This is a genomic window from Paraburkholderia yinzeri (genome assembly GCF_046581065.1).
Lineage (GTDB): Bacteria > Pseudomonadota > Gammaproteobacteria > Burkholderiales > Burkholderiaceae > Paraburkholderia.
Genome location: NZ_JBFOCJ010000003.1, coordinates 1,027,443 through 1,109,166, shown reverse-complemented (window position 1 = coordinate 1,109,166; position 81,724 = coordinate 1,027,443). Strand labels below are relative to the sequence as shown.

67 protein-coding genes and 2 pseudogenes (1 of these 69 running past the window's edge) are annotated in these 81,724 nt (G+C 64.0%); 36 read left to right on the top strand and 33 right to left on the bottom strand.

The window, feature by feature from the left end:
* The 11 genes from bcsB to WJ542_RS31745 form a co-directional block, all read right to left on the bottom strand.
* Positions 1 to 2,281 (bottom strand): cellulose biosynthesis cyclic di-GMP-binding regulatory protein BcsB (gene bcsB / locus WJ542_RS31795; RefSeq protein ID WP_411193495.1); only part of this gene is annotated, 2,281 nt, incomplete at its 3' end.
* A gap of 5 nt (positions 2,282 to 2,286) precedes the next feature.
* A complete protein-coding gene (gene bcsA / locus WJ542_RS31790; RefSeq protein WP_411193494.1) occupies positions 2,287 to 4,503 on the bottom strand; it encodes a UDP-forming cellulose synthase catalytic subunit in 2,217 nt (738 codons plus the stop codon).
* A complete protein-coding gene (gene bcsQ / locus WJ542_RS31785) occupies positions 4,500 to 5,297 on the bottom strand; it encodes a cellulose biosynthesis protein BcsQ (protein ID WP_411193493.1) in 798 nt (265 codons plus the stop codon). Before bcsQ ends, bcsA begins: the two co-directional genes overlap by 4 nt.
* On the bottom strand, positions 5,294 to 6,112 hold the full coding sequence (gene bcsP / locus WJ542_RS31780; protein WP_411193492.1) for a cellulose biosynthesis protein BcsP: 819 nt from the start codon (positions 6,110 to 6,112) through the stop codon (positions 5,294 to 5,296). Before bcsP ends, bcsQ begins: the two co-directional genes overlap by 4 nt.
* Before the next feature lie 63 nt (positions 6,113 to 6,175).
* On the bottom strand, positions 6,176 to 6,631 hold the full coding sequence (gene bcsD / locus WJ542_RS31775; RefSeq protein WP_411193491.1) for a cellulose biosynthesis protein BcsD: 456 nt from the start codon (positions 6,629 to 6,631) through the stop codon (positions 6,176 to 6,178).
* Positions 6,632 to 7,024: 393 nt separating this feature from the next.
* Complete coding sequence (locus WJ542_RS31770; RefSeq protein WP_411193490.1) at positions 7,025 to 8,128, bottom strand: CAP domain-containing protein; 1,104 nt, start codon at positions 8,126 to 8,128, stop codon at positions 7,025 to 7,027.
* Between the two features lie 259 nt (positions 8,129 to 8,387).
* Complete coding sequence (locus WJ542_RS31765; protein WP_411193489.1) at positions 8,388 to 8,741, bottom strand: DOPA 4,5-dioxygenase family protein; 354 nt, start codon at positions 8,739 to 8,741, stop codon at positions 8,388 to 8,390.
* Positions 8,742 to 8,818: 77 nt separating this feature from the next.
* On the bottom strand, positions 8,819 to 10,390 hold the full coding sequence (gene ilvA, locus WJ542_RS31760) for a threonine ammonia-lyase, biosynthetic (RefSeq protein WP_411193488.1): 1,572 nt from the start codon (positions 10,388 to 10,390) through the stop codon (positions 8,819 to 8,821).
* A 525-nt stretch (positions 10,391 to 10,915) separates the two neighbouring features.
* Positions 10,916 to 11,917 carry a ParB/RepB/Spo0J family partition protein gene (locus WJ542_RS31755; protein ID WP_411193487.1) on the bottom strand — a complete coding sequence of 334 codons (1,002 nt, stop codon included), beginning with the start codon at positions 11,915 to 11,917 and terminating at the stop codon, positions 10,916 to 10,918.
* Positions 11,907 to 12,590, bottom strand: a complete 684-nt coding sequence (gene parA, locus WJ542_RS31750; protein ID WP_411193486.1) for a ParA family partition ATPase — start codon at positions 12,588 to 12,590, stop codon at positions 11,907 to 11,909. The genes WJ542_RS31755 and parA overlap by 11 nt, the downstream gene beginning before the upstream one ends.
* Before the next feature lie 801 nt (positions 12,591 to 13,391).
* The gene (locus WJ542_RS31745; RefSeq protein ID WP_411193485.1) at positions 13,392 to 14,771 is read right to left on the bottom strand and encodes a replication initiation protein; all 1,380 of its coding nucleotides are present in this window, start codon (positions 14,769 to 14,771) and stop codon (positions 13,392 to 13,394) included.
* 1,837 nt (positions 14,772 to 16,608) lie between these two features.
* Here WJ542_RS31745 and WJ542_RS31740 point away from each other — a divergent pair.
* From WJ542_RS31740 to WJ542_RS31720, 5 genes are all read left to right on the top strand, one after another.
* Positions 16,609 to 18,069 (top strand): sensor histidine kinase, encoded by a 1,461-nt coding sequence (locus tag WJ542_RS31740; RefSeq protein ID WP_411193484.1) that lies wholly within the window; start codon positions 16,609 to 16,611, stop codon positions 18,067 to 18,069.
* A 20-nt stretch (positions 18,070 to 18,089) separates the two neighbouring features.
* Positions 18,090 to 18,782, top strand: a complete 693-nt coding sequence (locus tag WJ542_RS31735; RefSeq protein WP_411193483.1) for a response regulator transcription factor — start codon at positions 18,090 to 18,092, stop codon at positions 18,780 to 18,782.
* Positions 18,783 to 18,965: 183 nt separating this feature from the next.
* Positions 18,966 to 19,640 (top strand): response regulator transcription factor, encoded by a 675-nt coding sequence (locus tag WJ542_RS31730; protein WP_411193591.1) that lies wholly within the window; start codon positions 18,966 to 18,968, stop codon positions 19,638 to 19,640.
* A gap of 6 nt (positions 19,641 to 19,646) precedes the next feature.
* Positions 19,647 to 21,071: a sensor histidine kinase gene (locus tag WJ542_RS31725; RefSeq protein WP_411193482.1), complete on the top strand. Its 1,425-nt coding sequence runs from the start codon at positions 19,647 to 19,649 to the stop codon at positions 21,069 to 21,071.
* Positions 21,072 to 21,092: 21 nt separating this feature from the next.
* Complete coding sequence (locus WJ542_RS31720; RefSeq protein WP_411193481.1) at positions 21,093 to 21,800, top strand: response regulator transcription factor; 708 nt, start codon at positions 21,093 to 21,095, stop codon at positions 21,798 to 21,800.
* A 159-nt stretch (positions 21,801 to 21,959) separates the two neighbouring features.
* Here WJ542_RS31720 and WJ542_RS31715 read toward each other — a convergent pair whose 3' ends face one another.
* The 8 genes from WJ542_RS31715 to WJ542_RS31680 form a co-directional block, all read right to left on the bottom strand.
* Entirely contained in the window at positions 21,960 to 22,382 is a 423-nt protein-coding gene (locus WJ542_RS31715) for a hypothetical protein (protein ID WP_411193480.1), read from the bottom strand.
* Entirely contained in the window at positions 22,372 to 23,151 is a 780-nt protein-coding gene (locus tag WJ542_RS31710) for a hypothetical protein (RefSeq protein WP_411193478.1), read from the bottom strand. Before WJ542_RS31710 ends, WJ542_RS31715 begins: the two co-directional genes overlap by 11 nt.
* A 640-nt stretch (positions 23,152 to 23,791) precedes the next feature.
* Positions 23,792 to 24,043, bottom strand: coding sequence for a DUF4148 domain-containing protein (locus WJ542_RS31705; RefSeq protein WP_411193476.1), 252 nt, complete (start codon positions 24,041 to 24,043; stop codon positions 23,792 to 23,794).
* A 238-nt stretch (positions 24,044 to 24,281) separates the two neighbouring features.
* Positions 24,282 to 24,956 carry a response regulator transcription factor gene (locus tag WJ542_RS31700; protein ID WP_411193475.1) on the bottom strand — a complete coding sequence of 225 codons (675 nt, stop codon included), beginning with the start codon at positions 24,954 to 24,956 and terminating at the stop codon, positions 24,282 to 24,284.
* A 41-nt stretch (positions 24,957 to 24,997) separates the two neighbouring features.
* Positions 24,998 to 25,927: a LysR family transcriptional regulator gene (locus tag WJ542_RS31695; protein ID WP_411193474.1), complete on the bottom strand. Its 930-nt coding sequence runs from the start codon at positions 25,925 to 25,927 to the stop codon at positions 24,998 to 25,000.
* 106 nt (positions 25,928 to 26,033) lie between these two features.
* Positions 26,034 to 26,411, bottom strand: coding sequence for a hypothetical protein (locus tag WJ542_RS31690; RefSeq protein WP_411193473.1), 378 nt, complete (start codon positions 26,409 to 26,411; stop codon positions 26,034 to 26,036).
* A gap of 317 nt (positions 26,412 to 26,728) precedes the next feature.
* The gene (locus WJ542_RS31685; RefSeq protein ID WP_411193471.1) at positions 26,729 to 27,934 is read right to left on the bottom strand and encodes a porin; all 1,206 of its coding nucleotides are present in this window, start codon (positions 27,932 to 27,934) and stop codon (positions 26,729 to 26,731) included.
* A gap of 238 nt (positions 27,935 to 28,172) precedes the next feature.
* A complete protein-coding gene (locus WJ542_RS31680; RefSeq protein WP_411193470.1) occupies positions 28,173 to 29,459 on the bottom strand; it encodes a porin in 1,287 nt (428 codons plus the stop codon).
* A gap of 627 nt (positions 29,460 to 30,086) precedes the next feature.
* On the opposite strand from WJ542_RS31680, the gene deoC reads away from it, so the two are divergent.
* The 8 genes from deoC (at position 30,087) to WJ542_RS31640 (ending at position 39,781) form a co-directional block, all read left to right on the top strand.
* Positions 30,087 to 31,085, top strand: coding sequence for a deoxyribose-phosphate aldolase (gene deoC / locus WJ542_RS31675; RefSeq protein ID WP_411193469.1), 999 nt, complete (start codon positions 30,087 to 30,089; stop codon positions 31,083 to 31,085).
* Between the two features lie 13 nt (positions 31,086 to 31,098).
* Complete coding sequence (locus tag WJ542_RS31670; RefSeq protein ID WP_411193468.1) at positions 31,099 to 33,489, top strand: aldehyde dehydrogenase family protein; 2,391 nt, start codon at positions 31,099 to 31,101, stop codon at positions 33,487 to 33,489.
* A gap of 49 nt (positions 33,490 to 33,538) precedes the next feature.
* The gene (locus WJ542_RS31665; protein ID WP_027794928.1) at positions 33,539 to 34,018 is read left to right on the top strand and encodes an RbsD/FucU family protein; all 480 of its coding nucleotides are present in this window, start codon (positions 33,539 to 33,541) and stop codon (positions 34,016 to 34,018) included.
* Positions 34,015 to 34,953 (top strand): ribokinase, encoded by a 939-nt coding sequence (gene rbsK / locus WJ542_RS31660; protein ID WP_411193467.1) that lies wholly within the window; start codon positions 34,015 to 34,017, stop codon positions 34,951 to 34,953. Before WJ542_RS31665 ends, rbsK begins: the two co-directional genes overlap by 4 nt.
* Before the next feature lie 33 nt (positions 34,954 to 34,986).
* The gene (locus WJ542_RS31655) at positions 34,987 to 36,024 is read left to right on the top strand and encodes an ABC transporter permease (protein ID WP_411193466.1); all 1,038 of its coding nucleotides are present in this window, start codon (positions 34,987 to 34,989) and stop codon (positions 36,022 to 36,024) included.
* A gap of 95 nt (positions 36,025 to 36,119) precedes the next feature.
* On the top strand, positions 36,120 to 37,124 hold the full coding sequence (locus WJ542_RS31650) for an autoinducer 2 ABC transporter substrate-binding protein (protein WP_411193465.1): 1,005 nt from the start codon (positions 36,120 to 36,122) through the stop codon (positions 37,122 to 37,124).
* A 67-nt stretch (positions 37,125 to 37,191) separates the two neighbouring features.
* Positions 37,192 to 38,712: a sugar ABC transporter ATP-binding protein gene (locus WJ542_RS31645; protein ID WP_411193464.1), complete on the top strand. Its 1,521-nt coding sequence runs from the start codon at positions 37,192 to 37,194 to the stop codon at positions 38,710 to 38,712.
* A 28-nt stretch (positions 38,713 to 38,740) separates the two neighbouring features.
* Entirely contained in the window at positions 38,741 to 39,781 is a 1,041-nt protein-coding gene (locus WJ542_RS31640; RefSeq protein WP_411193463.1) for an ABC transporter permease, read from the top strand.
* An 85-nt stretch (positions 39,782 to 39,866) separates the two neighbouring features.
* On the opposite strand, the gene WJ542_RS31635 is transcribed toward WJ542_RS31640, so the two are convergent.
* Positions 39,867 to 40,595, bottom strand: a complete 729-nt coding sequence (locus WJ542_RS31635) for a DeoR family transcriptional regulator (RefSeq protein WP_411193462.1) — start codon at positions 40,593 to 40,595, stop codon at positions 39,867 to 39,869.
* Positions 40,596 to 40,804: 209 nt separating this feature from the next.
* Positions 40,805 to 41,698: an NmrA family NAD(P)-binding protein gene (locus tag WJ542_RS31630; protein ID WP_411193461.1), complete on the bottom strand. Its 894-nt coding sequence runs from the start codon at positions 41,696 to 41,698 to the stop codon at positions 40,805 to 40,807.
* 207 nt (positions 41,699 to 41,905) lie between these two features.
* Between WJ542_RS31630 and WJ542_RS31625 the strand changes: the two genes are divergently transcribed.
* Positions 41,906 to 42,772 carry a helix-turn-helix transcriptional regulator gene (locus tag WJ542_RS31625; RefSeq protein ID WP_411193460.1) on the top strand — a complete coding sequence of 289 codons (867 nt, stop codon included), beginning with the start codon at positions 41,906 to 41,908 and terminating at the stop codon, positions 42,770 to 42,772.
* Positions 42,773 to 43,005: 233 nt separating this feature from the next.
* A complete protein-coding gene (locus WJ542_RS31620; RefSeq protein ID WP_411193459.1) occupies positions 43,006 to 43,245 on the top strand; it encodes a DUF4148 domain-containing protein in 240 nt (79 codons plus the stop codon).
* A gap of 357 nt (positions 43,246 to 43,602) precedes the next feature.
* Here WJ542_RS31620 and WJ542_RS31615 read toward each other — a convergent pair whose 3' ends face one another.
* Entirely contained in the window at positions 43,603 to 44,001 is a 399-nt protein-coding gene (locus tag WJ542_RS31615; RefSeq protein ID WP_411193458.1) for a VOC family protein, read from the bottom strand.
* Between the two features lie 66 nt (positions 44,002 to 44,067).
* On the bottom strand, positions 44,068 to 45,009 hold the full coding sequence (locus tag WJ542_RS31610; RefSeq protein ID WP_411193457.1) for a M23 family metallopeptidase: 942 nt from the start codon (positions 45,007 to 45,009) through the stop codon (positions 44,068 to 44,070).
* 40 nt (positions 45,010 to 45,049) lie between these two features.
* Here WJ542_RS31610 and WJ542_RS31605 point away from each other — a divergent pair, with 40 nt between their 5' ends.
* From WJ542_RS31605 to WJ542_RS31595, 3 genes are all read left to right on the top strand, one after another.
* Positions 45,050 to 45,376, top strand: a complete 327-nt coding sequence (locus WJ542_RS31605) for a hypothetical protein (protein ID WP_411193456.1) — start codon at positions 45,050 to 45,052, stop codon at positions 45,374 to 45,376.
* Between the two features lie 533 nt (positions 45,377 to 45,909).
* Positions 45,910 to 46,095: a hypothetical protein gene (locus tag WJ542_RS31600; protein WP_411193455.1), complete on the top strand. Its 186-nt coding sequence runs from the start codon at positions 45,910 to 45,912 to the stop codon at positions 46,093 to 46,095.
* 64 nt (positions 46,096 to 46,159) lie between these two features.
* Entirely contained in the window at positions 46,160 to 46,357 is a 198-nt protein-coding gene (locus WJ542_RS31595) for a hypothetical protein (RefSeq protein ID WP_411193454.1), read from the top strand.
* A 19-nt stretch (positions 46,358 to 46,376) separates the two neighbouring features.
* On the opposite strand, the gene WJ542_RS31590 is transcribed toward WJ542_RS31595, so the two are convergent.
* Together WJ542_RS31590 and WJ542_RS31585 are read right to left on the bottom strand one after the other, a co-directional pair.
* A complete protein-coding gene (locus tag WJ542_RS31590) occupies positions 46,377 to 48,227 on the bottom strand; it encodes an acyl-CoA dehydrogenase (protein WP_411193453.1) in 1,851 nt (616 codons plus the stop codon).
* Between the two features lie 81 nt (positions 48,228 to 48,308).
* Complete coding sequence (locus WJ542_RS31585; protein ID WP_411193452.1) at positions 48,309 to 49,481, bottom strand: alpha/beta hydrolase family protein; 1,173 nt, start codon at positions 49,479 to 49,481, stop codon at positions 48,309 to 48,311.
* Positions 49,482 to 49,743: 262 nt separating this feature from the next.
* On the opposite strand from WJ542_RS31585, the gene WJ542_RS31580 reads away from it, so the two are divergent.
* On the top strand, positions 49,744 to 51,795 hold the full coding sequence (locus tag WJ542_RS31580) for a putative bifunctional diguanylate cyclase/phosphodiesterase (RefSeq protein ID WP_411193589.1): 2,052 nt from the start codon (positions 49,744 to 49,746) through the stop codon (positions 51,793 to 51,795).
* Between the two features lie 66 nt (positions 51,796 to 51,861).
* Here the strand turns inward: WJ542_RS31580 and WJ542_RS31575 are convergent.
* Positions 51,862 to 52,352 (bottom strand): annotated as a pseudogene (locus tag WJ542_RS31575) (aldo/keto reductase).
* A gap of 460 nt (positions 52,353 to 52,812) precedes the next feature.
* On the opposite strand from WJ542_RS31575, the gene WJ542_RS31570 reads away from it, so the two are divergent.
* From WJ542_RS31570 to WJ542_RS31535, 8 genes are all read left to right on the top strand, one after another.
* Complete coding sequence (locus WJ542_RS31570) at positions 52,813 to 53,190, top strand: hypothetical protein (RefSeq protein WP_411193451.1); 378 nt, start codon at positions 52,813 to 52,815, stop codon at positions 53,188 to 53,190.
* A gap of 4 nt (positions 53,191 to 53,194) precedes the next feature.
* The gene (locus tag WJ542_RS31565; protein ID WP_411193450.1) at positions 53,195 to 53,548 is read left to right on the top strand and encodes a hypothetical protein; all 354 of its coding nucleotides are present in this window, start codon (positions 53,195 to 53,197) and stop codon (positions 53,546 to 53,548) included.
* A 92-nt stretch (positions 53,549 to 53,640) separates the two neighbouring features.
* Positions 53,641 to 54,081 (top strand): lytic transglycosylase domain-containing protein, encoded by a 441-nt coding sequence (locus WJ542_RS31560; protein ID WP_411193588.1) that lies wholly within the window; start codon positions 53,641 to 53,643, stop codon positions 54,079 to 54,081.
* 538 nt (positions 54,082 to 54,619) lie between these two features.
* Complete coding sequence (locus tag WJ542_RS31555; RefSeq protein ID WP_411193449.1) at positions 54,620 to 55,798, top strand: porin; 1,179 nt, start codon at positions 54,620 to 54,622, stop codon at positions 55,796 to 55,798.
* Positions 55,799 to 56,111: 313 nt separating this feature from the next.
* Entirely contained in the window at positions 56,112 to 56,687 is a 576-nt protein-coding gene (locus WJ542_RS31550; RefSeq protein WP_411193448.1) for a lipid-binding SYLF domain-containing protein, read from the top strand.
* 252 nt (positions 56,688 to 56,939) lie between these two features.
* Complete coding sequence (locus tag WJ542_RS31545; RefSeq protein ID WP_411193447.1) at positions 56,940 to 58,064, top strand: efflux RND transporter periplasmic adaptor subunit; 1,125 nt, start codon at positions 56,940 to 56,942, stop codon at positions 58,062 to 58,064.
* A 3-nt stretch (positions 58,065 to 58,067) separates the two neighbouring features.
* Positions 58,068 to 61,247, top strand: coding sequence for an efflux RND transporter permease subunit (locus tag WJ542_RS31540; RefSeq protein ID WP_411193446.1), 3,180 nt, complete (start codon positions 58,068 to 58,070; stop codon positions 61,245 to 61,247).
* Positions 61,248 to 61,250: 3 nt separating this feature from the next.
* Positions 61,251 to 62,657 carry an efflux transporter outer membrane subunit gene (locus tag WJ542_RS31535; protein ID WP_411193445.1) on the top strand — a complete coding sequence of 469 codons (1,407 nt, stop codon included), beginning with the start codon at positions 61,251 to 61,253 and terminating at the stop codon, positions 62,655 to 62,657.
* A gap of 54 nt (positions 62,658 to 62,711) precedes the next feature.
* Here WJ542_RS31535 and WJ542_RS31530 read toward each other — a convergent pair whose 3' ends face one another.
* Entirely contained in the window at positions 62,712 to 63,647 is a 936-nt protein-coding gene (locus WJ542_RS31530; protein ID WP_411193444.1) for a LysR family transcriptional regulator, read from the bottom strand.
* 197 nt (positions 63,648 to 63,844) lie between these two features.
* Between WJ542_RS31530 and WJ542_RS31525 the strand changes: the two genes are divergently transcribed.
* Positions 63,845 to 64,789: a cupin domain-containing protein gene (locus WJ542_RS31525; RefSeq protein WP_411193443.1), complete on the top strand. Its 945-nt coding sequence runs from the start codon at positions 63,845 to 63,847 to the stop codon at positions 64,787 to 64,789.
* 31 nt (positions 64,790 to 64,820) lie between these two features.
* Here WJ542_RS31525 and WJ542_RS31520 read toward each other — a convergent pair whose 3' ends face one another.
* The 4 genes from WJ542_RS31520 to WJ542_RS31505 all read right to left on the bottom strand — a co-directional run bounded on the left by WJ542_RS31520 (position 64,821) and on the right by WJ542_RS31505 (position 68,841).
* On the bottom strand, positions 64,821 to 65,816 hold the full coding sequence (locus WJ542_RS31520; RefSeq protein ID WP_411193442.1) for a lysylphosphatidylglycerol synthase domain-containing protein: 996 nt from the start codon (positions 65,814 to 65,816) through the stop codon (positions 64,821 to 64,823).
* Between the two features lie 50 nt (positions 65,817 to 65,866).
* The gene (gene hpnI, locus WJ542_RS31515) at positions 65,867 to 67,132 is read right to left on the bottom strand and encodes a bacteriohopanetetrol glucosamine biosynthesis glycosyltransferase HpnI (RefSeq protein ID WP_411193441.1); all 1,266 of its coding nucleotides are present in this window, start codon (positions 67,130 to 67,132) and stop codon (positions 65,867 to 65,869) included.
* Positions 67,133 to 67,332: 200 nt separating this feature from the next.
* Positions 67,333 to 67,683, bottom strand: coding sequence for a hypothetical protein (locus tag WJ542_RS31510; RefSeq protein ID WP_411193440.1), 351 nt, complete (start codon positions 67,681 to 67,683; stop codon positions 67,333 to 67,335).
* Positions 67,684 to 67,911: 228 nt separating this feature from the next.
* Entirely contained in the window at positions 67,912 to 68,841 is a 930-nt protein-coding gene (locus tag WJ542_RS31505; protein WP_411193439.1) for a dipeptidase, read from the bottom strand.
* Positions 68,842 to 69,107: 266 nt separating this feature from the next.
* Here WJ542_RS31505 and WJ542_RS31500 point away from each other — a divergent pair.
* The 5 genes and pseudogenes from WJ542_RS31500 to WJ542_RS31480 form a co-directional block, all read left to right on the top strand.
* Positions 69,108 to 69,587, top strand: a pseudogene (locus tag WJ542_RS31500) (amino acid transporter); the annotation flags it as partial.
* A 221-nt stretch (positions 69,588 to 69,808) separates the two neighbouring features.
* Positions 69,809 to 72,712, top strand: a complete 2,904-nt coding sequence (locus tag WJ542_RS31495; protein ID WP_411193438.1) for a xanthine dehydrogenase family protein molybdopterin-binding subunit — start codon at positions 69,809 to 69,811, stop codon at positions 72,710 to 72,712.
* Positions 72,709 to 73,329 carry a (2Fe-2S)-binding protein gene (locus WJ542_RS31490; RefSeq protein WP_411193437.1) on the top strand — a complete coding sequence of 207 codons (621 nt, stop codon included), beginning with the start codon at positions 72,709 to 72,711 and terminating at the stop codon, positions 73,327 to 73,329. The genes WJ542_RS31495 and WJ542_RS31490 overlap by 4 nt, the downstream gene beginning before the upstream one ends.
* Positions 73,326 to 74,582 (top strand): c-type cytochrome, encoded by a 1,257-nt coding sequence (locus WJ542_RS31485; protein WP_411193436.1) that lies wholly within the window; start codon positions 73,326 to 73,328, stop codon positions 74,580 to 74,582. Before WJ542_RS31490 ends, WJ542_RS31485 begins: the two co-directional genes overlap by 4 nt.
* Before the next feature lie 64 nt (positions 74,583 to 74,646).
* Positions 74,647 to 75,021 (top strand): cupin domain-containing protein, encoded by a 375-nt coding sequence (locus tag WJ542_RS31480; protein WP_411193435.1) that lies wholly within the window; start codon positions 74,647 to 74,649, stop codon positions 75,019 to 75,021.
* Between the two features lie 23 nt (positions 75,022 to 75,044).
* Here the strand turns inward: WJ542_RS31480 and WJ542_RS31475 are convergent, their stop codons facing one another.
* Positions 75,045 to 75,905: a hypothetical protein gene (locus tag WJ542_RS31475; RefSeq protein ID WP_411193434.1), complete on the bottom strand. Its 861-nt coding sequence runs from the start codon at positions 75,903 to 75,905 to the stop codon at positions 75,045 to 75,047.
* A 718-nt stretch (positions 75,906 to 76,623) separates the two neighbouring features.
* Here WJ542_RS31475 and WJ542_RS31470 point away from each other — a divergent pair.
* The 3 genes from WJ542_RS31470 to WJ542_RS31460 all read left to right on the top strand — a co-directional run bounded on the left by WJ542_RS31470 (position 76,624) and on the right by WJ542_RS31460 (position 79,632).
* The gene (locus tag WJ542_RS31470; RefSeq protein WP_411193433.1) at positions 76,624 to 77,196 is read left to right on the top strand and encodes a hypothetical protein; all 573 of its coding nucleotides are present in this window, start codon (positions 76,624 to 76,626) and stop codon (positions 77,194 to 77,196) included.
* Between the two features lie 151 nt (positions 77,197 to 77,347).
* Complete coding sequence (locus WJ542_RS31465) at positions 77,348 to 78,862, top strand: NfeD family protein (RefSeq protein WP_411193432.1); 1,515 nt, start codon at positions 77,348 to 77,350, stop codon at positions 78,860 to 78,862.
* A complete protein-coding gene (locus WJ542_RS31460) occupies positions 78,859 to 79,632 on the top strand; it encodes a slipin family protein (protein WP_411193431.1) in 774 nt (257 codons plus the stop codon). The genes WJ542_RS31465 and WJ542_RS31460 overlap by 4 nt, the downstream gene beginning before the upstream one ends.
* Positions 79,633 to 79,699: 67 nt before the next feature.
* On the opposite strand, the gene WJ542_RS31455 is transcribed toward WJ542_RS31460, so the two are convergent.
* Positions 79,700 to 81,724 carry the 3' portion of an NADP-dependent isocitrate dehydrogenase gene (locus tag WJ542_RS31455; RefSeq protein WP_411193430.1) on the bottom strand. It continues 219 nt past the right edge of the window, so only the last 2,025 of its 2,244 coding nucleotides appear in the window; its start codon lies beyond the right edge, outside the window — the gene reads right to left on this strand; the stop codon is at positions 79,700 to 79,702.

Below are 81,724 nucleotides of genomic sequence, written 5' to 3'. Positions count from 1 at the left end.
CCGGCGCGCTGATCAGCGCGACCGCGCTGCGGCCCGCGCGCAGCGGCGATTCGAAACCGGCGATCAGCGCATTGCCGCCGGTTTCCACGAGCGAGAGATCGGCGCGCGCGGGCGCGCGCTCCACGCCATGCGGACCGTGCCACCAGTCTTCGAGCTTGAACGCGAAATCGGAGAGCGTGAACGTGCTCGTATCGCCGTCGCTCGAAAACGGCATGAACTTCGCCCATGTCCGCAACAGCGGCTGCCGGCCGGGTCCGCCGAGCATCAGCAGATCCTTGTCGGCAAGATGATCGACGTCGCCCGGGCCCGCAATCGTCACGCCCGTCACGGGGTATCCCGTCGATTCGCCCATGCGGCCCATTGCGAGCAGATAAAGACTGTAGTCGCTCGGCGTCGGGGCGCTCGGGAAGATCACAGCCGTCTCGGAGAGGTCGGCCATGCGCGTGAACGGGAAACCGCTGTTGGCGAACGCGGCGAGGTCGGGCAGCGCCATGTAATGCGGGAACGACGAGAAGTTGATCGTCGAGTCCGGGTCGATCGAGCCCGCCACGTTCTGCATGAGGCGCCCCGTGCATTCGCCGGTGTTCCGGATGTCGTAGAAGAAGTGCAGGCGCAGCAGCGAGCGCGGCGTGAGCACGAGCGGCGGTACGTGCACAATGCGATGCGCGACGCCCGTGCTCGACGTGTCCGCGCCAAAGCGCGCGAGCAGGCTGCTCAGGCTGAACCGCGACGGCGTCACGGCGGGAATCTGCAGCGCCGCCACAAAGTTATTGTTCACGCTGACGTTGAGCGACGAGCGGTCCGGGTGCGGGCGCACCGAGTAGCGGTAGCGCAGGTCGAGCGGCGCGCCCTGGGTGTTCCACATGAAGAGGTCGGGCGGCACGTGCAGGTTCAGCGAGATCGCGCCCGCGTCGTAGCCGGTTACCGAGAGCGCGCTCTCGTCGACGAGTTCGCCGAAGCGCACCGGGCGGCTGGACGGCAGCCAGTTCGGCGCGTCGTAGGGTGCGCGCGGCTTGAGCGTCGTGAGCTGGCTCACCGTGACGCTCGTGCCGGAGAACGTGCTCTGGCCGAGCGCGAGCGCGCTCGCGGCCGTGCGCAGCTCGTCGCCGTTGCGGCCCAGCACGAGCAGCAGTTCGCCGCGCGCGGGTTCGCTGCGCTCCACGACCGCGATCGTCGGGCCCGAAACGCCAGGCAGCGTCACGCCGTCCAGATGCGAATCGGACAGCGCGAACACCACGGCGTTGCCCGACAGCGGCACGCTGCCCACCTGCGCCGGAAAGCGTGCGCCGCGATAACCCGCGAGCGAGCCGAACCAGGAAGCCAGCGTGCCCGCGGCCGCGAGCATGCCGGCGTCGGGTTTGTCGGCGAACACGAACGGCAGTTCGAGCCGGCGCACGTCGCGGCGATCGAAGAACGGCTGCGGCAACGCGGCAAGATCGGGCTTCGTCGGCAGCGATGCGTAGGTCAGGTCGAGCGAGCTCGCGTTGCTCACCGTCGCCCACAGCGCGGAATTGGACGGGTCTTCGCAGCCGCGCGTGTAATGGCCGATCAGCTGGATGTTCAGGTGGTTGAACTCGGTGATGAAGCGCGGATCGAGCGAGATGTCGCGCGCCACCGTCGTGCCGGCCTGTTCGTGCGGCACCGGCAGGGTCGCCGCCACTTCGCCGTTTACGAGCACCTTCAGTTGCGAGAGATCGGGCAGCAGCGCAGGCGAGTAGCTGTAGACGAGATGCAGCACCGCGCCCGTCACGACCTCGTCGTTGCGGACCGAGAACGGCACGCCATTCTGGCCTTCGGTGCCGCGCAGTTGCAGCGGATCGAGCGCGCCGAGGTCGGCGAAGGTCAGCGTCTGGCGCCGGCCGCCGGGCACGAGCGTGCCGGGATTGGCGGTGGTCGGCGGGCGCATGCCGAGGAGCTTTTGCTGTTCCGGCGAGAGCGGCGGCGCGGTCAGCGCGAGCGGCGCCTGCGCGATGGCTTGGGCATCGAATTTTTCCGCAGGTCCCGGCGGCGGGACAGCGCCCACTGCCATCGCGCCATCGGCGGCGCGGCCCCCCGCAGACGAGGTGGCCGCGGCCTGAACGCCCGCGGCGTCGGGCGTCTTCTGCGCGATCGCATCGGTCGCGTAGAGAAAAGACGTCGCGACGAGCAGCATTGCAAAACAGGACGCAAAGCAGCGCGCGAGACGCACCGTGCCCGGCCGTCCCAGGCGCCTCGCCACGCCTGCATGCTCTCTCTCACCCGAGTCGCTGCGCGGGCGTAACGCCCCGGTTCTTTTCTCCATATCCTCTAGCTGTCTTTTTGTCCGGCCGCTTTGCCGCCGCGTTTCGTCCACGCGCGAAAGTCGCCATAAAGATGTTCGAAAAGCGCGCCGATGCCGCCCACGCCCACGCGCAACACATGCGAGAGCGCGCGCAGCGGCGCGTCGGGTTGCCGGCCCTCGGCCCAGCCCGTCCAGGCGTCGGCGCGCGAGAACGTCGTCTTCACGAAGTCGAACTCCTGATCCTTCGTCATCTCGACGAACTGCAGCCCCGCGCGGCCCGGTGCGGAAAAGCTCACGGTCGCCGCGAAGGCATATTCCTCGTCGCCGCGAAAGAGCGAGACCGTCACGTTTTCGTGCAGCGGTATCTGAATGGCCTGCGGCAGCTCCACACCCACGCCGCCCTCGGAGTAATCGAGCGTCTCGCACGCCAGCGTGCGGCCGGTGCCGAATCGCAGCATCACGGGCATCTTCATCGCCACGCGCGGCACGGAGCGGATCTGCTTCTGCTCGTTGGCGGCGGCCACGCTCGCGCCGAGTATCAGCATGTTGTAGCTTGTCCACGCGAGATTGAGGAGGGTGGTCTGAACCTCGCTGCGCAGGTGCGCATAGTGATAGATATGCACGAGGCCGCACACGAAGCCGAGCAGGTTCAGCATCAGCAGGATCAGGTACGGGCGCGAGATCGACCAGTCGAAGTAGGTGTCGGAAATCGTGCCGCCCTTGGCCGTGACGTTGAACTTGCCGAGCTTCGGATTGATGAGCGCGAGCAGCGTGGGCGCCGTGATGTACGACGCGAGCACCGACTCGTAGACTTCGGCCCAGAACGAGTGGCGAAACGAACTCTGCATGCGCGAGTTCGTGACGTTCGCATGGAACATGTGCGGCAGCGCGTAGAGCGCGATGGCCGCCGCCGACGCCTGGATCACATGGGCGCCGAAGAACAGGAACGAGAGCGGCGCCGTCAGGAACACGAGACGCGGAACACCGTAGAAGAAGTGCATCATCGCGTTCAGGTAGCACAGGCGCTGGCCGATCGAGAGACCCTTGCCTCCCAGCGGATTGTCGATGCGGAAGATCTGCGTCATGCCGCGCGCCCAGCGGATGCGCTGGCCGATATGCCCCGAGAGGCTTTCGGTGGCAAGCCCCGCCGCCTGCGGGATCGCAAGATAGGCCGTGGTGTAGCCGAGGCGGTGCAGCTTGAGCGCCGTATGCGCGTCTTCGGTCACGGTTTCCACCGCAATGCCGCCGATCTCCGCCACCATCGAGCGGCGCAACAGCGCGCACGAGCCGCAGAAGAACGTGGCATTCCAGAGGTCGTTACCGTCCTGAACGAGACCGTAGAACAGCTCGCCTTCGTTGGGCACCTTGCGGAACGTGCCGAGATTGCGCTCGAACGGGTCCGGCGAAAAGAAGTGGTGCGGCGTCTGCAGCATCGAGAGCTTCGGGTCGCGCAGAAACCAGCCGAGACAGATCTGCAGAAAGGAGCGCGTGGGAATGTGGTCGCAATCGAAGATCGCGAAATACTCGCCGTGCGTGATCTTCAGCGCTTCGTTGATGTTGCCGGCCTTCGCGTGGCGATTGTGCGTGCGGATCGTCCAGTTGACGCCCACCTCTTCGCAGAACGCCTTGAAGTCGGGGCGGCGGCCATCGTCGAGCACGTGGATCGAGAGCTTGTCGGCCGGATAGTCGAGCGCGAGCGCCGCATAGATCGTCGGCTTCACGACGGAAAGCGGCTCGTTGTAGGTGGGAATGAACACATCCACGGTCGGCCAGTCCGCGCGCGAGGCGGGTAGCGGCACCGGCTTGCGCCGCAGCGGCCACGACGTCTGGAAGTAGCCGAGCATCAGCACGAGCGTGGCATAGACCTCCGCCGAAACGAGCAGCAGCCCCCAGGCCGCGTCGAGCGGGCGGGTCCAGTAAGTGGTCTCCGTGAGACGCCAGAACATGTAGCGGCCCGAGGCGACCACCGACAGCATGATCATCACGAGCGTCGCGTAATGCCCCTCCAGGCGGCGAAAGAACAGCGCACAGACGAAGCAGCAGGTGGCGAACACCAGTTGCTCCGTATTCGGCAGCGGTACCGTGAACACGAAGAAGAGCGAGCAGAGCGAAAGCAGCGTGAGCACGACGGCGAACGGCTTGCTGCTCCAGATACGGGCATCGGCAAAGCGTTCAAGACGCGAAGCGCGCGCCGGCGCCGACCCTGACGAAGCGGCGACGGAATCGGTCTGGACGGTGCTCATGCGACGCTCCTTCGCGACAGCGCCGGGGCTGCCGGCGCATCCAGCGCCGCAAGCAGCCACGCGCCACAAGCCCGCAGATCGGTGGCCGCCTGGCAAAGCGGATCGTAGCGAACCACCGAGGTGTTGCAGGCGAGCGATTCGCTCACGCCCTCGTCGGCGTGGATGGAGCCTGGAAACATGTGGTCGCCCAGCATGTCGCGCAGCACGCGCAACACATCCTTGTTGAGCTGGCGCGACTGGTCGACCTGATTCACCACGTAGCCCTCGCCGATAAACTCCGGGCGCGGCGCCGCGTAGGTGTCGATCATGCGCTGCATCTGCGGGATTGCCGCATACGAAGCGGCGTCGGCCAACACGACGTTGACGGCGAAATGCGCCGCCGAAAGCGCGGCGCGCGTATAGGCGGACGAACCCGGCGGCGTATCGACGATCACGATGTCCGAGGCGTTCAGGCGCAGCGCGGCGAGGCCACGCGCAAGCCAGAGCGGGTTTTCGTCCAGGTGGCGTTCGAAGAGATGCTGCTCCTCTTCGATAAGCGCGCCGAACGCAAGGACCGTCACGCCGTCGGCGCCGTCCACCATCGCGCGTTGCCACGGCACCCCCGCGAGCGCGGCGCGTGACAGGCCGTCCACGCTGTCGAGCGGCACACCGAAATAAAGCCGCAGTGAATTCTGCGGATCGAAATCGACCGCCACCACGCGCCGGCCGGCTGCGGCAAGCACGGAGGCAAGATTGGCGGCGAGTGTCGTCTTGCCCACGCCGCCCTTGGCCGAAACCACGCTGACCACTTTCATGGCCTGCTCGCTCCCTTGAGAAACCCGGGATGGCGCGGCGCTGCCGCGGCCTTCGGTTCAACGCCGCTTCCCTGCATGCGCGCACCCTGAGCACCGCCGCCGCGCAGTCTGTCGAACAGCCGGTCCAGGCGGTCGCCGGCATCGATGTCTTGCGCCGACGCTGCGCCTTGCGCCGACGGCGCCGCCGTACCGAAGAGCTTCCTCAGCGGCGACGACGAAGACGGCGTGGCAGAGGCGAAGGCCTGCATCGCCGCGCGCGGTTCCAAAGGAGCATTCATTGCCGGCGGCGCGGGAAGCATACGGCGTGGGGCGATGCGCGATGCGGGACTCGGCAGTCCGGTTGCCGCGCTTGCGGGCCCCGTTTGTGCGGCTTCATCGACAACTTCCTCGGCGGCGGGCTGCGGCGAAAACCGGAACGCGCCGCTCTCGGGCGCCCGCGGCGCCGGCTTTTCGATGACGGGCGGAATGTCGCGGCGGGGAGAACGTGTGAAGAGCGGCGCCGAACGCCGCAGCGCGGCCTGGGAACGGTCACGCGCCATCGGACCGCTATCCGTACCTGCCGCCGCGGGCGCCGGGCTGTTCCGGACTCCTTCGTACAATCCGGGCGCCGTCTGCTCCGTCTCCGGCTCGGCCAGCGCGTCGCCGCGCGCCGTATCCGCCGCGCTCAGTTCGACCTTGCGCGGGTCGATCATTTCGAGCAACGGCCAACGGCCGCGCGCTTCGTGCGCCTCGCTTTCCATGCGGATCTCCCGGTAGCTGTCCGGGTCGCCCCCGAAGCGGTCGAAGAGGGCTTTGATGTCGCGTGAGGGACTCATGGTCGAATGATTCAGGAAAATCGATTGCAAACTGCCGGTCGAACGACGGCGTCGACGCGGTTTTCAGGCCGTAGTGCGCACCAGATGAAACTCGACGGCATAGCCGTCCTCGGGCTGAGCGGCCTGCACGACATGCAGTTGAGCCGCGCCCATTGCATCGAGCCAGGACTGATAGGCGCCCTGCAGGAATGCGGGCGTCCAGGCCAGCGCTTCGCCGCCGAACGCGGGCAGCGGTGCGCCGTAATGAGTGATACGCAGGTAATCGCCTTCGTCGGCAAGCTCGACGCAGCCCCACTGGATCGAGGTCCAGTGCGCATTGAAAGCGGCCGCGAGTTCTTCGGTGGATTCGCAGGCGGGCAGCGGATGATCGGCCGCGAAACGTTCGCCGACGCGAAACATCAGTTGGCGCAACTCGTTGAGATCGAGCTGTGACTCGAACTCCGCCGCAAGCGCATGCAGCAGACCGCGCCACTGGGGAGAAAGATGTTGTTCGAGTAGCGCATCGACGACGGTCGGCATGGGCGGCGAGTCCGTGAAGTGGCGGCAGGTTGGCTTCTCGAAGGCGACCGAGGCGACGACGCGACATGCCCGGCTGCTGGCCAGACGTCGCGCGGTGCAGCTTCGACGTGCGGCCTCGCAAGACACTTCTTGCGACAGGTTTTCCAGAGACGGCGAGAACACAAGGAGCGATTTGCCGTCGCCGACAAGCCAACGCAAACGTTTTCCTGCGACTGTTACGCAGTATAGCGCAGCGAATATTGACGAGGCGGCCGCTAGCCGATGCAAAAAAATCATTTCGCATCGGCCCTCACTTCCTCACGGTTGCGGCGCGTGCAACCCACATTGAACAAAAACTGTCTCGCGCTCGAGACAGTTTTTTCGTCCTTCACGGCCGCCATCGCGGCCGCCGAATCAGAAGAGCGGCAGCGGCCGGTTCGCCGGTGCGCCTGGCAGCGCCTCGTTCGCGACCGTCGCGGTGCCCGTCGTGAACGACCATTGAACGTCGATCGTGTTGTTTTGCGTGCCGTTCGACAGCACGCCCGTCACGCGAACGGTGTAGGTCGCATTGGCCGCAAGCGTCTGGTACGGCACGCATAGCGCGCCGTTCGAAAGCTCAGCCGGATCGGTCTCGGGCGTCTGAGGGAGACAAGGTACGTTGTTGCCGCTCGCGTCCGTGATCGTGAAGTTCACGGCAGTCAACGTGCCCGCGAAGCCGCTCTGAATCGTCACGGGGTAGCCCACCGTGGTGAGTTCGTATTGCGGGGCATTGGCAAACGGATTCGGCGATTCGTTCGCAAACCAGCTAGTGGGCACGCCCTTTTGGCCCGCATAGGGGTACGTGGCGAGCGCCGTCAGCGGCATCGCATTCGCTTCGTTGCCGAAGTCGATGTTGAACGCCTCCCAACTGGCGTTCGTCAGCGAGGCCACGCCCATCGACTGAAAATCGTCGAGCATGACGATCCGGTGGTACGGCGCGTCGAAAAGCGTTTGAACCGGGCTGACGCTGTTGGCAAACGCAGCGGGCTCGCCCGCCACGACCACTTCGCCATACGCCGGGTAGTTGCCCTCGGCGTCGATGCGATCCTGCGGCGTCGCGCCCGTGTAGCCGGGCTGGCCGACCGTCTCATCGTGGCCGTAAGTCTCGTTCTCGACCAGGTAGGTAGCGTGATCGAGCGAGGCGGTCGTCAGGCCGGCGTCGGAGGGCAGCGTGGGAAGCCCCACCGTCTGACGCATGGCATTCAGATAAGCGATGCCGTCGGTGGCGGCATTGCCGCTGGCCGACGGCAATGTCGCGGGCGTCGCCGCCGCGGGCAGCAGCGTAACCGTCCCGCCCAGTTGAGTCGGCGTGGATGTCTGGGCGCTGTTATTGCTGCCCGTCGTGCTGCTGCCGGTCGTGTTGCCGGCCGCCGCATTGCCCGAGCTGCCGGATGAGCCGCCGCCACCACCACCGCATGCTGCGAGCAGCGCGGCTGCAAAAAGGGAAATGACCTCTAGCCTGACGCGGGAGACCTGCATGCCGTGATGCCTTCTGTCCTGGTGCCTCGTGCTGGTGACGCGGACAGCCAGGTCCTGCCGCGTTCGCTTCCGTTTCGCATGCGCTCTGCACACGCGTACTGAGTAACGGCCGCAAACGTTAAAACTTTAATAAATGGCAGGCGTACTAATGTCTGATAAAAGGCCTGATCTTCACCTTATTCCGCGACCATCTCACGCGAAATCGTCAGATGAAAGCCGGGGCGACGGCTCGGTCGCGCACGGCTTCGGACGGCGCCGTTCAAGCGCCGAAGGCGGCCAGATTGAGGTGGTGCGAACGACCGATCCATGTGGCGCAATCGCGGTGATCGCGCAGCGAATCGGCAGTATTCGGATGGACAAAGATGTCGAGCTCGCCGTGATTCAGCGTGAGCCACTCGAAGATTTCGGCGAAGCGCCCGCGCGAGAAGGCGAGCTGATACGACCACATCGGATGCGGACCCACAGGGCGCTCGTGGAAACGTCCCATTTGCAGCGCATCGCCGAAACGCGCCTCGATGACGGTGCGCAAGGTCCACGCAGCGTCGCGTGTGGCCGCGTCGAAGTAGACGTGGGCGTGCCAGCTCTCTATTTCAGCCGGATCGATGGAGCTCATGACAGATAGAACGGATTCGATGAAAGAGGCATTATTGTGCCGTGAAAGAAAGCGGCGGGTCTGCCCCGCCGCGCCTGTCACTGCAGGAACAGCCGGTACGCCGGATTCTGCGTCTCTTCCCAGTGCGGGTAGCCGAGCGTGGCGAGGAAGCGCCGGAACTCCGCATCGTCCGCCGCCGGCACCTGGATGCCCACCAGGATCGAACTGTAGTCCGCCCCCTGGTTGCGGTAGTGGAACAGGCTGATGTTCCACTCCGGCGCCATCGACGACAGAAAGCGCATCAGCGCCCCCGGGCGCTCCGGAAACTCGAAGCGGAAGAGCCGCTCGTCATGCGCCAGCGGCGAGCGCCCGCCCACCATGTAGCGGATGTGCTGCTTCGAGAGCTCGTCGCCCGTCAGGTCCACCGTCGGGAAGCCATGCGAGACGAACGCCTGCGCGATCTGCTGCGACTCGCCCCGGTTGCGGATCTGCACCCCCACGAAGATGTGCGCGCGCTCCGCGTCGTCGATCCGGTAGTTGAACTCCGTCACGCTGCGCGTGCCCACCAGTTCGCAGAAGCGCTTGAAGCTGCCGCGCTCCTCCGGAATCGTCACCGCGAACACCGCCTCGCGCGCCTCGCCCACCTCCGCGCGCTCGGCCACGAAACGCATGCGGTCGAAGTTCATGTTCGCACCCGAGGTCACCGCCACCAGCGTCTGCCCCCGGATGCCCTCGCGCTCCACGTACTGCTTGGCCGCTGCCACGGCCAGCGCCCCCGCCGGCTCCAGCACGCTGCGCGTGTCCTGGAACACGTCCTTGATCGCCGCGCACAGCGCGTCGGTGTCCACCGTGATTACCTCGTCGAGGTACTCGCGGCACAGCCGGAACGTCTCCTCGCCCACGAGCTTGACCGCCGTGCCGTCCGAGAACAGCCCCACCTCGGTCAGCTCCACGCGCTGGCCCGCCGCCATCGACTGCGCCATCGCGCACGAGTCGTCGGTCTGCACGCCGATCACGCGGATCTCCGGGCGCACCGCCTTCACGTACGCCGCCACCCCCGCCGCGAGCCCGCCGCCGCCAATCGGCACGAAGATCGCATGAATCGGGGCCTGATGCTGGCTCAGGATCTCCATCGCCACCGTGCCCTGGCCGGCGATCACGTCCGGGTCGTCGAACGGGTGCACGAAGGTCAGGCCGCGCTCTTCCTGCAGGCGTACGGCATGGGCGTAGGCGTCGCTGTACGATTCGCCCGCCTGCACCACCTCGACGGTCGGGCCGCCGTGGGCGCGCACGGCATCCACCTTCACCTGAGGCGTGGTGACCGGCACGCAGATCACGGCCTTCACACCAAGCTTCGCCGCCGAAAGCGCCACACCCTGGGCGTGGTTGCCGGCTGAGGCAGTAATCACGCCGCGCTCGAGCTGCGCGGGCGTGAGCTGCGCCATCTTGTTGTAGGCGCCGCGCAGCTTGAACGAGAACACGGGCTGGTTGTCCTCGCGCTTGAGCCAGACCGTGTTGGACAGGCGCGCCGAGAGGTTCGGCGCGCGTTCGAGTTCGGTCTCGCGCGCCACGTCGTAGACGCGCGCGGTGAGGATCTTTTTCAGGTAATCGTACTGGCCGGTGACGACCGTTTCGGTTTCGACAACGGCAAAGCCTGCTTCGGCTGACATGGATGCTCCTGGGCTAGTTCTCGTTTTGTCCAGGAGGCGGAAACAAAAAACCCGCCTCTTGGGGCGGGTTATCGTCGCTGCTGTCAGACGTGCACTAACCCACCATTCGATGAATGGTGCTAATAATCAGTGCAATACGGAAGGGACGGCAGTTCATGGACGACAGCATCGCCTGGGGAGCATGAATTTGTCAATCATCATGGCTTCGAGCGCATCGTACTGAATATCTTTATTTACGTATTAAACAATACATTTTCGCGTACAACTTGGTGATATGACGGGAAAACAATCGCTACGGCCCCCAAAAATCTTTCCGACTTGATCCGATGCTTGCCGATTCGTGAAACATTCTAGGAAATAGGCACTATCCATTTGATTTCTATGGAGAAACTTCGCATCTGAAAAGATACTGCCATGTTTCACGGATTCGACCCCGGGGACGATTTCACCGGAGTCGGCGAGCCTTGGCGAAAGGTCTCCGAGCGCGGCAGCCCTGCCCTACCGTCAAGCCCATATCAGGCGCGCTTACGCGGCTTCCGGTGCATCGATCTCGGACGCCCACTGCTCGATTGCGGCTTTTACCCGCTCGGCCAACCGCTGCTGGTCGGCAGGAGCGATACCTTTGAGACTCAGCTCCGCACGCCCGTCGCCGAATAACTTCAGCTCGCCTAGCGCAACCCCGTCCCGGCGATTGAACTGGACACGTGACTGGTAGTGCGTGCGGCGCGGGCCAATACGGCGCGCACCCGCCTCTGCGGAAGCCGCGGCCTCAAGCTTGCGAACGCTGGCCTTGCCTTCGACGACCTGCTGTAGCCAATGCTCCGCGACCGTCGCCCCGGCACGATCGAAAATAAGCTTGATGTTGTACGCGTGACCCAGACCCATGGCATCGCGATGTTGCGCCATGCGCTGAAGCAGGAACGGCGGGAGCGACGTCAGCGAAATCACCTTGCTGATGTGTTTCGGATCCTCACCGACCGCCACCCCCAACTCCACCTGGTCGACGTAAACGCCATCTTCGAGCAGTTTCTTCCACGCGAGTGCGTCGTCGAACACCGTCTGCTCTTCGCGCTCCTTGTTCGCATGGTAGGCGCGCAGATAGAGGTTCTGGTTGTCGAGGCCTTCGCGGATGTCCGCTTCGATCGTCTTGTCGCCTCGCGAACGCGCGGCCCGGATACGCCGCTCGCCGTCGACGATCACGTACTTGCCGGGAAACTCCGCAAGACGCGTGACCAGAATCGGCGTGATCTGGCCTTGCTTCTCGAAGCTGTCGGCCAACTCGTCGATCGTTTCTGCGCTATAGAAGGCGCGCGGATTATAGGGATTCGAAACGACGTCTTCGACCGCTATCTGTCGAAGCGCATGCGATGGTGCCTGCACCTCGTCGACCTCAGGCTGCGTGACCGTACCGGCGTCGCGCTGCGCGATATTGACAACGTCGGCTTCGGCTAGGCGCTCTCCGGCCGAAACACGTTCGGCCGCCATGCCCGCGCGGACCTTGCTGGTGAAATTGAGCTTAGCGGCCATCTGCAACCTCCTCTTCTTGTACGAGCGCGATGATTTCGTTGTAGACGGCGTTGATTTCGTCCTTTGCGATCTTGGTGCCGCGCACACCACGGACGTCGAAGACGGTGCGACCGAGCGCGGCGGTCTGCCGATAAAGCTCCCGCTGCTTGATCGTCGACGACAGAACACGGACATTGCTCTCCGCGAGGATGGCACTCATTTGCGTATGTAGCAGCGTCTTCGAATTCGATTTATTTAGCAAAATTGCGAACTTTCCGGCCGGATTGGCCACGCGAGTGCGCTCGACCAACTCCATCATTCCTTCGCTACTCCAGATGTCGATAGGTGAAGCGTCGGTCGGAATGACCGTTGCGTCGGCAACAGCCAGTACGCGGGCGGTGGTTAGATCGTTGATGTTTGGGGGGCAGTCGACAATGACGACGTCGTAGTCGTCAGCGAGGGCGGCGACTTCCGGCCCGATCATTTTTTCAAGCTTGTGGATGCTTCCCACCCGGAACGGTAATGGGCTTTCCGGCCCAGCCGCAGCGCACCAGCTCATGCAGGATTGCTGGCCGTCGGCGTCTGCAACATAGACTTTGTATCCTTCGGATTGAAACGCTCCGGCCAGATTCATTGTGGTGGTGGTTTTACCCACCCCACCTTTTTGGTTCGCTACGGCAATGACCAGTCCCATTCGGCTCTCCAAGACAGATGTTCCAAGAGCTGTCGTCCCTGTGTGCGCTCTCCACGTGGAGACTTCAGCGAAGCACCTCGAAGTCTAGCGGGAAGTTAAAGTAAATTCTAGGTTTTACCTCGATTTTGTTGTCTGCTCACAACCTTTTGATCAACTGGACAAGATTTTGCTCATTTCCATTACGGCTTTTTGTTAATCAAACAGCAGACACAGAGTGTTCCTCGCTCTCCACGTGGAGACTGTGAGGCCACGTCTTCTAAACCATCAATGGTGGCTAATTCCGCGTTTCTCTAATCGGGAAAAGCCTTCGGCTCGCGAATGTACGTCTGTACTCAGCCAAAGCTGATCAACAGAGATTCAACGCAGTCACGCAGAATGAACAATCGCCTCATACAGAGCTTTCTCCACGTGGAGATATGTACTCGGTGCTATCGAGTCTACGAAATATGCGGCAGCCCAAGCCACACAGGCTGGCAGCCTATGAAGCGATTCTTCGTACACACAACGTTAGAGGGAGCGAGGCTTCACAAGTCTCCACGTGGAGACTTGTGAAAGGCAAACAGCCGAACCAAGGAAGGGGAAGAAATGCCGTAAAGGTCGAAGTTTGAGATGATGTCTGCCGGTGTCGGATAACTGAAACCAGTCAGTAGAGCAGGGGGCGTGTTGCCGCATCCATGGCTCACTACAGCGTCCACCGTCGAATTATATTTTCTTGGAATAATAGATAAATTCGGCTAAATCCCGGCGTAATCCAATCTGGCAGGAATAGTTAACGACCAGCAGGGCTGGGTGCCCAACCTCTCACTCGAAACGCGCTTTCAGCGCAAGATCGACATCCGCTGCCGAAAGCGCATCGGCCGCGACCGCTCCTTGCTGTCCGTTCAGCAAAAACTCGAGAAGATCCGCCGCGGTCGGCTGTCCCCAGGTGTCCAGCACGACCCAGCGGAAGAAGTTCGTCGATGCCATCTTCGAAGGCACCTTCGTCGTCGACACCTTGAGCTTGTCCATCCCGACCGTCTCGTTGTAGCGCTTGATGAGCGCCGTTTGGTCGTCGTACTCGAGCTCGTTGAAATAGGAACGCGCCTCGGTGATCTTCGCGGCGATATAGCGATCCTTCACTTGATCCTGGCTTTCGCGTGCCTTCGCCGTTTCGGCACCCGCACCGACAGCCGCCGCATTCGCGCCCGGCAACTGGTAGCCCTGCATCAGCGCCTTGCGGAAATACGCGGCCACGTTTGCAAGCGGTGCCGCGTTCTTTTGTGCAACACGCGCTGCCGTGTAGGCCACGGCCGTCCGGATCTTCTCTTCGCCGTACTGTTTCAGCAGCCGGCGCGCCTCGGAAACCGGGATACTGAATTTCGACATCTCGCCGATCAGCACGGTCTCGTTTGCACGCAATTCCTGGGAGGAATCGGTCTCCGGCTTGCGCGTGACGCGAAACTGCAGCGAGACGACCGAGCGTCCCACCTTATGTTCGATCAATTCGAAGAGATGATCCGAGATCTCGTTGACCTCCTTGATGCACGGCACCAGCACGCGGCTCTTGAACTGCTTGTAGAGCTTGTACGACTGCGCCGACGTATCCTGGCCGAGAATCAGATCGCGCAAGGTCGCCAGCGGAAAGCGCGCTGTCATGCCGACGGCTTCGTAGCGCACGACGTTCTCCCACAAGGCAAGCGAGTGCGCCTTCCTGAACTGCCGCGTGATCCGCATGTCGATCATCGCGTAGATCTCGGGGTTCAGCAGTTCGCCGCGAATCTGTTCCGAGAACGTATAGCGCAGTACCGAGCGCTCGAGTTCGGCGCCCGCGAGCAGACCGGATGCCTTCCAGATGCTGCGCTTGTCCTGGGTGAGGTAGTCCCAGTTGACGACCGTACTGATGAGCGAGTTGATCGTCTCTTTGACGTACTCGGTGTTGTTGCTGTTCAGATCGACGTCCTGCGAGAGGGCGGAGATGGTGATTTCAAACGACGACCGGCCCGGCTCCAGCGAATCCTGACGGATGGCGTTCTTGATCAGAGAGCTGAACATCTTGCGCTGCTGGAGGCTGATCGACCCGGACTTCGGTGCGATGTGAATCGCCGGGACGGCCTTGCGGAAGAGATCAGGCGGCTGGCCTTGCTGAAATACGAGTGCGCCTTGTTTGTCGGCGTCGCCGGCATCGGCCTTCTTTCTTGCCATATGACCCACGGTGTAAGGGAACCTGATCGGTTGGTAACTGTATACCAAGCGATCAGGTGACTCAAGGGTGCATTCTATTCGGTGCTGTCACACGACAGCCGGACACGTAGCAGTTGACAGCCCCGCCTGCATCGCCCTGAACGCACCTGTCGATGCCCTCCAAGGCGATGCGCAAGTCTCCCATAGCACGGGACCTTTGGATTCCAATCACCCAACAAGACTCCCATAGATGGTGACCTGAAGAATAAGAGTGAGTGCTCACATACCAAGATGAAACACGACAATGATGGAAAGGTACCCGCTTATGGGATAAATCGCCATCAGGCAGTTGTCCACAGACCGGCGAGTCGATGACCGGAACGATATCCCATTCCCGGTGACCTTCGAGACACCCCATAACCAGCTACCTAAACACTGCGCCGCCGGCGTGAATACAGGGACCTGCCGGGCATAAAACCCCCATAATCGGTAACCTTCAATTTCTCCCATAATCAGATACCAATGAATCGGCGTGCGGGGCAAAGGGGCTCCACGAAAGGACACGGCCCTTGTCGAGCCAAGCGACCTTTCCCACGGATCCAGGTACGCTCCCATAATCGGTTACCCAGAAATACCCCCATAACCAGTGACCAAACCAGCCCGTTCATCCTTGGGCCCGGACTCCCAATCGTCCCAAATTCCCCATAAACAGGAACCTGACTAGCGTCCCATAACATGCTACCTGGAGCGAGATGGGCCATTGATCCCATACACCGAGACCTTTCTCCCATATCCACGACCTCAAATTCCCATCGTTGGCTACCGGTTTCCCATATCCACAAACCCGAACTCCCATACGAGGTAACCGGAATCCCACAAGAGGGCACCCAATCGCCCGGAAAGCCTTACCAGGCAAGGCTTTGAGCCTGCTAAAGGTTTACTAAAGTAGTTAAAGCGTTGAAGTAAACACAGAAACCCGTGTTCGAGGAGAAAGAAGTCTCCCAAAACCGGTACCCTATAGACAAGTAAGTGGTCACCAACTTCCCCGGACCCCATAGCTGGCTACCATCCCCATCCGGCGGGGGTTACGTGACCTCCTGCTTTTTGGCTTGATTACGCGAGATGCTGAGGATCTACATTCAGTTAGGTGCGCAACCCTATGATCAACTGAAGAAATGTGCTCTATGGTTGCCAGCTATGGGAGCTCGGGAAGGCAAAAGGTCACGGGTTATGGGAGAACCTGCGGCTCTTCGCGGAGTGCACCGAACTGTTGCTGCCCGCTCTCGGATCCCAAGATTCCTTGCTGAATTGAATCCATCAATCCATCGAAGGCGTGTCGCTCGCAGAGCGACAAAAAGTTTCCCATACACGGTTACCTGGCTCAGGTCACCAAACATGGGAACCAACAGGATGATCTGCTGGAGTTCGGATCCGAGGCCAGCGCCAATTCAACTGGTGCACTGCAGCGGGTGCTCAGGTGACCTTGCGCAGGTCCACCGTCCAACAGGTCCAAAATCACCCTAAGAGCATGACGTCTTCCGTCGGTGGTTACTCACAAGGTATCCCCGGCTGACCGAAAATTCGACAGACTCATGTTAGCTATTCGTAAAAAAATAACCTGGTATTCATCGTACTGATGCCGTTGCCGTCGCAAGTCCCCACTATGATTGGCCGTTAAAGGCAGTGTTACGTCCGTGAACCTGCCGTAGCACGGAACACATATAGATAAGCCTTCGGGGATCGTCATGTCAGTCAGCACCTTCGGGCCGCCGGCGCCTTGCAATGGCCGGGGGCGTCGCGTACGCCTCGCCGCGATGCGCCCGTCGGTCTCCGCAGCCCGGTGCGAGCGAGGTTTGCGATGAGTCCACCCGGCTGGGCCACTGGCAAGTCCGGCAAGTTGGTGCCCGTGCCGTCGCGGCATGTCGCCGCAACTGCGGGTGTCTCCCGCGATCGCTGGCAGACCACCACGTTTCGGTGGTTCACCGCGTACGCGGCGATCTTTTCGCTGTCGTTCATGGCGCTGCTCGGCGTGATCGAATATTCGGTGACCCGCGCGATGGAGCGCGAAACCGATAGCGGCCTGCGCTGGCAACTCCGGTACTTCGATTCGCGCCCCGACGATGCCGTCGCGGGCGCAATCGGCGAGCGTCTTAAACGCGAGGAGCACCAGCATAACTTCTATGGCCTGTTCGACGGCGCCGGCCACTGGCAGGCCGGGGATATCCGCATGCTGCCCGAGGGTCTCAAGCTGGAGCGCTACGGGCACACGTTCGAGCACAAGATCGGGCAGTCCCTGAGCGTAGACATCGGCGACGACCGGCCCGCGCTGCGCGTCATGGGCGAGATTCGTGCGAACGGATCGGTGCTCGTGGTGGCCCGCACGCTTTCGGATGTGCACCATGTGCACGACGAGCTCATGAAAGCGATCTTCGGCGGCGGCCTGCTTTGCCTTGCCGCGAGCCTCGGCGCCGGGCTCGTGCTGAGCATGCGGCAGATCCGCCGTGTGGCGGAAATCCGGCGGGTGACGGGCCGCATTGCGAGCGGCGATCTCGCCCAGCGGTTGCCGGTGGCCGGCCGCGACGAACTCGATATGCTGTCGCACCTCGTGAACCGCATGCTCGACGAAGTGGAGCGCCTGATGGGAGAGGTCAAGAGCGCCTGCGACGGCATCGCGCACGACCTGCGCACGCCGCTCACGCGTCTGCGCCTGCGCCTCTCGACGGCTGCCGACACGTTCGAACGCCGCGGCGAACCTGGCGTCGCGCAGATGCTGGTCGGCGCGCGCGACGAAGCCGATTCGGTGCTCGGCCGCTTCGCAGCGCTCCTGCGCATCTCCGAAATCGGTGCGATGCAGCGGCGCAGCGGCTTCGGGTCCGTCGCGCTGCCGGACCTCGTCGGCGAGCTCTACGAGCTTTATGCGCCGCTTGCCGAAGAGAAGTCCATCGTCCTCACCTCGTCGATCGCGCCGGCCAATCCGATCCATGCGGACCCGGAATTGCTGTTCGAGGCGTTCAGCAATCTGCTCGACAACGCGATCAAGTTTGCGCCCGAGGGCGGCCATGTGGACGTGGTCCTGCGCGCGGGAGAAGCAGGATCGCAACTGGTGGTCAGCGACGACGGGCCGGGTATCGCGCCCGACGAACGCAGCGCGGTGCTCGGCCGCTTCTACCGCAGCGAGCGCACGCGGCACCTGCCGGGCAGCGGGCTCGGTCTTGGCATCGTCCTCGCGATCGTGCGGCTGCACGATTTCGAATTGTCCATTGGCGGTGCAGACAAGGGGACGGTCGTGACGATAGACTGCTGGCCGCACCATACCTAGCCGCTCATAACAACCTGCCGATGAGAGTCCTGCTGTGCTCCTCCTCCGATACGGAGCGAGGCTACCTGCATAAAGCCCTGAGCGAGAGCCTGAACAGCGTCGAGATTGCCGACAATCTTCACGACGCGGCCTACCTTGCCTCGCAAGAGCCCTTCGACGCGATCCTCCTCTGCACGCCGGGCGCCCAGACGCCCGAGGGCCTTGCCGAGGCGCTGGCCGCGTTTGCGCAGTTGCCCGCGGCCCCGGCCATCATCGTCACCCTGATGCGAGCGACGCCGGCCGCCTGCGCGCGGCTGCTGCGCGCAGGCGCCGACGCCTGCTTCGTTCAGCCGTGGTCGATCCTCGAGATCCAGGAGCGCATGCTGGCCCTGCAGCGTGCCACCCAAACGCCGACGGCCCCCTTGCCCGTGCGCCTCGACCCGTTGACGCGCGATCTCGTCGAGGACGCCCAGCGCATCTCCCTCACCACGCGTGAATATCTGCTCATCGAATGCCTGCTGCGCTACGTCGGCGCACCGGTCGCCCGTGACCATCTGATTCGCTATGCGTGGCCCGAGAAGGGCGATGTCGAAGCCTCCAGCGTGAACCTCGTCGTCTCGCGGCTGCGCCGCAAGCTCGGCGCCGAAGGTGCGCGTACCACCATCGAGACCGTCAGTCGCTACGGCTACCAGCTCGACGTCCGGCCGCCAGAGGCGTTCGGGCCACAATCGTAAGGGCAGTGCAGGCCTTCTTCTCCGGATACGGACGCTCGTTCCGTCCGTCTGGGGACTTGCGTCCCTCAAAATTTAAATTTATTTTCATGAAAGAATCGCAGAAATCGGGCGAGGCGACGGTAAACTCGAAATTTCTGAAAGGTCGTGCGGTCGGCACGACGGAGTGCGAAACGGATGAGCCAGGTGCGCGTATTGACGGTGGAAGACGACGCCGTCACAGCCAATGAAATTGTCAGCGAACTGAAGCAGCGCGGCTACGAGGTCGACTGGGTCGACAACGGCCGCGACGGCATGGCTCGCGCGCTGAGCGACGACTACAACATCATCACGCTCGACCGCATGTTGCCGGGCGTGGATGGCCTGTCCATCGTCACGGCCATGCGCACGGTCGGCATCCAGACGCCGGTGCTGATGCTGAGCGCCTTGGGCGACGTGGATGAACGCGTGCGCGGCCTGCGCGCGGGCGGCGACGACTACCTCACCAAGCCTTTCGATCCTGAAGAACTGACGGCGCGTCTCGAAGTGCTGCTGCGGCGGCGCCAGGCGGCTACCGTCGCGCGCGAGACGGCGCTGCGCGTGGGCCCGCTCGAACTCGACCTGATTTCGCGCAAGGTGCACCGTGACGGCGAGGAGGTGACCTTGCTGCCCACCGAGTACCGCGTGCTCGAATTCATGATGCGTCACGCAGGCAAGACCATTACGCGCACGATGCTGTTCGAGGCCGTGTGGGGCTACCACTTCGATCCGGGCACCAATCTGATCGACGTGCACATGGGGCGCCTGCGCAAGAAAATCGACCCGCCGGGCGTGCCGCCACTGATCCAGACGGTGCGCGGCTCCGGCTACATCATCGGATAACGCTGCGTGGAGAGCCGCTCTTCCGCCGCGCCGCCGGTCCGTTCCGGACGGCGCTGGTACACCACGACGTTTCGCTGGCTCATCGGTTACACGGCGCTCTTCGGCATCCTGCTCATTTCGCTCGTGGGTTTCGTCGCGTGGACGGCAAACGCTTCGATCGAAGACGACACCGACTCGATTCTCAAGTGGCAACTGATCTACTTCGATTCGCTGGCCGACGAGGCCCTGCCGGGCGCGATCCGCGAGCGCCTCGAACACGAACACATGCACGCGAACTACTACGGCCTCTTCGCCCCGGATGGCCAGTACGTAGCCGGCGACATGCTGGTGCCGCCGCCCAACCTCACGTTCACGCGTACGGGCCGCACGCTTCACCACACCCTGCGGCTGCAGTCCGGCGGACCGTCGCCTATCGTGCGCGCGATGGGCGAGGTGCGGCCGAACGGTCTGCATCTCGTCGTGGCGCGCGACATGACCTATGTGCTGCGCATTCGCCAGTTCGTGATCCGCACGCTCGTGGTGGGCGGCGCGGTGGCCATGCTCGCGGCGGTGGCGAGCGGCTTCGTGCTGGGCATGCGGCAGATCCGGCGCGTGCGCGAGATTCGCAGTGCCACGCTGTCCATCGCGCGCGGCGATCTGGCTCAGCGCTTGCCCGTGGCGGGCCGCGATGAGATCGACATGCTTGCGCAGCTCGTCAATCACATGCTCGACGAAGTCGAGCGCCTGATGACCGAGGTGAAAGGGGCTTGCGACGGCATCGCGCACGACCTGCGCACGCCGCTCGTGCATCTGCACGCCCTGCTCGCACGCGTTGCCGAACGCGAGAGCATGAAGGGCGACGCGGAAGGTGCGGGGATGCTCGAACGCGCCCGCACCGAAACCGGTCAATTGCTCGAACGTTTCCGCGCGATGCTGCGCATTTCCGAAATCGGCACGCTCAAACGGCGCGGCGGGTTTGCGGCGGTGGACCTCAAACCGCTGATCGCGGACCTCGCGGACCTGTACGAACCGCTCGCGGAAAGCCGCGAGGTGTGCTGGAGCGTGAAGGTCGAGCCGGTGCCTGAAATTCACGGCGACCGTGCCTTGCTCTTCGAGGCGTTCAGCAACCTTATCGACAACGCGATCAAATTCGCGCCGCCCGGCGGCGCCGTGCGCGTGACCTTGCGCGCCACGAAGCAGGGACCGCTCGTCGAGGTGGCCGACAACGGCTCGGGCATCGCCCGCAGCGAGCGCGCGGCCGTGCTGCAACGGTTCTATCGCGGCGACACCGTGCGACATCTGGCTGGCTCGGGGCTGGGCCTTTCCATCGTCGCCGCCGTGCTGCGCGTACACGACTTCACGCTTCACATCGACGACGCACCCGACATGGACCGCGCAGGCGGCCCGGGAACGCGCATGAGCGTCGAGTGCTGGTCGAGCACGCTGGCCTGACAATCAACCGGATGCAAGTTCATGCGCATACTGCTTATTTCCCCCTTGCATGCGGAAGGGGCCTGGCTGCAGAAGGCGTTGCAGGAAAGCGCCCACAGCCTGCAGCGCGCCGAGGATCTGCGCGACGGCCTCTTTCTGGCGAGCGAAGAGCCATTCGATGCGGTGATCGTCATGGCGCTGGACAGCGCGTGGCTAACGCCGCTGCTCGACATGCTGCCGAAGCTCGTGAAGGCGACGCCCGGCGCCACGATACTCGCCGTGCTCGGTATCGAAGCCGGTGCCCACGCGCGATCCCAGGTGTTGCGCGCCGGCGCGGATGCCTGCTTTCGTTATCCGTTTTCCTTCATCGAAATGCACGAACGTTTGCTTGCACTGATGCGCACGGTGAGCGCCGCGCCCGTTTCCGCATCGGCCAAAGCGGCTACGGCGAAGAGCGCGATTCCGCAGCTCGATGCCGGCACGCGCGAGATTGTCGAGGGTACGCATCGCGTCGAGCTGACGCGTCGTGAATATCTGTTGGTGGAGTGCCTGCTGCGCCATCCCGACACGCCGGTGCCGCGCGACCAGATGATCCGCTACGCGTGGCCGGACAAGGACGAGATCGACCCGTCCACCGTCAATCTCGTTGTGTCGCGCTTGCGCCGCAAGCTCGAACGCGAAGCCTTCGAAGCGCGCATCGAAACGATCAGCCGGTACGGCTATCAACTGACGTTGCCTAAACCACATTGAGGAAGATGCGCGTGCTCAAGGTAACCGTTTGTGGGAACTGGCCAGAGGCTTTTCTCACCGAGGCGTCGGTTCGCAGAAAGCCCTTGTCTGGCCTTGTCCGACTCGCTTGAGGCTGGTACTACGCCGATCAAATGGTCGCTTGTTTTACGGCCACAGAACTTAGGCTTGCTTGGGACTTTGCTGCTTGTCGTAGAGCGTGCGAGCGGCGCGCACCAACTTGAGTATCTTCTTCGAGTCGTCAACGCAAGAAGCAACGTCGCGCGGATTGACGGGATCGGCGATCTCGTAGTCTGCGTTCTTGCGGGCTTTCTTCAGAGTGGCCAGACTTCTGGCCGCCTGTTGTGCGTCGGTACGGCCGGGTGCCGCCGCTTTTCCCCACCTTGCCAAACTATCGATGATCGCCTTGTGCGTTTCTCCGTGGCTAAGCTCGGCCTCGGTTGCTGCAAAGGGAAGCGGCACGCTATGACGACTTGCATGCAACGCGCCGTAGTATGCACGCGAGATGGCGCTTCGCCGATCAGCCTCCTTGCACGGCTCGACGAGCAAGCGCTCGGCGGTCTCGATAAATTCCTCAGGAGACACGTGCGTCCTCCCGCTCTTCAGCTACAAGGCCAATGCAAAACGACCCCAGAGGTAAATCGTCAACCGCGTCGAACAGGACAGGGGTCAATTCCTCGTCCAGCCGCTTCACTTGCTCAAGATCACCTCTGATTCTGACCATGATATAGATCGATTCCTCTCCGGGAGTCGTATCCGAATGGCAGGTCGTTCCAACCGAATGGACGCGCCGGTCATGGAGAAACGAATACAGCGCCGTGTGCAGCGTCTCAATCGTCGACAGCGAGACGCCATTGCGTTCAGCCATGGCGATGAGTTGTTTTTGCGTCTCAAGGTGAGGGAACTCTTCATCAGGAGAACGTTGTGCCAGCACGTCCGCCAGTTCAAGAGTTCGCTGCCACCGGCCTGCTTGCCAGTTGGCCCGCATTGCGAGACGCCAGATCGCGAGGTCGGTTGGGTGCGTATTTGCCGCACGCTCGTACATGTTTGCGCTTTCAATACAACGCTCCACACCGTCGAGCGTAGACGCGTAATTTTCTTCCACAGTCGCCCCCGTGTCGTAGCGCATGGCTATGCCGAACTGTTCGTCCATAGTGGCGTCATCCCACCGGATGGCCGCCACTATGCCGAGAACCTGATGGGCCAGAATGGGATCGACGGAAATGCCGTTCCTGGCGGCTCGCTCGAGGCGGGCGAGGGTAAACGGGTCGAGGGAGTCCCAATCGTTGTGCACAAGGGACGACAGTTCGTCGAATGCTTCTTCGGCGACAGATTTTGCTCGTGGAGCGACCATGAAGTAGAAATTCTTATTCCGCGCAAAGGCGCAAACGCACGTTGGATTCCGTGGATAACGCGAATACTAACATTTTCGATGAAAATCAAATCTTTTTGTGCACCCGGGCGTCTCCGCCGTTCGGCTAATCTCGAGTGCCCCACAAGCCGGAAACGGAACTTGTATAGCCTTGCGTCCCCGGTGACTTCATGCTCACCTCCAACTCGGGCACCGTCTCGACGAGCTTGCGCTGAGTCTTGCTGTCGACACATTTGCGAGCCGCGCCGATATAGCACTGCATGCTCGGCGTTGATCTCTCCGTGCGCACCGATTCCAGAAGTTGCAAGTCATAGTGACGCTCGTATCGGACAGCCGCAGATCCCTCGAGACGCATGACATCGTCGTGCTGGGTTTGCGAACTGCTACCGCGTGCCGCTTGCGGGGACGTTACAGCGCGCGGTCGAACGAGGCTTGTCGATGAATAGCACTGGAATAGCACGGTGCCTCTTCGAAGCCTTATGCAGCGGAAAAAGTAACCGTTTGTGGGAACCGGTTACCTTTTCGTCGTTTGCTATGCGTAACGTGTCCACAAAAAACTAACGGCACGCGAAGCGCATGCCGTTCTCCCTGATTGTTGTCTGTCGCTTCGCGTACTGGCCGTTCAATGCGCGTACACCGTCGAGTTCAGATACGCAAGCTGGCCATCCTGCTCGGCCTGCACGAGTTCCTGATAAACCTGCGCGCGGGTCTTCTGCGCGACCGGTTGGCCATACGGCTGCGCGGTTGCATTCGCTGCGACCTGCGTGGCCGCGGCCGGTTGGGCGAGTGGGGTGCCTGCGTTGGCGCTCTGGGCGAATGCGGACGTGGTCGTGGCGAGACCGGCGAGTGCTGCGATGATCATAAGGGTCTTCATGTTGCCTGTTCTCCAGTAACGAAATCGTTGGCCGGTAAGCGAATGCGATAAATCGCATCCCGGTATTGGAAGCATAGTGAGGCGGCACTATCGAACCGGAAGCAGGAACATGAATAAAAATTTAGAGACAAAACTGAGATCGTTCGGTGCCCGGTCAGCACGTTGCAGGCCCTGAGTTTCAAGAAGGATTACTGATTAAATCGATGCTAAAAAACGCGCCGGCAGGCGGCGCGTCCTGTTAGCCGAGCAGATAGCCCGACCCGCGTATCGTGCGGATCAGCGAGGGCTCTCCGGGCGTATCCACGCGGTTGCGCAGCCGCCCGACGTGAACGTCCACGAGGTTGGTGCCCGGATCGAAGCGGCCGCCCCACACGCCCTCGAAGATCATCGTGCGCGTGAGGACCTGGCCCGCGTGGCGCATCATGAATTCGAGCACGCGCAATTCCGTGGGCCGCAGGCGCAGGATCTTGTCGCGGCACGTCAGCTTGCGTTTGACGAGGTCGAGTTCGAGCGGGCCCACGCGCAGCACCGTTTCCGTGGAGGTAGGGCGCGAGCGGCGCCGTACGAGCGCTTCGAGGCGGGCGGACATCTCGTCGATGGAGAACGGTCGCGTGAGATAGTCGTCGCAGCCGGCGCGCAGGCCTTGGATACGTTCTTCCACGCCGCTCGTGGAGCTCATGACGAGCACGGGGGTTTCGATGCCGACGCCGCGCATCGTCGTGACGATGGTCAGACCGTCCAGGTCGGGCAGGCGCCGTTCGAGCGCGATGACGTCGTAGTCGCCGGCCATCACCATCGCGATGCCTTCGCGTCCGGTGCGGGCGACATCGACGGTAAACCCGGCGGAGGTGAGCGTAGGGATGACGCTGTGTTCGGTGACGGCGTCGTCTTCGATGGTCAGGAGTCTGGGCATGGTGATCCAGGTTTCGTGACGGTGTTACAGAGGAAAAGGCATCAGGCGACGGCGCGCAGCGGCACCGGCGAGCTTTGCGCGGGGTTCGCGCGGAACTGTTCCACGGCGAAATCGATGAAGCTGCGCACCTTCATGGTGAGGTAATTGCGGCCGGAGTACACGATCGAGATGTGCTGCAGGCCGCCGTTGACGTCGTACTGGTTGAGCACCGGCACGAGCCCGCCGCGCGCAATGTCGTCGGCCACGACGGGTAGCGGCAGCAGCGCGATGCCCATGTCGGCCAGCGCGGCCGTGCGGACCATGGCATAGCCGTTCGCCGTGAGCGGACCGTTGGCGCTCACGCGCTGCGCGCCTTCGGCATCCGAGAACTCCCATGCGCGCGGCGCGTCGGAAACCGCGAGCAGATCGTGCTGCGCGAGATCGGTGGGCGTGCGCGGCGCGCCCCGGCGCGAAAGATACGCGGGCGAGGCGACGACGATTTCCTTCACGGACGCGATCTTGCGGCTCACGAGCGAGGCGTTGACCGGCTGGCGGTCGGTGGCGAAGCAGACGTCGAAACCGCCCTCGATCATGTCGATATGCGTATCGTAGGCCGTGATGTCGAAGTCGACGCGCGGATTCGACGCGCGATAGGTGCCCAGCAGGGTAGCGAGCCCCGAATTGGCGAACACCGCCGGCGCGGCGATGCGCAGCACGCCGCTCGGATCGCGCGTGGCGCGTACGAGCTCCGATTCGACCTCGTCGAGCTTTTCGATCACGGCGCGGCAGCCGTCCAGGTACAGCCGGCCCGCCTCGGTAAGCGAAAGGCTGCGCGTCGAGCGGTTCAGCAGGCGCATGTTCAGATGCGCCTCGAGCATGCCGACGCTACGCGTGACGGCCGCCGCGGACATGCCGAGCTGCTTGCCGGCAAGGCTGAAGCTGTTTAGATCGACGACGCGTGTGAAGACGCGCATGGCTTGTAGCTGGTTCATCTGCGAGTCCGTAGTGTTGAGGCAAATGCGAGATCGAGCAGCAAGCTGGGAACTCGCCGCACCTGTCCGGGCTGCGCTCGCGTCCCATCGTGCCTCGTGCGCCGGCCTAGTTCGGCAAAGCGTGCGGATCCTGAACGGCTGCCGCCTCCTGCGCCTCGATCGCCGACTTGAGCCGTTGCATGCTTTCCGTGGGGATCGCGAATCCCGCCCAGCCGAGCCCCGTGTGGCGGAAGAACACCACGGTGCCGTCGAAGAGCGGGTTGCGCTCGGTGTACCAGCTCGGGTCCATTTCGATCACGTACTGATGCGTGCGCAATAGCTGCTCGGGCACTGCCGGACGCATTTGTGCGCGCAGCTTCCCGAGTTCTTCGATCAGGCCGTCGACATCCGCCGCATCGAGCAGCGCCGCATTGCCGTTCACATTCACGCAGACCGCGTGCTCGCCGTACTCGTTGACGAGTTCAACCGACATCGGCTTGGACATTCGCCATTCCTTGCAGTCCTGAAACTGCAAGGATTATCGACGGGCACTTGATGTCAGTGTTTTAAGATGTCGTGCGCTGAAAATGAATAATTATTTAATAAATAACAAAAATCCTTCAATTTCTTTCAAAAACTTTTCTTCTGGGTGCCTTGCGAGGCGGGGGCCAGCGGGGAGATGTAGTGCGGAGGGAGTTCGAGAAGCGCTAATTACATGAAAGGGGTTTCATGTGGCGCAAGGAAGGTATGGGCTGGATGAAAAAACGGCGAATGCCCGCGCCGTAACGCATGGCATTCGCCGTTCGTGGCGATCGGGAACGATCAGAACTTGTGGCGGATACCGACCATTGCCATGGTCTGGTTGTTGCCCACTGCGTCGTTGCCGAAGTCGCCCATCGAGGCCGTGGCCGTCGTCAGAGTAGTGAGGCCACTGGTCGAGTTGTAAGCCACCGTGTTGCCCGATGCGTGCTGGTAGCCTGCGAGCACGTAGACGTCGGTACGCTTGGACAGGAAGTAGTCGCCGCCGAGGCTGACCTGGCTGTAGGCAGCGTTGACACCGTTGCCATAGCCCTTCGTGTAGTCGTAACCGACACCGAGGATCGCAGCCGGCGTGACCTGATAGTTCAGGAATGCCTGTCCGGTGTTGAAACGGCTGGTGCCTTGAACGTTCGCACCGGTGCTGTTCGTAAAGCCGTAGTTTGCGTATTCGACGTTGCTGTACGCGATGCCGAACGTGACCGGGCCAAACACGTAGTCGCCGGCAGCACGGATGATCTGCTGCGAGTTGGCGCCGCGGAAGCCGCCAGTGATCGCCTGCGAATCGAACTGGGCGCCAGAAACGCCTGCACCCGAGTTGAACGTATCAAACGTCGAGTTGCCGCCGGCGTTGTTCGCGCGGAAGTAGCCAGCGCCGAGGCCGAGCGGACCATGGTTGTACGCAGCCGCCACAGCGATCGTCTGACCCGCGCCGGTGCTGCCAGGCACGCCGCCGAACGCGTACATTGCGCCGATCTGCAGGCCGGCGAAGTTCGGGCTCGTGTACTTGACCGAGTTGTTCGTACGATAGCTGTTATCGTAGTTGTCCATGTCGCCCGGGGTGGCGAACGTCGGACCGAACGCACCGTCGTTGGTGAGCGGCTGGATCAGGTCGATCAGCGGGTCGTACTGGCGACCCAGGGTGAAGGTACCGCCCTGGTTCGAATCAAGGCCGACATAAGCCTGGCGACCGAACAGACGGTCGCCCTGACCGCTCGCACCGGTATTGACATTGAAGCCGCTTTCGATCTTGAAGATTGCCGAGAGGCCGCTACCCAGATCTTCCGTGCCCTTCAGGCCCCAGAGGTTCGGCGAGAGGTTACCCGGCGAGAGTTGCCACGTGCCGCCCGACTTGCCGTCGGCACCCTTCTGATGGCTGAAATACGCGATCGAGTCGTCGAGCGCGCCGTAGATCGTGACGCTGCTTTGTGCATGGGCTGCAGTTGCTGCGAAAGACGCCAGCGCAGCTGCGGCGAGAGCGATTTTTTTCATTGACGGATCTTTATAGTGAGTTGCGGTTGTCAGTGAGAGCTTCATGAAATTGCGGCCCGCCCGGCGAGCCGAATTCAGCGGGATTATCCGTAGATGCCCTGGTTGGTCAAATTCTAGGACCGGAAATACTGAATTTCAAGAAACGAAATCGCTCGATTGCCCCGGCGGGCGGGGCGTGCACGCCCATGCTGCGCACGCCCTTGTTGTTTTATCGCCACGACCCGCCGGGTCATTTACATCAGAAAATCGTGCGGAGGCCACCTGCAGCGATGTAGTTGTTCGTCTGGTAGTGGTTCGTCCAGTTGCTGAACTCGGCGCCGTTGTACTTCGAGAACATGTAACCGGCATACACGTCGGTGCGGTGGCTCAGGTGGTAGTCAGCCAGAACCGAGTATTGCAGCTGGTTGCCGCCGTACTGGTTGGCATTGCCCATCTGCTGCGTGTCATAGAAGCCAACTGCCACGTCAAACGCCGGCGTGATCTTGTAGTCGCCGCCGAAGAAGTACACGTTGTTGACCGACGTGAAGCCCTGGTTCGATACCGTACCCGAGTAGCCGAAGTACGAAACCGTCGAGCCCGGAACGTCCGGATCGCTCGGCGCACTGAGGATGTAGTGCTCGTAGCCGCCCTTGACGGTGAACGGACCATACGAATACTTCGCGGCGACCATGAAGTCTTCGTCGTTGGTGAGCGTGAGCGAACCGACGTTCAGGCCGAGCGCGGCGCTGTTTGCCGCATTCGCGCCGGTCAGGCCACCAGAGTGGAGAGCATCGCGCGCCTGGTAGTACGTTGCCTGAAAGCCCATGCCGTAGGCTTCATAACCGAGGTTCGCGCCGAAGGTCGAGCCGTCGCCGAACTTGCCGGCGATGCCGCCGAAGCTGTACGAAAGGCCGAAATTAAACGGCCCGTAATGGTTCACGTACTTGATGTTGTTATCCGTCCGCGAGCCTTCCGTAATGCCGCCTGCCGAATACGAACCCGAAAAGCCGAGGGGCGAGAACAGCTGCGCCGCGAACATCGGGTCGTAGTTGGTGATGGTGTCGTAACCGAGCGTCGTCGTGCGGCCAAGCGAGATCGCACCGTATTGATCCTGCTTCAAGCCAACGTAGGCGCCACGGTTAAACAGCTGGCCGCTGAGTGCCGAGGCCACACCGACCGTGTTGTTCTGGCCGGCGAGCGAGCCTGCAGCGTTGTTGATGCTGCCGGTTGGCACGTTGATCCCCGATTCGAGGTCGAAGAACGCGCTCATTCCGCCGCCGAGGTTTTCGTTTCCGCGGATACCCCAGCGCGAATCCGAAATACCGCCGTTGAACATGCCCCAGACCGGGTTCTTGAAAGCCGTGCTGACCTTGTTGACCGGGTTCACGGTAGCCGGGAACGTGGCGCTGCCGTTTGCGCTATGCTCGACCACGCCAACCGCGACGTCCAGAATGCCGTACAGCGTCACGCTATTGCTGTCGTCGGCGTGCGCGACGCCTGCGATCGGGCCCAGGGCCAGGGCTGCTATCAGGTACTTCTTGTTCATGGAAACGATGCTCCTCGTTTTGAGTGTGGCTGAGTGAGAGAATTGCTGAGGACTATTTATTAGTGGTTGGACTGAACGAATCGCGTGGTTCGGCTGTCCGCGCCGGGGAGAACCTTCGGCGACGTGAAATATAGCCAGGGCTTTCACTGGTAAGCAGATGAAATCGACTGAAATTCAGTTTTTCTGAATTTGCGTTGTGTCACTTCTACATTGTCATATTTCTGATATGTAACAACAGGGCCCTGGAAACGTTTCCGTAAGAGGGACGTAAAGGGCTTGTCGGGCCGGTGGCGCAAACCTTTGCGCGCTTTTTGCTTGCGGCGGCAACAGCATGACCGGATACGGTTGCCGCAACCTTGACCCATCCCGACCGACCGGCGTGACGTCTCTGGAACGGCAGATTCGGAGCGATCGGGGCAACTTATGTTAGGGATTTATCAGCCGGAACTCCGTGACGCCCGGCAAGAAGGGCGCTATGACGAGGCACGCAGCATGCCGTCCTGATTCGATATGATTGTAACGACAGTTGTCACGATCGTTTCATCGGTATAGGATGAATGCAAGTAAACCAGCACGGTTTGATGTGCATTGCACAAATTCGCACTCCAGCCTATGTCAGACGTCTCAATGAACTCTCTTGTCGTGTTGCGGGGGGCGCCTGCCGGGCAACCTGCGCACATGGCGCGCAATGTCGGCGTACCGTTCGACGCCGCGTGGGTCGAGCCCCTGCGTGTCAATCTCGCCGCCGTCGAGCGGCGTACCGCCACCCTGGGCACGCGCCGCACCGTAAAGAAGGACGCGCAAGCCGCGTGGCTGCTGAAGGCCGTGACCTGCATCGACCTCACGACGCTCAATGGCGACGACACCGAAGGCCGCGTGCGGCGCCTGTGCATGAAGGCGCGCCACCCGGTGCGCGCCGATCTGCTCGAAGCGCTCGGCATGACGCCCAATAGCATTACGACGGGCGCGGTGTGCGTCTATCACCGCTTTGTGGCAGCCGCCGTGGACGCGCTGGCGGGCAGCGGCATTCCCGTCGCCGCCGTCTCGACCGGGTTTCCGGCCGGCCTGAACCCCCACGAGCTCAAGCTCCGGGAGATCGAGGCTTCGGTGGCGGATGGGGCGGACGAAATCGACATCGTCGTCACGCGCGAGCATGTGCTTACCGGCAACTGGCGCGCGCTTTACAACGAGGTGCGCGAGTTCCGCGCGGCGTGCGGCGACGCTCACCTGAAGGCGATTCTCGCCACGGGCGACATCGGCGTGCTCTCGAACGTCGCGAAGGCCTCGATGGTGTGCATGATGGCCGGTGCCGACTTCATCAAGACGTCGACCGGCAAGGAAGGCACCAACGCGACGCTCGACGTGTCGCTCGTGATGGTGCGCATGATCCGCGAGTATCGCGAGCGGACGGGCGCGCTGGTGGGCTTCAAGCCTGCTGGGGGCGTCTCGAACGCGAAGACGGCGCTCGCCTATCAGATCCTCATGAAAGAGGAGCTGGGGCGGCCCTGGCTCGAACCCGATCTCTTCCGCTTCGGCGCGTCGAGCCTGCTCGCCGACATCGAGCGCCAGCTCGAACATCACGTGAGCGGACGCTACTCCGCCTTCAACCGTCACCCCGTAGCCTGAGCAGACAACACCGATGAGCGTAGCCGAGTATTTTCGATCGATGGATTACGGTCCCGCCCCCGAGGACGATCAGCCTGTGCGCGCCTGGCTTGCGCAGCACGACGCGTCGTTCGGGCACTTCATTGACGGCGCATGGCGCGAGAGCGCCGGCGGCGCGCGCTTCGAGGCGCGCGAGCCGGCGACGGGCGAAGTGCTGGCGAGCATCGCCCAAGGCGACGCGGCGGACGTGGACGCAGCCGTTGCCGCGGCGCGCGCCGCGCAGCCCGAATGGCAGGCGCTGGGCGGCGCGGGCCGCGCACGGCACCTCTATGCGCTCTCGCGCATGGTTCAGCGCCACAGCCGGCTTTTTGCCGTGCTCGAAGCCCTCGACAACGGCAAGCCGATTCGCGAGACGCGCGACATCGACGTGCCGCTCGTGGCGCGTCACTTTCTGCATCACGCGGGATGGGCGCAGCTGCAGGACAGCGAATTTCGCGAGTGGTCGCCGCTGGGCGTGATCGGGCAGATCGTGCCCTGGAATTTCCCGCTGCTGATGCTCGCGTGGAAAGTGGCGCCCGCCATCGCGCTCGGCAACTGCGTGGTGCTCAAGCCCGCCGAATACACGCCGCTCACGGCGCTGCTCTTCGCCGAGCTCGCGCACCGCGCCGGCCTGCCGAAGGGCGTCCTCAACGTCGTGACGGGCGACGGCCGTACCGGCGCCGCGCTCGTCGAGCACCCGGACGTCGACAAGATCGCGTTCACGGGCTCGACCGAGGTGGGGCGGCAGATCCGCTCCGTTACCGCGGGCTCGGGCAAATCGCTCACGCTGGAGCTTGGCGGCAAGTCGCCGTTCATCGTCTTCGACGACGCGGACCTGGACGGCGCGGTGGAAGGCGTCGTGGACGCAATCTGGTTCAACCAGGGGCAGGTGTGCTGTGCCGGCTCGCGCCTGCTCGTGCAGGAAGGCATTGAAGAGCGGTTCCTCGCGAAACTCAAGCGCCGCATGGCGACGCTGCGCGTGGGAACCTCGCTCGACAAGGGCATCGATATTGGCGCGATCGTCGATCCGGTGCAGCTCGAGCGGATCGAAACGCTCGTCGAGGCAGGGCGGCGCGAAGGCTGCGACGTTTGGCAGCCCGAAGGGGTCGCACTGCCTGCGGGCGGCTGCTTCTACCCGCCCACGCTCGTTACGGGCATCGGGCCGGCGTCCACTCTGGCCCAGGAAGAGATTTTCGGACCCGTGCTCGCGGCCATGAGTTTTCGCACGCCCGACGAGGCCGTAGCGCTCGCGAACAACTCGCGCTACGGGCTGGCGGCGAGCGTCTGGAGCGAGACCATCGGCCGCGCGCTGGACATCGCGCCGCGTCTGGCCTGCGGCGTCGTCTGGATCAACGCGACGAACCTGTTCGACGCGGGTGTGGGTTTTGGCGGCTATCGCGAGTCCGGTTTCGGCCGCGAGGGCGGGCGCGAAGGCGTATTCGAGTATCTGAAGCCCGCGGGCTGGAGCAAGCTGCCGCTGCGCGCGGCGCCTGCGCCGCGTCCCGCAGCGGGCAGCGGCACGCGCGGAACGGCTGCGGTGGAGCGGCTCGACCGCACGGCGAAACTCTTCATCGGCGGCAAGCAGGTTCGCCCCGATAGCGGCTACTCGCACACGGTCTATACGCCGGACGGCGACTGGGCGGGCGAGGTGGGCGCGGGCAGCCGCAAGGACGTGCGCGATGCGGTCGCGGCGGCGCGCGGGGCGCTCAAGTGGACGCAGATGAGCACGCACGGCCGTGCCCAGGTGCTCTACTACCTCGCGGAGAATCTGAGCGCGCGGGCCGAAGAGTTCGCGTACCAGCTCGCGCGCCGGGCGGGGTACGACGTGCGTTCGGCGGCGCGCGAAGTGGAGATGTCCATCGAGCGCCTCTTCTACTACGCCGCCTGGGCCGACAAATACGACGGCGCCGTGCACACGCCGCCGCTGCGCGGCGTGGCGCTCGCGATGCATGAGCCGCTTGGCGTGGTCGGCATTGTTTGTCCTGACGAAGCTCCGTTGCTCGCGCTCGTTTCGCTGGCCGCACCGGCGCTCGCGATGGGCAATCGCGTGGTCGTGCTGGCGAGCGAGGCATCGCCGCTCGCGGCCACGGACTTTTATCAGGTGGTCGAAACGTCGGACGTGCCGGCGGGCGCGCTCAACATCCTGACCGGCGAGCGCGCGGCGCTGCTGCCGGCACTCGCGAAGCACGACGACGTGGACGCGCTCTGGTGCTTCGGGCAGGCGGCCGATTCGACGCTGGTGGAGCGCGAGTCGGTCGGCAACCTGAAGCGCACGTTTGTCGATTACGGCCGGCAGGTTGACTGGTTCGACCGCACGAGCGCAGGATTGCCGTTCTTGCGGCATGCAGTACAGGTGAAGAACATCTGGATACCGTACGGCGATTGAGCGGCTTCGAAACGAAGAAAGCCGTAACGCCTGAATCGGAGGAGACAACATGCTGAAGAATCTAGACCCGCTGCTGAACGCCGACGTGCTGCACGCGCTGCGCGCGATGGGGCACGGCGACGAACTCGTCGTCTGCGACGCGAACTTTCCCGCCGATTCCGTTGCCCGCGCAACGGTGCTCGGCAAGCTGCTGCGCATCGACGGCGCCGACGCGCCGCGTGCCGTGCGCGCCATCCTCTCCGTGCTGCCGCTCGACACCTTCGTCGAAGCACCCGCCATGCGCATGGAAGTGGTGGGCGAGCCCCATGCCATTCCGGCAGTGCAGCGCGAGGCGCAGGCCGAAGTCGATGTCGCCGAAGGCCGGCCCGTGCCGTTCGCGCCGATCGAGCGCCACGCGTTCTACGCCCGCGCCCGCGGGGCCTATTGCGTGATCGCCTCCGGCGAGGCGCGCGGCTATGGCTGCTTCATTTTCACGAAGGGTGTGCTGCTCGCACCGGATGCGCCAGGTGCGACGGAGCCGGGCAAATGAGCGGGCGCGTCGTCATTCTCGGCATTTACGTGACCGACCTCGCGTTTCGCGCGAGCCGCATGCCGCTGATCGGCGAGACCATCGCAGGATCGGCATTTGCCATGGGACCGGGCGGCAAGGGTTCGAACCAGGCCGTCGCGGCGGCGCGCGCCGGCGCGCAGGTGGTGTTCTGCACGCGGCTCGGCAACGACGCGTTCGGCGAGATCGCGCGCAAGACCTGGGCGGACGAGGGCATCACGGCGCGCGCGAAGGCCGTGGATCACGCGGCGACGGGCGCGGCCCACATCTTCGTGGACGAAACGACCGGCATGAATGCCATCATCGTCGCGGCGGGTGCCGCGGGCACGATGGAGGCTGCCGACGCGGACGCGATCGAGGCCGATATCGCCGCCTCGCAGGTATTCGTCACACAACTGGAGCAGCCGCTGGCGGCGGCGCGGCGCGGGCTCGAACTCGCGCGCCGGCACGGCGTAAAAACGGTGTTCAACCCGGCTCCCGCGATGTCGCTGCCCGACGACATCTTTCCGCTCTGCGATTACGTGACGCCGAACGAAACCGAAGCGACCGCGTTGACCGGCATCGAGATCCGTGACGCCGCCGCCGCGCGCCGTGCTGCCGACGTCCTGCTGCAGAAGGGCGCGGGCGCCGTGATCGTGACGCTGGGCGAAGCGGGCGCGCTCTTTCACACACGCGGGAAATCGGTACTGCTGCCGGCGTTCCGTTGCGGCGCGGTGGTGGAAACGGCCGGGGCCGGCGACGGCTTCACGGGCGGCTTTGCGGCGGCGCTGGCGCGCGGCGACGCGCCGCTGGAGGCCACCCGTTTTGGTTGCGCGCTGGCGGGCATTTCCGTGACGCGGCCGGGCACGGCGCCTTCGATGCCCACGCGCGAGGAAGTCGACGCGCTGCTCTCCCGCACGCCGGCCGCGGCGCACTGACGCCACCCAGGTCATGGCAAAGGACGACGTCTCATGAAGTCATCTTTACTCGCAAGGTGGTTCGGCGACCGGCAGTTGAACTTTCTGCTGGTCGTGAACCTGGTCGTCGTGCTCGTGGCGATCTGGCTCTCGCACGGCCTCTTCGTCGGCATCGACAATCTGCAGTCGATGGGCGCGCAGTTGCCCGAGATCGCGCTGCTCGCGCTCGGCATCATGCTCTCGATGCTTTCCGGCAACGGCGGCATCGACCTCTCGGGTGTGGGCCTCGCGAACCTCTCGGGCATGATCGCGGCGCTCGTGGTGCCGAAGCTCGTGAGCGGCGACGATTCGCCGGTGCTCTACACCGCGCTTTTCTGCGCGATTGTCCTCGGCATGGGGCTGATCGGCGGGCTGCTCAACGGCATCGTGATCGCGCGGCTCTCGCTCACGCCGATTCTCTGCACGCTCGGTACGCAACTGCTCTTCACGGGTTTCGCGGTGGCGCTCAGCAATGGCGCTTCGGTGCACGTCGACTACGTCGAGCCGCTTGCCGACATCAGCAACGGTACGTTCTTCCAGGTACCGATATCGCTCATCCTCTTCGTCGCCGTCGTCGTGCTGCTCGGGTGGCTGCTCAGGCGCACGCCTTTCGGTCTGCGTCTGTACCTGATGGGCACGAATCAGCGCGCCGCGTTCTATGCGGGCATTCCGCGCGCCCGCATGCTCATTACCACGTATACGATGTGCGGCGTGCTCGCCTCGCTCGCGGGGCTCGTGAGCGTCTCGCACACGCTGAGTGCGAAATGGGACTACGGTAACTCGTATCTGCTGATCGCGATCCTGATCGCGGTGATGGGGGGCGTGAATCCCGCAGGCGGATATGGCCGCATCATCTGCGTGTTCTTCGCGGCCACGGTCCTGCAGTTTCTGTCCAGCCTGTTTAATCTGATGAACGTTTCACAGTTCTTCGGCGACTGCGCCTGGGGTTTCCTGCTTCTGCTTTCGCTCGCGTTCGCGGGCGGCGAGCGGGTGCGCTCGATCTTCGGCCTTGCATCGGCACAGCCCGGCGCGAAGCCGCGATCGACCGGCTGAAGGCGGCGCGAGGGTTCACGCTGGCGGGCCTCGAGCCTCGGAGGCCCGCCGCCATTATTTCCGGGGCGAAAGCGAAAAAAAAGGAGACATGCGACATGAAGTTCAAACGACTCAGCGTAGCGCTTACCGCGTGCGCGCTGGCTGCGGGCCTCGCCGTCGCGGCGCACGCGGCCGACAACGTCACCATCGTGACCGTGGTGAAGGTGACCGGCATCAGCTGGTTCAATCGTATGGAAGAAGGCGTGAAGGAGTTCGGCCAGCAGAATCCCGGCGTCACGGTCTATCAGACCGGCCCCGGCCAGGCCGACGCCGCCCAGCAACTGAAGATCATCGACGACCTGATCGCGAAGAAGGTGAGCGCGATCGCCGTCGTGCCTTATGACCCGCCCACGCTCGAACCGGCGCTCAAGAAGGCGATGGATCGCGGCATCAAGGTGGTCACGCACGAGGCCGACAACGAGAAGAACACGATGGTCGACGTCGAGGCGTTCGACAACTCGGCCTACGGTGCCGCGCTCAACGACCGCCTTGCTTCCTGCATGCACAACGAAGGCAAATGGGCCACGCTCGTCGGTTCGCTCGGCAGCCGCTCGCAGGTGCAGTGGGCCGATGGCGGCATCGACAACGCGAAGAAGAAGTATCCGAAGATGGAGTTGGTCGAGAACAACCTCGAAACCAACAACGATGGCGAGCGCGCCTATGAAGTGGCGAAGGAAGTGCTGCGCAAGCATCCGGACCTGAAGGGCTTCCAGGGCTCGTCCTCGCTCGACGTGATCGGTATCGGCCGCGCCGTCGAAGAAGCCGGCCTGCAGGGCAAGATCTGCGTCTACGGTACGGGTCTGCCGACCGAGGCCGGCAAGTACCTCGAAAGCGGCGCGATCAACGGTATTGCCTTCTGGGATCCGAAGCTGGCCGGTATCGCGATGAACAAGATCGCGTTGATGCTGCTTCAGGGCAAGACCGTGGAGAACGGTGCGAATCTTGGCCTGCCGGGCTACGAGAAGGTCACGGTGACGAAGGGCCCGGGCAAGGGCATCATCGTGCGCGGCCAGGGCTGGGTGAGCGTCGACAAGTCGAACTACAAGCAGTACAACTTCTGATCGGAGAAGCGGGCGCGCGACGCGGCGTCGCGCGCCCTGTGGCAACGTCACGATGGTGAGTCAGGACATGGCTTCAGAACCGCTATTGCAGGTGCTGGGCGTGCACAAGCGTTTTACGGGCGTGCACGCGCTGCGCGGCGTCACGCTCACGTTCGAGCGCGGGCAGATCTATCACCTGCTCGGCGAGAACGGCTGCGGCAAGAGCACGCTCATCAAGATCATTTCCGGCGCGCAGCCGCCCGACGAGGGCGAGCTCGTGATCGACGGCGAGCGTCACGCGCGGCTTTCGCCGCTCGAATCGCTCGCAGCCGGCATCGAGACGGTTTATCAGGACCTCTCATTGTTACCGAACATGAGCGTGGCCGAGAACGTGGGTCTCACGACGGAGCTGGCCGAGCACGGCGGGCGCCTCGCCCGCACGTTCGATCGCCGCGAGCTCGCGCGCACGGCGGCGCGCGCATTGGGCGCCGTCGGCCTGCCGGGCGACGCCGATTTTCAGGCGACCCTCATCGAGCAGTTGCCGCTCGCGACGCGCCAGCTCGTGGCGATCGCGCGCGCCATTGCGAGCGAGGCGAAGTTCGTCATCATGGACGAGCCCACCACGTCGCTCACGCAAAAGGAAGTGACCAACCTGATCGCCGTGCTCGGCCAGTTGCGTGCCAACGGCGTGACGGTGCTGTTCGTGAGTCACAAGCTCGACGAATGCTATGCGATCGGCGGCGAGGTGATCGTGCTGCGCGACGGCCAGAAAGTCGCGCAGGGACCGATCGCCAATTACACCAAGGCGCAGCTCAGCGAAATGATGACGGGGCGCCAGTTGTCGCTGGACCGCTATCGCGTCGATGCACCCGCGGGCGAAGTGCTGCTCGACGTGCGCGGCCTCGGGCGGACGGGACAGTTTCGCGACGTCTCGTTTTCGCTGCATCGCGGCGAGATACTCGGCATCACGGGCCTGCTCGATTCGGGCCGCAACGAACTGGCGCGCGCGCTGGCGGGCGTCGCGCCGGCCGACAGCGGCAGCATCGTGCTGGATGGCCGCCCGGTCAGGCTCGCCACGCCTGGCGACGCGAAGCGCGAGCGCATCGGCTACGTGCCCGAAGACCGCCTGAACGAAGGCCTCTTTCTCGACAAGTCGATACGCGACAACGTGATCACGGCGATGATCGGGAGCCTGCGCGACCGCTTCGGCCAGGTCGACCGCGCGCGCGCCCGCGCCATGGCCGAGGACACGGTGAAGGAGTTGCAGATCGCCACGCCGAACGTGGACAAGGCCGTGCAATCGCTTTCGGGCGGCAACCAGCAGCGCGTACTGATCGGCCGGTGGCTTGCCATCGACCCGCACGTGCTGATCCTGCACGGGCCGACCGTGGGCGTGGACGTGGGGTCGAAGGACATCATCTATCGCATCATGCAAGGTCTCGCGCAGCGTGGCATCGGCATCCTGCTCGTGAGCGACGACCTGCCGGAACTGCTGCAGAACTGCGACCGCGTGCTGATGATGCGAAAAGGACGCGTTGCCGAGGAACACCGTGCCGAGAGCCTGACCGAAGCCCAGCTCTATCGCGCGCTCCTCGCCGAAGCCGCATGAAACCCGCGTTACCGTGGCAGGAACCCGTATGAGCATCAATCAGACCATGAGTTCTTCCGATACCGTCGAAGTGGCGCGCGAGGCGCCCTCGCTCAACTGGCGCGCAAAGCTCGCGCGCAATCCCGAGTGGTTCACGGCCGCGCTGATCGTGATCACCTGCGTGGTCGTCGCCTCGATCAATCCGCGCTTTCTGCAGTGGGCGACGCTCTTCGACCTGCTCCACTCGGCCACCACCACCTCGCTCTTCGCGCTCGGCACGCTCGTCGTGCTGGCTTCGGGCGGCATCGACGTGTCGTTTACGGCCATCGGCGCGCTCACGATGTACGCGATCACGAAAGCCGTGTTCGCCTGGTGGCCCGATGAGCCGTTCGTGCTGATCCTGCTGACGGGTGCGCTAGGCGGCATCCTGCTCGGCCTGATCAACGGCGTCATCGTGCACCGGCTGCAGGCGCCCTCGCTGATCGTGACGATCGGCACGCAGTATCTGTATCGCGGGATTCTGCTGACCTTCGTGGGCACGACGTTCTTCATGAACATCCCGCACAGCATGGACCATTTCGGCCGCATTCCGCTCATGGCGTACCGCACGGTCGACGGGCTGGACGCCGTGCTGCCGATGTCGGTGCTCGCGCTCCTGGCGGGCGCCGTCCTCACCTGGTGGCTGCTGAATCGCACGATGATGGGGCGCGGCGTGTACGCGATGGGCGGCAGTCCGGCGATAGCGGAGCGGCTGGGCTTCAACCTGCGCGCGATCCGGCTCTTCGTATTCGGCTATACGGGATTTCTCGCTGGCGTGGCGGGTATTCTGCATGTGTCGAACAACCGGCTCGCCAATCCGTTCGATCTGGTGGGTTCGGAGCTCGACGTGATCGCCGCCGTGATTCTGGGCGGCGCGCGCATCACGGGCGGCAGCGGCACCGTGGTCGGCACGCTGATGGGCGTCGCGCTGGTGACGCTCATCAACAACGTGCTGATTCTCGTGGGCGTGCCCAGCACCTGGCAAAAGGTGATTATCGGCGCATTCATTCTCGTGGCCGGCACGCTGTTCGCCTTGCGCCGCCGCGGCTGAGACGCCGCGCGGCTGGCCGGCAAGGATGCCGGTCACGGCCGGTAGAGAGGTGCAGCGGAGGCAGAGGGGACAGACGGGCAGCGGCTCAGGCGCTACGCTTGCGCGGCTCTTCGCCCTTCTCGGTGATGATGGAGTCGAAGTCGTTCATCTGCGAAAAGCGCCAGGCCTTCACCACGCCGTACTTGCTCGTGTCGACGACCAGATGGCGCTCGACCGCGCTTGCCATGGCGGCCTGCTTGATCGCCACTTCGTGAAAGTTCCAGCAGGTCACGCCGCGCGTGACGTCCATGCCGCCCGCCGAAATGAACGCCTTGTTGATGCCCATGCGGCGCAACATCTCCAGACTCTCCTCGCCGGAAAACGAATCCGACGACGGCACATAAACCCCGCCCATCAGAATCATGCGCACGTTGTGCATGCGGCGCAGCACCTCCGCAACGTTTAGCGAGTAGCACACGGCCGTGATCTGCAGATGCGAGGGAATGAGGCGCGCGAGCGCGGCTAGCGTGGTGCCGCAATCGATGAAGATGGTGTCGTTTTCGGCGATGAGCCGTGCCGCATGCGCCGACGCCTGGGCCTTGGCCGGCGCGAAATGGTCCTTCTCCGACTCCAGCGAGTAGCCGACGGCATTAGGCACGTCCGCGGCGCTCACGATGTAGCCGCCGAGGTAGGTGAATCGCTCGGGATTGGCGGCAATATCGCGCCGCACCGTCATTTCGGAGACGCCAAGCAACGAAGCCGCATCGCGCAGATGCATGACGTTGTGTTTGGCGAGCGCGTCGGCAAGCGCCTGCAGCCGGTTCGTTTTGGCCATGTGCGGGGTGAACGCGGCGCCCGCCTCGGACGGCTTTGCCGCAGTTTCGTTGCTGTTCCGTCGCAGTTTCGTGCGGCGTTAGATTTGTTTCGTACGCTTGATCGAATTATAACAAGCCGGACGACTTGCCGATAGTCGTGTGAACGCGCAGACGTTGCAGAACGTCTGCGCGCGAGGGGGAGGTGTGGGCCTGGTTGTGCGAACGAACCCTACTGCGATGCACGCGGCAGTCTGGACAGGAGCGAAGCGAGCACGGTGCGTAGTTCCGTCGTGCCGAAGCGGCGCTCGCTGCGGTCGCTTTCGACGTCGATCTTGCCGGTGTTGTAGACGTCATAAAGGTCGGTAATGAGGCGCGCGTGATTTTCGCTGAGTCCCGCACGCAGCAGCGTGGGTGTCCATGCTTCGCGCGGCAACGTTTGTGCCCTGATCGACTGTCCGCCGAGTTCGCTCAGCGTCGCAGCGATTTCGTTCACGCTGACGCGTCGGGGCCCCTCGATGCTCACGATGCGTAGCGGTTTGGCGCGTGGCGCATCGAGCAGCAGCCCGGCCGCGACCGTGCCCACGTCCTCGGCCGAGACGGTCGGGATCGCACGCGTGAGCGGGTGATGCAGACTCGGCAGAATGCCGGATGCCAGCGCGGCCGGCAAAATTCTTGCCCAGTTCTGCATATGTTCCGCCGAACGAAGAAGGGTCAGGTGCGGCGCGACGTGCATCAGCCGTTGTTCGAGGTAGTGATAGAGGCCCGTAATGCCGGTGTTCAGGGGGAGTTCCGCACCATAGTCCGAGATGGCGAGGACGACCGGGGGCGGGTTGGCGCGCAGTGCGCCGGCTGCGGCGTCGATCATCTGGCGCATCGTCGTTTCGGGCTGCGTATCGCCTTCCGGGACGGGGCAGAGCATTTGTACGGCGCCGGCGCCCTCAAGCGCCGCTGCGACCGATGTAGCGTCTCTCAGATCGGCGAGAGCGATTTCACAGCCCAGCGCCGCGAGACGGTCGCCTTGATGCGTGTGGCGCACGACGGCGCGCACACGCTGGCCGGTTTTGCGCAATGCGCTCGCGCTCGCATATCCCGCACGGCCCGATGCTCCGAAGATGACGAACATGATTCGATCCTTGCTGACGTGGTGTGAGTGGATCATAGAGACGCGGGATCGGTGCGGCGCGCAGGAACGGATGAAATCGCGCACGGAAGGATGGCGCGTGACGCGCGCCGCTTTCGCGTTTCGTTGCGGTAGCCGCGAGGGATCATTAGACTGGCCGCAGGCGCAGCGGCACCGTAGCCGCCGGCTTTGTACGGGACCGGAGGCAGCATGGACGCGCGGACGGCAGATTCGAACCGGGAAGCGGGCGCTCGCACGAGCCTGCGTTCCAGTTCCAGACTGGGCTGGCAAGGATTCGGCGCCGAGCTGCTGGCCATTTCGGCGGGGCAGCATCGTATTCCCGCGGCGGATCATCACCGCATCGGGGTGCATGTGGGCTCGCCCGTGCGGGCCAACTGTGCGTGCGACGGCCGGCACGTCGCGCGCCTTCAGGCGCACGGCGATGCCGACGTCGTGCCGGCCGGCCTCGACGGCGTCTGGACCGACGATGCGGACTGCACTATTCTGCGCATCTGGTTCGAGGAGCCTTTTGTCCGTACCATCGCGGAGCAACTGGACGGCCGCCGCGCTGGCGCGCAGATCTGGCCGCGTTTGCAACTGCGGGATCCTCGTCTGCAGTATCTCGCCTGGACGTTGCAGGCCGAACTGGAAGCCGGCGAGGTCTCGGACCCGCTTTTCGCCCAGAGCATAGGCACGGCGATCGTGGTGCGACTGCTCGACGGCGCATCGCTATCCCGTGGCCGGCGTTCCATGCTTGGCGCGCGCGCGGCGGCGCGCGTCACCGATTACATCGAAGCCTGCCTCGATCAGCGGCTCACGCTCGACGAACTGGCCGCGCTCGTGGATATGAGCGTGCCGCATTTCAAGGTGCTCTTTCGCGAAACGCTGGGCTTGCCGGTGCATCAGTACATCGTGCGCCGTCGCGTCGAACGCGCGCGAGCGCTTCTGGTGGAGGGCGAATTGAGCCTGAGCCAGATCGCCCTGGAAGCGGGGTTCGCGCATCAGAGCCATATGGCGCACTGGATGAATCGTCTGCTGGGTTTGACGCCGCGAGAAATCGTCAGGAATTCGAAGTAGGCGCTGCCACCGGCTTGCCCGGACCGCGAAGCCGCCTTTCACCCCTTCGGTCGAGCCGCCGGATCCCCCTTCTCCTCCGTCGCTCCATTAAACATTTCTTCATTTTGCTGCGGATTTCGCGCGAAGTGCGCCCCTCTATCCTTGCCTTACGAGATGTAACGCGATTCGGACCGGTGCCGCAAGGCCGACGGATTGATCCATGGCGCGGCCGGCTGGCCGTAGAGGAGAGTGAAATGAGAACACGCTGGAATGGAGTATGTGCTGCGCTGACGCTGTCGATGTCCGCCCTCGCGCAGGCACAGGGCGTGCCCAGTACGCCGGTTGCCGGGCAGGCCGATACGGTGCAGCAGGCCGCGGCTACCGTAACGAGCAACGGCCCGCTGACGCGGGCGCAGGTGTACCAGCAGCTTGTGCGGGCCGAGCGCGACGGGCAGCTTCAGATGCTCAACAAGACGATCTACGCGCACCACTGAGCGCGACGTTTGCATCCGTTGTGGCCAGGCGGCCGCGTGTTGCAACGGAACCCGCATTGCGGCCGTTAACCCGAGATTCGATTTCATGAAATCACGTATCGTCACTTATGTCTTGCGCGCGGCAGTTTGCGTTGCGGCAGTGGCTGCCATGTCCGGATGCGCAAACCTGAATCCGCAGCCGAACGGTCCGGGAGATTGCGTCGGGCCGCCGGACTTCTGCCAGCCGTTCTTCGGCTCGTGAGCGATCCTGAAAGTGAGGGGCGCATCGGGCGGATTCATCACGAACGAGGTGCCGCGCGTCGATGGAGGCGCTCGCCTCGTGTGAGCGGTACGCGGCGTCGAGGCTGCGCGCGCGGGTTAATGCGCGGCGGCGTGGCACACCGCCTCGACGCGATTGCCCGCAGGGTCGAACAGGAAAGCTGCGTAATAAGCGGCGTGATAATGCGGGCGCAGCCCGGGCTCGCCGTCGGAGCGGCCGCCGTTCGCGAGTCCCGCGGCGAAGAACGCATCCACCTGGGCGCGCGTCGCGGCCTTGAAGCACCAGTGCCGCTTGTTCGTGCCGATGGCGCTCGCGTCGAGATAGACGGCAAGACACGTGGACGCCGTGTCGCCCTGCGAGCAGCGTTCGCCGTAGCCCAAGGCTTGTGGGCGGTCATAGACCTTCGCGGCGTCCAATGCGCCCATGATGGCGTCGTAGAACGGCCGGGCGGCGTCGAGATCGGGCACGCCGATCGATACATGGTCGAGCAGTTGCATGGGGTGCGAGCGAGGGTAGAGGGAGTAATCCCCATTCTATCGCCGGCTATCGCACCATCGGGACGCTCAACCGGCAGTGCGCATCGCGAGACTCATGCGCGCGGTTCCGGCGCGGGCGTTAAATGCTTCCCGTACGGGGCCGGACAGGGGGGCGACGAATTCGGACGACGTCAGCGTCAGCGGGTCGACCGGCCGGTCGTTGATGCGCGTTTCGAAGTGCAGATGCGGTCCGGTTGTGGTTCCCGTGCGGCCGACATAGCCGATCAACTGGCTTTGCTCGACGCGTTGCCCAGGTTTGAGCTTGCTCGCGTACGCCGATAGATGCCCGTAGTAGGTCGAATAGCCATCGGCGTGATGCAGCACGATATGTTTGCCGTAGCCCAGCCTGTCGGTTGCCATCTCGACGGTACCGGCTGCGGCCGCGTAAATTGGCGTGCCAACCGGTGCAGTCAGATCGACGCCCTTATGAAAGCGCAGTTCGCCGTACACAGGATGCTCGCGCATGCCGAATGGCGAACTGATGCGGCGATAGTCAAGCGGCATCGCGAACCGGTTGTCGGCAAGTGGCATGCCTTCGGGCGTGTAGTACGCGCCGTGAGCCGCACCCGGAGCGGCAAACCATAACGCGTCGTACGTCTGTCCCTGGCTTCTCACTTCGATGGCTTCGATGCGCGGCTCCGCTGGGCCGTCTGGCGTGTCCATCACGATCCTGTACATGTCGCCCGCCTGCGCACGTGCGTCGACGTCGACGCGATGGCCGAAAATCCGACTAATCTGCGCGGCGACTTCGGCGGGAAAGCCGGCCTGCGCGAGTGATGCGCGTAGCGTTGAGTCAACCGGAACACCGCCTGCCCGGCCAGCATTGTTAAGCACTCCAGAACCTATGGCGCTGCTGGGCGTCGTCGTTTCCGTTGTTTGCGTGAACGCACTCGCGCCGCCCAGCGGTGTCACGCGGCCGGACCATTGATGTCCCCCGTTGGATACACCACGGTTCGCGAGCAGGCGCATCGACTCCAGGACCGAGCAAAGCGCATCGGCAGCGTGCTCGTTGGGCGATATCGGCATCCTGGATGCCGGGATTGAAGAGACTGGGCCGAATGCCGGCCTGTCATTGGACCATCGGGTAACCGGTCCGGTGCATACACCACCGCTGCCTGGTAACGATGACCAGGCGTTCTTGATGAAATCGGTCGGCCGTGTGACCGGCAACGTGCTTTGCGCGACGAGGCGCGGCTGGGCAAATCCCGTAGCCTGGCTGAACGCGTCGAATGCAGCCGCGGCCGACGCGGCTCCCGGAGCAACTGTCGCAACGATGCACAAGGCTGCCAAAGCGATAGTGCGAGGGATTGTCTTGCGCCTGATCGTCAGGGAATGATCGGTCGCGGTGGCAATCGGCTGCTGCCGGACAAGGGATGAGCTTGAACAAATCACGTCGGGATCTCGCGGTTAAAGCAACGGGTTGACGGCATGAACGGCCGGACGTGTAGCGGGCCGGAAACAGCACGTGGCGATCGAACTGGCCGAAAAGCGTTGGAGGCACGTTGATCGTTCGCCAGGTCGCCGCGGTACTCGTACGCGGGTGCGGATACATGCTCTGCCCGAGAGATCCGAAACTCAGCATGGGCGAATGCACAGGGAGCATTCGACGGACACGGTTAATACGAGACAGACATCAGGATAGCCAGCCCGGCCTGCTGCCGACATAGGACTTTATCGGGATATTGCGCGGATGCTTCGCTGCGGCAGTTCCGCGGCTTTGCTATGGGCAGGCATCCTGAAACTGGAAGCGGGAATGAGTGCGGCAGGCCGCCGCAGCCCGTGCACTTATAGGACTAGTTCGGTGTTTCTGGCGTGAACGTAAGCCTATTCTGACATCCGTCTCGAAAACAACCTTGCCGGAGAAATGCCATGAGCCCACGTTCACTGCTTGATACGTTGCGTCTGCTTCGTCGTGCTGCCGCGCAGATCGTGCCGGAAAGCTCGCTTGCCGTAAAACCCACGGACCGCCTCGTTCAGGGCGCCGCGCTGCTTTGCGGCACGCTGCTCTTCGTGCCTTTTCTGATCGGCTACTTCGTTGCGTGCAACGGCCGGTAACGTCCTTTGACTGGACCGGGGAATATCCGTGAGCCCGTATCTACTGCTTCAAATTTCCAATCTCATGAACTACCTCGATACGAAGATCAAGGCCACCGATTTCCTGGGTGCTGCAATGGTCGCTACGAAACCGGCCCGTGCCGCGACCGGGTTCATTCGACAGAACAACAGCAACCTCATGGATTTTGCCTGTGCTGTCGGGTGTGCCACGTTTTCGATGGGCGTATTCGTCGGTGTCTATTTTTTGCTCGACAGTCTCTGATCGCATTCGACGTGGGGCATCAGAACCACGTGTCCTGCATATCCAGCGTCGTACGGTCGAGCGTCGCGAGCAGATCGAATTGCGGCGCGGTCTTCGGCAGCTCCCATGCGAAGAAATACTGCGCGGCTGCGAGCTTGCCGCGATAGAAGTCCGCGTCCGGTGCGCTAGTCTGCATGAGTGCGGCGCGCGCCGCCAGTGCCTGTTCGAGCCAGATCCATGCTATCGCGACGTGGCCGAAGGCTTCCAGGTACACCGAAGCATTGGCGAGCGTCACCGTGACGTCGCCTGCCGACCACAGCGTCTGCGTGACCTCGACGAGGCGGCGCAGTGCGGCATCGAGCGCTTGCGCATGCGCGGCTTCGGTCGCCTTTCCGCCTGAGCGGGCGCGGTCGAGCGTGGCCTGCACGCGCTGCACGAACAACTTCAACGCCGCGCCGTTCTCGATGACCACCTTGCGGCCAAGCAGGTCGAGTCCCTGGATACCGTGCGTGCCTTCGTGGATCGGATTGAGACGGTTGTCGCGGTAGAACTGTTCGACGTTGTACTCGCGCGTGTAGCCATAGCCGCCGTGAATCTGGATCGCGAGGTCGTTGGCCGCGAGGCACCACTGCGACGGCCAGCTTTTCGCAATCGGCGTGAGCAGGTCGAGCAGCAACGTGTACGGCGCGCGTTCGGTGTCGTCGACTATTGCCTGCGCTTCGTCGATGAGCTTCGCGCAGTAGAGATTGAGGGCGAGCGCGCCCTCCACGTAGCTTTTCTGCGCAAGCAGCATGCGGCGCACGTCCGCGTGCTCCATGAGCTTGACCTGCGGCGACGCCGGATCTTTGCCGCCGGCGCCGAGCGGCCGCCCCTGCGGGCGGTTGCGCGCATAGTCGAGCGCATGCAGGTAGCCGGTGTAGCCCAGCATCGTCGCGCCGAGTCCCACGCCCACGCGCGCCTCATTCATCATATGGAACATGCAGGCGAGGCCCTGGTGCGGCTTGCCCACGAGATAGCCGATCGCGCCTGCACGGCCGCCCGGCGTGTACTTCGTGCCTTCGCCGAAATTCAGCAGGCAGTTGGTCGTGCCGCGATAGCCCATCTTGTGATTGAGGCCCGCAAGCACGACGTCATTGTGCTCGCCGCGCGAGCCGTCCTCGTTGACGAGGTACTTCGGTACGACGAAGAGCGAAATGCCTTTTACGCCGGGGATCAACTTGCCGTCCGGGCCGGGGATCTTCGCCAGCACCAGATGCACGATATTTTCCGAGAGCTCGTGCTCGCCGCCCGAGATCCACATCTTGTTGCCGCGCAGGCGGTATTGCGCACCGAGCGGCGATTCGCCCTCGTATTCGGCGCGTGTCGCGACGTCCGAGAGCGAGGAGCCCGCTTGCGGCTCGGAAAGGCACATGGTGCCGAAGTAGCGGCCTTCGAGCTCGGGGCGCACGAAAGTGTCGATCTGCTTCTGGCTGCCGTGGGCCAGCAGGAGGTTGGCATTGCCGATCGTGAGGAACGGGTAGGCACTCGTACCCACGTTGGCCGCCTTGAACCAGGCGAAGCCCGCTTTCTCGACGACGACCGGCAACTGCATGCCGCCGTATTCGTAATCCTGGCCGGCCGCCATCAGGCCCGCCTCGCAGAACGCCTTCAGCGCGGTTTTCACTTCGGGGATGATCGTGACGGTCTCGCCGTCGAAATGCGGTTCGTGCTGGTCGTTCTTCTTGTTGTGAGGGGCGAACAGATCGGTGGCGATTTTTTCGCAGGTGTCGAGCGCGGCGTCGAAGGTCTCGCGCGAATGATCCGCGTAGCGCGGGATGCGCGTGAGGCTTTCGACGTCCAGCCATTCGTAGAGCAGGAAATTCAGGTCACGGCGGGAAAAGATCAGCGACATGGCGCACGCTCGCAAAAATAATCGGTTCCCGCGAGCGTACACAAAATAGAACGATCGTGCTATTGGAATTTTGCCGGGGCTTCACTTCGCGGCCATGTTAGCCGGATGCGGCGCGAGCGCGGCATCGAAAAAGGTCAGTGCGCGGGCGGCGGTCGCCTCATGAACCGCTTCACGGTCGACACCCGGACCGTCCTTGCAGATCGAGGGCAGACGTTGCACCCCAGCGGGCAGGCACACGTCGATGAACGTGTAGTGCGACGCCCCCGGCAGCATCAGCAGGCTTGCTTGCGGCAGGAAGCCCGCAATCCGCTGGACGTTGGTGGCGGGTGGCGCGGTGGTGTCATTGACGCCGGCGGCGAGGGCCACCGGAATGTCGACGGTGGCGAACGAATCGGCGTCGAAGGCCTCGCCGAGCGCTGGCGCGATGGCGAAAACAGCTTTGACGCGCGGGTCGCGATACGAATCTCCGGCGTGCGCCATCGACTCCTTCATGGCGGAGGTGGGCGGCGCGCTCAGGCTTGGGCCGCCCGCTTGCCGTTTCGCTTCGGGCGGGCTGCAGATTGCGTCGGCCGCGGGCGAACTGCAGAAGGCCTCGAACGCCGCGAGATGCGTGCGGGCCCCGGCCAGTTCCAGCACCGTATAGCCGCCCAGCGAGAAGCCGAGGGCGCCGATTCTTGCCGCGTCGATGCGCGGCCCGAAGACCGGATCGGCAACCAGGCTGTCGAGCATTTCGCTCACGTCGGTGGCGCGTTCCCACCACAGCAGGAAGCCTTCGCGCGTGAGCGGCTCGAGCGCGTTGTTGCCCGGGTGGTTGACGCCCACCACGATGTAGCCGTGTGCCGCGAGCGCGGCGGCAAGCCAGTCTTCGTCGCTCGCCGTGCCCCCCGTACCGTGCGAGAGCAGGATCAGGGGATAACGCGTTTGCGCATTCGAAGGCGCGTTCGCCTGCGCGACCGGGTGGCCGCGAAAGACCGGATTGTCCGGCGGGCCGAATCCCCGGGGCGCTTCGGGCACGCTGAGGTCGACGGGGTACCAGATCGTCGTGACGAGCCGTTCGGTCTTCGCGCCACGCCAGTTGCGCGCGACAGGTGGGGTGAATGCGCGCTGTGCTTCGCCGACATGATAGGGCGCGCCGGTGTCGGGGGTGTCCGCCCGGGCCGCGTCGGGTATTCCGCCCAGCGCCGCAAACAGCATCGCCGACAAGGCGGCGAGCAGGGCCGCGACAGGCGCGAAACGGCCGTTGCTGCGGGGCATTGGTTTGCTTCGCGTACGCTGGCTTGAGTGAGTCGTGCCGTCTGAACGGTTTCTCATGTGGCTCTCAATTTTATCGATCGGTATCGGGTCTGCGCCGGGTCTGTGCAGGTGTCCGATTCTATTGAATCCGCCCCGTGTTCGGCACGGGCGCGGACAGGCTGGCGCGACTGCATGAATGCTCTACCTGTTGCGGTGCGGCTCATGCTATCGTGCAGCCGCCGCGGGGTGGCAATGACAGGGCCAATAAGGAGAGCCAACAGTGATGACCGTGCTGGGCTGCATCGTCGAGAAGCACAATCCCTGGATCGTCCTGATCGCCGTGCTGATATGCGGGGCGGGGTCGTGGGTCACCGCACGGCTTGCATTGCGCGCGTTCGTTTCCGCCGGCATGCAGCGCGCCGGCTGGATCTTCCTCGCGAGCATCTCCTCGGCCGTCGCGATCTGGTGCACGCATTTCGTCGCCATGCTCGGCTTCGAACCGGGCGTGCCCGTGGCGTTCGATCCGGTACTGACCATCGACTCGCTGTTCATCGCGCTGGCGGGCAGTTTCGCGGGCTTCGCCATCGCCACGAGCCGCTGGAGGCGAGTCGCGCCCGCTCTCGGCGGCGCGGTGCTCGGGCTCGCCGTGGCGCTCATGCACTACACCGGCATGCTGGCGTATCGCGTCGAGGGCGCCGTCGGCTGGAACTCGACGTATCTCGTCGCCTCGGTCGTGCTTTCCGTCGGCTTTGCCGCCTGGGCGCTGCAGCATGCGGCAGCGCGCGGGCCGGACTCCGCGCTTGGGGTGTCGGCGCTGCTCGGGGTTGGCATCGCCGCGCTGCACTTCACCGGCATGACCGCTTTCGAGGTCGTGCCCATGACGATTCCCGGCTCGTTCTCCAACCCGTCAGCGCTTCACGCGCTGGCGCTCGCAGTGGCCGGCATGGCGTTCATCATCGCGGGCGCGGGGCTCGTGAGCTTCCTGCTCGACGATTCCGTGCGCGCGGAGTCCGTCGAGCATCTGCGGGTGATGGCGATGAGCGACATGCTCACCGGCCTGCCCAACCGCGCGAGCTTCAACGAACGGCTCGACCTGGAACTCGCGCGTGCGCAGACGGAGCCAGGCAAGATCGCGCTGATCGGCATTGACCTGAACCGCTTCAAGGAGATCAACGACCTGCGCGGCCACCACGCGGGCGATGAAGTCCTGCGCATTCTCGCGCGGCGGCTCGCGAGTCTTGTCGGCGACGGCGAATTCGTGGCGCGCGTGGGCGGCGACGAATTCGCGGCGATCAAGCGCTTCGGCACGCGCGACGATCTGGCCGAATTCCTCGAGCGCCTGGAGACAGCGTTGTTCCGGACGATCCGCTACGACGACTGGGAAGTCGTCTCGGGCGCGAGCCTCGGCGTGGCGGTTTATCCCGATGACGCCACGACGAAGTCGGTGCTCATCAACAATGCCGACCTCGCGATGTACCGCGCGAAGGCGGACCTCACGCACGCGGTGTGCTTCTACGAGCCCGCGATGGACGAGATTGCGCGGGCGCGCCGCACGCTGGCCGCCGATCTGCGCGATGCGCTGTCACGCGACGAACTCAGCGTTCACTACCAGGTGCAGACGTCGGTTTCGAGCGGCGAGATCTGCGGCTACGAAGCGCTTCTGCGCTGGGAGCATCCGCGCCGTGGTTTCGTACCGCCCTCGGAATTCATCCCGATCGCCGAGGAGAACGGCCTGATCCTCAACATCGGCGCCTGGGTGCTGCGCGAGGCGTGTTCGCGCGCGGTGTCGTGGACGCCGCCGTACAAGGTTGCGGTGAATCTCTCGCCGGTGCAGTTCGCGCATGCGGATCTGCCGAAGCTCGTCGAGGACGTGCTGAGCGAGACCGGTCTTGCGCCCGCGCGGCTGGAACTGGAGCTGACCGAATCGACGATCTTCGCCGACCGCGAGCGTTCGCTGAAAGTGCTTCAGGAAATCAAATCGCTCGGCGTGAGCGTGGCGCTGGACGATTTCGGCACGGGCTATTCGTCGCTCGATACGCTGCGCTCGTTCCCGTTCGACAAGATCAAGCTCGACCAGTCGTTCGTGCGGGAGACCGAATCGAACCGCCAGACCACGGCGATCATTCGCGCCGTGCTGGCGCTCGGCAAGAGCCTCGGCATTCCGGTGCTGGCCGAAGGCATCGAGACCCGCGACCAGCTCGCGCTGCTTGCCGGCGAAGGTTGCGATGAAGTGCAGGGCTTCCTGCTGGGCCGGCCGGCGCCGCTCAGCCAGATCGTGGCGAGCGGCCAGCTTTCGCTCGACGTCGCGGGACTCCAGCAGGCCGCGGCGGGTTGACGAGGCGGCCGCGGCCGCGTTAGGCGCGCTACGCCCTGCGCGCCGCGCGGCACGCAGGGCAGGCCGTCAAGCCGTGATGCGCCCTTCGATGGGATAGCCGGGATCCGTATAGCCTGGCGTCGAGGCGTGCCCCGGCGGGACGAGGGCATCGACGAATCGTTCATCTGCCGCGTCGAGTTTCAGTTCGAGCGCTTCCACGTAGCTGTCCCACTGCGCCTCGGTGCGCGGCCCCGCGATGGTCGCGCTGATCAGCCTGTTGTGAAGCACCCACGCAAGGGCGAACGCAACAGATGTGGTGCCGCGCGCCGCGGCGTGAGCCATCAGCTTTTGCGCGATGACGAGCGACTCGGGACGCCATTCGGTCTGATGGATGCGCCGGTCGCCGCGGCCCGCGCGCGAATCCGCAGGCGGCGTGCGCTCACGGCACGGCCGACGATTTCTTCCGAGCGTCCCGCGTGATACACGTCGGTCGTATCGATGAAGTTGACGCCCTGATCGAACGCCTTGTCGATGATGCGTTTGGCGGTTGGCTCGTCCGTTTCGCCGCCGAACATCATGGCGCCCAGACACAGTGGCGATACCTTCAGGGCGCTGCGGTATCGATGCCGCACGGTCTGTGACTGCTCGACACCGCTCAGCCGCAATATCGCAGGGCGTCGACCATGGGATAGATGCTGGTGAAGACCTGTTGGCCTTTCATGCGTACCTGCAAACTGCGCCGACCTTTGCGGAGTTCCCACGCATGGAGATCGCCGTGCGTCGACGGACGCGGGGCGGCGGTGGCTCATTCATCAGACGTAAACCGTTACCGGGCTTGCGCCGTGGCCCCGTCATTCCGCCTATCGGCGAGGCAATTCTCTGCGCGATTGCGGGCACGTCGCACAGCGGCCTTCTCCCGAAGGCGACCTCGTGAGGGAAGTCTTCCTGTTTCGCAAACGTTTGCTGGGCGGGTATCAAGTTGACCGGGGATCGAGCCGACAACGCGCACATAGCCATGAAATCCTGGAGGGGCTGGACGTGAAACGGGCCTTGTTCTTACTCGCTCTGCTGGCCGTTACCGGCTGCGCCCAACTGCAGCAGGCCAATACGGCGCAGGCGGCCAAAACGCAGGCCTCGAACGAGATCATGCACTTCGACATTCCTGCCGACGCGCTGGGCGCACGCGATCCGCAACTGAGCGCCGTGCTCGCGAAGGCGGGCGCGCTGGCGGCTGCGCAGAAGCAGCCTACGGTGATCCGCGTGACGGCGCTGGGCCAGGACCTGCCGTACCTCAATCAGGCAATCTGGAAGGGCGTGCCGCAGCAGGAGGCGAACAGACTGACGCTTGAAAACCTGACGGCCGGTGCGAACCAGACGTACAGCGTGTCGATCAAGCCGCAGCAAGCGGGGGGCTGACGCGATGCGCCTTTCCTTCGTTTTCCTCACGGTGGCCGTTTCGTTCGCGTCGACAGTGTGTGCCGCCCAGTCGGGCACGGCAGCGACCGCTTCCGCGCAATCTGCCGCTGCTGCCGTGCCCGCTGCCACGGACAAGGTCTATCCACCCTTGCCGACGCTCGCCATGCTGCCGCCCCCCACCAGCGACGACGATGACGAGACCGCGCCGGCTACCCATCGCGCCTCGAAGCACGGGAAGAAGTCGCGCCGCCCCGAGTGCCATTGCAGTGCGCCTTCACCGCATCTCGTGGTGTCGGACGAATCGCGCGCCTATTTGCAGGACGTCGAGCGCAAGCTTGACGTCGCTCTGGCGCGATGACGCGCTCCACGGAGGGACGACCGATGCCGGTGTCCGATAACGTCAGGACACGCCGTTCGCGGCGTTGGACAGGCTACGCGCGCACCGTGTCTATGGTATGGACTGCGTGGTTGGTGCTTGGCGCTTCGCCGGCAAGCGCTGCCACGGCCGCCGACGATTGCTTCGAGAAGGCCGGCGCCTATCAGGGCGTCAATCCACTCGTGCTGCGTGCCGTGGCGTGGCGCGAATCGAAGGGCGATGCGACGGCTATCAACCGCAACGCCAACGGCTCGATCGACGTGGGGCAGTTGCAGATCAACTCGGTCCATTTTTCAGACCTCGCCCGCCAGGGCATACCAAGCCGCGCATTGACCGATCCGTGCGTGAACATCTACGTGGCCGCATGGCTGCTCAAGCAGAAAATGGTGCGCTACGGCAACACCTGGCGCGCAATCGGCGCCTACCACTCGGAATCGCCGCACGAGCGCGATGCCTACGCGCGCAGCATTCAGGCGATTCTCGTTGCCTGGGGGCTGTTGCAGCCAGCGCACTGAAGCTCACCGCAGTCTTGCGCGACGTCAGAAATAATCTGGTCATACTGCACCTGAACGGTGCGGGCCGCGTGTTGCTCAATTTACAAAATATCACCGGCAATGTTGATGAGAATGAGGATTTTATCGTTCGCTGCCTGTGAATTCTGTCAGTGCTGAATGTAGTCAGTGTAGGTAATACGATATTCAATGATCGTAATTAGTTTGATGACCGCCCCGGGTCCCAGCGCCACGCACGCGTGAAAGAAAATGGTAGTTCGGTTGGGTCGCTAATTTCGCCTCCTCTTTTAAGGGTATTTAACCATTTTTCAGGTAAATGGACTCCTAAATTTGATGTCCTCTGCCATAAAATCGTATCTCGTTAAATGGGTGCGTAATCCGCTTTAGATTGCTGCGTGGTTTAACGTCAAGGGGCCGGATATAGTTCGTCCGCGCAAGAGCGAGCATCTGATTATCCAGTGCACTACAACGGCATCGGATTAACCCGCGTGCGCTGTAGTACATCCAAATTCAGCTGCCAGATTCTGCACGAGAACGAACCATGAAAAAGAAAACCCTGATTTTTGCTGCCGCCACCGCCACCGCCGCGGTTGCAGGTAGCGCCCAGGCCCAGAGCAGCGTGACACTGTATGGCCTTGTTGACGCAGGTCTGACTTACGTAAGCAACCAGGTCAATGGCAACTCGCAGATCCAACCCGACGGGCACGTGACGGGCGGCAAGGCCATGATCGGCCTGACTGGCAGCAACGTTCAGCCGAGCCGCTGGGGCCTGCGTGGCGCCGAGGATCTTGGCGGCGGATTGAAGGCCGTCTTTACCCTCGAAAGCGGTTTCAATGTGATGAACGGCAGCACCGTGACGAGTTCGCTCTTCAACCGGCAGGCGTTCGTCGGTTTTTCGAGCAATGACTACGGCGCGCTGACGCTGGGTCGCCAGTACGATTCGATGATCGACTACGTGGCGCCTATGTCGGCTACCGGCTCGTGGGGGGGCACCTACTTCGCTCACCCGGGTGACGACGATAACCTTAACAGCACGTTCAGCATCAACAATTCGGTCAAGTACCAAAGCGCCAACTACTCCGGCTTCTCGTTCAGCGCCCTGTACGGCTTTTCCAACGATGCGGGCGGGTTTGCAGACAACCGCGCCTACAGCGTGGGTGCGGGCTACAACTATGGCGGTCTGCGCGTGGGCGCGGCCTACCTGCAACTTCAGGGCCTGAATTCCGGCAACGGCAATGGCGCTGTCCAGGACCTGCCGGCGTTTACCTCGGCCAGCCTGCCGGGCATCCAGAACCAGCGTACCTGGGGTCTCGGTGCGAGCTACGCCTTCGGTCCCGCGCTCTTCGGCGCGGTGTTCACGCAGAGCCGCTTCCAGGACAACATCGCTGACGCGTCGGTGCGTTACAACAACCTCGAAGTCAACGCGCGCTACGACTTCACGCCGGCCTTCTACGTGGGTGCCGCCTACACCTACACGCAGGCTCTGCGCAACACACCGGGAAGCAGCAGCACGAACAACCGTTCGTCGCACTGGAACCAGTTCGGTTTGCAGGCCGACTACTCGCTGTCGAAGCGCACCGACCTTTACGCGGAAAGCGTTTTCCAGATCGGGGCGTCGAACACAGCCGGTACGAACTCCACGCAAATCAACGGCACGGACCTGCCCTCGGCGAGCAAGAGCCAGGCGGTCGTGAGCACGGGTATTCGCCACCGCTTCTAAGCGGCTGCCTGGCGGTTGTCCGCGCGGGCAGGGGGCGGCGAGGCCGCCGCCCCCTGCTGTCTGCGATCCGGGACTCGCGCTGCTCGGGCCCGCTTGCAACAAGACGCTGCAAGCGGGCTGCTTCCTGCGAATACCCGTTCGGAATGGAAAATGAAATGAACGACGGGTGGAGAACGCGGGGCGCGAAGGAACGAGCCGCGACGGTATGATCGGCCCGCGCGGGATGGGTGACGGGGTCCATCGGGGGCCGGCGCTGAGTGCGTACCTCGCTTCCTCGCCATGCAGGGGGTCCAATCACCATTGGAGGTTCAACATGAATAAAGATCGTTTGCGCGGTCTATTGCTGATTTCGCTGCTGTCGCTGTTCGCGGTTTGCTCGAATGCCGTGCCGAGTGTTTCGTCGTCCTCGCCTGGTTCGCGTGGGCAACTGGTTTCGGAGGCAAGAGCATCGTTGAACTCGCTTTATGCTTCTTCGCCCAAAGCGAAGAAGCTTGCCGAGAACGCGACAGCCATCCTTGTTTTTCCGGCCGTGCTGAAGGGCGGGCTGATTGTCGGCGCCTCCGGAGGCAATGGGGTACTTTTCCGGCCAAATGGAACAGTTCTCGGTTACTACAACGTCACGTCGCTTTCCTATGGACTTCAAGCCGGGGCGCAGAACTTCTCTGAAGCGATGTTTCTGATGAAACCGACGGTCCTCCGCTATTTGAACAGCACGGAGGGTCTGTCCGTTGGCTCCGGGCCCTCTGTCGCCATCCTCGATGAAGGTATAGGCAAGGACATGTCGAGTACAACGCTGCGCTCCGACATTTATGCAGTTGTTTTCGGTCAGCGGGGTTTGATGGCCGGCATTGGCATCCAGGGCCAGAAGATCAGCAGGCTCAACGGCTGACACGGGGGCGCGCCTCCACGCGTCGACTCACATCGATTTCCGGGTTGGCATCTCTGGTATTTATTTCGTAATGCTTAATGTAATCAACAGCTTTCGCTAACTGCAATGGACTCTAACCAGATCATGCGCTGCCAACGGATACGAAACGAAATGACGATTCGACGCAGAGGCCCGGCAGTCGCCGGCGTTGCGCTAGGCCTGCTCCTTGGCATCGGTGGCTGCCACAAGGAGGCCCCGCCCGAAAGCAGGCTTATGCCTGCCATGGTCGACGTCATGGAGGTCATGCCGGGCGAGGTCCCGGTGACTTTCGATTACGTCGGCCAGACCGAGAGTTCGCAGCAGGTCGAGATTCGCGCGCGCGTGAGTGGCTTTCTGGAAAAGCGTGTCTATCAGGAGGGCTCGATGGTCCACCAGGGCGACGTGATGTTTCTGATGGACAAGAAGCCGTTCCAGGCTGCGTTTGATGCCGCGCAGGCCGAATACGCACAGCAGAAGGCGCGGCTCGACACGGCGCAGGCCAGCCTGAATCGCGTGCGTCCGCTCGCCGCGAAGAACGCGCTGAGTCAGAAGGACCTTGACGATGCGATCGGCCAGCAACAGGCCGCGGCGGCTGCCGTCGAACAGGCGCGCGCGAACGTGACGAGCGCACGGCTGAACCTCGGCTACACGACCATCACGGCGCCCGTAACAGGACTGTCTAGCTTTGCGAAGAAGCAGGAGGGCACGTATCTCGATGCCAGTAACAGCCTGCTCACTTATGTCGCGAAGCTCGATCCCATGTGGGTCAACTTCTCGCTCTCGGAAAACGAGATGCTCGACCTGCGTACCCAGACCGGGAACGGCACGCTCAAGCTGCCGGAGCGCGGCAAGCTCGAAGCCGTTTTCGTGCTCGCCGACGGGAGCGTCTATCCGCAGCGCGGTCATATCGCCTTCACCGACGCCGAGCTGAGTTCGGAGACGGGCACCTACCTGATCCGGGCAAGCGTGCCGAATACGGACGGCGCCCTGCGGCCCGGCCAGTTCGTACGGATCAAGCTCGTGGGGGCGGAGCGCCCGAATGCCATTGCCGTGCCACAGGAAGCGGTGCAGCAGGGGCCTCGCGGTGAATTTGTCTGGACCGTCGACAAAGACGACAAGGCGCAGCAGCGCGCCATCGTCACCGGCGGCTGGAACGGCAACGACTGGGTCATCCAGTCGGGATTGCATCAGGGCGATCGCGTCGTTCTCGACAATACGCTGAAACTCATGCCCGGCGTACCCGTCAAGCCCCATCTGGTGCCGGCGCCGGTTCCGGCTGCCAACCCCGGCAGTATCCCGGACGCTGCTGCTGCGAGCGCGGCAAGCGCGGTTCGGGGCGCACCGGCAGTTGGAGGCTGATCGATGAAGTTCTCCCACTTCTTTATCGACAGGCCGATCTTTGCGTCGGTGATCTCGATCATCCTCGTGGTGGCTGGACTGATTGCCATGGTGAATCTGCCGGTGGCGCAGTTTCCGGACATTGCGCCGCCGCAGATTACGGTGACTGCAAGTTATCCCGGCGCCAGCGCCGATATCGTTGCGCAGAACGTGGCCGCGCCGATCGAGCAGCAGGTGAACGGCGCCGACAACATGATGTACATGAATTCGTCCAGCTCGTCGACGGGCAACATGACGTTGACTGTGTACTTCAAGATCGGCACCGACCCGTCGCTCGCGCAGGTGGACGTGCAGAACCGCGTGAATCTCGCGCTGCCCACGCTGCCCGAAGCGGTAACCTCGCAGGGCGTTTCGGTGCAGAAGCGCTCGTCGGCGTTCATGATGGTGATTGCCGTCTATTCGCCCGATAATACCTACGATCAGGCCTACGTGGCGAACTACGCGAATGTCTACGTGCTCGATGCGCTCAAGCGCATCCCGGGCGCGAATCAGGCATCGATATTCGGTTCTGCTGATTATGCAATGCGAATCTGGCTCAAGCCCGACCGCATGGCGAAGCTAGGTATTACCGTGAGCGACGTTCAGAACGCGATCAAGGAACAGAACCAGCAATTCTCGGCGGGGCGGCTCGGGCAGTCGCCGACAGACGGTCCGGTTCTGCAGACCTTCCCTGTGACCACGCAAGGGCATCTCACCGAGCCTGCGGACTTCGACAACATCATCGTCCGCGCCGCGGCGCCTTCCGCTTCTGGCACAAACGATGTGTCGATGGTACGCATCAAGGACATCGGCCACGCCGAGCTAGGTGCGAAAGATTATTCGATGCGCGGTCGCTACAACGGCAAAACGGCTACGCTCATCGCGGTTTACCAACAGCCGGGCGCGAATGCGCTGCAGGTGGCCAAACAGGTGCGCGAGACGCTTGCACAGTTGCAGAAGAGCTTCCCGCCGGGCCTCAAGTACGAAGTAGCGCTCGACACGACCGGGTTCGTGCACGAGTCCATCGTCGAGGTCGTCAAGACGCTGCGCGATGCGGTGATTCTCGTGATCCTCGTGGTGTTCCTCTTCCTGCAGAGTTTCCGCGCGACGCTCGTGTCGATTCTTGCCGTACCCGTGTCGATCATCGGCGCGTTCATCGGCATGATGGCGTTTGGCTTTTCGATCAACATGCTGACCTTGTTCGGCATGGTGCTCGCCATCGGCATCGTGGTGGACGACGCGATCGTGGTGATCGAGAACGTCGAGCGCAACATGACGGAGTTCAAGTTGTCGCCGAAGGAAGCTGCCAAGCGCGCAATGGACGAGGTGAGCGGGCCGGTGGTGGCGATCGTGCTCGTGCTGCTGGCGGTGTTCATTCCGGTGGCGTTCCTTTCGGGCATTACAGGTCAGCTCTACAAGCAGTTCGCCGTGACGATTGCAGTTTCGGTGGTGCTTTCGGGTATCTGCGCGCTCACGCTGTCGCCGGCGCTCGCCGCGATTCTGCTCAAACCGGGCGAGCACAAGAAGAACCGGTTCTTCACCTGGTTCAACGAAAAGTTTGAAGGGCTCACCGCGGGCTACGGCAGGGGCGTGCAGAGCGCGATCCGGCGTGTGGCGCTCTCCATCGGCCTGATCCTGGTGATGGTGCTCGCCACCGGTGGACTCTTCAGGCACATTCCCACGTCGTTCGTGCCGGTGGAAGACCAGGGCTATTTGTTCGGTGCCGTCGTGCTGCCGGACGCCGCGAGCCTCGATCGCACGGGCGACCTGTCGAAGAAGGCCGAGGACTGGTTCGCCAGGCAGTCCGCGGTGAAATCCGTCGCCTCGGCAACCGGCTACAGCCTGATCGATTCGCAGTACAAGTCGAACGCGGGCACGCTCTTCATCGCGCTCAAGGACTTCAAGGAGCGCGGTGAAAACGGCACGGCACCGGACTTGATCCGCGCTGGACGCAAGCTGTTCTCGGGTTTCAAGGATGGCGTGGTCGTGCCGGTCAATCCCCCGTCCATTCCTGGCCTCGGCACGACGGGGGGCTTCCAGTTCTGGCTGCAGAGCACGGGTAGTGGTTCTCTCCAGCAGCTCGAGCAGAAGGTCTACGAGTTCGTGGCCAAGGCGCGCCAGAATCCCGCCCTCGCCGGTGTGAATTCGACGATCAACATGCGATCGCGTCAATTGCGCGTGGACGTCGACCGTGAACGGGCGAGATCGCTGGGTGTACCCGTGGAGGAAGTCTATTCCGCATTGCAAACGATGTTCGGTTCGTCATACGTGAGCCAGTTTCCGAAGGACAGCCGTCTCTTCCAGGTGATCGTGCAGGCGGAGCCGCAATACCGTACGCAGCCCGATGACATCCAGCAGCTCTACGTGCGCAATACCACCGGCCAGATGGTGCCGATCAAGGCCGTCGCGACGTTCCACTTCGTGCCGGGCGCGGACATCGTCAGCCGCTTCAATGACTTCCCCGCGGCGCAGATCACGGGCGATGCGGCACCGGGCCACAGCTCGGGTGAGGCGATCGCGGCGATGGAGGAAATCGCGCGTGAGACGCTGGGCGAAGGCTACAGCTACGGATGGAGCGGTCAGGCCTACGAAGAGAAGACGGCTGGCTCGACGGCGGCGCTCGTGTTCGCATTCGGATTGCTGATGGTGTTCCTGATCCTTGCAGCGCAATACGAGAAGTGGTCGCTGCCGGTCGGTGTGCTGCTCGCCGTGCCCTTTGCGATCTTCGGTGCACTCGTGGGGATACTGCTACGCGGCATGGAAGACGACGTGTACTTCCAGATCGGCCTGACCGTGCTGATCGCGCTGGCGGCCAAGAACGCGATCCTGATCTTCGAGTTCGCAGTGGAAATGCGGGAAAAACAAGGTATGACACCGTACCAGGCGGCAGTGGCTGCCGCAAAGCTGCGTCTGCGACCCATCGTCATGACCTCGATTGCGTTCATCCTGGGTTGCGTGCCGCTCGCCATCGCGAGCGGAGCGTCGGCGGCAAGCCGCCGCTCGCTCGGCACGGGGGTGATCTTTGGCATGCTCGGTGCGACGCTGATCGCGCTCTTCTTCATCCCCATGTTCTTCTGGGGGCTGGAGACGCTGTCGTCGCGTGGCAAGCCGCGTACCGCGTCCGATGCGGCGCGGCCTGCCACGCCGTCTTCGCAGGAGGATTGAGCGATGAAGCTTGTCATTGACAAAGGCCTCGCGTCGCTGGTCCTGAGCGGCTGTTGCGTCTGTCTCACAGCGTGTGCCGTGGGACCCGACTACCAGCGCCCGGCGGTCGATACACCGTCCACGTTCCGGTTTGCCGCGCCCAACGCCGAAGTCGTCGATAACTCGCTCAACTGGTGGAGGCAGTTCAACGACCCGGTCCTTGACGACCTCATCGTGAAGGCGCTCGCGCAGAACAAGGACCTAGGCATCGCGGCGGCGCGCGTCGAGGAGTATTACGGGCGCTATGTCATCGCGCGTGCCGGGCTGCTCCCGCAGGTCGGCGCGAACTTTGGCGCGTCGCGCAGCCGCGGTGTGCCTGCTCCCGGCTTCGCGCCCGTGGTCGGCAACCAGACGCAGCTCGAAGGTTCCGTCTCATGGGAGATCGATCTGTTCGGCCGTTTGCGGCGCCTCACCGAGGCCGCACGCGCGGACTATCTGGGCACCCAGGCCGCGCAGCAGGCCACGCGCATCGCGCTGATCGCGAATGTCGCCACGGCTTATCTCCAACTGCGCGACTATGACAATCAACTGCTCATTGCGCAGGAGACGCTCAAGAGCCGAGCGGGTTCGCTCGAATTGTTCGAAGAGCGCTTCGGCGGCGGTGTCGTTTCGAAGGTGCAACTGAGCCAGGTGCGTTCGGAGTACGAATCGGCGCAGGCCTCCGTCTACGCAATCCAGCAGCAGATCGCGCAGCAGGAAGACGCGATTTCGCTGCTGCTTGGCCAGAATCCCGGCCCGATTCCGCGTGGCAAGCCGATCGCCGAATTGAGCGCTCCGGCGATTCCGGCGGGATTGCCCTCGTCGCTGATCGAGCGGCGGCCCGACGTACTGCAGGCGGAACAGGCGCTCGTTGCGGCGAATGCGTCGATCGGCGCGGCACGCGCGCAATACTTCCCGCAGATCTCGCTCACCGGTCTCTTCGGTGCCGCGAGCACAGCGCTCACGGGGTTGTGGACGGGGCCGGCTCGGGTGTGGTCGTTCGCGGGCGCTATCTCGCAGCCGATCTTCCAGGGTGGAGCGATTGCGGGGTCGGTGCACGAGGCCGAAGCGGTGCACCAGGAGGCGTTGCTCAATTACGAGCAGACGATCCAGCAGGCGTTTGCCGACGTCGAAAATGCGCTGGTGGCCGTCGCGCAGACACGCGAGCAATTGGCTGCGACCACGCGCCAGGTGGCCGCGCTTTCGGAATATGCGTCGCTGGCCCGCGATCTTTATGAAGGCGGGTACACAAGCTATCTGGAAGTGCTCGACGCGGAACGCAGCCTCTTTTCGGCGCAGATCCAGCAATCCACCCTGCAGGACCAGGTGTTCGCACAGACGGTAAGCCTGTACAAGGCGCTCGGCTACGGATGGACACCGCCACCGCACTGACGCCAGCGGGTGGATTACGCCTGCTGGTTAGGGGCAAATAAAGCGAGAGCCTGTTTAGCTCTCCCAATAGCCTTCTCGGCGGTACAGCGCGGTATAGAAGTCGATGAACGCACGCACCTTCGACGACACCGTCTTCTTCGGCGGATAGACCGCCCAGATGGCAGGTTCGGCACGCGTGGGCCGTGCCTCCCAGTCGGGCAGCACGCGCATCAGGCGGCCTTCGCGGATTGCGGCGCCGGTTGCCCACGTGGGCAGCAGAGCAAGTCCGCGCCCGGCGACGGCAAGCTCGAGCAGTGCGTCGGTGTCGTCCACACGCAGGCGGCCTTGAAGTTGCACGATGACTTCCTGGTCCGCCCGCGCTGCTTTCGCTCGCGAGCGGTTGACGAGGAACCAGCGGTCGTCGGGCGCGAGTGCGAAGCGCAGCGCCGTGTGATGGGCGAGGTCGGCGGGTACGCGCGGCGAGCCATGCTGCGTCACATAGCCGGGGCTCGCGCAGACGATACGCCGATGCGGTGCGAGCTGGCGCGCCATCAACTGCGAATCGGGCAGCACTCCAATGCGGATTGCGAGATCGATGCCGGCATCGATCACATTGAGCACGCTTTCGGTGATCACGCAGTCGACATCGATTTTCGGGTAGCGGTCCATGAAGTCGGACAGGTGGCGCACGATGTGGCGCCGTCCGAACGCCCCCGGCATCGTTACGCGCAGGAGCCCGCGCGGCGAGCGGTTCAGCGAGGCCGCGGCTTCGCGCGCTTCGTCGAGACTGCGCACGACCCCCTGCGCGTGTTCGCGAAACACCCGGCCGCCTTCCGTGAGCACGAGGCCCCGCGTGGAGCGGTTGAAGAGGGCGATGCCAAGATCGCGTTCGAGCTCGCTGATGTGGCGCGAGACGGTGGAAGTTTTGACGCCGGTTCGCTCCGCAGCCTGACTGAAGCTGCCAAGTTCGGCCGCGTACAGAAAGGCGCGGACGGCGGAGAAGTAGTCCATGGGCAACGCTCCCTGGGAATATCGGTCGATTGTACGGGAGCGGGTGCAATGCCCTGCGCGCCGGTTATCCCATTTCTGCAAAGCTGATTTCGGCGACGGGCCGTTCTGGCCCACGCGGCTCAAACCTATAGTGGCATCCAGCGACGCCGTGCAACGATCGCACGGCGCGTACTCCCCAATCTTCGAGGAATGCTGTCATGAATCCGAACACGCACGCCGTACTCGCATTCGACGACGAGGCCGTCACGCGCGACGCTCAGTACTTCGAATACACATCGTCCGCCAATCCGATTGGCGCGAAGCTGATTTCGCGGGTGCCGTACCACACGTTTTCCAGCGCGCTATACGACAGCGGGCCCACGCGTGTCGTGCCGCTCGATCTTTCGGCAGAGCTTGGTTGTGCCTGGCCGGCTACCGGTCCGGGGCTGCTCGCGCATTTCGTGCGTATTCTGGCTGGCGAGTCGGTGCGCCTGAATCCGGAGGCGACTTCTCAGGTGTGCTATGTGATGGAAGGTTCCGGTGTCGTCACGCAGAAGGAGACGGTATTCGAGTTTGGCACGGGCGACTTCTTTGCGCTGCCCGGCGGCGCCGAGGCGCGGATTGCCGCCGCTTCGACCACACGCCTCTATTACGTCAACGACGCGCCGTTGCTCGCGTATCTGGGCGCTGGCTTCGGTCGTGCGCGCTTCGAGCCGACACTTTATCCCGCCGCGCGGGCGCGGGCCGAGCTCGACGAGGTGGCGCGCGCCCCCGGTGCTGCGCGGCGCAACCGCGTGAGCATCCTGCTCGGCAATACGCACTTTCCGCAGACGCGTACCGTGACCCACACGATGTGGGCCATGTTCGGCATGATCGCAGCCGGTACCACGCAGAAGCCGCATCGCCATCAGTCGATCGCGCTCGACTTCATTCCCGATTGCAAGCCGGGCGTCTATACGCTCGTGGGTACGGAACTGGATGCCGAGGGCAATATCGTGAACCCGCAACGGGTGGACTGGACACCGGGGATGGCATTCGTCACGCCGCCCGGTTACTGGCATGCCCACTTCAACGAGTCAGGCGAGGTCGCCCATGTGATTCCGCTGCAGGACGCGGGATTGCAGACTTATCTGCGTGCACTCGACATCCGCTTCGCGCATTAAAGGGCGGCCGGCGACGGGCCGACGCGGCCTGTCACTGCGCTTGACGTTCGCGTCGCGCGGCGACACCCGGGCGGGCCTCGGCGAACTGCCAGGCGACGAGGCCGGGCACGTAGAACAGCAGGTCGCGAACGCGCCGGGCGCCGGCCAGCGCGAGACAGGTGGGCGCATCGAAGCCGAGCAGCCCCCCGATCAGCACGAAGCCTCCTTCCTGCACGCCGAGGCCGGCGGGCACGAGAAAGGCAGCACTGCTGACGAGCTGGATCAGCGCCTCGATGACGAAGGCTTCGACGAAGGTGGCGTCCGCGCCCAGCACGTGCAGCGCGACCCATATCTCGAGCGCGAAGCCCGCGCATTGCAGTGTCTGCCAGACGAAGAGATAGCGCACGACAACGGCGGGTTGCCGCCAGATCAGCTTGATCGCCTGGTCGATGCGCGCCGATTTGCCGACGAGCTCGTAGACTTTGCCGCTCGTTACGTGATTGAGCGCCTGGGCGGCGCGCTCAAAGGGGCGCGCGTGCTGGACGACCGCGAACAGGAGCAGCACGGGGGCCAGCGCCGCGATGCCCCAGGCGAGGTGGCCGACGACGCGCGCGGTATCCGAAGAGGTCTGTTCGAGCAGATAGCCGGCCGCCGCAAGAGCGTAGAGCAACTGGCTGATGAGCGTGAGCTGCATGTCGCCGACGAGGCTCGCCGCCGCCGTGGCGGGCCGCACCCCCATGCGCGTGAGTTGCCGGAACGACACGATTTCGCCGCCCACGCGCGCCACGGGCAACAGGCCATTGATCGATTCGCGCAGCCATACGAGCCGCAGCATCGCTGCGAGCGTGGGGCGTTCGGCGGGACGGATCAGCGTGCGCCAGTCCCACGCGTTGACGAGCATCGGCAGGATGTGCACGGCCGCGGCCAGCAAGAGTCCCGCCCCGGCAGCCTGCAGCAGGCGGAAGATCGCAGCGGGATGGTCGTGCAGGACGAGCCAGATCGCGATAGCGAGGCCGACGAGGGCCGCCGCGCGTCCGAGATGTTTCATTGATGAGCCACCACCCCTTATGTACCGTTCAAACGCCGTCCGGTCGTCATTCAATCGTCGTGGAGCGGGGACAGGCGGCCGTCGCCATCGACACTGAAGCTGAAGCCGCGCCAGACCACGCGCGACGAGCCGAAGCTGGCGACGTAAATCATGAACTGCACGATATCCCATAGTGGCAGCAGCCACAATCCGCGGCAGGGTTCGCCGATGGCGCGGTCGGTCTGCCATTTGAGGCCCGCGCGGGCAGCGAGGGCGGCGAGTGCGAGCACCCACGCGGCCGGCGCGCCGCCGCAGGCGACCACGGCGGCGAGCGCGAGCGCGAACGGATGCATCAATACCGAGCCCAGGTGGCCGCTGCGGTCGGCGGCGCGAATCGTGCGGCTCCAGCGCAACTCGTGCGTGAAGAGCGCGGCGAAGGTGGTTTCCACCGACGCGTGCCGCACGGTGAACGGCGGCACGGCTACGCGCGCGCCGGTGCGGCGTACCGCGGCGCCCACCGCGTGGTCTTCGGCGAGGTGGTGGGCGAATTGCGCGAGGCCGCCGATGCCGTCGAGCGTTGCGCGCGTCATCGCAATCGTCTGGCCAAAGCAGGGGCGGGCGCGGCCGATGGCGAGCCCCGTCAGGACTCCCGGCAGGAAATGGTAGTTCGTCGAGGCGGCGGCGGCGCGGGGCCAGAAGCCCGGCGCGCACAGGCCGCGATAGACGCAGGTGACGAGTCCGACGCCCGGCTGCTGGAGCGCGCCCACGATACGGCGCAGATAGTCGCGTTCGACGCTCACGTCGCTGTCCGCGAAGCAGAGCATGTCGTGCTCGGCATGGCACAGCATGTTGACGAGGTTGGCGATCTTGCGGTTGGGGCCGTAGAGCCGCGAATCGGCGACGACGCTGACGTGCGCGTGCGGATAGCGCGCGCGCAGCGCCTCAACGGTCTGCAGCGCCGCGTCGTTCGCGTCGTGAACGCCGAACAGGTAATGCACCGGGCCCGGATAGTCCTGCTCGAAGAAACTGGCGAGGTTGTGCTCGAGATGCCATTCGTCGCCGTGCAGCGGCTTGACGATCGTGACGGCGGGGTAGCTGGTGGGCTCGTTGCAGGGCTGCGCGAAGAAGCGGCGCACGAACACGGCCGCGACACAGCAGTAAATGATGCCTAGCGCGGCGGCTGCCCCGCAGACGATGGCGAGGAACGATGACAGGGTAAACGCGACATGCAGCAGGGTCTGCGGCGCCGCCGCGGCGAGCGCGAACGCCGCGAACAGCAACGCAAGCGCGGCAACACCTGCATGCCCTCGGGTTCGCAGGGAACGCGGGACGTCCATTACGTGTTGTTTGCGCGCGCGGCGCGACGTGCGAATCCTCTATTGCCGTAACAGCAAGCCTGCAAATGCAGCCAGTTCATGCGCGGTGTCCCCCGGTCGCGTGACGCAACCAGCAGTATAGGGGGCCAGTGTTGACGGCGGTGTGACTTTAAACGGGCTTTTATGTCACGGTTCATTACGCCGCGGACGCGGGGCGGTGCTCAGGGTAGCGCCGGATCGAAGGTGCGAGGGTTCAGCCGGACGTGCAGCAGCACGAGGCGCCGCCGTGGGCACTGCGCCGAAAGGGCCACGGTGCGGCGCTCCCAGCCGACGAGGTGGGCGTGGCGGCTGGCGAGCGCGTTGCGAAACGCCTCGCGGGCGAGATGCCGAAGCCCCCACGTGATGCCCGCGATCGCGAGGACGACGCCGATGCGGAATGCCGGCGTGGCGAAGACCTCTTGCGGCACACGGAACACGAAAATAGCAATGAAAACGACAGCCTGGATCAAGATTGCCGCAAGCCCGGCGAGATACAGATACGCACGGCATTGCTCGATGATCGTCGGCTTCATGATGAGGTCGGCTCCGGTGCGCTGCGGCTGAATCGCGATTCGCTCAGGACTGCGTGGCGTTGGTCTATCTTTCGATTTGCCTGCGTTCTGCCTTCAATCATTCCGTGGACGAGGGCAGCACGGAAAGCGTTGAACACGATCGCCGGACCATGGTAGCGATCGAAGATTAAGAAATGCTGAAGCAGGCGAATGCGACGTACGCGGCGGGCGCGCAGGAGGAGAGGTGCGTCAGGCGAGCGACGCGGCGAACACGCGCCGGTAATTGCCGCCCAGCAGGAGGTCGACCTCGGGCGCCTGGAATCCGGCGGCGAGCAGTGCGTTGCCGAGCTCGGGTAATTGCTCGTAGCTGCGGAAGACCGGTGGCGAGATGAAGCCAAACATATCGGTGCCGAGGCCGACATGCTCGACGCCAACGATGTCGGCCATGCGCCGGAAGCCGTCGGCCATGCCGGGGATGTCGCGAAACGAGCCCGCGCTCGGCCATACGCCGATCACGCCGCCCGTTTCGGCCACGGCGCGCGCATGATCGGGGCTGATCAGGCGGCTACGTTCGCGCGGGTGCAGCGAGAGCGCGGTATGGGACAGCACGAGCGGCTTCGTCGTCACGGCGGCGGCGCGTTTCACGAGGTCGTAGGTGCCGTGCGCGACGTCGACGACGATGCCGAGCCGGTTGCAGCGCCGCACGACGTCGGCGCCGAAGCCGGTGAGGCCGCCGTGCACGGGCGCTTCGGTCTGGATGTCGCCGAGCTCGTTGACGCGATAGTGCGTGAGTTGCAGGTGGCGCAATTGATGCAGTGTCCAGGCCTCATCCACGCGATCGATCTGGCCTTCCAGAAAATCGGCGCCCTCGGAGGCGATGATGACGTGCGGCCCGGTCGAACCGGACACCGACGCCGAAAGCACGGCCGCGCTCGTTATGACCTGCAGTTGCTCGCGTTCGACCAGCCGCTTCGCACGGGCGAATTCCTCCTGGCTCAGGGCATAGAGTTCGCCCGGATTCGGGTCCCGCCAGGCTTCGAAGCGCTTGTGATCGAGCGAAACGCGCGTGACGACCGTATCGGTGACGATGCAGCGGTGCTGGAGAGGTCTGAAGCGGCATGATCTGCGTCGTTCGCTTGAGGTGGCGGAAATCCGTCGCTGGCCGGTGTGGCGCACCATTGCGCGCCGTTGGAATTGTGCCCGCAATTCGAGCCCACCGGCACGATCTCCTTTCATCTTTCAATTTGTCAGGTGTCCTTCGGGCTATGCCTGCTGGCGCGTTTTGTCGAAGCCGTCTAGATTGACGGTTGCAATCGCCGTCCTTCAAGCGCGGAGGATCCCGCCCGCAACGCACGAAAGCGCGCAGACCGATCCGAACAGCCAGTTGCAGTGCGACCCTGCCGGAGGAGACCATGCCTGCCCTGAACAAGATGTGGCGGCTGATTGCAGGTGCGCCGCCCGATCCCTCGCAGCCCACGGCGATCCTGCTGGTGGGCAAGCATCGCGGCGCGAGCATGCATGCGCTGCTGTGGGTGAACCGGCTCTTCCCCAATCACTTCAGGAACGTGATCTTCATTGCGGTGGGCGAAGTCGATGCGCAGAGCTACGAGGGCGCCGAGCAACTGGAGCGGCTCAAGCAAACCATGATGTCGTCGCTCGAGTTCTACATCGCGCACTGTCGCCGTCACGGCATGGCCGCCGATTACCGTATCGCGTTCGGCACGCATCTGGTGCTGGAGTTCATGCAGATCGCCGGGAAGACCATGGACGAGTATCCGAACAGCGTGTGCTTCGCGAGCAAGCTGATCTTCCGGCGCGTCAATTTCCTCACGGCCTGGCTGCATAATCAAACGCCTGTTGAAATCCAGACACGTCTGCATCTGCAGGGCAAGCAGATGGTACTGTTGCCGATGAGCGTGGGCTGAGCGCGCGGGGGCGGCGACCGTAGGGGCGGCCGCTCGGGAAATCTGCAGGAGGTCTCTCGCCTCAAGCCCCCTGTCGCATCGCGCTTATAAGCGACGGGGAAAGTTGTGCATGCGACATTCGACATGGAGTCCGCTGCGTATCGATGCAAGAATGCGGGCCGCTTCGCACACTGCGACACGTTCGCCTGCGTGAGGCACACACGTACCTGGAGGTTCCCCTCATGAAAAACCACGGCCTGTCGCGGCGGGGTTTTCTCAAGGCCAGCATGCTGGCGGGCGTGGCGGTATATGTGGCGCCCATCGGCAGCCGCGCATTCGCTGCTCTCTTCGAAGAAAAACTCCTTACGCCGGTCAAATGGGATGCCGCCACGGGCGCTCCCAGGTTCCGTATCGACGGCATTGCCAAGGTCACGGGCTCGAAAGTCTTCGCGCGCGACATCCGCGCGACCGACATGCCCCACTGGCCCCAGCAGCAGGCGCACGCGCTGATCCTGCGCGCGACCCAGGCCGATCGCCTCTACGAAGGCTTCGACCTGTCGCTGCTCGGCGAAGACCTGAAGCCGGACCGCATCGTCACGGCCGACGACCTTGCCCGCGACGGCCTCGTGTTCCCGTCGTTCTACGGCGACGACATGCTGCTGCCCGCCGGCAAGACGCCCGCCTATCTGGGCCATGCCGTTGCGATCCTCATCTATCACGACTTCGCGCGGTTCCGCTTCGCGAAGAGCGCGCTCCAGTTCCGCGACGACGTGATCCGCTACGGCGCGGCGACGGGGCCGCTCGAACGCGACCCGTGGGGCACGTTCCGCTTCGTGCGCGTGGGCGGCGGCACGCCGTTCGACGACGACGTCTATTCGAGCCTCAAGGACGCGCCGATCTTCCCGAGCATGATGCGCAAGCACGAGCCGGTATGGCCGGACGGCAAGGAGCACGGCAAGCTCGACGAACAAGGCATGTTCTACGCGGGACAGATTGCCGGCGAACTCGATCATCCTCCGGCCGACTGGCTCGTATTCGACCGCGAGTACAACACGCAGTCTATCGACACATCCGCGCTCGAACCCGATAACGCCAACGGCTGGTACGACGCGGCAACGCAGTCGCTGCATCTCGTGGTGCCCACGCAGTCGCCGCTCGAAGTGGCGGACTCTGCCGCGGGCATGGTCGCGAAGTGCCGCTTCCCGGTGAAGCAGCTCTTCCTGCACCCTTGCTACACGGTGGGCTACGGTTCCAAGGATCACTACAACGTGCCGTTCTACGGGCTCGTGTCCGCACTCTACGGCGACGGCCGCCCGGTGCGTTTCGCGAACGACCGGTACGAGCAGTTTCAGACCGCGCTCAAGCGCCACGCCTTCAAGATGCACTACCGCATTGCGGTCGATCGCAAGACGGGCCTCATGCAAGCGTTCAAGGGCGACTTCGAGGCGAACGGCGGCGGCCGCTGCAACTTCTCGCCTTCGGTGGCGATGGTGGGCGCGACAGCGGCGCAGTCGATCTACTACTTCCCGAAGAACGACTTCGCCACGGTGGCGATCGCCTCGCGTGCGATCGACGCAGGTTCGGCGCGCGGCTACGGCACGCTGCAGAGCATGGCCGCGACGGAAATGGCGGTGGACGAAATCGCCGCGCAGCTTGGCATGGATCCGATCGACTTCCGCCTGAAGAATGCGCTGCGTACGGGCATGAAGAATACCCAGGGCGCCATTCCTGCAGGCGCCGTGCGCGCGGTGGACGTGCTCGAACAGGCCCAGGCGCATCCGTTGTGGGTGCAACGTTCCCGGCGCAAGGCCGAATACGAGGCCGCCAATCCGGGCAAGCGCTATGGCGTGGGCTTCGCGTGCGTGCAGAAGGACTTCGGCACGGGCGCCGAGGCATCGCTCGCCAAAGTCGAGTTCGACGAGAACGGCACCATCACGCTGCACCATACGGGCGCCGAGATCGGCACCGGTATGTCCACCTCGCAGGCCGTGGCCGTGGCGAAGTGGCTCGGCAAGCCGGCCGCCGATATCCGCGTGGCCGTGACGGACTGGCCGGACCTGCCCGTCGTGACGAGCGGCGATCCGTACATCATGGGCCAGGCCGATCAGGATCGCCTGAGCGCGAATCCGCGCTGGACGCCCAACATCGCTTCGCCTTCGAGCGCGACGAACTCCGCGTACTACTTCACGCACAGCACGCGCGAGGCCGCGCGCGCGGTATTCCGCTATGGCCTGTGGCCGGCGGCGTTTTCGATCTGGGGGCAGGGCATTGGCGGCGGGCAGGCTGCACCGTTCATCGTGCGTATCGAGGATGCACGGTGGGTGGACGGCAAGCTCACCGCGGACGGGCTCGAACCGCTGCCGCTCGAACAGCTCGCGAAGCAGGCCCATGCGATGGGCTTGCCGACCGGCGCCGTCGTGCACGTATTCAACCGCTGGCAATGGGCCGAAGCCGAGTTCGATATCGGCGGCGGCACGATCGAACGCCTGCCCGTCGATGGCCTCTCGCTACGCTACGGCAGCGGCAACGCCGCCGACACCGGCACGGCTGCCTCGGGTCCATCGGTCGCCAGGGCGAATGCCGCGGTTTCCCCACGCGTGGCGATGGCGCCCGCAACGCTGCCGCCCACCGCGAACGGCTATCGCGTGCTGGACCGCAAGCGCGTGTTCATCCCGCCGATGAGCCGCAACAACGCAGCCGTGACTTACTACAGCGCGGTGGGCACGCTGGTCGAGCTCGCGGTGCACGAGGCGACCGGCAAGGTGGAACTGCTCACGCATCACTCGATCATGGAGTGCGGCAACCCGATGTCGCCGCAACTCGTCTCGGGGCAGTTGCAGGGCGGGCTTGCGATGGGCATCGGCCACGCGCTGCACGAGTATCTGCCGCTCTACGAAGACGGTCCCGGCAACGGCACCTGGAACTTCAACCGCTATCAACTGCCGCGCGCATCGGACGTCGCCGTATGGACGCAGACGGGCGAAGTGCTGCCGCCGCTTTCCGAAACCGATCCGCCCAAGGGCATTGCCGAAGTGGTGATGATTCCCGTGGTGGGCGCGGTCGTGAACGGCGTCGCGCACGCCATCGGCCATCGCTTCACCGACCTGCCGGTGACCCCGCAAAAAATCCTGGAGGTGCTCGCATGACGCTTGCCCAATCCGCTGCATCCGCGGCCAGCGTCAATGCCGCCGCGCCGGTAGAACGACCGCTCGTGCAATACCGCTCCAAAGCGCTGACGCTGACGATCAACGGCAAGGCCGTTGGCCCGATGCAGGTGCCCGAGGGCCTCATGATGATCGACTTCCTGCACGAGTACGCGGGCTTGACGGGCTCGCGGCTCGGTTGCGGCCAGGGCGTCTGCCACGCATGCGTCGTCATTCTCGACAAGCCCGATGGCACGAGCGAGGAGCTTCGCACTTGCATCACGGGTGCGCATTTCTTCGATGGCCGTTCGATCCGCACGATCGAAGGCCATGCGAAGCGCAACGAGGCAGGCGAGGTGATGGAGCTCTCGCCCATCCAGCAGAAGTTCCTTGAGCATTTCAGTTTCCAGTGCGGCTACTGCACGCCGGGCTTCGTCAATGCCGCGACCGTGCTGATCGAGCGGCTCAAGCGCCAGCCGATTGCGAAGGCCGAGGTGGAAAGCACGATCCTGGCCGCGCTCGACAGCCACATCTGCCGCTGCACGGGCTACGTGCGCTACTACGAGGCGGTGAAGGAGGTGGTGATGAGCACGCCCGGTCTCGTGAAGGACGCGGCATGATGCGCGCGCTCGTTAACCGTTTCGCGTACGGTGCGCTGCTGGCCGCCTGCGCGCTGACCCTCGCCGCATGCGGGCGCGATGAGTCGTCGTCGAATACGGCTGCCGCATTTACGCCGACGCCCGAACAGGTCGCGCGCGGCCGCTATCTCGTCAAGGCGGCGGACTGCGCGGCCTGCCACACCGCGAAGGACGGCGCACCGTTCGCGGGCGGTGTGAAGATCGACTCGCCGTACGGCACGTTCTACGGCTCGAACATCACACCCGACAAGGACCATGGCATCGGCAACTGGAGCGCCGACGACTTCTACGCAGCGCTGCACGACGGCAGCGCACGCGGCAAGCGGCTGTATCCTTCGATGCCCTACACATCGTACCGGCAGCTCACGCGCACCGATACCGACGCCATCTACGCGTATCTCATGACGGTGAAACCGGTCGCGGTGGCCAACCAGGCGAACGACCTCAAATTCCCGTACAGCCTGCGCTTTGGCATGGCGCTGTGGGACATGGTGTTCCTGGAGGACACGTTGCCCGATGCGTCGACGGGCCAGTCCGCCGACTGGCAGCGTGGCCGTTACCTGGCGAACGCGCTGGGACATTGCGCCGAATGCCATACGCCGCGCAACGTGTTCGGACAACTTGAGAATGCGAAGCCGCTGGCGGGCGCTGCGCTGGGACGCGTGAAAGCGCCGGCCGTCACGCCGGCCGCCCTCGCGGCGCGCGGCTGGACCGGCGCCGATCTGCAGACGTTCTTCAGCGTGGGCATTGCGCCGCAGGGCTCGGCGTTCGGCGAAATGTATCCGGTGGTCCATCTGAGCACGCAGTACCTCACGAAGGACGATCTGCGCGCGCTGTCCGTCTATCTGCTGGGCGATGCGCCGCCTGCGCCGCAGCCGGTGAAGGTTGCCGATAGCGCATCGGCCGACACGGCCCAGCTCGCGGCGGGGCGTTCCGTGTATCTCGCCGTCTGTGCGGGCTGCCATGGACTGGTGGGCGAGGGCAAGCCGCACGTCGCGGTGGCGATGAACGGCAACTCCACGCTGCGTCAGGCGGATCCGCACAATCTGCTGGTGGCGATGCTCGACGGCATCGATACGCAGAAGTTCTCGGGCCTCGAAAACATGCAGGCAATGCCGGCTTTCTCGTCCACGCTCAGCGACGACGAGCTTGCGCAACTCGCCAATTATCTGCGCGCGACGTGGGGCGGGCAGCCCGGCAACGTCACGGCGCAGGACCTGAAAGCACTGCGCTGATGCCAAACACTGCCATACTGCCGGGTTTCGACCATGGCAGTCCAGACAACGAGGAGAGCAGGAAATGGCAGGCATTTCGGACATCGTCGATATCGGCGCGAATATGGGCGAGCGGATCGAGTACCGCGTGGCGCCCGAAAAGCGGATTGCGGGCGATCCGCTGCAAACGCTTACGCAGTGCTACACGAGCCCGTGCGGGCAGTTCAGCACGGGCATTTGGGCAAGCGCGCCGGGGCACTGGCGCGTGAACTATACCGAAATGGAGTACTGCGAGATTCTCGAAGGCGTCTCCGTGATTCGCGACGAGGCGGGCAACGAGAAGACGCTGCGCGCGGGCGATCGCTTCGTCATTCCCTCGGGCTTCAAGGGCACGTGGGAAGTGGTGGAGGCCTGCCGGAAGATCTACGTCGCGTACGAGAAGGCGGCGGCGCCGGCCTGACGTCCGCCACGCGCAGCAGCAGGTCAACCGGCCAATGCGCTCGCGCTCACCGTCCAGGTGCCGGTGCTGCCACCCGAGGTCACGGTGATGACAAACGTCGACGCGTTCTGCGCGACGATGGACTCGGCCGTGTCGGACGTTGCCAACTGCAGTGTGCCAGCGCTGATCTGATTGTTCGTGACCGTAAGCGCAACCGGCGTGGACACGTTGAACGCCAGCGTTACGCCGCTCAGCACGACGCTGACCGCGCCGGCCGAAGTAAGCGTTGTGATCGAGGTGGCCGCGTCGTCGTCCGCCGTCCAGGAAAGCTCGCTGACCGATATCGAGCCGTCAAGCGTCGTACCGGACGACGACTGCTGCGTCCGCCCGATCGAGATGGCCGGGGCAGTGGCGGTCGTGGTCGTATTGCCCGTGGTCGCGTCGTAGCTGACGGCGAACGTGACGGCGCCGCTGAACGTCGTGGTTGCGGTTGGCGACGCGAGATCTAGCGCGTTGGCCGTTTCTGTCGCCGTATAGGACCAGTTCGCCGTACGGCTGCCAACGGTGCCTTGCACGGCATCGACCTCGAAGCTTACGCTGCCCGACACCGCGCTGGCCGCGGAGAGCGCCGGCACGGCGAGCTCCCCCTTGCACTGATCGAACGAAATCGTGGCCGTCTCGCCTGCGCGAACGCCGGGAGAGCCCGTATTGCTCGTGGTGGTCGCGAACGTGCCGCCCGTGGCGCAGTTCGTTGTCGTCGTGGGTCCACCGGCCAGGGTGGCGGCGAGGAATGGGCGCGCGGCCGCCATGTATAGCGCGGCGACGCCGGCGCTTGCGAGCATGCCCGATCCCGCCGCATCGACAGCGACCGGCTCGCTTTGTACGGCAGTGGACAGCTTCAGCACGTTGGCTGAGGCGCCGCTTGCCGTGGTGCTGCCTGAGCTGTTTGCCGATGGGCTGGCGGGCGTGCTCGCCGCTGTCGCGGCCGATGCCGTGCTTGCTGCTGGCGCGCTCGCCGCACCCGGAGCCGATGCTGCAGCGCCACCCTCAGTCGATATATTATGGTTTCCTGAATTTCCATTGCCGCCGCCTCCGCAAGCGCCGACGCTTATCAGGGCGAATGCGGTAGCCAGCGCGATACCTGCGTTGAGCGCGGAGGAAAATGTCATGGAGAAAGCTCCCGGAGGTGTGGTCGTGGGCGGGCCGTGTCACGGAGGCGGGGCTCATAGCCCGGCGCCGTAGTGTTGTATCGAATTTGGCGAAATGTGCCGTACTCGTTATGCAATCAAACTGCTGCGCATCCTAAAAAAGCCTTCTTCCGAGCGTCAAGACAGATGTTTCCTACGCATGTCGGATTCTGACGCGCATTGTCGAACTCGTTCGATTTGGACTGCGAAAGCCTTCTTTTTCGACGTTTGGCCGCGGGCGCCGGCGTTCTACAGTGCAACGCGTCAATCGCTATGCGGCAATGAACGGGCGATGCGAATCATGTCATGACGTCAAGGGGATGCGATGGCAGAGGGAGTATCGGCAAAGCGGATGGCGCTCCGCGCATGTGGCGCAGTGATGGCACTCGGGATCGGGATGCTGGCGGGGGGCGGCGCACATGCACAGGAGGCCTACATGACTGGAGGCACGCTCGGCGTAGGGGCAGGCGTGGCCTGGCAACTCAATTCGTACGTCGGGCTGCGAGCGGACATCGAAGGGATCGGCTTTTCGACCTCGCTGTCCGTGGACGGCGGCCGTTACGACGGACAGCTCAGGCTGCTGCAGGGGGGCGTGTATGGCGATCTGTTTCCGTTCGTTTCGAACGACTTTCGCCTGAGCGCGGGCGCGTTGATCGACGACGACGCGTTCACCGGGCATGCCGTGCCCGATGCGTTCGGCAACTACGTGATTGGCAATACCTACGTGCCGGCAGTGGGCGCGGCCCCCCAGGCGACGGTGACGCTCCCGCGCGTGTTGCCGTATCTCGGGATCGGCTATGGCCACCGGCGTCCGGTGCGAGGTTTCGGGCTCGCGGTGGATCTTGGCGTGGCTTACGGGCGGCCGCGCACGTCGTACGACGTGCCGCCGATCTATCAGATGGTCGCTTCGCCCGAAGATATCGCGCTCGAAGAGCAGCGACTCGACGAGAAGGTGAGCCGCTATCGTTTCTATCCCGTTGCCCAGATCGCTCTCACGTATCGCTTTTGACGGCAAACGGGCGCTCTCCGGCGCCGGCCGGCGGATTGTCGCGCCGCGGCGCCGCCGTGCCGCTCGGTGGGCCGGTTCGCGCTTTGTCCCGAAAGCGCCTAATCTTGGGATATCGGGCGCGTGCCCTTTTGTGCACTGTTCGGACGCTTCGATGCGCGTTCATCGTCCTCTATCTGCCGCGGCGCATCATGCGCTGCGCGCTCATCCGCATTACCCGCTGCCGGCGCGGGTTGCCCGTGCTGTCCTGTTCGCCGTGCTGCTGGCCGTCTGCGCGGCTGTGGCGGTGTCGCGCGCCGCAGCCGGCGCACCAGCCTCCATCGTCGTCATGACCGTGAACGGCGCGATCGGACCGGCGAGCGCCGATTTCGTCGTTCGCGCGCTCGAACGTGCCGCGAACCGGCACGCGCCGCTCGCGATCCTCGAACTCGATACGCCGGGCGGCCTCGACACGTCGATGCGCGAGATCATCAAGGCCATTCTCGCTTCGCCGGTGCCGGTCGCGGCATACGTCGCGCCAGGCGGCGCGCGCGCCGCGAGCGCGGGCACCTATATCGTCTACGCGAGCCATATCGCGGCGATGGCGCCGGGCACCAATCTCGGCGCGGCTTCGCCCGTGCAATCAGGCGTGGGCGGTGTGGGCGGCGGCGCAGCAGGGGGCGCGGGTGCTGCGTCGGGCGTGTCCGGCACGTCCGGCGCGCCGCCGGACAACGCGGCATCGACGGAGACCCGCAAGGTCATGCAGGACGCCGCTGCCTATATCCGCGGGCTCGCCCAGCTACGCGGCCGCAACGCGGTGTGGGCGGAGCATGCGGTGCGCGAGGCCGTCAGCCTTTCCGCCAACGAAGCGCTCGCCCAGCACATAATCGACTTGATCGCACTGGACCCCGCCGATCTCGCGCGCCAGGTCGACGGCCGCGTCGTGACGACGGCGGCCGGCACGGTGAGGCTCGAGACCGCGCACGCTCCCCTCGAAATCGTGGCGCCCGACTGGCGCGACCGCGTGCTGGCTATCGTCGCCGATCCCAACGTCGCGTTGATCCTGTTGACCGTCGGCATCTACGCGCTTTTCTTCGAATTCGCCAACCCGGGATTCGTGCTGCCCGGCGTGGCCGGCGCGATCTGCGTGCTGGTGGGCCTCTTCGCCATGCAGTTGCTTCCCGTCAACTACGCGGGCCTGGGCCTCGTGGTGTTCGGCCTCGCCTGCCTCATCGCCGAGGCGTTTTTGCCGACCTTCGGTGTGCTTGGCTTTGGCGGCATCGTGGCGTTCGCCATCGGCGCGCTCATGCTGATCGATACCGACGTGCCGGGCTACGGCATTCCGCTGCCGCTTGTCGCGGGCCTCGCGCTGGGCGGCGCGATGTTCGTGGCGCTGGTGTCGAGCGTGGCGCTGCGCGCGCGGCGGCGTCCCGTCGCGAGCGGTTCGGAGGCCATGGTCGGCAGCATCGGCGAGGTGATCGACGAGGGTGTGCAGCCCGATGGGCCGCGCGGCGCAGCCGGCCATGTGACACCGGCCACGGGCTGGGCGCGCGTTCGGGGCGAACGCTGGCGCGTGGTTTGCGACACTCCGCTCGCGGCCGGCCGCCGGGTGCGTGTGACCAGCCGCAGCGGTCTGCTGCTGACCGTGACACCGCTAGACGATAGGCCATCACGCGGAGACGCATCATGATCGGATTCACGTTCGGGTTCTCGAGCATTCTCATCGTCGCGGCGGCGATCTTCGTCGTGTCGGCGATCCGTATCTTCCGCGAGTACGAGCGCGGCGTGGTCTTCATGCTCGGCCGCTTCTGGAAGGTCAAGGGCCCGGGGCTCGTGCTGATCATTCCCGTCGTCCAGCAGGCGGTGCGGATCGACCTGCGCACGGTCGTCTTCGACGTGCCGGCGCAGGACGTAATCACGCGCGACAACGTGTCGGTGAAGGTCAACGCCGTGGTCTATTTTCGCGTCGTCGATCCGGAGAAGGCCGTGATCCAGGTCGCTCGCTATATCGATGCAACGAGCCAGCTCGCGCAGACCACCTTGCGCGCGGTGCTGGGCAAGCACGAGCTCGACACGTTGCTCGCGGAGCGAGAGCAACTGAACGCCGATATCCAGAAGACCCTCGACGCGCAGACGGACGCATGGGGGATCAAGGTATCGACGGTCGAGATCAAGCAAGTGGACCTTAACGAGTCGATGCTGCGCGCGATCGCCCGGCAGGCCGAGGCTGAGCGCGAACGCCGGGCCAAGGTGATCCACGCCGAAGGCGAACTTCAGGCCTCCGAAAAATTGCTGCAGGCCGCGCAGCGGCTTGCCTTGCAGCCCCAGGCCATGCAGTTGCGCTACCTGCAGACGCTCACGACGATCGCTGCCGACAAGAACTCGACCATCGTGTTCCCGCTGCCGATCGATTTGCTGACCGCGCTGGTGGACCGTTTCGGCGCGCCACGCGAGCGCTGAGCGGGAACCATGAAAAACGCCCTTGCGGTGGAAAACCGCAAGGGCGTTTGCAGGGGTGCCGCTGCGATTACTTCGCTGCGGTTTCGAGCGTGGCGTTGAACGTCTTGCTCGGACGCATGACTTCGGCGAGCTTCGCGAAGTCCGGCTTGTAGTAGCCGCCGATATCGACCGGCTTGCCTTGCACTGCGGCCAGTTCGGCCACGACCTTCTGCTCGTTTTCGGCCAGCGCCTTCGCGAGCGGCGCGAAGTGAGCCGCGAGGTCCGCGTCTTCCTTCTGCGCGGCCAGTTCCTGCGCCCAGTACATCGCGAGGTAGAACTGGCTGCCGCGGTTGTCGAGTTCGCCGGTCTTCGGCGACGGGCCCTTGTTGTTGTCGAGCAGCTTGCCGGTGGCGGCGTCGAGCGTTTTCGCGAGCAGCTTGGCCTTCGCGTTGTTTGTCTTGATGCCGAGATCTTCCAGCGAGACAGCCAGCGCGAGGAATTCGCCGAGCGAATCCCAGCGCAGGTGGTCTTCCTGCACGAGCTGCTGCACGTGCTTCGGCGCCGAACCGCCCGCGCCCGTTTCGTACATGCCGCCGCCCGCCATCAGCGGAACGATCGAGAGCATCTTCGCACTCGTGCCGAGTTCCATGATCGGGAACAGGTCGGTCAGGTAGTCGCGCAGGATGTTGCCGGTGACCGAGATCGTGTCGAGACCGCGGATCACGCGTTCGAGCGTGTAACGCATCGCGCGGACTTGCGACATGATCTGGATGTCGAGGCCGTTCGTGTCGTAATCCTTCAGATACGTTTCGACCTTCTTGATCAGCTCGTTTTCGTGCGGACGGTAGGGGTCGAGCCAGAACACGGCCGGCATGCCCGAGTTCTTCGCGCGCGTGACGGCGAGCTTGACCCAGTCGCGGATCGGCGCGTCCTTCACGAGGCACATGCGCCAGATATCGCCTTGCTCGACTTGCTGCGTGAGCGCTTCGATAACTTCGCCCGTGGCGTTGTCGACAACGCGCGCCGTGCCGTCTTGCGGGATCTCGTAGGTCTTGTCGTGCGAGCCGTATTCCTCAGCCTTCTGCGCCATCAGGCCGACGTTCGGCACCGTGCCCATCGTGCGCGGGTCGAATGCGCCGTTGGTCTTGCAGAAGTTGATGATTTCCTGGTAGATGCGCGCGAACGTGCTTTCCGGAATCAGGCACTTCGTGTCGGCCGGGCGGCCGTCGGCGCCCCACATCTTGCCGCCGGCGCGGATCATCGCGGGCATCGAGGCGTCGACGATCACGTCGTTCGGCGCGTGCAGGTTCGAGATGCCCTTGGCCGAGTCCACCATCGCCAGCGACGGACGGTGCTCGTGGCACGCGTGCAGGTCGCGGATCACCTCTTCGCGCTTCGATTCCGGCAGCGTCTCGATCTTCGTGTACAGATCGACCATGCCGTTGTTGACGTTCACGCCGAGCTCTTCGAAGAGCTTCGCGTGCTTCTCGAACGCGTCCTTGTAGAACACCTTCACGGCGTGGCCGAACACGATGGGGTGCGAGACCTTCATCATGGTCGCCTTCACGTGCAGCGAGAGCATGACACCGGTCTTGCGCGCGTCTTCCATCTGCTCTTCGTAGAACGCGAGCAGCGCCTTCTTGCTCATGAACATGCTGTCGGCGATCTCGCCGGCCTGGAGCGCAAGCTTCGGCTTGAGGACGATGGTTTCGCCGCTCTTCGTCACGAGTTCCATGCGCACTTCGCGCGCCTTCTCGTTCGTGATCGACTTTTCGCCATGGTAGAAGTCGCCGTGCTTCATGTGCGCGACGTGGGTGCGCGAAGCCATGCTCCACTCGGCCATGCTGTGCGGGTGCTTCTTCGCGTAGTTCTTGACGGCGAGCGGCGCGCGGCGGTCCGAGTTGCCTTCGCGCAGCACCGGGTTCACCGCCGAGCCGAGGCACTTCGAGTAGCGCTTCTGGATCGCTTTTTCTTCGTCGGTCTTCGGATCTTCAGGGAAATCGGGGACCTTGTAGCCCTTGCCCTGCAGTTCCTTGATCGCGGCGACGAGCTGCGGCACCGATGCGCTGATGTTCGGCAGCTTGATGATGTTCGTTTCCGGAAGCTGCGTGAG

Excerpts from the sequence above, each read along its gene's own strand:
- bcsA (WP_411193494.1), bottom strand. The coding sequence starts at position 4,503 with ATGAGCACCGTCCAGACCGATTCCGTCGCCGCTTCGTCAGGGTCGGCG.
- bcsQ (WP_411193493.1), bottom strand. The coding sequence starts at position 5,297 with ATGAAAGTGGTCAGCGTGGTTTCGGCCAAGGGCGGCGTGGGCAAGACG.
- bcsP (WP_411193492.1), bottom strand. The coding sequence starts at position 6,112 with ATGAGTCCCTCACGCGACATCAAAGCCCTCTTCGACCGCTTCGGGGGC.
- bcsD (WP_411193491.1), bottom strand. The coding sequence starts at position 6,631 with ATGCCGACCGTCGTCGATGCGCTACTCGAACAACATCTTTCTCCCCAG.
- WJ542_RS31770 (WP_411193490.1), bottom strand. The coding sequence starts at position 8,128 with ATGCAGGTCTCCCGCGTCAGGCTAGAGGTCATTTCCCTTTTTGCAGCC.
- WJ542_RS31765 (WP_411193489.1), bottom strand. The coding sequence starts at position 8,741 with ATGAGCTCCATCGATCCGGCTGAAATAGAGAGCTGGCACGCCCACGTC.
- ilvA (WP_411193488.1), bottom strand. The coding sequence starts at position 10,390 with ATGTCAGCCGAAGCAGGCTTTGCCGTTGTCGAAACCGAAACGGTCGTC.
- WJ542_RS31755 (WP_411193487.1), bottom strand. The coding sequence starts at position 11,917 with ATGGCCGCTAAGCTCAATTTCACCAGCAAGGTCCGCGCGGGCATGGCG.
- parA (WP_411193486.1), bottom strand. The coding sequence starts at position 12,590 with ATGGGACTGGTCATTGCCGTAGCGAACCAAAAAGGTGGGGTGGGTAAA.
- WJ542_RS31745 (WP_411193485.1), bottom strand. The coding sequence starts at position 14,771 with ATGGCAAGAAAGAAGGCCGATGCCGGCGACGCCGACAAACAAGGCGCA.
- WJ542_RS31740 (WP_411193484.1), top strand. The coding sequence starts at position 16,609 with ATGAGTCCACCCGGCTGGGCCACTGGCAAGTCCGGCAAGTTGGTGCCC.
- WJ542_RS31735 (WP_411193483.1), top strand. The coding sequence starts at position 18,090 with ATGAGAGTCCTGCTGTGCTCCTCCTCCGATACGGAGCGAGGCTACCTG.
- WJ542_RS31720 (WP_411193481.1), top strand. The coding sequence starts at position 21,093 with ATGCGCATACTGCTTATTTCCCCCTTGCATGCGGAAGGGGCCTGGCTG.
- WJ542_RS31710 (WP_411193478.1), bottom strand. The coding sequence starts at position 23,151 with ATGGTCGCTCCACGAGCAAAATCTGTCGCCGAAGAAGCATTCGACGAA.
- WJ542_RS31705 (WP_411193476.1), bottom strand. The coding sequence starts at position 24,043 with ATGAAGACCCTTATGATCATCGCAGCACTCGCCGGTCTCGCCACGACC.
- WJ542_RS31700 (WP_411193475.1), bottom strand. The coding sequence starts at position 24,956 with ATGCCCAGACTCCTGACCATCGAAGACGACGCCGTCACCGAACACAGC.
- WJ542_RS31695 (WP_411193474.1), bottom strand. The coding sequence starts at position 25,927 with ATGAACCAGCTACAAGCCATGCGCGTCTTCACACGCGTCGTCGATCTA.
- WJ542_RS31690 (WP_411193473.1), bottom strand. The coding sequence starts at position 26,411 with ATGTCCAAGCCGATGTCGGTTGAACTCGTCAACGAGTACGGCGAGCAC.
- WJ542_RS31685 (WP_411193471.1), bottom strand. The coding sequence starts at position 27,934 with ATGAAAAAAATCGCTCTCGCCGCAGCTGCGCTGGCGTCTTTCGCAGCA.
- WJ542_RS31680 (WP_411193470.1), bottom strand. The coding sequence starts at position 29,459 with ATGAACAAGAAGTACCTGATAGCAGCCCTGGCCCTGGGCCCGATCGCA.
- deoC (WP_411193469.1), top strand. The coding sequence starts at position 30,087 with ATGAACTCTCTTGTCGTGTTGCGGGGGGCGCCTGCCGGGCAACCTGCG.
- WJ542_RS31670 (WP_411193468.1), top strand. The coding sequence starts at position 31,099 with ATGAGCGTAGCCGAGTATTTTCGATCGATGGATTACGGTCCCGCCCCC.
- WJ542_RS31665 (WP_027794928.1), top strand. The coding sequence starts at position 33,539 with ATGCTGAAGAATCTAGACCCGCTGCTGAACGCCGACGTGCTGCACGCG.
- rbsK (WP_411193467.1), top strand. The coding sequence starts at position 34,015 with ATGAGCGGGCGCGTCGTCATTCTCGGCATTTACGTGACCGACCTCGCG.
- WJ542_RS31655 (WP_411193466.1), top strand. The coding sequence starts at position 34,987 with ATGAAGTCATCTTTACTCGCAAGGTGGTTCGGCGACCGGCAGTTGAAC.
- WJ542_RS31650 (WP_411193465.1), top strand. The coding sequence starts at position 36,120 with ATGAAGTTCAAACGACTCAGCGTAGCGCTTACCGCGTGCGCGCTGGCT.
- WJ542_RS31645 (WP_411193464.1), top strand. The coding sequence starts at position 37,192 with ATGGCTTCAGAACCGCTATTGCAGGTGCTGGGCGTGCACAAGCGTTTT.
- WJ542_RS31640 (WP_411193463.1), top strand. The coding sequence starts at position 38,741 with ATGAGCATCAATCAGACCATGAGTTCTTCCGATACCGTCGAAGTGGCG.
- WJ542_RS31635 (WP_411193462.1), bottom strand. The coding sequence starts at position 40,595 with ATGGCCAAAACGAACCGGCTGCAGGCGCTTGCCGACGCGCTCGCCAAA.
- WJ542_RS31630 (WP_411193461.1), bottom strand. The coding sequence starts at position 41,698 with ATGTTCGTCATCTTCGGAGCATCGGGCCGTGCGGGATATGCGAGCGCG.
- WJ542_RS31625 (WP_411193460.1), top strand. The coding sequence starts at position 41,906 with ATGGACGCGCGGACGGCAGATTCGAACCGGGAAGCGGGCGCTCGCACG.
- WJ542_RS31620 (WP_411193459.1), top strand. The coding sequence starts at position 43,006 with ATGAGAACACGCTGGAATGGAGTATGTGCTGCGCTGACGCTGTCGATG.
- WJ542_RS31615 (WP_411193458.1), bottom strand. The coding sequence starts at position 44,001 with ATGCAACTGCTCGACCATGTATCGATCGGCGTGCCCGATCTCGACGCC.
- WJ542_RS31610 (WP_411193457.1), bottom strand. The coding sequence starts at position 45,009 with ATGCGCCTGCTCGCGAACCGTGGTGTATCCAACGGGGGACATCAATGG.
- WJ542_RS31600 (WP_411193455.1), top strand. The coding sequence starts at position 45,910 with ATGAGCCCACGTTCACTGCTTGATACGTTGCGTCTGCTTCGTCGTGCT.
- WJ542_RS31595 (WP_411193454.1), top strand. The coding sequence starts at position 46,160 with ATGAACTACCTCGATACGAAGATCAAGGCCACCGATTTCCTGGGTGCT.
- WJ542_RS31590 (WP_411193453.1), bottom strand. The coding sequence starts at position 48,227 with ATGTCGCTGATCTTTTCCCGCCGTGACCTGAATTTCCTGCTCTACGAA.
- WJ542_RS31585 (WP_411193452.1), bottom strand. The coding sequence starts at position 49,481 with ATGCCCCGCAGCAACGGCCGTTTCGCGCCTGTCGCGGCCCTGCTCGCC.
- WJ542_RS31580 (WP_411193589.1), top strand. The coding sequence starts at position 49,744 with ATGACCGTGCTGGGCTGCATCGTCGAGAAGCACAATCCCTGGATCGTC.
- WJ542_RS31565 (WP_411193450.1), top strand. The coding sequence starts at position 53,195 with ATGCGCCTTTCCTTCGTTTTCCTCACGGTGGCCGTTTCGTTCGCGTCG.
- WJ542_RS31560 (WP_411193588.1), top strand. The coding sequence starts at position 53,641 with ATGGTATGGACTGCGTGGTTGGTGCTTGGCGCTTCGCCGGCAAGCGCT.
- WJ542_RS31555 (WP_411193449.1), top strand. The coding sequence starts at position 54,620 with ATGAAAAAGAAAACCCTGATTTTTGCTGCCGCCACCGCCACCGCCGCG.
- WJ542_RS31550 (WP_411193448.1), top strand. The coding sequence starts at position 56,112 with ATGAATAAAGATCGTTTGCGCGGTCTATTGCTGATTTCGCTGCTGTCG.
- WJ542_RS31545 (WP_411193447.1), top strand. The coding sequence starts at position 56,940 with ATGCCTGCCATGGTCGACGTCATGGAGGTCATGCCGGGCGAGGTCCCG.
- WJ542_RS31540 (WP_411193446.1), top strand. The coding sequence starts at position 58,068 with ATGAAGTTCTCCCACTTCTTTATCGACAGGCCGATCTTTGCGTCGGTG.
- WJ542_RS31535 (WP_411193445.1), top strand. The coding sequence starts at position 61,251 with ATGAAGCTTGTCATTGACAAAGGCCTCGCGTCGCTGGTCCTGAGCGGC.
- WJ542_RS31530 (WP_411193444.1), bottom strand. The coding sequence starts at position 63,647 with ATGGACTACTTCTCCGCCGTCCGCGCCTTTCTGTACGCGGCCGAACTT.
- WJ542_RS31525 (WP_411193443.1), top strand. The coding sequence starts at position 63,845 with ATGAATCCGAACACGCACGCCGTACTCGCATTCGACGACGAGGCCGTC.
- WJ542_RS31520 (WP_411193442.1), bottom strand. The coding sequence starts at position 65,816 with ATGAAACATCTCGGACGCGCGGCGGCCCTCGTCGGCCTCGCTATCGCG.
- hpnI (WP_411193441.1), bottom strand. The coding sequence starts at position 67,132 with ATGGACGTCCCGCGTTCCCTGCGAACCCGAGGGCATGCAGGTGTTGCC.
- WJ542_RS31510 (WP_411193440.1), bottom strand. The coding sequence starts at position 67,683 with ATGAAGCCGACGATCATCGAGCAATGCCGTGCGTATCTGTATCTCGCC.
- WJ542_RS31505 (WP_411193439.1), bottom strand. The coding sequence starts at position 68,841 with ATGGTGCGCCACACCGGCCAGCGACGGATTTCCGCCACCTCAAGCGAA.
- WJ542_RS31495 (WP_411193438.1), top strand. The coding sequence starts at position 69,809 with ATGAAAAACCACGGCCTGTCGCGGCGGGGTTTTCTCAAGGCCAGCATG.
- WJ542_RS31490 (WP_411193437.1), top strand. The coding sequence starts at position 72,709 with ATGACGCTTGCCCAATCCGCTGCATCCGCGGCCAGCGTCAATGCCGCC.
- WJ542_RS31485 (WP_411193436.1), top strand. The coding sequence starts at position 73,326 with ATGATGCGCGCGCTCGTTAACCGTTTCGCGTACGGTGCGCTGCTGGCC.
- WJ542_RS31480 (WP_411193435.1), top strand. The coding sequence starts at position 74,647 with ATGGCAGGCATTTCGGACATCGTCGATATCGGCGCGAATATGGGCGAG.
- WJ542_RS31470 (WP_411193433.1), top strand. The coding sequence starts at position 76,624 with ATGACTGGAGGCACGCTCGGCGTAGGGGCAGGCGTGGCCTGGCAACTC.
- WJ542_RS31465 (WP_411193432.1), top strand. The coding sequence starts at position 77,348 with ATGCGCGTTCATCGTCCTCTATCTGCCGCGGCGCATCATGCGCTGCGC.
- WJ542_RS31460 (WP_411193431.1), top strand. The coding sequence starts at position 78,859 with ATGATCGGATTCACGTTCGGGTTCTCGAGCATTCTCATCGTCGCGGCG.